The sequence below is a fragment of the Thermobispora bispora DSM 43833 genome, from assembly GCF_000092645.1.
GTDB lineage: Bacteria > Actinomycetota > Actinomycetes > Streptosporangiales > Streptosporangiaceae > Thermobispora > Thermobispora bispora.
Genome location: NC_014165.1, coordinates 1,370,164 through 1,482,726 on the forward strand (window position 1 = coordinate 1,370,164; position 112,563 = coordinate 1,482,726).

General features: G+C 73.0%; 103 protein-coding genes, 1 tRNA gene and 1 riboswitch (2 of these 105 cut by a window edge). Of the genes, 59 read left to right on the forward strand and 45 right to left on the reverse strand.

Annotated elements, in window-relative coordinates; all coding sequences use genetic code 11:
- On the forward strand, nt 1-187 hold the end of the coding sequence (locus TBIS_RS06015) for an OmpA family protein (protein WP_013131457.1). It extends 395 nt beyond the left edge of the window; only the last 187 of its 582 coding nucleotides appear in the window; its start codon lies beyond the left edge, outside the window; the stop codon is at nt 185-187.
- 225 nt (nt 188-412) lie between these two features.
- Here the strand turns inward: TBIS_RS06015 and TBIS_RS06020 are convergent, their stop codons facing one another.
- From TBIS_RS06020 to TBIS_RS06045, 6 genes are all read right to left on the reverse strand, one after another.
- A complete protein-coding gene (locus TBIS_RS06020) occupies nt 413-1,129 on the reverse strand; it encodes a hypothetical protein (RefSeq protein WP_013131458.1) in 717 nt (238 codons plus the stop codon).
- Nucleotides 1,129-1,998 carry an ATP-binding cassette domain-containing protein gene (locus TBIS_RS06025; RefSeq protein WP_013131459.1) on the reverse strand — a complete coding sequence of 290 codons (870 nt, stop codon included), beginning with the start codon at nt 1,996-1,998 and terminating at the stop codon, nt 1,129-1,131. The genes TBIS_RS06020 and TBIS_RS06025 overlap by 1 nt, the downstream gene beginning before the upstream one ends.
- Nucleotides 1,995-2,354: a GntR family transcriptional regulator gene (locus tag TBIS_RS06030; RefSeq protein WP_013131460.1), complete on the reverse strand. Its 360-nt coding sequence runs from the start codon at nt 2,352-2,354 to the stop codon at nt 1,995-1,997. Before TBIS_RS06030 ends, TBIS_RS06025 begins: the two co-directional genes overlap by 4 nt.
- 621 nt (nt 2,355-2,975) lie before the next feature.
- Nucleotides 2,976-3,731 (reverse strand): SDR family NAD(P)-dependent oxidoreductase, encoded by a 756-nt coding sequence (locus TBIS_RS06035; protein WP_013131461.1) that lies wholly within the window; start codon nt 3,729-3,731, stop codon nt 2,976-2,978.
- A 2-nt stretch (nt 3,732-3,733) separates the two neighbouring features.
- The gene (locus tag TBIS_RS06040) at nt 3,734-5,191 is read right to left on the reverse strand and encodes an MFS transporter (RefSeq protein WP_013131462.1); all 1,458 of its coding nucleotides are present in this window, start codon (nt 5,189-5,191) and stop codon (nt 3,734-3,736) included.
- An 85-nt stretch (nt 5,192-5,276) separates the two neighbouring features.
- Nucleotides 5,277-5,858 (reverse strand): TetR/AcrR family transcriptional regulator, encoded by a 582-nt coding sequence (locus TBIS_RS06045; protein WP_013131463.1) that lies wholly within the window; start codon nt 5,856-5,858, stop codon nt 5,277-5,279.
- Between the two features lie 175 nt (nt 5,859-6,033).
- Here TBIS_RS06045 and TBIS_RS06050 point away from each other — a divergent pair, with 175 nt between their 5' ends.
- The 6 genes from TBIS_RS06050 (at nt 6,034) to TBIS_RS06075 (ending at nt 10,412) form a co-directional block, all read left to right on the forward strand.
- Nucleotides 6,034-6,444, forward strand: coding sequence for a hypothetical protein (locus TBIS_RS06050; RefSeq protein WP_148231466.1), 411 nt, complete (start codon nt 6,034-6,036; stop codon nt 6,442-6,444).
- Nucleotides 6,445-6,544: 100 nt separating this feature from the next.
- The gene (locus tag TBIS_RS06055; RefSeq protein ID WP_041431271.1) at nt 6,545-6,814 is read left to right on the forward strand and encodes a metal-sensitive transcriptional regulator; all 270 of its coding nucleotides are present in this window, start codon (nt 6,545-6,547) and stop codon (nt 6,812-6,814) included.
- Between the two features lie 154 nt (nt 6,815-6,968).
- A complete protein-coding gene (locus TBIS_RS06060) occupies nt 6,969-7,562 on the forward strand; it encodes a rhodanese-like domain-containing protein (protein WP_013131466.1) in 594 nt (197 codons plus the stop codon).
- 79 nt (nt 7,563-7,641) lie between these two features.
- A complete protein-coding gene (locus tag TBIS_RS06065; protein ID WP_013131467.1) occupies nt 7,642-8,532 on the forward strand; it encodes a sulfite exporter TauE/SafE family protein in 891 nt (296 codons plus the stop codon).
- A 22-nt stretch (nt 8,533-8,554) separates the two neighbouring features.
- Complete coding sequence (gene trxA, locus TBIS_RS06070) at nt 8,555-8,920, forward strand: thioredoxin (RefSeq protein WP_013131468.1); 366 nt, start codon at nt 8,555-8,557, stop codon at nt 8,918-8,920.
- A gap of 109 nt (nt 8,921-9,029) precedes the next feature.
- Nucleotides 9,030-10,412 (forward strand): MBL fold metallo-hydrolase, encoded by a 1,383-nt coding sequence (locus TBIS_RS06075; protein ID WP_013131469.1) that lies wholly within the window; start codon nt 9,030-9,032, stop codon nt 10,410-10,412.
- Nucleotides 10,413-11,111: 699 nt separating this feature from the next.
- Here the strand turns inward: TBIS_RS06075 and TBIS_RS06085 are convergent.
- Nucleotides 11,112-11,188 (reverse strand) — tRNA-Ile (locus TBIS_RS06085).
- Nucleotides 11,189-11,464: 276 nt separating this feature from the next.
- Between TBIS_RS06085 and TBIS_RS06090 the strand changes: the two genes are divergently transcribed.
- Entirely contained in the window at nt 11,465-12,694 is a 1,230-nt protein-coding gene (locus TBIS_RS06090) for a substrate-binding domain-containing protein (RefSeq protein ID WP_013131471.1), read from the forward strand.
- On the opposite strand, the gene TBIS_RS06095 is transcribed toward TBIS_RS06090, so the two are convergent.
- Nucleotides 12,603-13,442 carry a patatin-like phospholipase family protein gene (locus TBIS_RS06095; RefSeq protein ID WP_050760449.1) on the reverse strand — a complete coding sequence of 280 codons (840 nt, stop codon included), beginning with the start codon at nt 13,440-13,442 and terminating at the stop codon, nt 12,603-12,605. The genes TBIS_RS06090 and TBIS_RS06095 overlap by 92 nt on opposite strands.
- A gap of 206 nt (nt 13,443-13,648) precedes the next feature.
- On the opposite strand from TBIS_RS06095, the gene TBIS_RS06100 reads away from it, so the two are divergent.
- The 4 genes from TBIS_RS06100 to TBIS_RS06115 all read left to right on the forward strand — a co-directional run bounded on the left by TBIS_RS06100 (nt 13,649) and on the right by TBIS_RS06115 (nt 20,316).
- Nucleotides 13,649-16,384: a cellulose binding domain-containing protein gene (locus tag TBIS_RS06100; RefSeq protein ID WP_013131473.1), complete on the forward strand. Its 2,736-nt coding sequence runs from the start codon at nt 13,649-13,651 to the stop codon at nt 16,382-16,384.
- 159 nt (nt 16,385-16,543) lie between these two features.
- Nucleotides 16,544-18,601 carry a phosphate acetyltransferase gene (pta, locus tag TBIS_RS06105; protein WP_013131474.1) on the forward strand — a complete coding sequence of 686 codons (2,058 nt, stop codon included), beginning with the start codon at nt 16,544-16,546 and terminating at the stop codon, nt 18,599-18,601.
- Nucleotides 18,598-19,782 carry an acetate/propionate family kinase gene (locus tag TBIS_RS06110; RefSeq protein WP_013131475.1) on the forward strand — a complete coding sequence of 395 codons (1,185 nt, stop codon included), beginning with the start codon at nt 18,598-18,600 and terminating at the stop codon, nt 19,780-19,782. Before pta ends, TBIS_RS06110 begins: the two co-directional genes overlap by 4 nt.
- An 81-nt stretch (nt 19,783-19,863) precedes the next feature.
- The gene (locus TBIS_RS06115) at nt 19,864-20,316 is read left to right on the forward strand and encodes a TIGR02611 family protein (RefSeq protein ID WP_242384317.1); all 453 of its coding nucleotides are present in this window, start codon (nt 19,864-19,866) and stop codon (nt 20,314-20,316) included.
- On the opposite strand, the gene TBIS_RS06120 is transcribed toward TBIS_RS06115, so the two are convergent.
- Nucleotides 20,307-20,627, reverse strand: a complete 321-nt coding sequence (locus TBIS_RS06120) for a GroES family chaperonin (protein WP_013131477.1) — start codon at nt 20,625-20,627, stop codon at nt 20,307-20,309. The genes TBIS_RS06115 and TBIS_RS06120 overlap by 10 nt on opposite strands.
- 50 nt (nt 20,628-20,677) lie before the next feature.
- Complete coding sequence (locus TBIS_RS06125; protein WP_041431275.1) at nt 20,678-20,968, reverse strand: RlpA-like double-psi beta-barrel domain-containing protein; 291 nt, start codon at nt 20,966-20,968, stop codon at nt 20,678-20,680.
- Between TBIS_RS06125 and TBIS_RS06130 the strand changes: the two genes are divergently transcribed.
- Nucleotides 20,967-21,182 carry a hypothetical protein gene (locus TBIS_RS06130; protein ID WP_013131478.1) on the forward strand — a complete coding sequence of 72 codons (216 nt, stop codon included), beginning with the start codon at nt 20,967-20,969 and terminating at the stop codon, nt 21,180-21,182. The genes TBIS_RS06125 and TBIS_RS06130 overlap by 2 nt on opposite strands.
- A gap of 971 nt (nt 21,183-22,153) precedes the next feature.
- On the opposite strand, the gene TBIS_RS06135 is transcribed toward TBIS_RS06130, so the two are convergent.
- A complete protein-coding gene (locus TBIS_RS06135; RefSeq protein WP_013131479.1) occupies nt 22,154-22,960 on the reverse strand; it encodes a hypothetical protein in 807 nt (268 codons plus the stop codon).
- A 1,131-nt stretch (nt 22,961-24,091) separates the two neighbouring features.
- Nucleotides 24,092-24,601 (reverse strand): ATP-binding protein, encoded by a 510-nt coding sequence (locus TBIS_RS19745; RefSeq protein WP_013131480.1) that lies wholly within the window; start codon nt 24,599-24,601, stop codon nt 24,092-24,094.
- 198 nt (nt 24,602-24,799) lie between these two features.
- On the opposite strand from TBIS_RS19745, the gene TBIS_RS06155 reads away from it, so the two are divergent.
- The 8 genes from TBIS_RS06155 (at nt 24,800) to TBIS_RS06190 (ending at nt 31,933) form a co-directional block, all read left to right on the forward strand.
- Nucleotides 24,800-25,627, forward strand: coding sequence for a helix-turn-helix domain-containing protein (locus TBIS_RS06155; RefSeq protein ID WP_148231615.1), 828 nt, complete (start codon nt 24,800-24,802; stop codon nt 25,625-25,627).
- Nucleotides 25,628-25,635: 8 nt separating this feature from the next.
- Nucleotides 25,636-25,869, forward strand: coding sequence for a DUF397 domain-containing protein (locus tag TBIS_RS06160; RefSeq protein WP_013131482.1), 234 nt, complete (start codon nt 25,636-25,638; stop codon nt 25,867-25,869).
- A gap of 497 nt (nt 25,870-26,366) precedes the next feature.
- Nucleotides 26,367-26,514, forward strand: a riboswitch (adenosylcobalamin (AdoCbl) riboswitch).
- 43 nt (nt 26,515-26,557) lie between these two features.
- The gene (locus TBIS_RS06165) at nt 26,558-27,496 is read left to right on the forward strand and encodes an ABC transporter substrate-binding protein (protein ID WP_013131483.1); all 939 of its coding nucleotides are present in this window, start codon (nt 26,558-26,560) and stop codon (nt 27,494-27,496) included.
- An 8-nt stretch (nt 27,497-27,504) separates the two neighbouring features.
- Nucleotides 27,505-28,524 (forward strand): FecCD family ABC transporter permease, encoded by a 1,020-nt coding sequence (locus TBIS_RS06170; protein WP_013131484.1) that lies wholly within the window; start codon nt 27,505-27,507, stop codon nt 28,522-28,524.
- On the forward strand, nt 28,521-29,336 hold the full coding sequence (locus tag TBIS_RS06175) for an ABC transporter ATP-binding protein (protein ID WP_013131485.1): 816 nt from the start codon (nt 28,521-28,523) through the stop codon (nt 29,334-29,336). The genes TBIS_RS06170 and TBIS_RS06175 overlap by 4 nt, the downstream gene beginning before the upstream one ends.
- Nucleotides 29,333-30,037 carry an adenosylcobinamide amidohydrolase gene (locus TBIS_RS06180; RefSeq protein ID WP_013131486.1) on the forward strand — a complete coding sequence of 235 codons (705 nt, stop codon included), beginning with the start codon at nt 29,333-29,335 and terminating at the stop codon, nt 30,035-30,037. Before TBIS_RS06175 ends, TBIS_RS06180 begins: the two co-directional genes overlap by 4 nt.
- A 124-nt stretch (nt 30,038-30,161) precedes the next feature.
- Nucleotides 30,162-30,830: an SDR family NAD(P)-dependent oxidoreductase gene (locus TBIS_RS06185; protein ID WP_013131487.1), complete on the forward strand. Its 669-nt coding sequence runs from the start codon at nt 30,162-30,164 to the stop codon at nt 30,828-30,830.
- Nucleotides 30,827-31,933 carry a threonine aldolase family protein gene (locus TBIS_RS06190; RefSeq protein WP_013131488.1) on the forward strand — a complete coding sequence of 369 codons (1,107 nt, stop codon included), beginning with the start codon at nt 30,827-30,829 and terminating at the stop codon, nt 31,931-31,933. Before TBIS_RS06185 ends, TBIS_RS06190 begins: the two co-directional genes overlap by 4 nt.
- A 284-nt stretch (nt 31,934-32,217) precedes the next feature.
- Here the strand turns inward: TBIS_RS06190 and TBIS_RS06195 are convergent, their stop codons facing one another.
- On the reverse strand, nt 32,218-32,937 hold the full coding sequence (locus TBIS_RS06195) for a DUF305 domain-containing protein (RefSeq protein ID WP_013131489.1): 720 nt from the start codon (nt 32,935-32,937) through the stop codon (nt 32,218-32,220).
- Nucleotides 32,938-33,002: 65 nt separating this feature from the next.
- On the opposite strand from TBIS_RS06195, the gene TBIS_RS06200 reads away from it, so the two are divergent.
- Together TBIS_RS06200 and TBIS_RS06205 are read left to right on the forward strand one after the other, a co-directional pair.
- Nucleotides 33,003-33,713 carry a DUF3105 domain-containing protein gene (locus tag TBIS_RS06200; RefSeq protein ID WP_013131490.1) on the forward strand — a complete coding sequence of 237 codons (711 nt, stop codon included), beginning with the start codon at nt 33,003-33,005 and terminating at the stop codon, nt 33,711-33,713.
- Between the two features lie 434 nt (nt 33,714-34,147).
- Nucleotides 34,148-34,834 carry a SecDF P1 head subdomain-containing protein gene (locus TBIS_RS06205; RefSeq protein WP_013131491.1) on the forward strand — a complete coding sequence of 229 codons (687 nt, stop codon included), beginning with the start codon at nt 34,148-34,150 and terminating at the stop codon, nt 34,832-34,834.
- A 76-nt stretch (nt 34,835-34,910) separates the two neighbouring features.
- Here TBIS_RS06205 and TBIS_RS06210 read toward each other — a convergent pair whose 3' ends face one another.
- Nucleotides 34,911-37,160: a xanthine dehydrogenase family protein molybdopterin-binding subunit gene (locus TBIS_RS06210; protein WP_013131492.1), complete on the reverse strand. Its 2,250-nt coding sequence runs from the start codon at nt 37,158-37,160 to the stop codon at nt 34,911-34,913.
- A gap of 142 nt (nt 37,161-37,302) precedes the next feature.
- Here TBIS_RS06210 and TBIS_RS06215 point away from each other — a divergent pair, with 142 nt between their 5' ends.
- Nucleotides 37,303-38,844: a PucR family transcriptional regulator gene (locus tag TBIS_RS06215; protein ID WP_041431283.1), complete on the forward strand. Its 1,542-nt coding sequence runs from the start codon at nt 37,303-37,305 to the stop codon at nt 38,842-38,844.
- 127 nt (nt 38,845-38,971) lie between these two features.
- Here the strand turns inward: TBIS_RS06215 and TBIS_RS20050 are convergent, their stop codons facing one another.
- Nucleotides 38,972-39,100 (reverse strand): hypothetical protein, encoded by a 129-nt coding sequence (locus tag TBIS_RS20050; protein WP_277397022.1) that lies wholly within the window; start codon nt 39,098-39,100, stop codon nt 38,972-38,974.
- A gap of 61 nt (nt 39,101-39,161) precedes the next feature.
- On the opposite strand from TBIS_RS20050, the gene TBIS_RS06220 reads away from it, so the two are divergent.
- From TBIS_RS06220 to TBIS_RS06230, 3 genes are all read left to right on the forward strand, one after another.
- Nucleotides 39,162-40,460, forward strand: a complete 1,299-nt coding sequence (locus tag TBIS_RS06220; RefSeq protein ID WP_013131494.1) for a helix-turn-helix domain-containing protein — start codon at nt 39,162-39,164, stop codon at nt 40,458-40,460.
- Between the two features lie 124 nt (nt 40,461-40,584).
- Complete coding sequence (locus TBIS_RS18085; protein WP_013131495.1) at nt 40,585-41,205, forward strand: copper resistance CopC family protein; 621 nt, start codon at nt 40,585-40,587, stop codon at nt 41,203-41,205.
- On the forward strand, nt 41,202-43,196 hold the full coding sequence (locus tag TBIS_RS06230; RefSeq protein ID WP_013131496.1) for a bifunctional copper resistance protein CopD/cytochrome c oxidase assembly protein: 1,995 nt from the start codon (nt 41,202-41,204) through the stop codon (nt 43,194-43,196). Before TBIS_RS18085 ends, TBIS_RS06230 begins: the two co-directional genes overlap by 4 nt.
- Before the next feature lie 344 nt (nt 43,197-43,540).
- On the opposite strand, the gene map is transcribed toward TBIS_RS06230, so the two are convergent.
- A complete protein-coding gene (gene map, locus TBIS_RS06235; protein ID WP_013131497.1) occupies nt 43,541-44,389 on the reverse strand; it encodes a type I methionyl aminopeptidase in 849 nt (282 codons plus the stop codon).
- A gap of 43 nt (nt 44,390-44,432) precedes the next feature.
- Between map and TBIS_RS06240 the strand changes: the two genes are divergently transcribed.
- A complete protein-coding gene (locus tag TBIS_RS06240; RefSeq protein ID WP_013131498.1) occupies nt 44,433-44,615 on the forward strand; it encodes a hypothetical protein in 183 nt (60 codons plus the stop codon).
- Between the two features lie 223 nt (nt 44,616-44,838).
- On the opposite strand, the gene TBIS_RS06245 is transcribed toward TBIS_RS06240, so the two are convergent.
- Nucleotides 44,839-45,414 (reverse strand): hypothetical protein, encoded by a 576-nt coding sequence (locus TBIS_RS06245; protein WP_204251907.1) that lies wholly within the window; start codon nt 45,412-45,414, stop codon nt 44,839-44,841.
- A gap of 271 nt (nt 45,415-45,685) precedes the next feature.
- Here TBIS_RS06245 and npdG point away from each other — a divergent pair, with 271 nt between their 5' ends.
- On the forward strand, nt 45,686-46,357 hold the full coding sequence (gene npdG / locus TBIS_RS06250) for an NADPH-dependent F420 reductase (protein WP_013131500.1): 672 nt from the start codon (nt 45,686-45,688) through the stop codon (nt 46,355-46,357).
- 162 nt (nt 46,358-46,519) lie between these two features.
- Here the strand turns inward: npdG and panB are convergent, their stop codons facing one another.
- Nucleotides 46,520-47,386, reverse strand: coding sequence for a 3-methyl-2-oxobutanoate hydroxymethyltransferase (gene panB, locus TBIS_RS06255; RefSeq protein WP_013131501.1), 867 nt, complete (start codon nt 47,384-47,386; stop codon nt 46,520-46,522).
- Nucleotides 47,387-47,565: 179 nt separating this feature from the next.
- Here panB and TBIS_RS06260 point away from each other — a divergent pair, with 179 nt between their 5' ends.
- The 3 genes from TBIS_RS06260 (at nt 47,566) to TBIS_RS06270 (ending at nt 51,080) form a co-directional block, all read left to right on the forward strand.
- A complete protein-coding gene (locus tag TBIS_RS06260) occupies nt 47,566-48,798 on the forward strand; it encodes an MFS transporter (RefSeq protein WP_013131502.1) in 1,233 nt (410 codons plus the stop codon).
- Between the two features lie 106 nt (nt 48,799-48,904).
- Nucleotides 48,905-50,464, forward strand: coding sequence for an MFS transporter (locus TBIS_RS06265; protein ID WP_041431286.1), 1,560 nt, complete (start codon nt 48,905-48,907; stop codon nt 50,462-50,464).
- Nucleotides 50,433-51,080: a TetR/AcrR family transcriptional regulator gene (locus TBIS_RS06270; RefSeq protein WP_241019899.1), complete on the forward strand. Its 648-nt coding sequence runs from the start codon at nt 50,433-50,435 to the stop codon at nt 51,078-51,080. The genes TBIS_RS06265 and TBIS_RS06270 overlap by 32 nt, the downstream gene beginning before the upstream one ends.
- Before the next feature lie 188 nt (nt 51,081-51,268).
- On the opposite strand, the gene TBIS_RS06275 is transcribed toward TBIS_RS06270, so the two are convergent.
- Together TBIS_RS06275 and TBIS_RS06280 are read right to left on the reverse strand one after the other, a co-directional pair.
- Complete coding sequence (locus tag TBIS_RS06275) at nt 51,269-53,023, reverse strand: NAD+ synthase (RefSeq protein ID WP_013131505.1); 1,755 nt, start codon at nt 53,021-53,023, stop codon at nt 51,269-51,271.
- A gap of 83 nt (nt 53,024-53,106) precedes the next feature.
- Nucleotides 53,107-53,778 carry a TetR/AcrR family transcriptional regulator gene (locus TBIS_RS06280; RefSeq protein WP_013131506.1) on the reverse strand — a complete coding sequence of 224 codons (672 nt, stop codon included), beginning with the start codon at nt 53,776-53,778 and terminating at the stop codon, nt 53,107-53,109.
- An 81-nt stretch (nt 53,779-53,859) separates the two neighbouring features.
- On the opposite strand from TBIS_RS06280, the gene TBIS_RS06285 reads away from it, so the two are divergent.
- Nucleotides 53,860-55,290 carry an MFS transporter gene (locus TBIS_RS06285; protein WP_013131507.1) on the forward strand — a complete coding sequence of 477 codons (1,431 nt, stop codon included), beginning with the start codon at nt 53,860-53,862 and terminating at the stop codon, nt 55,288-55,290.
- 150 nt (nt 55,291-55,440) lie between these two features.
- Here the strand turns inward: TBIS_RS06285 and TBIS_RS06290 are convergent, their stop codons facing one another.
- The gene (locus tag TBIS_RS06290) at nt 55,441-56,646 is read right to left on the reverse strand and encodes an MDR family MFS transporter (RefSeq protein WP_241019900.1); all 1,206 of its coding nucleotides are present in this window, start codon (nt 56,644-56,646) and stop codon (nt 55,441-55,443) included.
- Nucleotides 56,647-56,723: 77 nt separating this feature from the next.
- Here TBIS_RS06290 and TBIS_RS06295 point away from each other — a divergent pair, with 77 nt between their 5' ends.
- The 5 genes from TBIS_RS06295 to TBIS_RS06315 all read left to right on the forward strand — a co-directional run bounded on the left by TBIS_RS06295 (nt 56,724) and on the right by TBIS_RS06315 (nt 64,131).
- Nucleotides 56,724-57,686, forward strand: a complete 963-nt coding sequence (locus TBIS_RS06295) for a DUF5937 family protein (protein WP_013131509.1) — start codon at nt 56,724-56,726, stop codon at nt 57,684-57,686.
- Nucleotides 57,687-57,794: 108 nt separating this feature from the next.
- Nucleotides 57,795-59,156, forward strand: coding sequence for a type I glutamate--ammonia ligase (gene glnA / locus TBIS_RS06300; protein WP_013131510.1), 1,362 nt, complete (start codon nt 57,795-57,797; stop codon nt 59,154-59,156).
- 167 nt (nt 59,157-59,323) lie between these two features.
- The gene (locus TBIS_RS06305) at nt 59,324-60,085 is read left to right on the forward strand and encodes a hypothetical protein (RefSeq protein WP_013131511.1); all 762 of its coding nucleotides are present in this window, start codon (nt 59,324-59,326) and stop codon (nt 60,083-60,085) included.
- 112 nt (nt 60,086-60,197) lie between these two features.
- The gene (locus tag TBIS_RS06310) at nt 60,198-60,947 is read left to right on the forward strand and encodes a type 1 glutamine amidotransferase (protein ID WP_013131512.1); all 750 of its coding nucleotides are present in this window, start codon (nt 60,198-60,200) and stop codon (nt 60,945-60,947) included.
- A gap of 193 nt (nt 60,948-61,140) precedes the next feature.
- A complete protein-coding gene (locus TBIS_RS06315) occupies nt 61,141-64,131 on the forward strand; it encodes a bifunctional [glutamine synthetase] adenylyltransferase/[glutamine synthetase]-adenylyl-L-tyrosine phosphorylase (protein ID WP_013131513.1) in 2,991 nt (996 codons plus the stop codon).
- An 837-nt stretch (nt 64,132-64,968) separates the two neighbouring features.
- On the opposite strand, the gene glnA (TBIS_RS06320) is transcribed toward TBIS_RS06315, so the two are convergent.
- Nucleotides 64,969-66,393, reverse strand: a complete 1,425-nt coding sequence (glnA, locus tag TBIS_RS06320; protein WP_013131514.1) for a type I glutamate--ammonia ligase — start codon at nt 66,391-66,393, stop codon at nt 64,969-64,971.
- A gap of 165 nt (nt 66,394-66,558) precedes the next feature.
- On the opposite strand from glnA (TBIS_RS06320), the gene TBIS_RS06325 reads away from it, so the two are divergent.
- Nucleotides 66,559-67,017 (forward strand): RDD family protein, encoded by a 459-nt coding sequence (locus TBIS_RS06325; RefSeq protein WP_013131515.1) that lies wholly within the window; start codon nt 66,559-66,561, stop codon nt 67,015-67,017.
- A 36-nt stretch (nt 67,018-67,053) separates the two neighbouring features.
- Here TBIS_RS06325 and TBIS_RS06330 read toward each other — a convergent pair whose 3' ends face one another.
- The 8 genes from TBIS_RS06330 to TBIS_RS06365 form a co-directional block, all read right to left on the reverse strand.
- Nucleotides 67,054-67,842, reverse strand: coding sequence for a class I SAM-dependent methyltransferase (locus TBIS_RS06330; protein ID WP_013131516.1), 789 nt, complete (start codon nt 67,840-67,842; stop codon nt 67,054-67,056).
- A 1-nt stretch (nt 67,843) separates the two neighbouring features.
- Complete coding sequence (locus TBIS_RS06335) at nt 67,844-68,530, reverse strand: DUF4191 domain-containing protein (protein ID WP_013131517.1); 687 nt, start codon at nt 68,528-68,530, stop codon at nt 67,844-67,846.
- Between the two features lie 29 nt (nt 68,531-68,559).
- On the reverse strand, nt 68,560-69,486 hold the full coding sequence (lipA, locus tag TBIS_RS06340; RefSeq protein WP_013131518.1) for a lipoyl synthase: 927 nt from the start codon (nt 69,484-69,486) through the stop codon (nt 68,560-68,562).
- A gap of 12 nt (nt 69,487-69,498) precedes the next feature.
- Nucleotides 69,499-70,164 carry a lipoyl(octanoyl) transferase LipB gene (gene lipB, locus TBIS_RS06345; protein WP_013131519.1) on the reverse strand — a complete coding sequence of 222 codons (666 nt, stop codon included), beginning with the start codon at nt 70,162-70,164 and terminating at the stop codon, nt 69,499-69,501.
- Nucleotides 70,161-70,907 carry a Type 1 glutamine amidotransferase-like domain-containing protein gene (locus tag TBIS_RS06350; protein WP_013131520.1) on the reverse strand — a complete coding sequence of 249 codons (747 nt, stop codon included), beginning with the start codon at nt 70,905-70,907 and terminating at the stop codon, nt 70,161-70,163. Before TBIS_RS06350 ends, lipB begins: the two co-directional genes overlap by 4 nt.
- Before the next feature lie 246 nt (nt 70,908-71,153).
- The gene (sucB, locus tag TBIS_RS06355; protein WP_013131521.1) at nt 71,154-72,629 is read right to left on the reverse strand and encodes a 2-oxoglutarate dehydrogenase, E2 component, dihydrolipoamide succinyltransferase; all 1,476 of its coding nucleotides are present in this window, start codon (nt 72,627-72,629) and stop codon (nt 71,154-71,156) included.
- 31 nt (nt 72,630-72,660) lie between these two features.
- Complete coding sequence (lpdA, locus tag TBIS_RS06360; RefSeq protein ID WP_013131522.1) at nt 72,661-74,040, reverse strand: dihydrolipoyl dehydrogenase; 1,380 nt, start codon at nt 74,038-74,040, stop codon at nt 72,661-72,663.
- Between the two features lie 160 nt (nt 74,041-74,200).
- The gene (locus TBIS_RS06365) at nt 74,201-75,760 is read right to left on the reverse strand and encodes a leucyl aminopeptidase (RefSeq protein ID WP_083785228.1); all 1,560 of its coding nucleotides are present in this window, start codon (nt 75,758-75,760) and stop codon (nt 74,201-74,203) included.
- 84 nt (nt 75,761-75,844) lie between these two features.
- Between TBIS_RS06365 and TBIS_RS06370 the strand changes: the two genes are divergently transcribed.
- The 3 genes from TBIS_RS06370 to TBIS_RS06380 all read left to right on the forward strand — a co-directional run bounded on the left by TBIS_RS06370 (nt 75,845) and on the right by TBIS_RS06380 (nt 78,230).
- On the forward strand, nt 75,845-76,243 hold the full coding sequence (locus TBIS_RS06370; RefSeq protein WP_013131524.1) for a GntR family transcriptional regulator: 399 nt from the start codon (nt 75,845-75,847) through the stop codon (nt 76,241-76,243).
- On the forward strand, nt 76,189-77,193 hold the full coding sequence (locus TBIS_RS06375) for a DUF1648 domain-containing protein (protein ID WP_013131525.1): 1,005 nt from the start codon (nt 76,189-76,191) through the stop codon (nt 77,191-77,193). The genes TBIS_RS06370 and TBIS_RS06375 overlap by 55 nt, the downstream gene beginning before the upstream one ends.
- Nucleotides 77,194-77,279: 86 nt before the next feature.
- A complete protein-coding gene (locus tag TBIS_RS06380; RefSeq protein ID WP_013131526.1) occupies nt 77,280-78,230 on the forward strand; it encodes a CPBP family intramembrane glutamic endopeptidase in 951 nt (316 codons plus the stop codon).
- A 114-nt stretch (nt 78,231-78,344) separates the two neighbouring features.
- Here TBIS_RS06380 and TBIS_RS06385 read toward each other — a convergent pair whose 3' ends face one another.
- Together TBIS_RS06385 and TBIS_RS19750 are read right to left on the reverse strand one after the other, a co-directional pair.
- On the reverse strand, nt 78,345-79,223 hold the full coding sequence (locus TBIS_RS06385; RefSeq protein WP_050760637.1) for an adenosylcobinamide-GDP ribazoletransferase: 879 nt from the start codon (nt 79,221-79,223) through the stop codon (nt 78,345-78,347).
- A 77-nt stretch (nt 79,224-79,300) separates the two neighbouring features.
- Entirely contained in the window at nt 79,301-80,743 is a 1,443-nt protein-coding gene (locus tag TBIS_RS19750; RefSeq protein ID WP_013131528.1) for a bifunctional adenosylcobinamide kinase/adenosylcobinamide-phosphate guanylyltransferase, read from the reverse strand.
- 194 nt (nt 80,744-80,937) lie between these two features.
- Between TBIS_RS19750 and TBIS_RS06395 the strand changes: the two genes are divergently transcribed.
- A complete protein-coding gene (locus TBIS_RS06395) occupies nt 80,938-81,156 on the forward strand; it encodes a hypothetical protein (RefSeq protein WP_013131529.1) in 219 nt (72 codons plus the stop codon).
- Nucleotides 81,157-81,677: 521 nt separating this feature from the next.
- Here TBIS_RS06395 and TBIS_RS06400 read toward each other — a convergent pair.
- Complete coding sequence (locus TBIS_RS06400) at nt 81,678-82,676, reverse strand: aldo/keto reductase family protein (protein WP_013131530.1); 999 nt, start codon at nt 82,674-82,676, stop codon at nt 81,678-81,680.
- A gap of 213 nt (nt 82,677-82,889) precedes the next feature.
- Nucleotides 82,890-83,507: a DUF3043 domain-containing protein gene (locus tag TBIS_RS06405; RefSeq protein ID WP_013131531.1), complete on the reverse strand. Its 618-nt coding sequence runs from the start codon at nt 83,505-83,507 to the stop codon at nt 82,890-82,892.
- Between the two features lie 144 nt (nt 83,508-83,651).
- Between TBIS_RS06405 and TBIS_RS06410 the strand changes: the two genes are divergently transcribed.
- Genes TBIS_RS06410 through pspAB form a run of 4 tightly spaced genes read left to right on the forward strand, consistent with a single transcriptional unit; the run spans nt 83,652 to nt 86,171 of the window.
- Nucleotides 83,652-84,458, forward strand: a complete 807-nt coding sequence (locus TBIS_RS06410; RefSeq protein ID WP_013131532.1) for a PspA/IM30 family protein — start codon at nt 83,652-83,654, stop codon at nt 84,456-84,458.
- Nucleotides 84,455-84,733, forward strand: coding sequence for a PspA-associated protein PspAA (pspAA, locus tag TBIS_RS06415; RefSeq protein ID WP_013131533.1), 279 nt, complete (start codon nt 84,455-84,457; stop codon nt 84,731-84,733). The genes TBIS_RS06410 and pspAA overlap by 4 nt, the downstream gene beginning before the upstream one ends.
- Nucleotides 84,733-85,623 (forward strand): zinc metalloprotease HtpX, encoded by an 891-nt coding sequence (gene htpX, locus TBIS_RS06420; RefSeq protein ID WP_013131534.1) that lies wholly within the window; start codon nt 84,733-84,735, stop codon nt 85,621-85,623. The genes pspAA and htpX overlap by 1 nt, the downstream gene beginning before the upstream one ends.
- On the forward strand, nt 85,623-86,171 hold the full coding sequence (gene pspAB, locus TBIS_RS06425) for a PspA-associated protein PspAB (protein WP_013131535.1): 549 nt from the start codon (nt 85,623-85,625) through the stop codon (nt 86,169-86,171). Before htpX ends, pspAB begins: the two co-directional genes overlap by 1 nt.
- 317 nt (nt 86,172-86,488) lie before the next feature.
- Here pspAB and nadA read toward each other — a convergent pair whose 3' ends face one another.
- Complete coding sequence (gene nadA, locus TBIS_RS06430; protein ID WP_013131536.1) at nt 86,489-87,649, reverse strand: quinolinate synthase NadA; 1,161 nt, start codon at nt 87,647-87,649, stop codon at nt 86,489-86,491.
- A gap of 193 nt (nt 87,650-87,842) precedes the next feature.
- Between nadA and erpA the strand changes: the two genes are divergently transcribed.
- Together erpA and TBIS_RS06440 are read left to right on the forward strand one after the other, a co-directional pair.
- Nucleotides 87,843-88,196 (forward strand): iron-sulfur cluster insertion protein ErpA, encoded by a 354-nt coding sequence (gene erpA, locus TBIS_RS06435; protein ID WP_013131537.1) that lies wholly within the window; start codon nt 87,843-87,845, stop codon nt 88,194-88,196.
- Nucleotides 88,197-88,342: 146 nt separating this feature from the next.
- Nucleotides 88,343-89,329 carry a carbohydrate kinase family protein gene (locus TBIS_RS06440; RefSeq protein ID WP_013131538.1) on the forward strand — a complete coding sequence of 329 codons (987 nt, stop codon included), beginning with the start codon at nt 88,343-88,345 and terminating at the stop codon, nt 89,327-89,329.
- A 163-nt stretch (nt 89,330-89,492) separates the two neighbouring features.
- Here the strand turns inward: TBIS_RS06440 and TBIS_RS06445 are convergent, their stop codons facing one another.
- Nucleotides 89,493-89,807 (reverse strand): sulfurtransferase TusA family protein, encoded by a 315-nt coding sequence (locus tag TBIS_RS06445; RefSeq protein WP_013131539.1) that lies wholly within the window; start codon nt 89,805-89,807, stop codon nt 89,493-89,495.
- Nucleotides 89,807-90,988, reverse strand: coding sequence for a cysteine desulfurase family protein (locus TBIS_RS06450; RefSeq protein WP_013131540.1), 1,182 nt, complete (start codon nt 90,986-90,988; stop codon nt 89,807-89,809). Before TBIS_RS06450 ends, TBIS_RS06445 begins: the two co-directional genes overlap by 1 nt.
- A gap of 203 nt (nt 90,989-91,191) precedes the next feature.
- Here TBIS_RS06450 and ctaC point away from each other — a divergent pair, with 203 nt between their 5' ends.
- The 4 genes from ctaC to TBIS_RS06470 all read left to right on the forward strand — a co-directional run bounded on the left by ctaC (nt 91,192) and on the right by TBIS_RS06470 (nt 95,407).
- Nucleotides 91,192-91,953: an aa3-type cytochrome oxidase subunit II gene (ctaC, locus tag TBIS_RS06455; protein WP_241019905.1), complete on the forward strand. Its 762-nt coding sequence runs from the start codon at nt 91,192-91,194 to the stop codon at nt 91,951-91,953.
- On the forward strand, nt 91,950-93,644 hold the full coding sequence (gene ctaD / locus TBIS_RS06460) for an aa3-type cytochrome oxidase subunit I (RefSeq protein ID WP_013131542.1): 1,695 nt from the start codon (nt 91,950-91,952) through the stop codon (nt 93,642-93,644). The genes ctaC and ctaD overlap by 4 nt, the downstream gene beginning before the upstream one ends.
- Nucleotides 93,641-94,036 (forward strand): cytochrome c oxidase subunit 4, encoded by a 396-nt coding sequence (locus tag TBIS_RS06465; protein ID WP_013131543.1) that lies wholly within the window; start codon nt 93,641-93,643, stop codon nt 94,034-94,036. Before ctaD ends, TBIS_RS06465 begins: the two co-directional genes overlap by 4 nt.
- A gap of 183 nt (nt 94,037-94,219) precedes the next feature.
- Complete coding sequence (locus tag TBIS_RS06470; RefSeq protein WP_013131544.1) at nt 94,220-95,407, forward strand: L,D-transpeptidase; 1,188 nt, start codon at nt 94,220-94,222, stop codon at nt 95,405-95,407.
- A 916-nt stretch (nt 95,408-96,323) separates the two neighbouring features.
- On the opposite strand, the gene qcrB is transcribed toward TBIS_RS06470, so the two are convergent.
- Genes qcrB through ctaE form a run of 4 tightly spaced genes read right to left on the reverse strand, consistent with a single transcriptional unit; the run spans nt 96,324 to nt 100,472 of the window.
- Entirely contained in the window at nt 96,324-97,952 is a 1,629-nt protein-coding gene (qcrB, locus tag TBIS_RS06475; RefSeq protein ID WP_013131545.1) for a cytochrome bc1 complex cytochrome b subunit, read from the reverse strand.
- Complete coding sequence (gene qcrA, locus TBIS_RS06480; protein ID WP_013131546.1) at nt 97,949-99,031, reverse strand: cytochrome bc1 complex Rieske iron-sulfur subunit; 1,083 nt, start codon at nt 99,029-99,031, stop codon at nt 97,949-97,951. Before qcrA ends, qcrB begins: the two co-directional genes overlap by 4 nt.
- Nucleotides 99,028-99,837, reverse strand: a complete 810-nt coding sequence (gene qcrC, locus TBIS_RS06485) for a cytochrome bc1 complex diheme cytochrome c subunit (protein ID WP_050760454.1) — start codon at nt 99,835-99,837, stop codon at nt 99,028-99,030. Before qcrC ends, qcrA begins: the two co-directional genes overlap by 4 nt.
- 17 nt (nt 99,838-99,854) lie before the next feature.
- Complete coding sequence (gene ctaE, locus TBIS_RS06490; RefSeq protein WP_013131548.1) at nt 99,855-100,472, reverse strand: aa3-type cytochrome oxidase subunit III; 618 nt, start codon at nt 100,470-100,472, stop codon at nt 99,855-99,857.
- Nucleotides 100,473-100,640: 168 nt separating this feature from the next.
- Here ctaE and TBIS_RS06495 point away from each other — a divergent pair, with 168 nt between their 5' ends.
- Both TBIS_RS06495 and trpD read left to right on the forward strand, forming a co-directional pair.
- Nucleotides 100,641-101,036 (forward strand): response regulator transcription factor, encoded by a 396-nt coding sequence (locus tag TBIS_RS06495; RefSeq protein ID WP_013131549.1) that lies wholly within the window; start codon nt 100,641-100,643, stop codon nt 101,034-101,036.
- Nucleotides 101,037-101,116: 80 nt separating this feature from the next.
- A complete protein-coding gene (gene trpD, locus TBIS_RS06500; RefSeq protein ID WP_013131550.1) occupies nt 101,117-102,163 on the forward strand; it encodes an anthranilate phosphoribosyltransferase in 1,047 nt (348 codons plus the stop codon).
- Between the two features lie 337 nt (nt 102,164-102,500).
- On the opposite strand, the gene TBIS_RS06505 is transcribed toward trpD, so the two are convergent.
- From TBIS_RS06505 to TBIS_RS06515, 3 genes are all read right to left on the reverse strand, one after another.
- Nucleotides 102,501-102,788 (reverse strand): Lrp/AsnC family transcriptional regulator, encoded by a 288-nt coding sequence (locus tag TBIS_RS06505; protein ID WP_013131551.1) that lies wholly within the window; start codon nt 102,786-102,788, stop codon nt 102,501-102,503.
- 67 nt (nt 102,789-102,855) lie between these two features.
- Entirely contained in the window at nt 102,856-104,580 is a 1,725-nt protein-coding gene (locus tag TBIS_RS06510) for a DEDD exonuclease domain-containing protein (RefSeq protein WP_013131552.1), read from the reverse strand.
- Nucleotides 104,581-105,365: 785 nt separating this feature from the next.
- The gene (locus TBIS_RS06515; protein WP_013131553.1) at nt 105,366-106,043 is read right to left on the reverse strand and encodes a TenA family protein; all 678 of its coding nucleotides are present in this window, start codon (nt 106,041-106,043) and stop codon (nt 105,366-105,368) included.
- A gap of 173 nt (nt 106,044-106,216) precedes the next feature.
- Between TBIS_RS06515 and TBIS_RS06520 the strand changes: the two genes are divergently transcribed.
- The 3 genes from TBIS_RS06520 (at nt 106,217) to TBIS_RS06530 (ending at nt 110,170) form a co-directional block, all read left to right on the forward strand.
- Nucleotides 106,217-107,497 (forward strand): NYN domain-containing protein, encoded by a 1,281-nt coding sequence (locus TBIS_RS06520; protein WP_242384319.1) that lies wholly within the window; start codon nt 106,217-106,219, stop codon nt 107,495-107,497.
- A 172-nt stretch (nt 107,498-107,669) separates the two neighbouring features.
- Nucleotides 107,670-108,629, forward strand: coding sequence for a C40 family peptidase (locus TBIS_RS06525; protein ID WP_013131555.1), 960 nt, complete (start codon nt 107,670-107,672; stop codon nt 108,627-108,629).
- A 374-nt stretch (nt 108,630-109,003) separates the two neighbouring features.
- Complete coding sequence (locus TBIS_RS06530; protein WP_013131556.1) at nt 109,004-110,170, forward strand: glycosyltransferase family 4 protein; 1,167 nt, start codon at nt 109,004-109,006, stop codon at nt 110,168-110,170.
- On the opposite strand, the gene TBIS_RS06535 is transcribed toward TBIS_RS06530, so the two are convergent.
- Nucleotides 110,161-111,942: an AMP-dependent synthetase/ligase gene (locus tag TBIS_RS06535; RefSeq protein ID WP_013131557.1), complete on the reverse strand. Its 1,782-nt coding sequence runs from the start codon at nt 111,940-111,942 to the stop codon at nt 110,161-110,163. The genes TBIS_RS06530 and TBIS_RS06535 overlap by 10 nt on opposite strands.
- 366 nt (nt 111,943-112,308) lie before the next feature.
- Here TBIS_RS06535 and TBIS_RS06540 point away from each other — a divergent pair, with 366 nt between their 5' ends.
- Nucleotides 112,309-112,563, forward strand: the 5' portion of a protein-coding gene (locus TBIS_RS06540) for an SRPBCC family protein (RefSeq protein WP_013131558.1). The gene runs 183 nt beyond the window's last position; the window shows 255 of its 438 coding nt (coding positions 1-255); it begins with the start codon at nt 112,309-112,311; its stop codon lies beyond the right edge, outside the window.

Here is a 112,563-nt window from a genome sequence, read left to right on the forward strand (position 1 = left end):
GCGCCGGCGCGCCGAGGCGGTACGGCGGGTGCTCGAGCGGGAGCTCGCGGGCATGAACGTCACCCTGCAGGCCAAGGGGTACGGCGAGAGCCGGCCCAAGGTGCCCAACTTCATCAAGGGGCGGCCCGTGGAGAAGAACCGGGCCAAGAACCGGCGCGTCGAGATCATCTTCACCGCCCGGAGGTGAGGCCCGGACCCGGTCGCGCCGCCCGGGCCGGGCGCTGCCCGGGGGCGCGAGCGGCGGATAGGCCGAGGCCGGCTCTCTGGGACGGCCCGGCCGGTCCTGGCCGATTCACAGGAGCGTGCGGCCCGAACGTTCACAGGAGCGTGCGGCCCGAACGGAGTCCGAGCCGCACCCGGTCACGTGCTGCGCCACGGCCTGCGGCCGAGCCGCTCGACGGGCGCCGATGGCTCAGGCGGTCTGGTTGCGCAGGGGGACGTCGCGGATGATCGGCCAGGTGAGCAGGAGCCCGATGAGGAAGACCCCGGCTCCTCCCACGGCGGGCATCCACGCGGTATCAGGCAGGTCGAAGCGGAACCGGTCCAGGACTCTGAGCCAGCCCACCAGGAACTGCCCCCACGGATCGACGCCCATCGCCCCGTGCGCGAAGGCGATCATCGCCACCCCGGCCGGGATCGACAGGATGCCGTTGCCGCGGAAGCGGTAGAAGGCCGCGCCCATGAACGCGCCCGCGGTGGTCCAGGCCAGGAACTTGATCAGGTGCTCGGCGAACACCAGCGGCACCTGGGTGGGCTCGGTGAACATGTGGGCCCGCCCCAGGGCATGGGGCCAGTCCGCCATGCCGTACAGGACGCTCTCCAGCAGGAAGGAGATCACCAGCAGGGCGGCGAGGAACGGGGCGAAGAGGGCGATGGTGACCGCGCCCTCGGCGGCGAACTGGCGCCGGGTCCGGCCGTGCCCGAGGTACAGCGGCATGTACTCGTGGATCAGGGCGACGCCGACGAACAGCGCGTACCAGTTGGCGAGCTGCGCGGCGACCTCCCAGGCGCTCTGGGTGAGCCGGCCGGTCAGCCCGAGCACGACCGTGATCGCGGTCACGAGCGCCCAGAACGCGACCCACACCAGGAACGCGAAGGCGCAGTTCGCGAGCAGAATCCGTAACTTCATCAGGATGCTCCGTCGGCGGTGAGGTGGGTGAACAGGTCCTGCAGGGGAACGGGGCCGAGCTCCAGGCCGGACTCCTGGGCCTTGCGGCGCCGGGCGTCGTCGAGCTCGCCGTAGACGGTGACGGACTTGGTCGGCCCGAGGGAACGGCTGCCGAGCACCTGCATGCCGGCGGTGAAGCCGTCCACCAGGGCGGCGGGGCCGGTGACGGAGGTGCCCTTGGACAGCAGCGTGTCCCGCTCTTCGTGGATGACCAGCCGCCCCTGATGGATGATCACGACCTCTTCGAAGAGCCAGCTGACCTCATCGATGAGGTGCGTGGACATGATGATCGTGCGCGGGTGGGCCAGGTAGTCGGCGAGGAGCTGCTCATAGAAGAGCTGCCGGGAGGGGGCGTCGAGGCCGAGGTGCGCCTCGTCGAACATGGTGAGCGGCGCCCGTGAGGCGAGGCCGACGACGATCCCCATCGCCGAGCGCTGCCCCCTGGACATGTTCTTGACGCTCATCTTCGGGTTGATCTTGAACAGGTCCAGGAGCGAGCGCGCGAATTCGCCGTCCCAGTTCGGGCGCAGCACCTCGGCATAGGACAGTGCCTCCTCGCCCGTGCCGATGGTGACGGTCTCGCCGGTCTCCCGGGTGAGGCTGATCCGCGAGGTGACCCGGGCGTTCTCGAACACCGGCTCCCCGTCGATCCGGACCTGCCCGGAGGTCTGCTTGCGGAAGGCGGCGAGCACCGACATCAGGCTGGTCTTGCCCGAGCCGTTGCGGCCGAGAAGCCCGTAGATCTTGCCTTCCTCGAGGGTGAGGGTGATGCCGTCGAGGGCGGTGACGTCGCCGTAGCGGAGGACCAGGTCCTCGAGCTCGATCCTCACGAGTCCTCCAGTTCCTCGATGCGCCGGATGATGTCGCGGAGGGGGATGCCGACGGCCTTGGCCTCGGCGACCATGGGGTCCACGACCTCGGTGAAGAAGGTCTCCCTGCGCTTGGCCCTGAGCCTTTCGCGCGCGTCCGGGCTGACGAACATGCCGATCCCTCGCTTCTTGTAGAGGACGCCTTCGTCGACCAGCTGCTGGAACGCCTTGGCCGCCGTGGCCGGGTTGATCCGGTAGAGGGCCGCGTACTGGTTGGTCGACATGACCTTCTCGTCGCCCTTGAGCGCCCCGCTCATGATCTCGGCTTTGATCCGGTCGGCGATCTGCCGATAGATGGGGCTCCGGTCGTCGAGCATGGCACCTACTTAGTGAGTTCATTACTTATGTAATGAACCATAGAGGTAAGGAACCGGCCCGTCAACGGCGGACCTGTGATCGCCGCGGCCGCGCGGTCTGCGGTTCCCTGGCTCGCGCGGCCGGTCGGCAGGGGGCGATCCGGCCTGCGGGACGTGACGGTCCGCCCCGGCTCGTACCTGCTCAGCGGGCCGCGTCGTCCGGTACGGCGGGCCGGGTCGGGCCGTGGCGACGGTGTGCCGGATCAGGGGGAGTGGGAGCCGGTCTTCTCCCGGGCGGTGAGCCATCAGGGGCGTGGCGGAAGTCAGGTGGGAGCGGCATGCCCGGCGCGCCCGCCCACCGCGGCCGCCCCCGGCATGGGCCGCGGTGGGCGGGGGATGTCATGCGCCGCCGGCGCCGCGCACCGGCGCGCCGTGGCCTGCGCGGGTGGGCGGCCGGGCGCGAGGCGGGCTCCGCGGGTGCGCGCCGGGGAGGCCCGGCGGGCGGCGCGGGCACGTCCATTGGAGTGCGCGCCACCGTGGGAGAAGCCCTTGGGCGCGCCACCTGCCGGAGAAGGCCGCGTGCCGTGACCGCCGGGTCGCGGGTGATCGGTGTCTTGGGGAGGCGGCTGGGGAGGCGGACGCTCAGGCGGTGGCGCCGCCGTCGAGCACGAGGTCCTGGCCCACGGTGAACGCGGACTCCTCCGAGGCCAGGAAGCGGACCGCGGCGGAGAACTCGGCGAGCGAGCCCACGCGCCCGGCGGGCAGCTCGCCCTTGACGCGGGCCGCGCGGTCCGCCTCGGTCTCGCCGGGGCGCAGCGACATCGGGGTGTCGAGCGGGCCCGGTGTGACCGCGTTGATCCGCACCCCGTCGCGGATGCACTCGAGCGCCGCGGTGCGGGTGAGGGCGCTCACGGCCGCCTTGGCGGCGCCGTACGCGGCGAGGCCGGCCACCCGCAGGTACGGGCCGACGACCGAGCTGACGTTGACGATCGTCCCGCCGCCGGGCTGGGCGCGCATCGCGGCGATCTCGTACTTCATGCAGAGGAAGACGCCGTGCACGTTGGTGTCGAACACCGCCCGCCAGTCCTCCTCCGGCATCTCGGCCACCGGGCCGGCGAACAGCACGCCCGCGTTGTTCACGGCGACGTCGAGCCGGCCGTACCGCGCGACGATCCGGTCGACGAGGGCGGCGACGTCCCCGGCCCGGCGCACGTCGGCGGTGATCGCCTCGGCCCGGCCGCCCTCGGCCTCGATGGTCGTGACGGTCCCGCCGAGCGTCTCCGCGGTCCGCCCGGCGACGATCACGGTGGCGCCCTCCCGGGCGAAGTCCCGGGCGGCGACCCGGCCCGCGCCGGTCCCGCCCCCGGTGACCAGGACGATCTTGTCGGTGAACCTCATGATCAGGCCTCCTTGCGGTGCGTGTCGGTGCGCGTGGCGATGGCGGCGAACGCCGCGGTGAGGAGGAAGGCGGCGCCGGCCACCCCGAAGGCGAGCGCGTAGCCGCCCGTCACGGCGGCCGCCGGGGAGACGGCCCCGGTGCACCCGCCGGTGACCCCGCCCGGGCAGCCCAGCGCGGCGGTGCGGGCCGAGGCGATCGCCACCAGTACGGCGAGCCCCACGGTCGGCCCCACCTCCATCGCGGTGTTGATCAGCCCGCCGGCGATCCCGGCCCGGTGCGGCGGGGTGCCGGACATCCCGATGACCGTCGCCCCGGCGAGGGCGAGCCCGGATCCGGCGGCGAACAGCGGGAGCGCGGTGAGCACGATCGCGGGCCACGGCGTGTCCGGGGCGAGGAGGGCGAGCGGCGGCATCGCGGCGGCGGCGATCAGCAGCCCGGCGACGGTGGCGGCGCGCGGCCCGAACCGGCCGATGACCCGGGCGGCCACCGGGCCCATGCCGACGACGAGCAGGTTGGGCAGGAACGCGGCGCTGGTCTGCGCCGCCGACAGGCCGCGGACCTGCTGGAAGTAGAGCGAGAGGAAGAACATGGTCGCCGCGCTCGCCGCCGCGGTGAGCAGGATCACCGGCAGGGCGACGCGGCGGGCGCGGTCCACGAGCATGCGCGGGGGCAGCAGCGGCCGGGCCGTACGCAACTCCACGGCCGCGAAGGCGGCGAGCAGGGCGAGCCCGGCGGCGGCCGGGGCGGGGCCGGGGGCGGTGAGCAGGCCGTGGCCGAGCAGGATGAGCCCGCCGGTGCCGAGCAGCGCCCCGGGCAGGTCGAGCCGCTCCCGGCCGCCCGCGGCCGCGTCGGGGCGAGCGGTGCCGGGGGAGCCCGCAGCGCGGGCGCCGGCGCGGCGGAGGGACCGGGACAGCGTCCCGGCGGCGGCGACCGCGACCGGGATGAGCAGGCACCAGCGCCACGACCCGAGGCTCGCGACCAGGCCGGAGAGCAGGCTGCCGCCGACCGCGCCGCTCACCGAGAGCGTGCCCCACACGGCGAGCGCCCGGGCCCGCTCCGGCCCCTCCGGGTGGACGCGGGTGACCAGCGCCAGGGCGGCGGGCGCGGCGAGCGCGGCCCCGGCGCCCTGGGCGAACCGGGCGGCGAGCAGCACCGGATAGGCCGGGGCGAGCGCCCCGGCGACCCCGGCCACGCCGAAGAGGATCAGGCCGGTGCGGAGCGTGCGGTGCGGGCCGCGCAGGTCGGTGAGCCTGCCGCCGAGGAGCAGCAGGCCGCCGAACGCCAGGCCGTAGGCGGAGCTGAGCATGGCGAGCCCACCCTGGGTGAGGCCGAACTCGCGCTGGATCGCGGGGAGCGGGACGGCGAGCAGGGTGATCGCGGCGATCAGCGCGACCTGCACCGCGCCGAGCAGCGGGAGGACGGCGCGGCGGGCCCGATCGCCGGTGGTCACCGGGGTCATGTCGGCCCCCTAAGTTACCCGACAGTTCATTCCAGAATCAGCGCACAAAGAAGGGATGGATGAGCATGAGCAAGGCGAGAGGTGGCTAGCCGAGCAGGCGCAGCGCCTGCGCGGCCGCGTCCCGCAGCCGGGCCGGGTCGGGGGAGCCCTTCGCCATGATCCGCAGCCCTTGGAGCACCACGAGGAGGAAGCGGCCCAGCGCCACCGGGTCGCTGTCCGGGCCGAGCTCCCCCTGGGCCTTGGCGCGGAAGAGCGCCGAGGTCAGCGCGGCCTCCAGCGCCGCCCAGCTCGACTCGACGAACCGGGTCACGCTCGGATCCTTCGGCAGCAGCTCGGCCGCGGCGTTGACGATCATGCAGCCCCGCCGCCGGGAGTCGGCGATGCCCTCCTCGGCGTACAGCTCGACCAGGGCCCGGATGGCGGGCAGCGCCGGCCCGGGCTGGGAGAGCGCCTCGATCGGGTTCGGGGAGCGCGTCCGCAGGTAGCGGTTGAGCGCGGCCAGGTACAGGTCGTGCTTGCCGCCGAAGGTGGCGTACAGGCTGGCCCGCGCCACCCCCAGGTGCTCGACCAGGTCGGCCATGCTGGTCGCCTCGTACCCGCGCTCCCAGAACAGCTCCAGCGCGGCGTCGAGCGCGGCCTCCGGGTCGAACTCCTTGCTCCTCGCCATGCCGTGACGGTAACACTTTCCAGAACGATCGGTCAAGAATGAGCCGCCGCGCACCGCGGGAGTCCGGCGTGGGCCGGGCGGCGCGCGGTGGCGGGGCGGGAGGCGGGACATCACTCGCCCCGATGGAGGTGGGGTGCGGGACATCACCGCGGCCCGGGGCGGGTAACGGTCGGGCATGCGAGAACCCGAAGGCATGTCCGGACCGGACCATCGGCGGCCCGCCGGACTCGACGACGTCACCGTCGACGCGCTGGGCAGCTTCAGCAAGGCGCTGGAGACCGTCCACCGGGCGCGCGGGCACCTGTACGCGTTCCACCAGCTCACCGGGACGGCCGACTTCGAGCTCGACAACACCGTCGCGCTGCTCCGCCTCGCCGGGCACGAGGAGTGGGCCGCCCGGATCGAGCGCGAGCTGATCGGCCGCGATGTGATCGCCGGCCGGTGGACGTACCAGCTCGTGGAGGAGTACGACGACGGGTACTACGCGGTGTTCCAAGACCTGGAGCGCCAGGTGCGGGAGCGGCTCGCCGGTGGGCGCCGCCACCTGTACGAGGCGGAGCTGCGCCGCCGGCGGCGTCCCGGCTGACCGGCCGGTGAGCCCGCGTACGGCCCGGCCTGGCCGCGCCCGGCCGTCCCGGGATCCGCCGGCTTTGCCGTTCTATACCCCTGGGGGTATATTGACGGGCATGAGGATGAACGAGGCCATGGTGGGCGACGCGCTCACCCGCCTGCGGCGCGCGCACGGGCAGCTCGCCGGGGTGATCAGCATGATCGAGGCGGGGGAGGACTGCGTCAAGGTGCTGACCCAGCTCGCCGCGGTGTCCAAGGCGCTGGACCGGGCCGGCTTCAAGCTGGTCGCGAGCGGCCTGCGGTACTGCCACGCCGCGCGGGAGCGCGGGGAGGAGGCCCCGATCAGCGAGGCCGAGCTGGAGAAGCTCTTCCTGGCGCTGGCGTAGCCCGATCCCGCCGCCGAGCGGTACGGCCTTTTTCATCGCTCGAATATACCCCCAGGGGTATATGCCGCCGACCGGCCGGCCGACCCGTGGCCGGCGCGGGCCGGGCCTCGCCGGGAACCGGGGCCCGCGCGCGAGGAGAAAGCGAGGGAGACCGATGACCGAGGATCGTCCGCCGTCCACCATCGACGCCGTCACCGCGCGTTCCCTGATCGCGTCCAACCCGGACGTGCTCGTCGTCGACGTGCGCACCCCGCGGGAGTTCGAGACCGCGCACATCGAGGGCGCGATCAACCTGCCGCTCGACCAGGTCGACGCCCATCTGCAGCGGATCGTCAAGGACGCGGGCGGCACGCTGCTGCTGGTCTGCCAGTCCGGCGGCCGGGCCGGGAAGGCGCGGGAGAAGCTCTGCGGCGCGGGGCTGCCCGGTGCCGTGGTGCTCGAGGGCGGGATGAACGCGTGGATCGCCGCGGGTGGGCCGGTGATCCGCGGCAAGCCGCGCTGGAGCCTCGAGCGCCAGGTGCGGCTGGTCGCCGGCGGGATCGTGCTCGTGTCCATCGTGGCCGACCTGTGGCTGCCGGGGGCGCGGGTCGTGGCCGCCCTCATCGGCGCGGGCCTCACCGTGGCCGCGCTCACCGACACCTGCCTGCTCGGCATGCTGCTCGCCAAGCTGCCGTACAACCGCGGGCCCGCGGTCGACCCCGAGCGGGCGCTCGCCGCCATGCGCCGGCCCGCCCGGGCGAAGGGCTGACCGCGATGCCGCCGTGCCGTACGGCCGGGCCGGCGTGTGCCTCCCGCATACCCCACCGGGTATATAGGGAGGTGGCGGGATGATCGCGCTGGCGCTCGCCGCCGCCGTGGCGGTCGGCGTCACCCTCGGCCTCTTCGGCGGCGGGGGATCGATCCTCACCGTTCCGCTGCTCGTCTACCTCGCCGGGGTGCCGCCGAAGGCCGCGATCGCGACCTCGCTCTTCGTGGTGGCGGTCACCAGCACGGTAAGCGCGATCGGCCACGCCAGGGCGGGGCGGATCCGGTGGGGGACCGGCCTGGTGTTCGGCGCCGCCGGCATGGCCGGCGCGTACGCCGGGGGCCTGATCGGGCCACACCTGCCCGAGGCATGGCTTCTCGCCGGGTTCGCCTTGATGATGGTGGCGACGGCGGTCGCGATGATCCGCGGGCGGAGGGCGCCCGCGGCGCGGTCCGCCCGGAAGCGGCGGATCGGGCACGTGATCGCCGAAGGGGTGGTGGTCGGCGTGGTCACCGGGCTGGTCGGGGCCGGCGGCGGGTTCCTCGTGGTCCCCGCGCTGGTGCTGCTGGGCGGCCTGCCCATGGACGTCGCCGTGGGCACCTCGCTGATCGTCATCGCGATGAAGTCGTACGCCGGGCTCGCCGGCTACCTGCACGGCGTCGAGATCGACTGGGCGCTGGCCCTGGCGGTCACCGCGGCGGCCGTGCTCGGCGGGCTGCTCGGCGGCCGTCTCGCCGGGCGGGTGCGGGCCGACCGGCTGCGTAAGGCCTTCGGATGGTTCGTGCTGGTGATGGGCGCGGTCGTCCTCGCGCAGCAGGCGCCGTCGGCGCTCCCCGGCTCGGCGCAGGCCGCCGCCGGGCTGCTCACCGCCACGGTGGCCCTGGCGGCCGTCGCCCACGCGATCCTGCGGCACCGGCGCGGCGGTGCCCGGCCCAGGCCCGCGGCGGAGTCACCGGACCCCGGCGGCGGGTGAGACCCCGATCGGAGGAAGGAACATGCTCGTCGACCTGACCAAGGACAACTGGAGCACGACGGTCCAGTCGGACGGCATCGTGCTCGTGGACTTCTGGGCTCCGTGGTGCGGCCCGTGCCGGCTGTTCGGCCCGATCTTCGAGGCTGCCGCCGGCCGCCACCCGGACATCGTGTTCGGGAAGGTCAACACCGAGGAGCAGCCGCAGCTCGCCGCCGCCTACGGCATCAGCGCGATCCCCACGCTGATGGCGATCCGGGACGGCATCGTGGTCTTCGCGCAGGCGGGGGCGCTTCCCGAGGCCGCGCTCGAGCAGCTCATCGCCCAGGTGCGGGCGCTCGACATGGACGAGGTCCGCCGCCGGATGGCCGCGCAGCCGGCGCAGGGCTGACGGGGCCGGGCGCCGGCGGACCGACGGCCGACGCCGGCGCACGCCCGCCGTACCCCGGCCGTCATCTGAGCTCTTAATACCCCCAGGGGTATCTTGCAAGGAGGGTGAGATGAAGTTCATCCAGTACTACCTCGAGTGCCTGTCCCACGCGTCGTACCTGATCGGGGACGAGACGACCGGCCGCGCCGTGATCGTGGACCCCAGGCGGGACATCTCCGAGTACGTCGCCGACGCCGAGGCGCACGGTCTCCGGATCGAAGGGGTGATCAACACCCACTTCCACGCGGACTTCATCGCCGGCCACCTGGAGATGGCCGCGCGCACCGGCGCCTGGATCGGGTACGGGAGCAAGGCCGAGGCCGAGTACCCGATCCGCCGGCTCGCCGACGGCGAGCGGATCGAGCTCGGCGACGTCGTCCTGGAGATCATGGAGACGCCCGGGCACACCCCCGAGTCGATCAGCATCCTGGTCTACGAGCACGCCGATGACGCCGTGCCGTACGGCGTGCTGACCGGCGACACGCTCTTCATCGGCGACGTGGGCCGCCCCGACCTGCTCGCCTCGCTCGGCAAGACCGCCGACGAGCTCGGCCGGATGCTCTACCGGAGCGTGCGCCGGCTCATGGAGCTGCCGGACGAGGTCCGGGTGTTCCCCGCGCACGGCGCCGGCTCGGCCTGCGGCAAGAACCTCTCCGCCGAGCTGCAGTCGACCATCGGCAAGCAGCGGCGCACCAACTACGCGTGCGCGCCGATGAGCGAGGACGAGTTCGTGGCCCTCGTCACCGAGGGCCAGCCGTCCGCGCCCGGCTACTTCGTGTACGACGCCGTGCTCAACCGCAAGAACCACGACCTGCTCGACGTCGACGCGCACGCCCGGCCGCTCGGGATCGAGGAGTTCCTCGCCCGCCGCGACGCCGGGGCGGTCATCGTCGACGCCCGGTCCGAGGAGGACTTCGCCCGCGGCCACCTGCGCGGCTCGCTCAACGTGCCCGTGGACGGGCGCTTCGCCGAGCGGGCGGGCATGGTCGTGGAGCCGGGCAGCGAGATCATCGTCGTCGCCCCGCAGAACCGGGAGCTCGAGGTGATCACCCGGCTCGGCCGGATCGGCTTCGACACCGTCACCGGGTACCTGCGCCGGCCGGAGGCCGCGCTCCGCGCCGTGCCGGGCGAGGTCGCCCAGGCGGAGCGGGTCACGGTCGAGGAGCTGCGGCAGGCGCTGGCGGACGCGGAACCCCCGGTCCTGCTCGACGTGCGCAACGTGGGGGAGGTGGCCCTCGGCGCGATCGAGGGCGCGCTCACCATCCCGCTCGCCGAGCTGCCGCGGCGGCTCGACGAGGTGCCGGCCGATCGTCCCGTGGTGGTCTACTGCGCGAGCGGGTCGCGCTCGTCGACCGCGGCGAGCCTGCTCCGCCGCGCCGGCCGGGAGCGGGTCTCCGACCTGATCGGCGGCTACCAGGCCTGGCAGGACGCCCACGCGCCCACCGCGGCGTGACCGCGGCGCCGCCGGAGGCCCGGCCGCACCGCACCGGCCCCGTCCGGGGCGGTACGGGGTCAGCGGCGGGCCCCCGGCCCCACATCGACCCCGGGGATGGCATGCGGGGAAGGCCGCGTGACGTCCCCGGGGTCTCGCGTATGCACGGCCGCGCGGGCCGGTACGGCATGCGGCGGGCCGTACCGCGGTGCCCGAGCGCGGGAGGCGAGGGCGGTACGCGGCGCACAGGCGGCGGCCGGTGCTGGCCGGACCGGGGCCGTCACCAAGGCCAGGTACGGAGCGCCGTGGGCGGCCCGCTCACCGGGCCGTGGACGACCGGACCCCGAGGAGGTCAAGGGGTAGCGCGGTGTGCGCGATCAGGGGCACGGCGGTGTGGAGCGTCACCGGCCGCAGCGATCCTGTGTGGCCGGCCATGGGGACCCCGTCACCGGGCCGCTGTGAGAACGTAAGGCCGCTGCGAGAACGTAAGGGTGTTCCGGGTGCGGGCGTCGCCGGCCGCAGAGTGTGATCTCGTGTGGGCGGTCCCTGGGGATCCCGTCACCGGCCACGGCGAGAACGTGAGGAAAAGGTGTGTGGCCGGCCGTTGGGCCCGGTCACCGGCCGTGGCGTGAACCGTGCGGAAGGCGTTCCGGGTGTGTGACCGCCGCCGGCCGCGGACGCGATCCGGCGTGGCCGGCGGCCCGGCCCGTGGTCGCTGAGTGGTAGGGCGGGTGGGACTTGAACCCACGACCCACGGATTATGAGTCCGATGCTCTGACCGGCTGAGCTACCGCCCCGCAAAGGAGGAGTCTCTCACAATCTAACGGGTGCGTGGATCTCGCCGGTACGATCTTCCGCCTCCGGCTCCGGGCCGGCGCGATCGCCCAGGTCAGACGCTGTCGCGACCGGCGATGACCTTCGGCATCCGGGCGCGGCCGGGCGCCGGGACGCCGCATGCGCCGGTACCAAGAATCCCCTAACGCCACACCCCTACGAGGCATTCCCGGGCGTTATGCACGAAATGTCCGGGTATTGCCCGCAATGGAGATGTTGTCAGCGCTCAAGGGGGTGCTGTGGGGGGACGGCTGACGGCGGGAGGGGTCTCCCTGGTTCTCCTGGCGGCACTTCTGGGATGCGGCGCGACCGGCGCCGCACCGGGCGCGGTGGGCACGATCGAGGACGGGTTCCGCATCGGCGTGCTGCTCCCGGACCGGCGCGCGGAGCGATACGAGGCGCACGACCGCCCCGCCATCGCCCGGGCGATAGCGTCCCTCTGCCCGCGGTGCGAGGTCGTGTACGGCAACGCGGGCGGCGACCACGCGGCACAGGCGCGGCAGATGGCCGAGATGCTCGCCGGCGGCGTGCGGGTGTTCATCCTCGGCGCCGTGGACCCGCGGGCCATCGCCCCCACGGTCGCGCAGGCGAAGCTCGCCGGCGCGAAGGTCGTCGCGTACGAGCGGCTGGCCAACGGCCCGATCGACGCCTACGCGGCGGGCGACCGGGTGCAGGCCGGCCGGGAGCTCGGCAGGGCCCTGCTCGAGGCGATCCGCGCCGGGGGCGATCCCCGGCGGGGCGAGGTCGTCCTGGTCACCGGACCGGCGGACGACCCGGGCGCGGCCGAGGTGAGCCGGGGCGTGCACGAGGTCCTCGACGGCCGGATCGCCATCGGGCGGGAGATCGCCGTCTGGAACCCGGACCGGGTGGCCGAGCTGGTGCGCACCGCCATCGCCGGCGTGGGCGCCGAGCGGGTCATCGGGGTCTGCGCCGGGTACGGCGGGGCGGCCGACGCGGTCGCGGCCGCCATGAGGGCCGCCGGAGTCCGCCCGGGCACCCCGTTCACCGCGGAAGGGGCCGATCCGGCGGCGATCCGGCGGATCCTGGAGGGCGGGCAGACCGCCGCCGTGCACCGGCCCATCGCCGCCGAGGCGGAGCACGCGGCCCGGCTCGCCGTGGCGCTCGGCACCGGCCGGACCGCCCACGGCACGGCCTACGTCGCCAACGGGACGACCGCGTCGATCCCGGCCGTCCTGGTCCGGCCGGTCGTGGTCACCCGCGCGGACCTCGCCGACCCGGCCGCGGGCGACGCCCCACCGGCCGGGGAGGAGCCGGCCGTCCCTCCGCTGCGGCCACGCCGGCCGGCGGAGCCGCGGCCCGCCCGCCGGCCCCCGTCACCGCGCGCCGGACGGGCCGGCCGGCCGGTCGCGCCTCGCGTCAGCCCGTCCACACCTCGCGCAGCGGCTCGGCGAGCTTCGCCGCCTGAGCCAGCCCGGCCTGGTACGCGGGCTCCCACAGGTGCGGGCTGAGCACGTCGGTGCCGAACACCTCGATCGCGGCCTCGTCGGGGGCGATCACGTACTGCCGCGCCGCCCCGACCCGGCTCAGCTCCTTCTCCAGCGTGGCGCGCGGGGTCATGTGGGCGAGCGGCTCGAGCACCACCACGACCTCGGCGCCCTCGGCGAGGTCCGCGTTGGTGGACGACCGGACCCCGCCGTCGACGTAACGCCGGCCGTTGATCTCGATGGGCGGGAACACCATCGGCACGCAGCAGCTCGACGCGATGGCGAGCTCCAGCGGGACGCCGGACTCCCGGCGCCAGACCACGAACTCGCCGGTCTCGGCGTCCACCGCGGTGATGAGCAGCTCGCGGTCGGGCCACTCCCTGACCGGGAGGTGCTCGCCGAGCTTCCTGAGCCGTTCGTGGGTGATGCCGGTCTGGGCGGCGAGCGCCATCTGCCCGAGCCTGCGGCGCCGCTCCTTCGGCTCCAGGCTCTCGTCGTACAGCACGGCGAAGGCCGCCATGACCGCGTCCATGTCGACCTTCCCGCCGCCGTCGCCGTGCCGCGCGGGCTCACCCGCCGCCTGCCGGGCGATCGCCTCCTCGAGGTCGGCTCCGGTTGCGATGAGGGTTCCGGTGACCGAACCGGCCGAGGTGCCGATGATCCGGTCCGCGGTTCCGAGGTCGATCCCCTTCTGGCGGAGGCCGTGCACCACGCCGGCCTCCCAAGCGACGCCGGCGACACCGCCGCCGCCGAGCACGAGTGCGCTGATCATGTGTGGAATTATGTTCCAGAATTGCATTCATTACGAGGGTGTTGTCCTGCGCCGGAGCGAATCGCCCGGTCCGTCCTGACCGAAACCGTTGACGAATGATCTTCGGTATGTGAAAGTTCGGTCCGGCTCCATGCACGTCGGCGGTTGACGGTCGGGGTCTTCCCGCGACTGTGCATGGCGGTTGTCCACGCCGAAGGGAACCGTCCGTGCGCAGAATCGTCAGCGTTCTCGCGATCGCCGTCGTGGCGATGGCGGTGGCACTGGTGCGATCGGCACCCGTCTCCGCCGTCGCCGCGGACCCTTACGAGTTCAAGAACGTCCAGATCGCCGGGGGTGGGTTCGTACCCGGCATCATCTTCAGCCAGGCGGAAAAGGACCTGATCTACGCGCGCACCGACATCGGCGGCGCCTACCGCTGGATCCCGGAGACCCAGAGCTGGAAACCGCTCCTCGACTGGGTCGGCTGGGACAAGTGGGGCTGGAACGGCGTCGTCAGCATCGCCCCCGACCCGGTCGATCCCGACCGGGTCTACGCGGCGGTCGGGATGTACACCAACAGCTGGGACCCGAACAACGGCGCGATCCTGCGCTCCACCGACCGCGGCGAGACCTGGCAGGCGAGCCCGCTGCCGTTCAAGCTCGGCGGCAACATGCCCGGGCGGGGCATGGGCGAGCGCCTCGCGGTCGACCCCAACAAGAACAGCATCCTCTACCTCGGCGCGCCCAGCGGCCACGGGCTGTGGAAGAGCACCGACTACGGCGCCACCTGGTCCAAGGTGACCAGCTTCCCCAACCCGGGGAACTACCGGGCCGGGGACGGCGAGTACGACGGTGACATCCAGGGCGTGGTCTGGGTGACGTTCGACAAGCGGACCGGCACCCCCGGCAACCCCACCCAGACCATCTACGTGGGCGTGGCCGACAAGGAGAACACGGTCTACCGGACCACCGACGGCGGCGTCACCTGGGAGCGGATCCCGGGGCAGCCGACCGGCTACATCGCGCACAAGGGCGTGCTCGACACCGTCAACGGCCACCTGTTCATCGCCACGAGCGACACGGGCGGGCCGTACGACGGGAGCAAGGGCGACGTGTGGCGGTACGACACCGCGACCGGCGAGTGGAAGCGGGTCAGCCCGGTGCCCTCGGACAGCCCGGACAACTACTTCGGGTACAGCGGGCTCACCCTCGACCGGCAGCGCCCCGGCACGCTCATGGTCGCCACCCAGATCGCCTGGTGGCCCGACGTGATCTTCTTCCGCAGCACGGACAGCGGGGAGACCTGGACGCGGATCTGGGACTGGGAGGTCTACCCGAACCGGACCTTCCGCTACACCATGGACATCTCCGAGGTGCCGTGGCTGACGTTCGGCGCGAACCCGGCCCCGCCCGAGGTGGCCCCGAAGCTCGGCTGGATGACGGAGTCGGTGGAGATCGACCCGTTCGACTCCGACCGGATGTTGTACGGCACCGGCGCCACCATCTACGGCACCACCGAGCTCACCAAGTGGGACCGGGGCGAGACGTTCACCATCCGGCCGATGGTGAAGGGCCTGGAGGAGACCGCGGTCCTCGACCTGATCAGCCCGCCCAGCGGCGCGCACCTGATCAGCGGCCTGGGGGACCTCGGCGGCTTCCGGCACGACGACCTCGACGCCGTGCCGCCGATGATCTTCACCCAGCCCGTGTTCACCACGACGACCTCGCTCGACTACGCCGAGGCCAGCCCGAACATCATCGTGCGGGCCGGTGACTTCACCGACGCCGACCGGCCGAACGACAGCCACGTGGCGTTCTCCACCGACGGCGGGAAGAACTGGTTCCAGGGCACCGAGCCGGGCGGCGTGAACAAGGGCGGCACCGTCGCGGCCGCGGCCGACGGCAGCCGGTTCGTCTGGGCGCCAGGCGACCCCGGGCAGCCGGTGGTCTACTCGGTCGGCTTCGGCAACTCCTGGACCCCGTCCAGCGGCGTCCCGGCCAACGCGATCGTCAAGTCGGACCGGGTCAACCCGCTCAAGTTCTACGCCTTCGCCAACGGCCGGTTCTACGTGAGCACCGACGGCGGGGCGACCTTCAGCGCCACGCCGGCCACCGGCCTGCCGTCCGGCAACGTCCGCTTCAAGGCCGTCCCCGGCCGGGAGGGCGACATCTGGCTCGCCGGGCCGGGCGGGCTGTGGCACTCGACCGACTCGGGCGCTTCGTTCACCAAGGTGGCGGCCGTCGAGGACGCGGTGAGCATCGGCTTCGGCAAGGCCGCGCCGGGCCGGGACTACCCGGCGCTCTACACCGTCGCCACCATCGGCGGGGTGACCGGGGCGTTCCGCTCCGACGACGCGGGGCAGAGCTGGGTGCGGATCAACGACGATCAGCACCAGTACGGCAACTGGGGTGAGGCGATCACCGGGGACCCGAGGATCTACGGCCGGGTGTACATCGGCACCAACGGCCGCGGGGTCCTCTACGGTGACCCGGCCGGCGGCGCGCCGTCCCCGTCGCCGTCCCCGTCCTCGTCGCCCTCGCCGTCCCCGTCGACCTCCCCTTCGCCGTCGCCGAGCCCGTCCGGCTCACCGAGCCCGTCGCCCTCGGCGTCCCCGTCGCCATCCCCGTCCCCGAGCGGCGGCAAGGCGTGCACGGCCCGCTACGCGCAGGTCAACTCCTGGCCCGGCGGATTCCAGGGCGAGGTCACGGTGTCGAACACCGGAACCGAGCCGACCGGCGGATGGCGGGTCGAGCTGACCTTCAGCGGCGACCAGGCGATCGATGACCCGATCCACCAGGTCTGGGGCGCCACGTACACCAGGTCCGGGGAACGGCACGTCTTCGACAACGAATCCTGGAACGGGTCGCTCGCGCCCGGCCAGTCCGCCACCCTCGGGTTCCTCGGCCGGACCACCGGGTCCTCAGGCCCCACGGTGGCGTCCGTGACGTGCACCGCCCGATGAGGAACCCCACCGCCCGCTGAGGCGTCCCCAGCTCACGGAGCCGGCCCGGGAGCACCCGGGCCGGCTCCCGTCTGCCCGCGATCGAGAGTGAGCACTCCATCGCATAGCCTGTCAACCGGCGAGACGGCATGCGGCCACCGACAGGGAGCTGTGCGCACGATGGCCATCGGGATATATGTCGCGGCGAGTGACGCCAGGAGCAACAAGGGCACCATCGCCCTCGGCATGATCGAGCTGCTGTCCCGCCAGGTCGAGACCGTGGGCGTGTTCCGGCCGGTGGTCCGGTCCGGCCGGGAGGACAACCTGATCAACACCGCCCGGTCCAGGTTCGGGATCGCGCTGCCGCACGCGATGTGCGCGGGCGTGACCTACGAGGACGTGCACGCGAGCGCGGAGGCGGCGACCGAGGAGATCATGGCCCGCTACCGGGAGCTCGCCGCGCGCTGCGACGCCGTCGTGGTGGTCGGCAGTGACTACACCGACGTCGGCTTCCCGACCGAGTTCACCTTCAACGCCGACCTCGCGGCGAACCTCGGCACCCCCGTGATCAACGTGGTGACCGGTCTCAACCGCACGCCCGACGAGATCGTCGCCGCGCTCGACATGTCCCGCAGGGTGCTCAAGGAACGGCACGCCACCGAGCTCGCCTCCTGCATCACCCGGGTCGCCCCTGAGCTGGTCCACGAGGTCGAGGCCCGGTGCTCGGCCTACGTCCTGCCCGAGGTGCCGCGCCTGTCGGCGCCGACCGTGCGCGACCTCATGACCGCCTGCGACGGCAAGCTCTTCCGCGGGGACGAGCAGCAGCTCGGGCGCGAGGTCGGCGCGATCATGATCGGGGCGATGTCGCTGCCGAACATCCTCGAGCGGCTCACCGAGGACGCCGCCGTCGTCGTCCCGGCCGACCGGGCGGCCGCCCTGGTCCCCGGGCTCATCGCCGCGCACCGGGCGCCCACCTTCCCGGCCCTCTCCGCGATCATCCTCAACGGCGGGCTGCCGCTGCCCGAAGCGGTGATCAAGCTGATCGACGGCATGAACGTCCGGCTGCCGATCATCACGACCGACGGCGGCACGTTCGAGACGTCGACCAAGCTCTCCGCCGCCGAGGGGCAGTTCACCCCGGACGCGACCGGAAAGATCGAGACGGCCCTCGGCCTGTTCGCCGAACGGGTGGACGCCGCGGCGCTGCTCCGCGCGCTGCGGATCACCAAGGCCAAGGCGGTCACCCCGCTGATGTTCGAGTTCGATCTGCTGGAGCGGGCGCGGACCGACCGCCGCCACATCGTGCTGTGCGAGGGCACCGAGCCGCGGATCCTCCGCGCGGCCGACATCGTGCTGCGCCGGGGCTGCGCCGACCTCACCCTGCTCGGCGACGAGCAGGAGATCCGCCAGCTCGCCGCCCAGATGGGCCTGCTCATCGACGAGGCCCGGGTGGTGAGCCCGTTCGACGAGGAGCTGCGCGAGCGGTTCGCCCAGGAGTACGCGCGGCTGCGCGCGCACAAGGGCGTGACCGTGGACCAGGCGCGCGACATCGTCACCGACCTCTCCTACTTCGGCACGCTCATGGTCCACCTCGGGCTCGCCGACGGCATGGTCTCCGGTGCGGCCCACACCACCGCGCACACCATCCGCCCCGCCTTCGAGATCATCAAGACCGCGCCCGGGGTGACGATCGCGTCGAGCGTGTTCTTCATGTGCCTCGCCGACCGGGTCCTGGTCTACGGGGACTGCGCGATCGTGCCGGACCCCACGGCCGAGCAGCTCGCCGACGTCGCCATCTCCTCCGCCGAGACCGCGGCGCGGTTCGGCATCGAGCCGCGGGTGGCCATGCTCTCCTACTCCACCGGCGACTCCGGCGCCGGCCCCGAGGTGGAGAAGGTGCGCCGGGCCACCGAGCTGGTCCGGCGGCTCCGGCCGGACCTCCCGGTCGAGGGGCCGATCCAGTACGACGCGGCGGCCGAGCCCAGCGTGGCGCGGACCAAGATGCCGGACAGCCCGGTCGCCGGCCGGGCCACCGTGTTCGTGGTCCCCGACCTCAACACGGGCAACAACCTCTACAAGGCGGTCCAGCGGAGCGCGGGGGCGGTCGCGATCGGCCCGGTGCTGCAGGGCCTGCGCAAGCCGGTGAACGACCTGTCCCGGGGCGCCACCGTGCAGGACATCGTCAACACGATCGCCATCACCGCGATCCAGGCCCAGGAGCGGGAGGGCGCCCGGTGACCGGACGGATCCTCGTGATCAACGCCGGCTCGTCGTCGATCAAGTACCAGCTCATCGACGTCGCGACCCGGCGCAAGCTCGTCACCGGGCTCGCCGAGCGGATCGGCGAGGAGACCAGCGTGCTCACGCACGGCGCGCACCGGGTGGAGCGCCGGCTCGCCGACCACGAGGAAGGGCTGAAGGCGGTGCTCGCGGCGTTCGCCGAGCACGGCCCGCCGCTCGACGAGGTCGTCGCCGTGGGGCACCGGGTGGTCCACGGGGGTTCCCGCTTCATCCAGCCCACGATCATCGACGAGCGGGTCGAGAGGACGATCGAGGAGCTCGCACCGCTCGCCCCGCTCCACAACCCCCCCAACCTGGAGGGGATCCGGGTCGCCCGGTCCGCGTTCCCGCACCTGCCCCACGTCGCGGTGTTCGACACCGCGTTCCACGCGACCATCCCCCGGCACGCCGCCACCTACGCGGTGCCGCGGGAGTGGACCGCCAAGTACGCGGTGCGCCGGTACGGTTTCCACGGCATCTCGGTCGCCTACGTCTCCCGCCGCGCCGCGGAGCTGCTCGGCCGGCCGTACGGCGAGGTGAACTCGATCGTGCTGCACCTGGGCAACGGCGCGAGCGCCACGGCGGTGCGCGGCGGGCGCAGCATCGACACGTCGATGGGCATCACCCCGCTCGCCGGGCTGGTGATGGGCACCCGGTCCGGCGACATCGACCCGGCCATCCCCGGCTACCTCCACCGGGTCGCCGGGCTCGGCATCCCCGAGATCGACGAGGCGCTCAACAAGGAGAGCGGCCTGCTCGGCCTGTGCGGGGCCAACGACCTGCGGGACGTGTGGCGGCTCGCCGACGCGGGCGACGAGAACGCCCGGCTCGCCATGGAGATGTACGCCTACCGGGTGCGCTGCTACATCGGCGCCTACTACGCCGCGCTCGGCCGGGTGGACGCGGTCGTGTTCACCGCGGGCGTGGGGGAGAACGATCAGCGCACCCGGGCGCTCGCCGTGGAGGGCCTGTCCCGGCTCGGCATCGAGATCGACCCGGTGCGCAACGCCGCCCCGGCCAAGGAGCCCCGGTTCATCTCCCCGGAGGGGGCCGAGGTGGCGGTCATGGTGATCCCCACCGACGAGGAGCTGGAGATCGCCGTGCAGACCGCCGCCTGCATCGCCGCCGGATCCGCGTGACCCACCCGGGTCACCGCCGGATCCGCGGGAAGATGCCGCCGCCGATTATCCTGGGCAGCGATTGGGGGTATGCGCTCGGTGGTGGCGGCTGGAAACGATCAGAAGACCCGGCGCGACACCCGGCACGGGGTGCTGCACCGGGTCCGGGTGTGGCGCGACCGCATCCGGGCCCGGCGGACCGGCCGGATGACGCTGCGGATCGCGATCGGTCTGCTCGGCGGCATCATGGTGATCGGCGGCTTGATCATGGTGCCGTTCCCCGGGCCGGGATGGCTGGTCGTGTTCGCCGGGCTCGCCGTCCTCGCCACCGAGTTCGCCTGGGCCTCCCGGCTGCTGGCGTTCGCGAAGGCCAGGGTCATGGCCGCGACCGATTGGCTGCAGCGGCAGAACTGGTTCGTCCGGATCGTCGCGAGCCTGCTCACCCTGACCTGCGCCGGCGCCATCGTCTGGGCGGCGGTGAAGCTGACCACCGGGATCGACCTGGTCGAAGCGGCGCTCACCCTCTTCGCCTACCTTCCCTGGGCTCAGAGGTAGAGGCCGGTCCCATGGTCGGTCTGCTGGGTGGCGACGGCGTGTAAATCACGCTCCCGCAGCACCAGGTAGACCTGTCCCTGGACCTCAACCTCGTACTGGTCCTCGGGGTTGAACAGGACCTTGTCCCCGGGCTTGACCGATCGGACGTTGGCCCCCGTGCCGCATACCTCGCCCCAGACCAGGCGATTGGCCATCTTCACCGTCGCCGGGATCACGATTCCCGAGCTGCTGCGCCGCTCTTCCGGCTCCCGATCGACCTTGACCATCACACGGTCGTGGAGCATCTGGATCTCGAACTTCGGCTCGGCCACGCTCGAAGTTTACGCGGACCCGCACGGGAGCCGTCATCGCGGGGAAGCGCTCACGAGCGTCCCATGGCGAGGTCGTGACCGGTGCCTGATCTGCGGAAGACCCGGCCCGACCCCCACTCGAGCACCTCGAACCGGACGAGCACGACGTTCGACCGCACCCCGGTGAGGTCGGCCATCATCAGCTCCGAGAGGTCGAGGATCGCCGGCACGCGGTGCTGGGCGACGGCCCATTCGGCGGGCCCGAAGTCCTCGACGAACCCGATCACGCTCTTGCCCCGGTAGGTGATCCGCACCTTGGTGCCGAGGGGCCAGTACGGGCTGGCGATGGTCTGGTAGCGCATGGGCTTGCCGGAGGCGGTCTGCGCGTCCCAGAACGACGTGGCCGTGGCGATACCGGACGGCAGTTTCGGGCCGGTGCGGGTGGGCGTGGGCGAGGGGGAGGGGGATTCGGGCCCGGGTGTGGCGGAGGCGGCTCGCTCCGCGCTCGCGGCCGGCGTGGGCTCGGGGGACGGCGCGGCCGTGGCCGCGGAGGACGGGGAGGACGGGCCGGGCTGAGCCGTGGGGGGGCGGCGTGGTCGCGGTGGCGGGCGGGGTGTCGGGGCTCGGGGCGGCGAAGGCCGCGGCGGCGGAGGGGCGCGGCGGCGCCGGCGGGGGAGTGACGGGCTGCGGGGTGAGCGTCCGGTGCGCGGGCGACGGTACGGCCAGGCCTGCGGCCTGCGTCATGGTCCTGCGGCTCCCCGCGTCGTGCTGCATCGCGGCACCGATCACGATCGCGGTGCAGGCGAGTGCCGGGGGGAGAGCCAGGCAGGCGCGCTTGATCATGCGATTTCTCTCGGTCGGTCGCACCGTTCGCGCGGGGGAGCGCGAGCGCCGCCCGGGTGGCCCACGCCGCGATGCCGGGCGCCGTGGGCGGGCGCAGAGCATGCCTGATCAGCGCTCATGCGGCCGTGGGGACAGAGCGCAGCCGGAACACTGCCGAGGGCGGCGGTGCGATTTGGGCTGTTTGTAACGATTTGGGGGATATGGGGCACGAGTATAGGCAAAGAACCGGCAAAAGGAACAAACAGGCACAAACTAGAGGTAAATCATCCTTTACCTAGGCCGCGCGGCGGTGATCGTCAGGACCGTCGTCCGACCTGAGGGCGCGCACGCCCGCGCGCCGGCCCCGCCGGGCGCGGCGCGCACGCCGCCCAGCCTGTTCGGGCAGGTCGTCAGCGCCCTCGCCGGGCGCGGGGCTCGCCGCCGCGCGGCGTGCGCACGGATGACGGAGGCGCGGTGATGGAGGCGGGTGCGCCGGTCCTCCGTCACGGCACGCCGGCCACCGAGGCGATCTCGCCCAGCGGGAACTCGCGGTAGCCGCCCGTCTCCTCGCACCAGGCGCCGAGCATCCCCGCCCCGCAGCTCACCGCGGCTGATCGTCGCGGTCATCCCGTCGGTGAGGGTGATCCGGGCCCGGCCGTCGTGGTCGACCACGCGGCCGAGGAGCGATTGCTGGGCCACGGGCAACCGGCGCGCCATCCGGCCGATCACCGCCCAGGTGCGCCCGCCGTGGCCGGCGGAGGCGGCGCCCACCAGGCGGGCCGCGAGCTCGCGCGCGTCACGCGGCGGATCCCCGGCCGCCTCCCCGGCCTCCCGGCCGCCGGGCGGGTGGATCGGCCGCCCACCGGCCCCGCCGTCCGCCGCAGCACGCGCCCGCCCGGGCCGCCGGGCTCGCCCCGGCGGTCCTCGCCGAGGCCGGCGTGCTCGGCCTCGTCGCCGGCGGTGCGCTGACCGAGCTGGACCGCGCGCTCGCCCCGCTCGCCACCGGGCACGAGAGCCCGCCCGCGCGGCCCGCCGCGGAGCACGCCCCCGAGCTGGTGCGGGCCTCGGCCCTCGACGAGCTCCCGGTCGAGGAGCGGCGCCCGCCACCCGACCGCCTGGACGAGCTCGGGCAGCGAGGCGAAGCGCCGGCCCGCGGGGACCCCGGCGAGCACGGCGAAGATCGCCCGGCGGACCCTGGCGACGGTCTCCCCGGCGGCGTGGCCGTGCCCGCTCAGCGGTGAGCGCTCCATGCGCCACCAGGCGGCCAGGAGGAGGCGCAGCCGTACCGGGTCGCCGGCCGCGCGCCAGGCCCGCCGGGCACCGGCGCCTCCGGCGGGAGACAGGAGGCCGGCCTCGGCGGCCACCTCGGCGATCAGCTGGGCCTCGCCGGCGGGGCAGCCGATCGCGGCGGCGAGCCGCCGTGCCGCGTCCGCCCGGGCAGCACTGCGGTGCAGCGTCCGCACCGGGTTCGCGTCCAGGTGGCCGAGGAGCGCGCTCACCCGCTCGACGAGGAGCGCGGCGGCGCGGCGCATCCCGTGCGCGACCGCGTCCGGATCGGCCTGGTGAGCGCGGCGTCCGGCGGATCCGGGGTGAACGGGGCGCGGTGCCCGGGGCCGCGGAGGGCGAGCGCGACCTCGCGGGGCATCTCCGCCACGTCCCCGCGGGCCAGGACCAGGAGGCACCGGTCCCGGCCAGGTGGGGCGGGGGAGCGGAGCGGGGCGTGCCCCGGACAACGCGAGGGCCGAGCGCCCACCGCTCCGGGGTGCCGGGCCGCCGGTGGCGCCCGCGGTCCAGGGTGCGCACCGGGCCGTCCCAGGCGAAGGCGTCGAGCAGCTCCAGGGTTCCGCCGGGCGCGCCGGTGAGCAGGAGGCCGAGCCGGTCGGGGTCCCCGAGCACCGCGCGGATCCGGGCGGTGAGCCGGTCCCGGCCGCCCCGGACCGGCAGGCCGAGCAGCCGGCCGGCGCGGCGCAGGTCCTCGGCGGCGAGCCCGCGGGTGCAGGCGCCGAACGGCCGGCCCAGGCCGAGCGGCGCCGGGCACCACCGCGCCACGGCCGGGGCGAGGACGATCCGGCCGTCCGGGCCGGGCCAGGCGATCGCACGGTCGTAGAGGTGGTGCAGCCAGCGCCGCACCTCGCGGGTGCGCACCCCGGTGAAGGCGGCGAGCCTCGCCTCGCCGGCCGGGCCGTCCAGCGCGAGGCGGGCCTGGATCAGCTCGAGGGCGGGGAGCGGGAGGTCCCGGATGACCTCCAGGACGGCGAGGTCGTCGGTGAGCCGGGCGGCGAGGGCGCCGAGGTCGCTGGGCCACGGCGGCGCCATGGCGTCCGGCCGGTTGGCCAGGATGCGGGCGAGCCGGTCCTCGCCGAGGGTCGTCAGCCAGCCGAGGAGGTCATGGGGCATCGTCGATCCCTCCGGAGCCGCCGGGAGGCACCGTCACGCCCGCCGTACCCGGGGCGGTGCCGAGGCGGGCGGCGATGCCGGGCCGCGGGGCGCCGAGGGGAGCCGGGCGCCGGGTTGACGGCGCGACCACCGTGGGCGGGCCGCGCACCGCGCCGTGCGGGCGTCACCGTCCGATCTCAGCACATGGCCGCATGGTGGCGCGGGCATTTCCGCGGATCGGGCGTCGCGCGCGTGCCGGGGCGCGTCGTCCGGCGGGCGGTCGGCGGTCAGCCGCCGAGCACCGCCCAGACCGCCTTGCCGCGCGGGGCCACCGGGCACCACCCCCAGCGGACGCTCAGCGACTCCACGATGTGCAGGCCGAGCCCGCCGGGCTCGAACGGGGAGGGATCCCGGAGCACGGGCGTCCCGGGCCCGGGGTCGAAGACGACGCAGGTGACCAGCCGCCCCCGGCGGACCAGGGCGAGCCGGATCACCTCCCGCCGGGGTCCGCCGCAGAGCGCGAGGCCGTGCCGCAGCGCGTTCGTGACCAGCTCGGAGACGACCAGCCCCATGCCGTCGGCCAGCCCGGTCATGTCCCAGCCGGCGAGGGCGCCGAGCGCGAAGTTCCGCGCGGACCAGACGGATTCGGCGATCGGGGAGAGGACCAGGGTGGCGCTGACCGGCGGTGACCCGGGCTCGATCAGGTCTCGGGCCGGCTCCGGCCACCAGACGATCGGTGGCCACCAGTCGAGCAGCGGCGATCGCGCATGGCCACGGGTCACGTTCGCGGGCTGCACGAGATCATCATGGTCGATGCGAACGTGCGACTGCAAGAGCGGATGCACGTGCAAGAGACCGCGGGAAGCGCTACCTTACTTCCCAACATCCTGGATCGAAGGGGGCGATCTTTGACAGACTTGAAGCCAGTCCAATAAACGGAGGAAAAGGACGTGTCGATAGATCCGCCCGGTTCCGTTTCCACCGTTCGGCGCATCATGCTCGGGGCCAGCCTGCGGAGGCTGCGCGAAGCACGCGGACTCTCCCGTGAGCAGGCCGGGTTCCACATACGGGCCTCGGAGTCCAAGATCAGCCGGATGGAGCTCGGCCGGGTCGGGTTCAAGACGCGTGACGTCGAAGACCTGCTCACCCTCTACGGCGTGCACGACGGCGCCGAACGGCGCAGTCTGCTGGAGATGGTCCGGGAGGCGAACGCGCCTGGCTGGTGGCACAAATACAACGATGTGCTGCCGGACTGGTTTGTCACATATGTCGGCTTAGAAGAGGCCGCGAGCCTGATCCGCACCTACGAGGTGCAGTTCATTCCCGGGCTGCTCCAGACCGCCGAATACGCCCGGACGGTGTACAAACTCGGCAATCCGGAGGCTTCGGACGACGAGATCGAGCGGCGCGTGCATATGCGATTGCAGCGGCAAGAGCGGTTCACGCGCCCCGACGGTCCGAGGCTCTGGGCCGTCATCGACGAGGCCGCGCTCATGAGGCGGATCGGAGGGCGGGAGGTCATGCGCGAGCAGATCCAGCACCTGCTCGACGTGTCGGCGCTCCCCAACATCACCCTGCAGGTGATGCCCTTCGAGTACGGGATGCACACGGCCGAGGGCGGCGCGTTCACCATCCTCCGCTTCCCGGAGCGCGAGCTCTCCGACGTCGTCTACGTCGAACAGCTCTGGGGTGCCCTGTACCTGGACAAGCCCGAGGAGGTCGACCCGTACCTGCGGGCGATGGAGCAACTGTGCGTGGCGAGCGCCACGCCGCGGGGCACCGTGGAGCGGCTCCAACAGCACCTCAAAGACCTGGACAAGTGAGATCGGATATGAAGCCGTACAACGGTATGCCCGCCAAGGACCTCAAGGGGGTCACCTGGCGGAAGAGCGCCTACAGCAACTCCCAGGGCAACTGCGTGGAGCTCGCCGAGCTGCCGGACGGCAGCGTGGCGGTCCGGAACTCGCGCGACCCCGACGGGCCGGCCCTGATCTACACGAAGGAGGAGATCCGCGCCCTCGTGCTCGGGGTCAAGGACGGCCAGTTCGACAGCCTGCTGGTCTAGCCTTCCCGTGCACGCACGCCGCGTGCACCCGGCGCGCACTCTTCGCAGCCGGCGGATCCGGGTGGTGTGCCACCGATCCGGCACGGGTGACCCGCCCACGCGCCTCGGGGCCCGTGATACCGGATCACGCGATGCGCGTGCCCGGTCGCCGGAGGTGTCCTCTCCACGGTTCTCGTCGCTCCCGGTGGCCGAGTGACCGGCCGGCCACGGCGTTCCGCACCTCCCGATCCGTAGCCGATCCGGACGACGAACCCGCCCTGATCGCGCACGGGATCCCGGGTGACCGGCCCGGCCGGGCACCGGCCGCACCGGTGGGCGCGATCCCCGTTCCACGGCATCGGATCCCACCTGCCCGCACCACGGTTCCGCGTACCCGAGGACCCGGGGCGCACCGGCCAGGCCGGGCAGGGATCCCCATAACGCGGCCCCGCCCCGGCTGACGCACCGGCCCGTAAGGCGGGACGCCCGGTAAGACGCGGCGTACGTCCGGTTGGTACTGTTGCCTCCGGAACGCGTCGTGCAGCGAAGTCCGGTGGGAATCCGGCGCTGTCCCGCAACTGTGATGCCCCCTCCGGGGACGAGCCAGGTCGCCTGCACGCCGCGTCGACGTGGCAAGACCCTCGCGGAAAAGGGTGACCCGTCGATTTTCGCGGGTCCTCGTTTCCCCCGGACCCAGGAGGACCAGTTCGTGAGGCCGGTACGCGTGGCCATCGCGGGCGTGCTGCTGGCGATCCTCGGCCTGGCCGGATGCGGTCGGCCGGCGGGCAACGCCCCCGAAACCCCCACTCCGAGCGGCTCAGCCGCAGGTTCCTTCCCCGTCACCGTTCAGGCCGGCAACGGGCAGGTGACCATCGCCGGGCGGCCTGAGCGCATCGTCTCGCTCTCCCCGACCGCCACGGAGATCCTCTTCGCCATCGGGGCGGGAGACCAGGTCGTCGCCGTGGACGAGCAGTCCGACTACCCGCCCGAGGCGCCCCGGACGTCCCTGTCCGGCTTCAAGCCCAACGTCGAGGCGATCATCTCCTACAAGCCAGACCTGGTCGTGACGTCCACCGACGCCAACGGCGTGGTCGACGGCCTCACCAAGGTCGGCGTCCCCGTGCTCGTGGAGCCCGCGGCCAACCGGCTCGACGACACCTACGACCAGATCATGGACCTCGGCGCGGCGACCGGGAACGGCGCCAAGGCCGCCGAGGTCGCGGCGGACATCAAGCGGCGGATCGACGAGCTGGTCGCCAAGGCCCCCAAGGGCACAGGCCTGACCTACTACCACGAGCTCGACAACACGCCCTACTCCATCACGTCGAACACGTTCCTCGGGCAGATCTACGCGATGTTCGGGCTCGAGAACATCGCCGACAAGGCGCCCGACGCGGCCGGCGGATACCCGCGGCTGTCCACCGAGTTCATCGCCGAGGCCGACCCCGATCTGATCTTCCTCGCCGATGTGAAGTGCTGCGGCGAGAGCGCCGAGACCCTCGCCAAGCGGCCCGGCTGGGCGAAGCTCTCCGCGATCAAGAACAAGCGGGTCTTCCAGCTCGATGACGACATCGCCTCGCGCTGGGGTCCCCGGGTGGTGGAGTTCGCCCGGGCCGTGAGCGAGGCCGTGCAGAAGGCCGCGGGCTGAGGCCGCCCATGACGACGCGGTCGCGGAGCCGGCCGCTCCTGCTCGTCTCGGCCGCCCTGGTCGCCAGCCTCGCCCTGGGCGTGACGGCCGGGGCGGCCGGCATCCCGCCCCGGGGCATCGCGCTCGCCCTGCTCGACCTGCTGCCGTTCGTCACGGTCGACTCGGGCCTGACCCCGGTCGAGCAGGGGCTGCTCTTCGAGCTCAGGGTGCCCCGGGTGCTGCTCGTCGCCATGGTCGGCGGGCTGCTCGCCATCGCCGGCGCCGGCTACCAGGGGGTGTTCCGCAACCCCCTCGCCGACCCGTACCTGCTCGGCGCGGCCGCCGGGGCGGGGCTCACCGTGACCCTCGCCGTGGTGTTCACCCGCGGCGGCGGGCTCACCGTCCCGGCGGCGGCCTTCGCCGGCGCGGTCGGCGGGGTGCTCCTCAGCTACACGCTCGGCCGTACGGCGGGGCGGGGCGGCGGCACGGCCACCCTCATCCTCGCCGGCGTGGCCGTCTCCTCGTTCCTCACCGCGCTCCAGGCGTTCGTGCAGCAGCTCAAGGTGGACGAGCTCCAGCGGATCTACGCCTGGATCCTCGGGGGCGTCGGCGGCGGCTGGGACCAGCTCCGGATGATCGCGCCGTACGCCGTGCTCTCCAGCGCGGTGCTCCTGCTGCACGGGCGGCTCCTGGACGTGCTCTCCGTCGGCGACGAGGAGGCCACCAGCCTCGGCCTGCACGCCGGGCGCACCCGCGTGGCCGTGCTGCTCGCCGCGTCGCTCGCGACCGCGTCGGCCGTCGCGGTGAGCGGGCTCATCGGGTTCGTCGGGACCGTGGTCCCGCACGCGGTGCGCCGCCTCGCCGGCTGGTCGTACCGGACCGTGCTCCCGCTCTCGCTGCTCGGCGGCGCGGCCTTCCTCGTCCTCGCCGACCTGGTGGCGCGGCTCGCGCTCGCCCCGGCCGAGCTGCCGATCGGCGTGGTCACCGCGTTCGTCGGCGCGCCGTTCTTCATCGCCGTCCTCCGGGCGACCAAGCGGGAGGGCGTATGAGCACGGCCGCACCACCGGTCCTCACCGGGCCGGCCGGGGTGGAGGTGCGCGGCCTGAGCGTGCGTCTCGGCGGCCGGCCGGTGCTCACCGACGTCGGGCTCTCCGCCCCGTCCGGCGGCTGGCTCGCGATCATCGGCCCGAACGGCGCCGGCAAGTCCACCCTGCTCAAGGCGATCGCCGGGCTGATCGGCCGGACCGGCGAGGTCCGGGTGGCCGGGACCCCCGTCGACCGGCTGCGCCACCGGCAGCGGGCCCGCCTGATCGCCTACGCGCCGCAGAGCCCCGCCCTGCCGCCCGACATGACCGTGTACGAGTACGCCCTGCTCGGCCGGACGCCGTACATCCCCTACCTCGGCCGGGAGAGCGCGCCGGACAAAGAGGTGACCGAGTCGGTGCTCGAGCGCCTCGGCCTGACCGGCTTCGCCTCCCGCCCGCTCGGCGAGCTCTCCGGCGGGGAGCGGCAGCGGGTCGTGCTCGCCCGCGCCCTCGCCCAGCAGGCCCCCGTGCTGCTCCTCGACGAGCCGACCACCGCGCTCGACCTCGGCCACCAGCAGCAGGTGCTCGAGCTCATCGACCGGTTGCGCGTCACCGACCGGCTGACCGTGGTGACCACCCTGCACGACCTGAGCCTCGCCGGGCAGTACGCGGACTCGCTCGTGCTGCTCGCCGGAGGCCGGGCGGTCGCCGCCGGCCCACCCGGGCGGGTGCTCACCGAGCCGCTCCTCACCCGGCACTTCGGCGCCCAGATCCGGGTGGAGACCGGCGCCGACGGCAGGCCCATGGTGTTCCTGGTCCGGCCAGAGGCGCAGTGATCGGCCGGCTCTCGCTCACCCACCGGATCGAGGACGGCATGCGGATGGGCATGCTGCTGTGGCGGTTCGGGCCCGGCTGGCGGATGATCTCGTCGGCCGTGCTCGGCGGCGGGATCGGCCGCCGGGAGTGGGTACTGAACGCCCAGGTGAGCAAGGACTACGCCCGGATGGACCCGGTGGACCACCTGCGGGAGCTGAGCCCGGACGGCCCCGGGGTGGGGATGCTCACCGCCGCCGTGGTCGACCGCCACACCGTCGCGGAGGACGCGGGGTGCGCGGCGGTCGCCACGGTCGGCCTGGGGCACCCCACCTGGGCGGCGGAGCCGCCCGCCGCTGCTCCGGCGGGGCCCGGCGCGCCGGGGGAGGGGCCGCGCCCCGCCGCCGCGGGCGGCGGGGCGGGGCAGGCCGCGCTCCGGCCGGGCACGATCAACATCATCGTGGCCGTCCCGGTGGCGTTCTCCGACGCCGCGCTGGTGAACGCGGTCATGACCGTGACCGAGGCGAAGACGCAGGCGCTGCTCGAGGCCGGGTTCCCGTGCACGGGGACCGCCTCGGACGCGGTCTGCGTCGCGGTCCGCGAGCACGGGCCCGCCGAGCCGTTCGGCGGCCCCCGCTCCACCTGGGGCGCGCGGATCGCCCGCGCCGTGCACCGGGCGGTGCTCGACGGCGCCCGCGACTGGCGGCGCCGGATGGGCGGGTAGGCCGGGCCGCGGCCCCGCTCCGGCGCGGGCGGGGTGCCGGGCGGCCACCGCGGCGGCAGGGCGTAAGCTCACCGCGTGGCGGAAGCCACGGGTTCCGGTCGGACGACGGGCAGCGAGGCGAACGATGAGCAGAGTGATCCTGGTCACCGGAGCGGGCGGCGCGGCCGGGCAGGCCGTGGTACGCCGGTTCACCGACCTCGGCGACACGGTGATCGCGGTCGACAGGTCCGGCGCCCACGGGTGCCTCGCGCTCGATCTGCTCGACCGGCCGGCCGTACAGGGGCTGGCGAACCGGATCGCGGACGAGCACGGGCGGGTCGACGGGGTCGTCCACCTCGTCGGCGGGTGGCGCGGGGCCCCGTCCTTCGCCGAGACCGACCTCGCCGACTGGGACTTCCTCCACGACGCGCTGATCCGGACCCTGCAGCACGTCTCCCTCGCCTTCGAGCCGCTGCTGCGGCGCAGCGACAACGGCAGGTTCGTCATCGTCTCCGCGCGCGCCGCGCAGCGGCCCTCCCAGCGGGACGCGGCGTACGCCGCGGCCAAGGCGGCCGCGGAGGCGTGGGCGCTCGCTTTCGCCGACGCGCTCCAGGACACCCGCTCGGCCGCCGTGATCCTCGTGGTGACCGCGCTGGTTCACGATGCGATGCGGGCCGCCGAGCCGGGCCGGTCGTTCGAGCGCCACACCGACGTGAACGACCTCGCGGTGGCGATCACGGACCTGTGGGACCGGGAGCCCGGCGCGGTCAACGGCCGGCGGATCGACCTGACGCCGGCCGGCTCCGCGCGATGACCGAAGGGGGACTTCTCGTGGCAACCGATGCCGTACGGCGGCACGACCCTGCGATCAAGGCGTTCGCCAGCGACAACTACGCGGGGGTGCACCCCGAGGTGCTCGAGGCGATCGCGCTCGCGAACGGCGGGCACCAGGTCGCCTACGGCGACGACGTCTACTCCGCGGCGCTGGCGGACCTCTTCCGGCGGCACTTCGGCGACCGGGCCGAGGCGTTCCCCGTGTTCAACGGCACGGCGGCGAACGTGGTGGCCCTGCGCTCGATGTGCGCGCCCTGGGAGGCGGTGATCTGCCCGGAGACCGCGCACATCAACACCGACGAGGGCGGGGCCCCCGAGGTGACCGGCGGCCTGAAGCTGCTGACGGTGCCCACGGAGGACGGCAAGCTCACCCCGGAGGCGATCGACCGCTACGCGCGGGGCCTGGGCGACGTGCACCGGGCCCAGCCGCGGGTGGTGTCGATCTCGAACGCGACCGAGCTCGGCACCGTCTACACCCCGGACGAGCTGGCGGCGATCTGCGACCGCGCCCACGAGCTCGGGCTGCTCGTCCACGTCGACGGCGCGCGGCTCACCAACGCGGCGGCCGCCCTGGACGTCCCGCTCCGCGCGATCACCACCGACGTGGGGGTGGACGTGGTCTCGTTCGGCGGGACCAAGATCGGGCTGCTGTTCGGCGAGGCCGTGGTCGTGCTCAACCCCGCGGCCGCGCGCGGCCTGCCGTACCTGCGGAAGACGCTGATGCAGCTCCCGTCGAAGATGCGGTTCGTCGCCGTGCAGTTCGAGGCGCTGCTCGCCGGGGACCTCTGGCTGCGCAACGCCCGGCGGGCGAACGCCATGGCGCGGCGGCTCGCCGACAAGGTGCGGGACCTGCCCCGGGTGACCGTGGTGCGCCCGGTCGAGGCGAACGCGGTGTTCGCCGTGCTGCCCCGGGACGTCGCCGACCGGCTGCGCAAGCGGTACCGCTTCTACAACTGGAGCGACCGGCAGGCCGGCACGGGCGGCGAGGACCTGGTGGAGGTGCGCTGGATGTGCGCCTTCGACACCACGGAGGAGGACGTCGACGCGTTCGCCGCGGCGCTCGCCGAGGAGCTCGGCCTCTGACCGGGGCCCGGTCCGGGCGCGGCCACCGGCGCGGGGGCATGCGCCCTCGCACCCCACGCCCGGCGCTCCGCCGCGCGGCCCGGTGCCGCCGGCGGGCGCGCGGCCCCGCGGTGAGGCCGCAGGCGGCGCGGCGTTGTCAAGAGGCGGCCTTGCCATGGGGCCGCAGGCGGCGCGCGGCCCTGCCATGAGCTCGAAGGCGGCGTGGAGCCCCGGCGCGATGAAAGTTTCATCGGCTTCCCGGCGGGCCGGGCCGCGGGTGGCCTCCCGGCGGCCGGGCGGCGCGCTCAGGGCAGCGGCTCGGCTCCCCGGTCGGCGAGCATCCGCTTCATCAGCGTGACCTCCGCGTTCTGCGAGTCCACGATGTGCTGCGCCATGTCGCGCACCTCCTCCCGCTTCGAGAGGCGCAGCACCCCCTCGGCCATCTCCACCCCGCCCACGTGGTGGCGGATCATGAGCTGGAGGAAGAGGATCTCCGCCTCCCGGCCGGTGGCCGCGCGCAGCCGCTCCATCTCCTCGGGGGTGGCCATCCCGGCCATCAGGCCGCCCGTCGCGGGGCGCGGGCTCGCCGTGGCCCCGCCGCCGTGCCCGTGACCCGACATCCAGGCCATCGGCGGCCGGCTCGAGGCCTGGCTGAGGCCCCACTGCTGCAGCCAGCCCATGAATACGCCGCGCTGCGTGCTCTGGGTGGTGATGATGTCGTAGGCCAGCGTGCGGAGCGCCTCGTCGGTGGTCTTGCCGCGCACGATGAACGACATCTCCACGGCCTGGGCGTGGTGGATCGCCATGTCGCGGGCGAACCCGGCCTCGGGCGAGGCGTCTCCGGGCGCCCCCCACCTGCCGATGAGCAGCGCGACGGTGACCGCCGTGATCAGCGCGGTCACCACCAGGAGCAGGGGCGTCCGCCACCATCGCCGTCCGCCGGGATCGGCCCCGAGGCCGGCCTCCAGGCGCTCGGCGGTGTCGCCGGTCGTCATCTCGTCGCCGCCATCCTGAAGCTTGATCATTTAGAAACCGGATTAAAGGGACACTATCCTCCGTGCCGCAGGGTGCGGTATCAGCCGGAGGACCGATGGGGCAAGGAAAGCAGTCCAGGCGCGAGCGGCTGGAGCGGGTGCGCGCCGAGCAGCGGCGCCGGGAGCGCCGCCAGGCCGCCCTCATCTGGGGGATCGGCGGGCTCGTGACCGTCGTCATCATCACGTTGGCCGGCTTCGCCGTCGTCACCAGCCGGGCGGAGCGGTCCCTCGCCGAGGTGCAGCGCTTCAGCTACCGGGGCGGTGACCACAGCTGGACCAAGGTGAGCTACAAGGAGACGCCGCCGGTCGGCGGCACCCACAACTACGTGTGGCAGAACTGCGGCATCTACGACAAGCCCATCCACGACGAGCTCGCGGTGCACTCGCTCGAGCACGGGGCGGTGTGGATCACCTACCGGCCCGACCTCCCGGAGAGCGAGGTGAACAAGCTGAAGGAGCTCGCCTCGGCCGACTACATGCTGCTCAGCCCGTACCCGGGCCTCTCGGCCAAGATCATGGTCACCTCCTGGAACCACCAGCTCAAGCTGGACCGGGCCGACGACCCGCGCCTGCCGGAGTTCATCAAGACCTACAAGCAGAACCCGAAGCACACCCCCGAGTTCGGGGCGGCGTGCACCGGCGGCCTGAGCATCACCGCCGATCAGCCGCTGCCGACGCCGGACCCGGAGATCGGCATGCCGGGCAAGTCCCCCTCGCCGTCGGCCTCCGCGGAGCCGCCGGCCACCCCCTCGCCGCTGGCCTCCTGAGCGGGGACACCGCCACCGGCATCCTGGCGGGGACACCGCCACCGGCCTCCTGGGCCGGTGACACCCGCGCCGGGCCGCTGAGCGCCGGGCCGGGCTCCTGAGCGGGCGCGGCCCGTACGGCACGGCCCCGCCGGGGCACCGGGCGCTCCGGGCTCCGCGACCCGGCCGCGGGCAGGGAGACCGGCCACCGGTGTCCAGGGCGAGGGAAAACGGTTCCGCGGACGGCGGGAATTTCCGCTCCGGGGACGACCGCGGCCGGGGCCGAGGATTTCCGCCCTGGCCCGGGAATTCCCGGTGATTTTTCCCGGGAATCACGCTTTCCCGGCGAATTCCCGTGCATCGGCGATTTCATTCCGCCGGTGCCGTACCGGACACAGGAAACCGATAATTGCCGGATTACCGAAATTGCGGGTATCTTGATACGCTTTGCAGGCGTGACCGAGACCGAGGCGGGCAGCGCGAGCCCGCCCCTTCCGAGTGATGCCCCGACGGGGGAGGGGGGCCCCGGGCCGGCGCGGACCGGCGGGCCGTCCGGCGGGACCGGCGTGGGCGCCGCAGGGGAGCACCCCCGGGCGGCGCGGCGGACGACCATCGTGCTCGCCGCGGCGCTGCTGATCCTCGTGGTGATGACCGGCGTGCTCGGCGCCATCGCCGTGCTCATGACCCGCAACCCCGACGTGCCGCCGCTCTCCCGGCCGCAGGTCGTCCGACTGTACGTGCCCGTGCACTTCGCGCCCGTCGCCGGGGTCGCCCCCGCGCCCTGCACCGGCACCGACGGGATCCCCGACGACAAGGACACCACCTGCTACCTGCTCGAGCCCGGCGTCACCGTGACGAGCGTGCAGAAGATCGAGCAGCGGGCCGAGCGCGACGGCACCTACTCCATCCGCCTGGTGCTCTCTCCTGAGACCCGGGACGACGTCGCCGAGCTCATCAAGGAGACGGTCAACGGCCAGCTCGCCATCGTGGCGCAGGACCGGGTGGTGGCGGCGCCCCGGGTGGCGCAGGAGATCAGCCAGGACAGCCTCGGCATCGCCGGCTTCACCAAGGAGCAGGCCGACGCCTTCTACGCCCTGCTCACCGGCGGCGCGGCCCCGCCGTCCCCGCAGCCGGTCGGGTGACGGCGGGTCCCCGTGACGCCGGGCCACGCGAGGGTGCGCCGGGGCCGCGAGCGCGCCGGGTGACGCCGGACCGCCCTCACACCGCGGCCAGGGCGATGTCCTCCGGGCGGATCGGCACCCGGGAGAGCTCCAGGCCGGTCGCGGCGCGCACCGCCGCCACGATCGCCGGGGTCGACGAGAGCGTCGGCGGCTCGCCCGCCCCGCGCAGCCCGTAGGGGGCGTGCGGGTCCGGATACTCCTTGATCGACAGGCGCATCGGCGGCACGTCGAGGATCGTGGGGATCAGGTAATCGGTGAACGACGGGTTGAGCACCCGCCCGTCCCGCACCTGGATCTCCTCCATCAGCGCCAGGCCGAGGCCCTGGGCGCTGCCGCCGTGGATCTGGCCCTCCAGGGCGAGCGGGTTGAGGATCCGGCCCACGTCCTGCACGGCCGCGAGCTCCACCACCTTGACCAGGCCGAGCTCCACGTCCACGTCCACCACGGCGCGGTGCACGCAGAGCGCGAGCTGCACGTGCGAGTCGCCCTGCCCGGTGACCGGGTCCATGGGTCGGGTCGGCCGGTGGCGGAACTCCCGCGTCTCCTCCACCGGGCCGTACCGCTCGAGCAGCTCCTCCAGGGACAGGTCCGGGTGCGCGGCCCGCAGCTCGTCCAGGCGCCGCCGTACCGCCTCGCAGGCGGCCTTGACCGCACCGCCGGTCATGTACGACTGGCGGGAGGCGGAGGTGGAGCCGGCCGAGCCGATCGAGGTGTCCGCCGGGGCGACCGTCACCCGCTCGATGCCGAGCTCGGTCCGGGCGATCTGCGCCTGGACGGTGACCACCCCCTGGCCGACCTCGGCCGCCGCGGTGTGCACGAGCACGTGGGGCTCGCCGCCGAGCAGCTCCACCCGCACCCGGGCGGTCGAGTAGTCGTCGAACCCCTCGGAGAAGCAGATGTTCTTGATGCCCACGGCGTAGCCGACCCCGCGCCGCACCCCCTCGCCGCGGGTCGTCTGGGCCACGCCCCCGGGCAGCGAGCGCAGGTCCGCGGCGGCCGGCCGCTCGGGCGGCAGCGGCATCGCCGCGATCTCCCGGAGCATCTCGGCGAGCGGCGCCGGTGAGTCGATCACCTGCCCGGTCGCGATCCGCGATCCCTGGCCGACCGCGTTGCGCAGCCGGATCTCGATCGGCGACAGCCCGCACGCCTCGGCGAGCCGGTCCATCTGCGACTCGTACGCGAAGCACGCCTGGACCGCGCCGAACCCGCGCATCGCCCCGCACGGCGGGTTGTTCGTGTACACGCCGTACGCGTCGATCCAGATGTTGTCCACCCGGTACGGCCCCACCCCGAGCGAGGCGGCGTTGCCGACCACCGCCGGGGTGGACGAGCAGTACGCCCCGCCGTCGAGGAGGATCTCGGCCTTGACGTAGACGAGCCGGCCGTCCGCCGTGGCGCCGTGCTCGTACCGCATCCGGGCCGGGTGGCGGTGGACGTGCCCGAGGAACGACTCCTCCCGGCCGTAGACCATCTTGACCGGGCGGCCGGTGCGCAGGGCGAGCAGGCACGCGTGGATCTGCATGGACAGGTCCTCGCGGGCGCCGAACGCGCCGCCGACCCCGGCCAGGGAGATCCGCACCTTCTCCGGCGGCAGGCCCAGGCACGGCGCGATCTGGTCCCGGTCGACGTGGAGCCACTGGGTGGCCACGAACAGGTCCACCCCGCCGTCGTCCGCGGGCACGGCCAGGCCGGACTCCGGGCCGAGCGGCGCCTGGTCCTGCATGCCGACCTCGTACTCGCCGGTTACCACGACCTCCGCCCGCGCCCCGTCGGCCGTGCGGGCCTCCGGGCCGACCGTCCCCACCCGGACCGGCTGGTAGCGGACGAGGTTGCCCCCCGGGTGCACGGCGGGGCACGACGGGTCGAACGCCGCCCGCCAGGGGTCGGTGACCGGCTCCCGCGGCTCGTACTCCACCCGGATCGCCGCGGCCGCCCGCCGCGCGGTCTCCGGGTGGTCGGCGGCGACCAGCGCGACCGGCTCCCCCTGGTAGCGCACCTGGTCGATGGCGAGGACCGGCTGGTCCTTGCGCTCCAGCCCGTAGAACTTCTCGCCCGGCACGTCCTCGTGGGTGAGCACCGCGACCACCCCCGGGATGGCCAGGGCGGGCCCGATGTCGATGGAGCGGATCCACGCCGACGGGTGCGGGCTCCGCAGCGTGACCCCCCACAGCATGTCGTCCAGCCACAGATCGGAGGCGTACGCGAACTCGCCGGTCACCTTGAGCGCGCCGTCGGGCCTCAGCACGCTCGCGCCGATGCCGGCGCGCCGTCCGGTCTCAGTCGTCATGGCTCGCCCTCGGTCGTCGGTCGGGATGCGGCTTTACCGGAAGTACAGCAGGCACCGCGGGCGGGCCCTATGGGCGCAGATCATGGAATGCGCGCCGTGTCGGGTCTCGGCGCTTGTAGCATCCTCCAAATACGCTGAGGGCGTGCGGCTGAGGGAACTGCTCGCGATCCCGGAGCTCCGGCTCGGGCTGCTCACCCCGGACGACCACGCCGACCCCGAGCTCACCGGCGTGATCGTCACCGACCTCCCCGACCCCGGGCGCTACCTGTCCGGCGGTGAGCTCGTCCTCACCGGGCTGATGTGGCGGCAGGAACCGGCCGACTCCGAGCGGTTCGCCGACGCGCTGGTGCGGGCCGGGGTCGCCGCGCTCGGCGCGGGCGCCGCCCGGCTCGGGACCGTCCCCGGCGACCTCGTGGCCGCCTGCCGCGCCCGCGGGCTGCCGCTCTTCGAGGTGCCGGTCGAGGTGTCCTTCGGCTCGATCATCGAGATCGTGGGCGCCCCGCTCGCCCGGATCCGGGCCGGTGAGCTGCGCGGCGCGCTCGGCCGCCGGCGCCGCATCGTCGCCGCGGTCGCCGAGGGGGCCGACCTCGAGGAGCTCTGCCGGCTGATCGCCGGCGAGCTCGGGGTCACCGCGGCCGTGATCTCCTCGGCCGGCTCGGTCATCGCCGGGCGGCTCGGCGCCGCCACCGCGGTGCGGCTGGCCCGGGAGTTCCTCACCGCCGTCCGCCTGCCCGCGGTGGTCGACCTCAAGGCGGGCGACGTGCCCGAGGAGGAGGCCGGGCCGTACACGCTGCTCGCCGTCGACCGCTCACCCCGGGTGGCCGGGTGGGCGCTCGTCTGCCGCGGGGAGCTCGATCCGGAGATCGGCTTCGAGCTCGCCTCCTGCGTCGCCATGGAGCGCACCCGGCTGGAGGAGGGCCGCCGGGTCGAGCGGCGGCTCGCCGAGCAGCTCATCGCCTTCGCCCTGGGCGACGCCGACCCGTCCGAGCTGGCCGCCCGGCTGCGGACCTGCGGCATCGAGGCCACCGAGCGGTACGCGGTGGTGACGGCGACCGTGACGACCGGGCCGAACGGCGCATCGGGGCAGGACGCCGCGGCCCTCGGCGGCCGGGTGCTGGAGGAGCTGCTCGACCGGGAGGTGGTGACCGCGGTCTCGCCCGACGGCGCGGTGGCGCTGGTCCCGCTGCGCGCGGTCGACGTGGACACCCTCGCGGCCCGGCTGCGGGAGCGCGCCGGCCTGCTCGTCCGCGGCCTGCCCGGCACCAGGATCTCCATCGGGATCAGCGGCGCGCTCCGCGGGGCGGCCGCGATCCGCGGCGGGGTGGAGGAGGCGGGGCACGCGCGGCGGATGGCCGCCGGCCGGGGCGGGGGAGTGGTCACCAGCGACCAGATCTACACGCACGCGCTGCTGCTCGCGACCGTGCCGGGGGAGATCCGGCGGTCGTTCGCCGCCCGCCTGCTCGGGCCGCTGTACGAGTACGACCGGCGGCACGGCGCCGAGCTGGTGCGCACGCTCGCCGTCTACCTGGAGTGCGCCGGATCATGGAACCTCTGCGCCGAACGGCTGCACGTGCACGTCAACACGGTCCGTTACCGGATCCGCCGGGTCGAGCAGCTCACCGGGAAGGACCTCTCCTCGATGAGCGACCGGGTCGATCTGTACCTGGCCCTGCGCGCCGCGTGACGCGGGCGGCGGGAGGCTTGACCGGGCGCCACCGGCCGCCGAGAACGCTGCGGCGGCCTCCGGTCCGCCCATCCCACGGGGAGACGGCCGGAAGCCGCCGGAAGGTCATCTCCTGGCCGTCGATCGGTCAGCAGCAGTACCAGCCGCCGAACGCGACGACCTGTGGCGTTTCGGCATTCGCGGCCGTAGCATTGGCTCCAATCGTCAGGCCGACCGACGTCAGGACGGCAATAGCGAACGTGATCACGCGGCGCATGACTTCTCTTTCCTCGAGGGCTTGAAAGACCGTCGGTTCCTTATTCTCTCTAGAGGTGCAGGTGGCCAGTCAAGGTTCGATCGGTGAGCGCATCAAAATGCTCCGAAAGCAGCGCGGCCTTTCGCAGGCGCAGCTCGCTCACCCGGAGTTGTCGGACAGTTATGTCTCACTTATCGAAAGCGGTAAGCGCACGCCGACGCCCGCGGTGTTGGAGTTAATTGCGCAAAAGCTCGGCTGTTCGCTCACGTACCTGATCAACGGGGTGACCAACGAGGAGCTCGAGGAGATCGAGCTCGCGCTGCGGTTCGCCCGGCTCGCCCTCGAGAACGGCGATCTCGCCGAGGCCCGCCGCCGGTACGCCGAGCTGCTGGAGGACCGCAACCTCGAGAGCCTGGCGGCGCAGCGGCAGGACGCGCGGTTCGGCTACGCCCTCGCCACCGAGGCCTGCGGCGACCTCGCCGAGGCGATCGACGTGCTCCGCTCGCTCCGCGACGAGGACACCGAGGGCCAGACCCCCGAGCGGCGGATCCAGATCTCCATCGCGCTCTGCCGCTGCTACCGCGAGTTCGGAGCGCTCCACGAGGCGGTCCAGGTCGGCGAGGAGACCCTCGGGCTGCCGAAGGGGCGGCCCGAGTGGAACGACGATCTGATCGAGCTCGGCTCCACGCTGCTCGCCGCCTACATCGAGCGGGGCGACCTGCTGCGGGCGCGCCAGTTCTCCGCCGAGCTGCTGTCCGCCGCCGAGTCGCTCGGCACGGCCCGGGCGATCGTCGCCGCCTGCTGGAACGCCGCCATGATCGTCGGCCGGATCGGCTGCGGCGATGAGGCGCTCTCCCTGGCCGAACGGGCCCTCGCCGTGCAGTCGGAGAACGGCGAGCCGCGCAACCTCGCCCGGCTCCGGGCGGCCTACGCGGTCCTCCTGCGCCAGGTGCGCCCGGCCGAGGCGGCGCGGGCGCGGGACCTGCTGCTCCGGGCGCTGCGCGAGCTGGAGGAGTCGGCGGCCGGGGCCGCGGACGTCGTCTCCTGCCTGATCGACCTCGCCCGCGCGGAGATCCAGCTCGGCGATCCGCACGCGGCCGCCGCGCACGCGCGCGCCGCCGCGGCCAAGGCGACCGGCGGGATGAGCTCCGCGGTGCTCGCCGAGACCCACCTCGTGCTCGGCCTCGCCTGCTCGCTGCTCGGCCAGAACGATCAGGCCCGCGCCGAGCTCGACTCGGCCGCGGAGCACCTCAAGCGCCTGCCCGCCACCCGGACGCTCGCGGAGAAGTGGCGCGCCGTCGCCGAGCTGCGGGAACGGATCGGCGACGAGGAGGGGTGCGTGGCCGACCACCAGCGCGCGCTCGCCTGCGTGGGGCTCTGAGGCCGCGCCGGAACGGGGCGCCGAGGGGGCCTCGCGCCGCCGGATCGCGGGAGGGGCGGCGGGCGTCCACAGGCGGCCGATCCATGGTTGGGGTCGGGTCATGGGCCGGTAGCCTGGAGGTGCCATGAAGAAGTCCGTGCTCGCCGCCGCCATCGCGTTCGTGATCACGATCATGACGGAGCTGGCGATATCCCTCCCCGCACAGGCGCACACCTCGCTGCGGAGCAGCGATCCGGCGAAGAACGCCAAGGTCGAGAGCCTGCGCAGGGTGACGCTCGAGTTCACCGAGTCCGCGCGGTTCCCCACGGTGATCGTACGGGGCCCGGACGGCAAGCGATACGAGCGCGGCAAGCCGGTGGTCGACGGGCCGCGGGTCTACAGCGACGTCGCCTCACCGGTCCCGCCGGGCGAGTACACCATCGCCTACCGGGTGGTGTCGGCCGACGGTCACCCGGTGGAGGGGGAGATCCCCTTCACCGTGGTCGGGAGCCCGGACGACGGGCAGGAGGAGTCGCCGGCGCCCGGCGCGTCCGAGGCGGCCCCCGGCGCGTCCGAGGCGGCGTCCACGCCGGCCGTCGCCGATCAGCAGCAGACGCCGGCCCAGACGGCCGGTGCCGAGGCCACGCCCGCCGAGGCGGCGAGCGAGGAGACGTCGCCGCGCATCCCCGGATGGCTGTGGGCCGTGGTCTTCGGGGTCGCCGGCGTGGGGATCGGCCTGCTGCTCAGCCTCAGGAAGAAGCCGTGAGCCGCATCGTACGGCTGGCGGTGGCGGCCGCCTGCGCCGCCGCCGTCGCCCTGATCATCGGCATGGTCGCGGGTGGCGCCGCCACGCCGAGGATCATCCCGGGCCTGCCCGACGAAGGCGCGCTCACCCGCTGGATGCTGCCCGTCTCGAAGCTGGCGCTGGACGGCGCGGCCGCGCTCACCGTGGGGCTGCTGCTGTTCAGCGCCATGCTGCTGCCGAGCGACAAGGGCATGCTCGGCAAGGCCGCCCAGGGGTACGTGCGGGCCGCGTCGTGGGCCGCGCTGGCGTGGGCGGCGGCCGCGGCCTCCGCCCTGATGTTCGGCCTGTCCGAGACGCTCGGCGTCCCGGTGGACCAGCTCCTCGGCGGCAGCGAGCTCACCAGCTACGCGAGCCAGGTGCCGCAGGGGATCGCCCTCACCCTCGTGGTGCTGTTCGCCGCCTCGATCGCGATGTTCGCGCGGGGGACGATGAGCGTGGGGGCCACCGGCGCGCTGCTGCTCTTCGCGCTCGCGACCACCCTGCCACCGCCGCTCACCGGGCACTCGGCCACGTCGCCCAACCACGGGCTCGCCATCACCTCGGTCGCGTTCCACGTCGTGTGCCTGGCGCCGTGGGTGGGCGGCCTCGTGGTGCTCTGCGTCCACGCGTTCCGCAAGGAGCCGCACCTGGCCGTCGCCGCCGCCCGGTTCTCCCGGATGGCGCTCTGGTGCTTCATCGGGGTGGGGCTCTCCGGCGTGGCGAGCGCGGCCGCCCGGCTCACGTCGATCGGCGACCTGTTCACCTCCGCCTACGGCGGGCTCGTGCTCGCCAAGATCGCGGCGTTCGCGGTGCTCGGGTTCCTCGGCTGGCGGCACCGGGTGCGCACGCTCCCGAGGCTGGAGGCGGGGGAGCCGTACGCGTTCGTGAGCCTGGCCATGGGCGAGGTCATGGTGATGACCGCCACCCTCGGCCTCGCGGTGGCGCTCTCCCGCACCGCCCCGCCACCGGTCCAAGTGCCGCTCGACCGGGCGTACGAGCTCCTCGGCTACCCCATGCCGCCGCCGGTGTCGCTCGGGAACCTCGCGACGCTGTGGTACTTCGACCTGTTCTTCGCCGTGGTCTGCGCGCTGCTCGCCGGCCTCTACGCCGCGGGCATGGTGCGGCTCCGGCGCCGCGGCGACGCGTGGCCGTGGGGGAGGGCGATCAGCTGGTACCTCGGCGTCGCGATCCTCGTCCTGGCCACCCAGAGCGGCCTCGCCCGCTACGCCCCGGTGCTGTTCAGCGTGCACATGGTGCAGCACATGCTGCAGTCCATGCTGATCCCCATCCTGCTGGTGCTCGGCGCGCCGATGACGCTCGCGCTGCGCGCGCTCAAGCCTAGCCCGCGGCGCGGGGACCGGGGCCCGCGGGAGTGGCTCCAGGCGTTCCTCCACAACGGGTACGTGCGGTTCTGGAGCCACCCGGCCGTGGCGACGGTGAACTTCGTGGCCTCGCCGTTCCTGCTCTACTTCACGCCGCTCTTCTCCGCGGCGATGCGCGATCACCTGGGGCACCTGGCGATGCAGGTGCACTTCCTGCTCTCCGGGTTCCTGTTCTTCTGGCTGATCATCGGCGTGGATCCGGCCCCCCGGCGGCTGCCGCACATCCAGCGGCTGCTGCTGCTCCTGGTCACCACGCCGTTCCACGCGTTCTTCGGCGTGGCCACGATGACCATGGGATCGCCCATCGCCGCCGACTGGTTCGACGGGCTCGGGCGCACGTGGGGCGGCTCCGCGCTCGCGGACCAGCGGCTGGGCGGCGGCATCGCGTGGGCCTTCACCGAGATCCCCACGCTGATCGTGCTGATCGCACTGGCGATCCAGTGGTGGCGCGCGGACGAGCGCGCCGCCCGCCGGGCCGAGCGCCGGGCCGACGCCATCGCGGCGAAGACCGGCGGCACCGGCGACCCGGAGCTGGACGCCTACAACGAGTACCTCGCCCGGCTCCACAAGCGCGACGCCCAGCTCGACTGACCTCCGCCGTGCGCCGGCCGGCCGGATGCCGGGCCGGCGGCCCGCCGGCGCGGAGCGGCGAGGGCGGAGCGGTGAGGACGGCGTGGCCCGGTGAGGGTGGTCCGCTGCGGGCGGACCGGTATGGGCTGAGGGCGGCCCGGCATGGGTGGTGTGGCCGGTCAGCAGGGTGCGCTCCGGTAAGGACCCGCGCCGGCCCGCCCGGCCGCGGACGCGGAGGATCGTGCGCACCGGCCGGGATCGTGCTGAACGGCCGGGACCGCGCCGAACCGCCGGCCGGGACAACGGGCGGCGGGGCGGCACGGCCCTGCCCGGGCGGGGCGGACCCGCCGGGGCGGCCGGAGCCGTCAGGGCAGGGTGAGGATCTCGTAGCCGGTCTCGGTGACCACCACGGTGTGCTCGAACTGAGCGGTCCGCTTCCGGTCCTTGGTCACCGCGGTCCACCCGTCCGGCCAGATCTCGAAGTCGATGGTGCCCAGGGTGAGCATCGGCTCGATCGTGAACGTCATGCCCGGCACCATGGTCACCTTGAGCGACGGGTCGTCGTAGTGCGGCACGATCAGCCCGGAGTGGAAGGACGTGCCGATGCCGTGGCCGGTGAAGTCGCGGATCACGCCGTAGCCGAAGCGCTTGGCGTAGGACTCGATGACCCGTCCGATGACGTTGAGCTGGCGGCCGGGGGCGACCGCCCGGATGGCCCGCATCATCGCCTCGCGGGTGCGCTCGACGAGCAGCCGTGACTCCTCGTCCACCTCGCCCACGAGGAAGGTCGCGTTCGTGTCCCCGTGCACGCCGTGGATGTACGCGGTGATGTCCACGTTGACGATGTCGCCCTCCTGGAGGACGGTGTCGTCCGGGATCCCGTGGCAGATCACCTCGTTGATCGAGGTGCACAGGGACTTGGGGAACCCGCGGTAGCCCAGCGTGGACGGGTACGCGCCGTGGTCGCAGAGGAACTCGTGCCCGATCCGGTCGAGCTCGTCGGTGGTGACCCCGGGCGCGACGTGCTTGCCGACCTCCTGGAGCGCCTGTGCGGCGATCCGGCCGGCGATGCGCATCTTCTCGATGATCTCCGGGGTCTGGACGTCGCTGCCGCCTCTCTTCGGCTCCGCTTTGCCGACGTACTCGGGGCGCGGGATGTGGGCGGGCACCTTACGCGGGGGCGAGATCCGCCCCGGGCGAAGCAGCGTCGTCATGCGGTCAAGTCTAATTGCGTGCGAAGCGGGCACGATTGACCACGTGAGTGATCAGTGGTGGTTCTGCCTCAAGCACATGCGCGTCGAGCCGGACCAGGGGTGCCCGAACAAGAGCCGGATGGGGCCGTACGCCTCCGAGGAGGCCGCGTCCCGCGCCCTGCAGACCGCGGCCGAGCGGAATGAGGCGTGGGCGGCCCAGGACGAGGCCTGGGAGGGCGAGGCCTGACCGCGGCCGGGCCGACGCACCGGGTTCGAGCGTCCCGGCGTTCGCGCGCTCCCGTCCCCCCGGTGTCCGGGCGGGCGCCGGCGTTCCTCCCGTCCCCCGGCCGTTCGTGCGCCCGCCGGCGTCCGGGCGGGCCGCGCTCACGCTGGCCGTACGGGCGGGCCGCCGCTCACGCGGGTGAGGGCCGGCCGGCGGCCGGTCGCGGCCCCCGTTCCCCCGACCCCCGTCACCAATCGATGCGCGGACCGGTGATGCGCTCCGCCAGCCGGGCGAGCCGCTCCCGCAGCCCGGGCTTCCGGACCTCCCCGGCGGCGGCGCTCACCAGGTGCTGCGCGCCGTCGAAGGTCAGCACGCCGTCGGCGGGGACGGCCAACGCGTCGTGGGCGAGCGACTCCAGCTCCGGATCGCCGCCGTCGAGCGCGATGATCGTCGCACCGGTCCGGCGGGCGTCGTCCACCCGTTCCAGCAGCGGCACCGGAGCCCGGTCCTCGGCGACCACGAACAGCGTCTCGCCCCGCCGGGCCTGCTCGAGCCGCTCCAGGCCCACCCGCAGGTGGTCCGGCGCGTCCTCGGGCGGGGACCATCGGACGAGCGTGGGGGTGAGCTGCGCGAGCCCGGACCACCGCGCCTCGTCGGCGAGGTGCGCCGTCACGTGCCAGGGCTCATAGCTGGGGGTTCCGACGACGAGCAGCCCGCCCGGGGAGCGGGTGGCCCGGAGGGCGCGGCCCAGTTCCCGGGTGCGATCGAGCCACTCCGTGGCGGCGAGCATCTCGCGGAGCAGACTCACCGATGCGGCGTCCATGATTGCCATGGTGCCTCACGGCACCGCGCCGAGTCCGGGGAATGCGATCGCCGGCCGTCCCGCGCCCGGCGGATCCCCGCCGGGTCCGGGGTGCGCCCGAGCCGGCGGACTGCCGGCTCACGTTCTCCACCCCCGGCCTGCCCAGCGCTTCTCCACCCCGGCCTGCCGGGCGCGGCCGGGCCCATCGCCGGCGGGCTGCTCGCACCGCCCCGCCCGTCCCGGCCGTGACCCCGGGGGATCGCCATTCCGCCAGGGCTGGCATCATCGTCCCATGGCACAGAAGAATGATCTGCCCGACGTCTCCGGCCTCTCCATCGGCATCCTCGGCGGGACCGGTGACCAGGGCAGAGGGCTGGCCCGGCGGTTCGCGCTGGCCGGTCACCCCGTGCTGATCGGTTCGCGCAGCGCCGAGCGCGCCCGGGAGGTGGCCGAGTCCCTCGGGGCCGGGGTGCGCGGGGACGAGAACGGCGTGGTCGCCGCCGAGGCGGACATCGTGATCGTGGCGGTGCCCTGGGAGGGGCACAAGGCGCTGCTGGAGTCGCTGCGCGATCGGCTCGCCGGCAAGATCGTCGTCGACTGCGTGAACCCGCTCGGCTTCGACAAACGGGGGGCCTACGCGCTCCCGGTCGAGGAGGGGAGCGCGGCCGAGCAGGCGGCGGCCGTGCTGCCGGAGAGCCGGGTGGTGGCCGCGTTCCACCACGTCTCGGCCGTGCTGCTGCTCGACCCGTCGGTCGAGAAGATCGACATGGACGTGCTCGTGCTCGGTGACGACCGGGAGGCCACCGACATCGTGCAGGCGCTCGCCTCGCGGATCCCCGGCGTGCGGGGCATCTACGGGGGCCGGCTGCGCAACGCGGGCCAGGTCGAGGCGCTGACGGCGAACCTGATCGCGATCAACCGGCGGTACAAGGCGCATGCCGGAATCCGGATCACCGACGTCTAGCCGCCCGGGGCCGCGTGACCGCCTCCCCGGTGCGGCCTCCGGCCTCCCGGGGAGACGCGCCGTGCCGTACCGGGCAGGGACGCCCCGGTGCCCGGTGCCGGCCGGTGACCCTCCGCCGGGGATCCGGCCGGCCGGGTACGGTGGGCCCTCCGGCCCCGGTGCTCAGTGATAGCTGTGCGCTTCGGTGGGGAAGGCGCCGGAGACCACCTCGTCGGCGAACGCGCGGACCGCCCGGCTCATCTCGCCGGCGAGGTCGAAGTACTTCTTCACGAACTTGGGCTGGTGCGGGGTGAGCCCCATCAGGTCCTGCCAGACCAGGACCTGGGCGTCGGTGTGCGGCCCGGCCCCGATGCCGATGGTGGGAATGCCGAGGGAGGCGGTGACCCGCTGCGCGAGCTCGCTGGGCACGCACTCGAGCACGATGGCGAACGCGCCCGCGTGCTCCAGTGCCTTGGCGGCCATGAGCAGCTCGTCACCCGCCTGCCCGCGGCCCTGCACCCGGTAGCCGCCGAGCACGTTGACGGACTGGGGGGTGAGGCCGAGGTGGCCCATGACCGGGACACCGGACGAGACGAGCAGCTCGACCTGGGGGATCACCCGGTGCCCGCCCTCCAGCTTGACGGCGTGCGCGCCGGCCTCCTTCATGAACCGGGCCGCGGTCTCCAGGGCCTGCTGCGGCGAGGCCTGGTAGGAGCCGAACGGCAGGTCGGCCACGATCATCGCCCGGGAGGTTCCCCGGACGACCGCGGCGGTGAGCGGGAGCAGGTCGTCCACGGTGACCGGCAGGGTCGAGTCGTACCCGTAGACGACCATGGCGGCCGAGTCGCCGACGAGCAGCACCGGGATGCCGGCCTCGTCGAAGATCCTCGCCGTCAGGGCGTCGTACGCGGTGACCATGGGCCACCGCTCGCCCCGCTCCTTGGCGGCCGCGATGTCGCGGACCGTGACCCTCCGCCCGGTCTTGCCCCCGTACAGCGCGGTGGGCTGGGCCGGCGTTGAGGGGCTGGATGCGGCGGAATTCGCGGACATGTCTGCCTCCTTGCCTCGTGGCGCTCCTGGGCGTCCCCGGACATGTCCCGATGATTGCACGGCCATGTGAAATGCACCACCCCCGGGTCCGCGCGCTCACGCCATCCGTCAAATAAGCCTAAACGGGATATTCAGTGACAAGTTTCCGGGGAATTCCCCGGCGGAGGTAAGTAACGATCATGGCTTTCGCGTCTTACCGGCAGGTCCTGGGCCTGCCGGGTGTGCGGACGCTGCTTCTCGTCGGCCTCATCGCGAGGATTCCGCTCACCGGCTCCGGAATGGCGCTGACCCTCCACGTGGTGAACGGCCTGGAGACCGGATTCTTCGGGGCCGGGATGGTGGGCGCCATCGTTTTGATCGGGAACGCGCTGGGCGCGCCGATCGCCGGCCGGTGCATCGACCGGTACGGCCTGCGGCCGGTGATGGCGGTGACCGCGATCGTGCAGCTCCTTTTCTGGAGTTTCGCGCCGGTCATGTCGTTCCCGGTGCTGGCGTCCACGGTCTTCCTCGCCGGCCTGTTCGCGCCGCCGGTCTTCGGCGCGGTACGGCAGTGCCTCGCGGCCATGGTTCCCGCCGACCGGTACCGGACCGCGTTCGCCCTCGACTCGATCGGCGTCGATCTCGCGTACATGGTCGGCCCGGCCGTGGCCGCCGCCGCGGCGACGGCGGTCTCCACCACGGCGACCCTGTACGGCACCGGCGTGGGCCTGGTCGGCTCCGGGCTGGTGATGTACCTGCTCAACCCGCCGATCCGCTCGGCGGAGGAGCAGCGCGCCGGCGACCGGCCGGTGCCGCGGCGGGAGTGGCTCGGCGCCGGGCTCGCCACCCTGCTCGGCGCGGTCGCCGGGCTGACGTTCGTGCTCACCGCGACCGAGCTCGCGATCATCGCCATGCTGCGGGGGAGCGGGGCGACGGAGTGGAGCGGCCTGGTCCTCGCCGTGTGGAGCGCCTACTCGATCATGGGCGGCCTGATCTACGGCGGGATGCCGCGGGGCCTGCACCCGCTCCTGCTGATCGGCGCGCTCTCCGCGGTCACGGCGCCGATCGGGCTCGTCGGCGGGGAATGGTGGTGGATCCTGCTGGCGTTGATCCCGTCCGGGCTGCTGTGCGCGCCCGCGATCTCGTCCTCGGTCGACGCGGTCAACCGGCGGGTGCCGGCGGGGGCGCGAGGCGAGGCGATGGGCCTGCACGGCATGGCGCTCACCATCGGCGGGGCGCTCGCCGCCCCGGCCGCCGGCGCGATGATCGACGGCTTCGGCCCAGCGATCGCCTTCGCGCTCTGCGGGGGGATCGGCCTGCTCTGCGCGTTCGCCGCCCTGCCGTTCCAGCGCGGGGGGCATGGGCCGCGGGCCGGCGGCGACCGGGTGGACGTTGCCGCGGGGGAGCAGATGGAGCGGCCGCTCTCCTCTTGAACGGAAACCCCTGGCCGGAGCGATTATGAAACGCTCCTGTTGCGTATCGAAATGCATTTCGCTACGCTGCCGTTGCGTAACTCGTTCCTAGACCAAGGGGGGTGCGTTGCACGAGCATTCCGGTCATCCACGGCGGTGGCAGATCCTCGGCGTGATGGTGTTCAGCCTGCTCGCCGTCGTCCTGGACAACACGATCCTCAACGTCGCGATCAAGACGATCGCCGACCCGGTGCACGGGCTCGGCGCCACCCAGGGCGAGCTGGAGTGGGCGATGAACTCCTACACGCTCGCCTTCGCCGGTCTGCTGTTCACCTTCGGCGTGATCGGCGACCGGTACGGGCGCAAGCGCACCCTCATGATCGGCATGCTGGTCTTCGGGCTCTCCTCGCTGGCGAGCGCCTACGCGCAGACCCCGGGCCAGCTCATCGGCGCGCGGGCGATCATGGGCATCGGCGGCGCCGCGATCATGCCGGCCACCCTGGCGATCATCTCCAACGTCTTCCCGCTCCGCGAGCGCGGCAAGGCGATCGGCATCTGGGCCAGCGGCGTCGGCATCGCGATCACGATCGGCCCGGTCACCGGCGGCCTGCTGCTCGAGCACTTCTGGTGGGGCTCGGTCTTCCTGATCAACGTCCCGATCGTGGCCCTCGCCCTGGCGCTCAACGCCGCGCTCGTCCCCGAGTCCAGGGACCCGAACCCGAGCCGGCTCGACCCCGGCGGCGTGCTGCTCTCCATCGCCGGCCTGGTGAGCCTGGTCTACGGGCTGGTGCGGATCACCGACCTCGGCACGGTCGCCGACGCCACGGTGATCGTCCCCTCGCTGATCGGCCTGGCGATCCTCGCGGGCTTCGTCTGGTACGAGTACCGGATCGACCACCCGGCCTTCGACGTGCGGCACTTCCGCAGCCCGATGTTCACGACGGCCCTCACCACCGTCGGCCTGGTGTTCTTCGCCGCCACCGGGATGATGTTCTTCATCTCCTTCTACTGGCAGATCGTCCGCGGCTACTCCCCGCTGGAGACCGGGGTGCTGGTGCTGCCGTTCGCCGCCGCGCAGCTCATCTTCGCCCCGCAGAGCACGCGGATCACGCAGCGCTTCGGCCCCAAGGCGGTGGGCACCACGGCGATGGTGGTGATCAGCGGCTGCCTCGCCGCGTACGCCCTGGTGGACGAGGCCACCCCGGTGTGGATCCTGCTGGTGCTCGCGTTCTTCCAGGGCGCCGCGATGGCGAACATCATGCCCCCGGCGACCACGGCCATCATGAACGCCCTGCCGCGGGAGAAGGCCGGTGTGGGCTCGTCGATGAACAACGTCTTCCGGCAGGTGGGCGGCACGTTCGGCATCGCGGTGCTCGGCGCGATCCTCTCCGCCGTGTACCGCGGCGAGATGGAGGGCAAGGCCGGCGCCCTTCCCGAGCCGCTCCGGGAGGCGGTCGTGGAGTCGATCTCCGGGGCCGCCGGGGTGGCCGGCCGGCTCGGCCCCGCGGCCGCGCGGGTGATGGAGGCGGCCAACGACGCCTTCCTCACCGGCATGCACTGGGCGGCGCTCGGCGCCGCAGCGATCGGCCTGCTCGGCGCGCTGATCACGGCGCGCTGGATGCCCGGCAAGGCGGCCGCCGCGGCCGAGGTTCCAGGTGAGCGGAAGAAGGAAGCGGCGGTACTGTGATCAGGCGATGAAGGAGCAGCGGACGGCGGGACCGGCCCGCCCGGTGGGCCGGCCACGCAGCGAGAAGGCGGACAAGGCGATCCTCGAGGCGGCGCTCGACATGCTCGCGGAGGGCATGAGCGTCGCCGAGGTGTCGATCGAGGCGATCGCCGCCCGGGCGGGCGTCGGCAAGACCACGGTCTACCGCCGCTGGTCGAACAAGGAGGATCTGGTCGCCGACGCGCTCGCCACCCTGAAGGCGCCGATCCCGCCGCTGACCGGCGCGTCCGTCCGGGAGGCCCTGGTGACCTACCTGCGGATCCTCCGGGACGAGTCCGGTGACCGGCGGGCCCGCTGCCTGATGAACCTCGCCGTGTGCGATCCCGAGCGTCACCCGCGCCTCGCCGAGCGGTTCCGGGTGACCGCGGTCGAGCCCTGGCGGGCCGCCATCCGCGCCGTGCTGCACCGGGGGATCGAGAGCGGTGAGCTCCGCCGTGACCTCGACGTCGAGGTCGCGCTCGCCCTCCTGTCCGGGGCGATGATCTCGTACACGAAGTGGTGCGACCCCGGATCACTCCCGCCCGACCTGCCGGAGCGCATCGTGGACGAGGCGCTCGCCGGGTTCCGGTCCCGCTGACCGCCGGGGCCGGGCGAGTCCCTCCGTGGCCACGAGGCCGAGGCGGGCCGCACCTCGACGCCGGGATCCGGCGCCGGCCCAGGGCCACCATGGACCCCGGCGGCCGATCCCATCGGGCCCTGGCCGCCGGGGCGGGACGTGCCGTACCGCGACCGCCGATCGGGCGTGCCGCACCCTGATCGCCAGGGTCAGGCGAGCCGCTCCCGCCACCGGTTGGTGAGCGGAAGCCGGCGGTCGCGGCCGAAGTTCTTCGGCGTGATCTTGGGGCCCGGCGGGTACTGGCGGCGCTTGTACTCGGCCCGGTCCACCATGCGGATCACCCGGGTGACCAGCTCCGGATCGTGGCCCGCCGCGATCAGCTCGTCCCGGCCCATGTCCCGCTCCACGTAGTCCCGCAGGAGCGGGTCGAGCACGTGGTAGGGCGGGAGCGAGTCGGTGTCCCGCTGGCCGGGCCGCAGCTCCGCGCTCGGCTCCTTGGTGATGGAGTTCTCCGGGATCGGCGGCGGCCCGGGCGGCTGGGCGTTCCGCCACTCGGCGAGCCGCCAGACCATGGTCTTGAGCACGTCCTTGATCGGGGCGAACCCGCCGGCCGAGTCGCCGTACAGGGTGCTGTACCCGGTGGCGAGCTCGCTCTTGTTCCCGGTGGTGAGCACCAGGTGGCCGTGCTCGTTCGACAGGCTCATCAGGATCATGCCCCGGATCCGGGCCTGCAGGTTCTCCGCGGCCAGGCCGTGCAGGGAGATCTCCTTCTCGAAGGCCTCCATGATGCCGGTGATGGGCACGGTCACCGCGTTGATCCCCTGGCGGCGCACCAGCTCCTCGGCGTCGATGATCGAGTGCTCGGAGGAGTAGCGGGAGGGCATCAGCACCGCGTGCACCCGGGACGGCCCGAGGGCGTCGACCGCGATCGTGGCGGTGAGCGCGGAGTCGATCCCGCCGGAGAGGCCGAGGATCACCGACCGGAAGCCGTTCTTGGTGACGTAGTCGCGGGTCCCGAGGACCAGCGCCTGGTAGACCTCGGCCAGATCGTCCAGGCGTTCCGCGATCCTCGCCGGCTCCGGCTCGTACGGCGCCACGGGCTCGGCGGAGATGGTGAACCGCTCGACCGTGATGACCGTGCCGTCCCGGGCGTCGACCCGGACCTCGCCCGGCTCCCCGGTGCCCTCCGGGAGGTCCAGGTCGGCGACGAGCAGCTCCTCGGTGAACTGGGCCGCCCGGGCGATCAGCTCACCGGTGGGGGAGACGATGAGCGAGTCGCCGTCGAAGACCAGCTCGTCCTGGCCGCCGACCAGGTTGACGTACGCGATGGTGCAGCCGGCCTCCCGGGCGCGCCGGGCGCACAGCTCCAGCCGCACGTCGTCCTTGTTCATCTCGTACGGCGAGCCGTTGAGCACCACCAGCAGGCCGGCGCCGACCTCGCCCACGACCGAGACCGGGCCGCCGTCCTGCCACAGGTCCTCGCAGATCGCGACGGCCACGTCGATCCCGTGCAGCCGGAAGATCGGCAGGCGGTCGCCGCGCACGAAGTAGCGGTGCTCGTCGAAGACCCCGTAGTTGGGCAGGTGGTGCTTGGCCGACTTGGTGATGACCCGGCCGCGGTGGAGCAGGGCGGCCGCGTCGAGGGGCGCGCCCTTGGGCTGGCCGACCCGCGGGGTGAGGCCGGCCCGGTCGAGGTACCCCACGATCACCGGGAGGTCGCCGAGCCCTTCCGCGGCGAGCCGCTCCGCCGCCGCGGTGAGCGCCGAGGTCGAGGCCTCCACGAACGAGGAGCGGAGCACCAGGTCCTCGGGCGGGTAACCGGTGAGGAACATCTCGGGGAAGGCGACGAGGTGGGCGTTCCGCTCGGCGGCCCGTCGCGTCCACTCGACGAGCATCTCCGCGTTGCCTGTGATGTCGCCGACGACGGGATTGGTCTGCGCGAGGGCGATACGGAGTTGAGCCACGGATCCACCCTAAGTCCCCGTCCGGCGCCGCAGTGGCGCCGGGTCCGATGGCCGTCGCCGTCCCCGCGCCGGGCCGGCGGCCGTCATCCGGAGCGCTCGCGCGCCCGGGCCGCCGCCATGGCCTCCACCCCGGCGACGAGGAGGTCGACGCCGAAGGCGAAGTACCGCTCGGCGTCGGAGGGCCGCTCGAGCGTCCGCCCGTACTCGACCAGCCGGGGGAAGCGGTCGGGGGGAAGGGCCTGCAGCCGGAGCGCGCGCATGCGCCGCTCCTCCGCCACCTTCTCGGGGGTCATGCCGGCGCGGCAGTCGAGCCGGCCGTGCACCAGGGTGACCACCCCGTTGAGCAGGTAGGACGCGATGGTGTCGCCCTCCTCGAGGGTGAAGCCCGCCTCGGCCAGGATGTCCAGCACGGCCTCGGTGGCCCGGGTGTGGCTCTCGACCTGCTCCTTGTCGGCCACCTGAAGCAGGGCGGGCAGGCTCGGGTGGGCGCGCATGGTGCCGACCAGGGCCTCCACCAGGGCGCGCAGCCGCTCCCGCCAGCCGCGGCCGGGCGGGATGTCCGCGATCACGCCGGTCATGAGGTGGTCGGCCGCGGCGGCGAGCAGCTCGTCCTTGTTCTTGAAGTGCCAGTACAGCGCCATCGGCGTGACCTGGAGCTCGCCCGCGAGGCGCCGGATGGTGACCGCCGCCACGCCCTCCTCGTCGGCGAGCCGCAGCGCCCCCTCCAGCACGGCCTGCCGGCTCAGCTTACCCATCACGTTTGACAACTATACGGCGTATATCGGACTATACGCCGTACATGTACGGTGTAAATGTACGGCATATAAGGAGGTCGGGTGAGCGACGGACGGCGGTGGTGGGCCCTTGCCGCGGTGACCGCGGCCACCTTCCTGACGACCCTCGACAACAACGTGGTGAACGTGGCCCTGCCCACCCTCCAGCGCGAGCTGGGGCTGAGCATCTCCGGGCTGGAATGGGTCACGAGCAGCTACATCCTGCTCTTCGCCGGGCTGATGCTCGCCGCCGGGCGGCTCGCGGACGTCCTCGGCGCGCGCCGGGTCTTCGCCACCGGCCTGGCCGTGTTCTCCCTCGCCTCGCTCGGCGCCGGGCTCGCCCCCGACGGGGGGACGCTCATCGCCGCCCGCGCGGTGCAGGGCATCGGCGCGGCCCTGCTCACGCCCGCCGCGCTCGGCCTGCTCCCGATGATCTTCAAGGACCGGCGCGAACGCGGCGCGGCCGTGGGCGTCGTGAGCGCCACCGGCGCGCTCTCCATGGCGCTCGGCCCGCTCGCCGGCGGCCTCATCAGCCAGACCTGGCACTGGGGCTGGATCTTCCTGATCAACGTGCCGATCGGCGCCGCCGCGCTGGCCCTCGCCCGGTGGGCGATCCCGCCCACTCCTTCCGGCGCCAGGCGCGGCCTCGACCTGCCCGGCCTGGCCGCCTCGACGCTCGCGCTGTCCGCGCTGACCTACGCGCTCATCGAGGGGACCGGCCACGGCTGGACCTCCCCGGAGATCCTCGCCGCCTTCGGCGTGGCGCTCGCCGCAGCTGCGGCGTTCGCGGCCGCCGAGGCCAGGGCGGCCGAGCCGATGATCGACCTTTCGCTGTTCCGCTCCCGGGTCTACACGGGAGGCGTGCTCGCCGTCGGCCTGTGGTCGTTCGGGGTGTTCGGCGTCTACTTCTTCAGCGCGCTGTGGCTGCAGAACGTGCTCGGCTTCACCCCGGTCCAGGCCGGCGCCGCCTTCGCCCCGATGGCCCTGGTCACCGCGGCCGTCGCGCCCGTCGCCCCGCGGATCGCCGGACGGCTCGGCGCCGCCGGGACCTCTGCGCTCGGCCTGGGGCTGACGGCCGTCGCCGTCTTCGGCCTCTCCCTCGTCGGCGGGGAGGGCGGCTACCGGGACATCCTGCCCTGGTTCCTGCTCTACGGGGCCGGCAGCGGCCTGCTGGTGCCGCTCACCGCGGCGATCCTCGGCGCGATGCCCGAGCGGCGGGCCGGGGTGGCCTCCGGGGTGCTCAACGTCGGCCGGGAGGTCTTCGGCCTGCTCGGGGTGACGGTCCTCGGCGCGATCCTCACCTCGCACCGGGCGGCGGCGCTCGCGGCCGGCGCGTCCCCGCTCACCGCCTTCCTCGACGGCTACCGGCTCACCTTGATCATCGGTGCCGCGATCATGCTGGCGGGTGTCCCGGTCAGCCTCTACTCCCTCCGGGACCGCGCCGGACGGCGGGCCGGGGAGCGCCCGAGCGAGGAGCCCGCGGCGGTGGCCTGACCGGCACCCGGCCCGGGGCCGGGAACCGGACCGGCCGCCCGCGCGCTCCCGGGGAGAGGGCGCGCTCCGGTCACCCGCGCGCCCGGGCCGCGCCGGGAGCCCGGCGGGGCGAGGCCCCCGACCCGCCCCGCCGGGGCCGTCCGGCCGCGCTCACGCCGCCTGCCGGGCGCGGATGGCCCGGGTGAGCGAGAGCTGCGCGGCGGCGGCGAGCAGCGCGAGCCCGCCCATCACCGGCCAGAGCACCTCGGGGCCGACGGCGAGCAGCCGGGTGCCGATGAGCGGCGCGAGCAGCCCGGCGGCCGACCAGGACAGGCCGTACAGGCCGGAGTACCGGCCGCGCAGGTGGGCGGGGGCGAGCGCGGCGACGATCGTCCCGTGGATGCCGGCGGTGACGATCTCGCCCAGGGTCCAGACCGCGACCGCGGTGGCGTGCCCCGCCGTGGTCGACATCACCGCGGTGAGCATGAACCCCACCCCGGCGATGGCGTAGCCCGTCGCGAGCACCCGGCTCGGCTCGAACCGGGCGAGCCAGACCGTGCTGAAGGGCTGGATGAGCACGATCAGCAGGCCGTTCACCGCCATCGCCATGCCGTACGAGCTGGTGGGCAGGCCCTGCGCGGTCATGGCGAGCGGCAGCGTGGTGTACGACTGGGCGTAGACGACGTAGAACATCAGGCAGGTCAGCGCGTACGCGACCATCACCCGGTCCCGCAGCACGTCGCGGAACCCGCCGGCCTCCTTCCCCTCCCGGGCCGCGCGCCGGGTCTCGGGGACCGCGCGCCACACCAGCAGGCCGAAGACCAGGCAGGTGAACGCGTCGATCCAGAAGAGCAGGGTGAACCCCGACCGGGCCAGCCAGCCGCCGGCGACCATCGAGACCGAGTAGCCGAGGTTGATCGCCCAGAACAGCAGGCCGTACGCGCGCGGCCGGTCCTCGGGCCGCACCAGGTCGGCGACGAGCGCCTGGGACGCGGGGCGGTAGGCGTCGATCACCACGCCGAGCACGAACATCGCGGCGCAGATGCCCGCGAGATTGGTGGCGTACCCCAGGGCGAGCATGGTGACCGCGGTCGCCACCATGCCGCCGCTCAGCGTCGCCCGCCGCCCCACCCGGTCGGTCAGCCAGCCGGCCAGGGGCTGGGAGAAGAGCGAGCCGAGGCCGAAGACCGTCATCACCAGCCCGGCCGCGGTGACCGGCATCCCCCGGGCCTGGGTGAGGTAGATGCCGATGAACGGCTCCACCATCGTGCCGAGCCGGTTGACCAGCGTGCCGCCGAACAGCACCCAGAACGGGCGTGGCAGCCCGCCCACCCGTGACCGGATGAACCCCGCTGTAGTGATCCCCGTCGACGTCATGGGGCCCACCTTGATCATCGGATGGTCGGCGGGCGATTCCTTTAGCCTTGGCTAAAACGTCGGTGGCGGAGGCGGCGATGACGGTGGAGTGGCGGTTCACCGCGGACGACGTGGCCCGGTTGCGGTTCGCGTTCTCCCCGCTGTGGGAGCTGGTGATGAGCGTGCGCGTGCTGCGCGCCCCCTCCCGGCACTCGCTCCACCTGCCGTGGCTGCGCGCGGTACGGCCCCGCCTGGGCGACCTCGACCTGCGCGAGCTGTTCGCCCTGGTGCCGCTCTCCGGCTACATCCCCGACTTCCTCACCCCGCCGCCCGAGTCGCCGGTTCCGGGCGTCGCCGCCGAGCTGGAGCGGGTGCGCACGACGCCCCCCGAGGTCGTCCGGGAGGAGCTCTCCTGGGTGCGGTCGGACGATCCGCGGACCCTCGAGCGGTTCCTGGAGGATCCGGCCGCCGGCGTCCGGCGGGTGGCCGACCGGATGCTCGAGTACTGGACCGCCGCGCTCGAGGAGTTCTGGCCGCGCGTGCAGGCGCTGCTCGACGCCGACGTGCTCTGGCGGGCCCGCCGGCTCGCCGCCGGTGGGGTGCGGGAGCTGTTCGCCGACCTCCACCCCTCGGTGTCCTGGCACGGCGACCGCCTCGTCGCGGTCAAGGCGTACCAGTACACCGGCGAGATCCGCGGGGAGGGCCTCGTCCTCGTGCCGAGCGTCTTCGGCTGGCCGGGCGTCTACGTGATGCACGAGCCGTACCGGCCCATGCTCTGCTACCCCGCGCGCGGGGTCGGCACGCTCTGGTCGGAGGGCGGCCACTGCGTGCCGGGGGCCCTCGCCGCGCTCATCGGGCGGACCCGGGCGCAGATCCTCACCGCGCTCGGGGAGCCCGGCTCGGCGACCGGGATCGCCCGGCTGTTCGGGCTCACCCCCGGGGCGGTGAGCCAGCACCTCACGGTGCTCTTCGACTGCGGCCTGGTCTCCCGGCAGCGGCTCGGCCGGCAGGTGCTCTACCGCCGCACCCCGCTCGGAGACTCACTCATTTACGGGGCGTAACGGGGATCACGGGCCGGGCGTGCCCCCGGCCGGGGTTCGGTAACCACGGCGAAACACTGATGGGGCACACTGATAGGAACCGGCCCTGTATTCACCGAGAGGTGCGCCTTGGACCGCCAGCAGGAATTCGTCCTCCGGACGATCGAGGAGCGGGACATCCGGTTCATCCGGCTGTGGTTCACCGATGTGCTCGGCTTCCTCAAGTCGGTCGCGATCGCGCCGGCCGAGCTCGAAGGGGCCTTCACCGAGGGTATCGGATTCGACGGCTCATCGATCGAAGGCTTCGCCCGGGTGTACGAGTCCGACATGCTGGCCAAGCCGGACCCGTCCACCTTCCAGATCCTGCCGTGGCGCAGTGAGTCGCCGGGCGCGGCCCGCATGTTCTGCGACATCGTCCTGCCGGACGGTTCCCCGTCGCACGCGGACCCGCGGTGGGTGCTCAAGCGCACCCTCGCCAAGGCCGCCGACATGGGCTTCACCTTCTACACGCACCCGGAGGTGGAGTTCTTCCTGCTGCGGAAGAAGCCCGGACCGGGGGAGCGGCCCGAGCCCATCGACGAGGGCGGCTACTTCGACCACACGCCGCACAGCGCCGGCCACGACTTCCGGCGCAACGCGATCATGATGCTCGAGTCGATGGGCATCTCGGTGGAGTTCAGCCACCACGAGGCGGCGCCGGGCCAGCAGGAGATCGACCTGCGGTACGCGGACGCGCTGACCACGGCGGACAACATCATGACCTTCCGCCTGGTCGTGAAGGAGGTGGCGCTGGAGCAGGGCGTGTGGGCCTCGTTCATGCCCAAGCCGTTCACCGAGTACCCGGGCTCGGGCATGCACACCCACATGTCGCTGTTCGAGGGCGACCGGAACGCCTTCTACGAGCCGGGCGCGGAGTACCAGCTCTCCAAGATCGGCCGGTCGTTCATCGCCGGTCTCCTCCGGCACGCCGCCGAGATCACCGCGATCTGCAACCAGTGGGTGAACTCCTACAAGCGGCTCTGGGGCGGGGCGGAGAAGACCGCGGGCGCGGGCGGGGAGGCCCCCGCCTACATCTGCTGGGGGCACAACAACCGGTCGGCGCTGGTCCGGATCCCGATGTACAAGCCCCACAAGGGCGCGTCGACGCGCATCGAGTTCCGGTCGCTGGACTCGGCGTGCAACCCGTACCTCGCCTTCGCGGTGATCCTCGCCGCCGGGCTGAAGGGCATCGAGGAGGGCTACGAGATGCCCCCGGGCGCCGAGGACGACGTGTGGGCCCTCACCCCGGCCGAGCGGCGCGCGCTCGGCATCCAGCCGCTCCCGCAGTCGCTGGACGAGGCGCTCGCCGCGATGGAGCGGAGCGAGCTGGTCGCGGAGACGCTCGGTGAGCACGTCTTCGAGTTCTTCCTCCGCAACAAGCGGCAGGAGTGGGCGGAGTACCGGCGTCAGGTGACCGAGTACGAGCTGAGCCGCTACCTCCCGGTGCTCTGACCGGGCCGTCGCGCCGGTGGCCCGAGCGGGCCGCCGGCGTCATCGGCAGGTAACAGCCTGCTCATCTCCGGGACACCCCCGGCTGCTTTAATGATCATGCCGTCGATAAAATTCGCCTTCATTGCGACTGATGTCGCATTTGGGGTGAATAGGCAAGGAGTGATGCTGTGACGGCTGCCTCGAAGGTGACGACCACGCTGTCCGTGCCGGAACGTTTCTGCGGCCCCAAGGGCACGGCGAACGGCGGGTGGATCGCCGGCACCCTGGCGAACGCGCTGGCCGGGGCCGGACATGACTCGGCCGTAGAGGTGACACTGCGCCGTCCGGTGCCGCTCGAGACCGAGCTCACCGTCGAACACGTCGGCAACACGGTCACGCTGTACCACGGTGCGGAGCACCTGGCCGAGGCCATCCCGGTCACCGAGGAGCTGACGCCGCCCCCTTTCGTGCCGTTCACCACCGCCGCGCGCGCCGAGGAGGGCTTCCCCGGACGCCGGAACCACGCCATCGCCGAGTGCTTCGCGTGCGGGCTCCGGGAGCCCGGTGACGGCCTGCGGATCTTCCCGGGCCCCGTGGAGGGGACCGACCTGGTCGCCGCCGGCTGGCGGGTCCCGGTCGGCGTCACCGACGACCAGGGCGTCATCCCCGACTCGATCGTCTGGGCCGCCCTCGACTGCGTCACCGGCTGGGCGCACTACCCGGTCGCCGACTTCACCGCCTCCGGCGATCGGCCGGTCGCGCTGCTCGGCCGGCTCACCGCGCGGGTGTACCGCCGCGTCTACCCGCTCGGCACCTACTCGGTCGTGGCCCGCGCCGTCGGCCGGGAGGGCCGCAAGCTGTTCGGGATCAGCGCCGTCTACGAGGTCGACGGCACCCTGGTGGCGGCCGCCCGGGCCGTCTGGATCATCCCCCGCGCCGCCTCCGCCTGAACCGCTCCAAGCCGCCCGGCCCGGTGACGGGCCCGCCCCGGCGATCCGGGGCGTGAACCCCGCGCCCGGGTGACCCCAGCCGCCCCATCCGACGGCCACCCATGGAGAGACGATGACCCAGGAGAACACCACCGCCCCCACCGGCAGCGCGCCCGCGACCGTCACGGTGATCGAACACGAGGCCGACGTCGGTCTGGGGTTCTTCGCCGGGTGGCTGGCGGACGCCGGCCTCCGCTGCGAGGTGCACCGGCCGTACCGCGGCGATCGAATCCCGGAGCGGGCGCGGGACGGGCTGCTCGTCCTGGGCGGGAGCGCCGCGGCGTGGGAGGACGGCAAGTGCGGCTGGCTCCCCGCCACCCGGGCGCTGCTCGCCCGGAGCGTCGCCGAGGGCGTGCCGACGCTCGGCATCTGCCTCGGCGCCCAGCTCATGACCCTCGCCTGCGGCGGCCGGGTGGAGCGCGGCGCCGCCGGGCCCGAGATCGGGCTCAAGGAGATCGACGTGCTCGGCGAGGCCGCGGGCGACCCGCTCTTCTCCGCCCTGGCCGGGCGGCGGGTCTGCGCCGTGCAGTACCACTACGACGCGATGACCGAGCTGCCCCAGGGCGCGGTGCGGCTGGCGACCGGGACGAGCTACCCCAACCAGGCCTACCGGCTGGGCGAGCGGGCCTGGGCGGTGCAGTTCCACCCCGAGGTCACGCCCGGCGGTTTCACTAGGTGGATGGACGACAGCCCGTACGGCCCCGGGGAGCGCGAAAAGCTGATCGCCCAGGTGACGGAGGCCGAGGCCGAGCTCCAGGCGGTCTGGCGGCCGTTCGCGGAGTCGTTCGCCGCCGTGGTCGCCGGGCACCGCACGGGCGCGTGACCGGTGGGGATCCGGGCGGCCCGCGGGTGATCGGCGGGCGGGTGATTTACGCTGGAAACCCCGGCGGCAGCGCACGCCCGGCGCCCGCGGGCCGGCCCGGCGCGCGGACCCGCGGCGGATCCGCCGGCGGCGCGGGTGCGGAGGCGGCCCGCCTCCCCGCCCGCGGCCCCATCGGCAACGGCGATCGAGGAAGGTGAGGGCGGCGTCTCGGATCCAGACCACCGCAGGACGCCTCGCCGCACTGGGGTTCGCGGACGGCGCCCGGGCCGAGCGGCTGCTGACCGAGCTCGGCCCGGAGGCGCACGGCGATCTCGAGCTCCTCGGCGAGCTGCTCCGGGCCGCGGACCCTGATCTCGCGCTCCTTTCGCTCACCCGGCTGGCTGAGTCCGACCCGGGCGTCCTGCGCGCCCTGCGCGAATCCCCGCTGCTCCGCCGCCGGGTCATCGGCATCCTCGGCCTCAGCGCGGCCCTCGGCGACCACCTCGCCCGGCACCCCGGGTCGCTGGAGGCGGTACGGCCCGCCGACCGGCTCACCGGCTCACAGATGCGCGCCGAGCTGCTCCGCGCGGTCGGCGCCGACCCCAAGTCCGACGAGCCCGTCGCCGGCCTGACCGGCGGTGCGGCCCTCGACGCGCTCCGCATCGCCTACCGGGGCAGGCTGTGCCACATCGCCGGGCGGGACGCCAGCGGGGAGGCGGGCCTGGAGGAGACCTGCGCCGCGCTCTCCGACCTCGCCGCCGCGGCGCTCGAGGCCGCCCTCGCCGTGGCCCGCGCGGAGACCCCCGGCGCCACCGAGGCGCGCCTCGCCGTGATCGGCATGGGCAAGTGCGGCGCCCGGGAGCTCAACTACATCTCCGACGTCGATGTGATCTTCGTCGCGGAGCCGAAGGAGGGCGCCGACGAGACCAAGGCCCTGCAGATCGCGACCCGGCTCGCCCAGAGCCTGATGCACGCCTGCTCGGCGACCACCCCCGAGGGCTCCCTGTGGACCGTGGACGCGAACCTGCGCCCCGAGGGCAAGAACGGCCCGCTGGTCCGGACCCTGGAGAGCCACCTCGCCTACTACCGCCGCTGGGCCAAGACCTGGGAGTTCCAGGCCCTGCTCAAGGCGCGGCCGGTCGCGGGCGACCCCGACCTCGGCCGGCGGTACGCCGCCGCGGTCGGCGACATGGTCTGGCAGGCGGCGGCGCGGGACGGTTTCGTGGAAGACGTGCAGGCGATGCGCCGCCGGGTCGCCGCGCACGCGGAGTCGACCGCCCCGGGCGGCCGGGCCGACCGGCAGATCAAGCTCGGGCCCGGCGGCCTGCGGGACATCGAGTTCGCCGTGCAGCTCCTCCAGCTCGTGCACGGCCGCACCGACCCCGCCCTGCGCCACCGGGCCACGCTCCCCGCGCTCGCCGCGCTCTCCCGGGGCGGGTACGTGGGGCGCGAGGACGCCAAGGCGCTCGCCGAGGCGTACCGCTTCCTCCGCCGGGTCGAGCACATGCTCCAGCTCCACCGGCTCCGCCGTACCCACGTGGTCCCGTCGGACCCGGCCGCGCTGCGCCGGCTCGGCCGGGGACTCGGCATGACCACCGACCCCGAAGGGGAGTTCACCGCCACCTGGAAGCGCCACTCCTTCCAGGTGCGGCGGCTCCACGAGAAGCTCTTCTACCGGCCGCTGCTGCAGGCGGTGGCGCGCCTGCCGGAGTCGGAGGTCCGGCTCACCCCCGAGGCGGCGAAGGCCCGGCTCGAGGCGCTCGGCTACGCCGACCCCGAGGGCGCGCTGCGCCACATCGCCGCGCTCACCACCGGGCTGTCCCGGCGCGCCGCGATCCAGCGCACCCTGCTCCCGGTCATGCTCGGGTGGTTCGCCGACGCCCCGGACCCCGACGCCGGCCTGCTCGGCTTCCGGCAGGTGAGCGACCGGCTCGGCACCACGCCCTGGTACCTGCGGCTGCTCCGCGACGAGACGGTGGTCGCCGAACGGCTCGCCCGGCTGCTCGGCACCAGCCGCTACGTGACCGGGCTCCTGCTGCACGCCCCCGAGGCGGTCGCCATGCTCGGCTCGCCGGACGACCTCGCGCCGCGGCCCGCCTCGGCCCTCGCCGCCGAGGCCGCGTCCGTGGTCGACCGGTACCGGGAGGACGCGGAGAACGCGGTGGCCGCGGTCCGCGCCCTGCGCCGCCGGGAGCTGCTGCGCACCGCCTGCGCCGACCTGCTCGGGCTGATCGACATCGAGAAGGTCGGTGAGGTCCTCTCCACGCTCAACGACGTGTCGATCCAGGCCGCCCTCGACGTGGCGATCCACAAGCTCACCGCGGAGCGGGGCAGGCCGTTCCCCACCCGGCTCACCGTGATCGCCATGGGCCGGCTCGGCGGCTACGAGTGCTCGTACGCGAGCGACGCCGACGTGATGTTCGTGCACGAGCCCCTGCCGGGGGCGGCCGAACGGGAGGCCGCCGAGGCCGCCCATGCCGCGGCCGAGGAGACCCGCCGGCTGCTCGCCATGCCCACCCCGGATCCGCCGCTCCACCTCGACGCCGACCTGCGCCCCGAGGGACGGCAGGGGCCGCTGGTCCGCACGCTCGCCGCCTACCGGGCCTACTACGAGCGGTGGTCGTCACCGTGGGAGGCCCAGGCCCTGTTGCGGGCGAGGTACTGCGCCGGGGACGCCGCGCTCGCCGAGGAGTTCCTCGCGCTCGCCGACCGGCTGCGCTACCCGGTGGAGGGCGTGCCGAGCGCGGACCTGCTCCAGATCCGCCGGCTCAAGGCCCGGATGGAGGCCGAGCGGCTGCCGCGCGGCGCCGACCCCACGATGCACACCAAGCTCGGCCGCGGCGGGCTCTCCGACGTCGAATGGACCGCCCAGCTCATCCAGCTCAGGCACGCGGCCGCCGTGCCCGCGCTGCGCACCACGCGGACGCTCGAGGCGCTCCGCGCCGCGGCCGGGGCCGGCCTGCTCGACCCGGCCGACGAGCGGGTGCTCGCGGACGCCTGGCGGTTCGCCTCCCGGATCCGGGACGCCATCATGCTCGTGCGCGGCCGGCCCTCCGACAGCATCCCCACCGGGGTCAAGGAGCGCGCGATGATCGCCCGGGCGCTCGGCTACCCGCCGGACGGGTCGGAGGAGTTCGTCGACGACTACCGCCGGATCACCCGCCGGGCGCGCCAGGTCATGGAGCGGATCTTCTACGAGGGGTGAGCCGGAGGGCCGCAGGTACCAGCTCGGGGAGGCGTTCTCAGGAGGCCTGAATCCCCCCGGCCTCCTGCCCACCTCCGGTGTCCGCGGTGACCGCTGGCCACGTGGAGGTGCCGCACGCCGGTGTGAAAGCCCTTCGGGCGGTGTACGGGCTCCCAGGTCGGCGGGCCGTGCCGCCCGCGGCATGACCGCCTCGGCCTCGTCCCGGCGGCCGTCTGCGTGCCGGGGTGGGGCGGAGGCTCCGCGCAAGAGACGAGGCCGGCTCCGTACGAATCCCGGTGCCTGGGTGGCCCGGGTGGACTATCCCGGTGCCTGGGTGGCCCGGGCTGGACCGCCGCCCAGCCCGGTTCCGCTCCCGGTCCCCCGGCAGGGCCGGGGCGGATGCCGGACCACGGGATCTCCCGCCTCGCATCGCCCGACCCGGCCGGGCGGGCGCGGCGTCCCGGCCGGGGACGGCTGACGGTGCGGCTCAGACCTTCTTGCAGTTACCGAACTTCAGCGCCGCGGGGTCGCTGGAGACACACCCCTCCCATGCCGCCGAGCGAAGACCGAGCCAGAAAGGCTGCCGACCTGGCGCTCGGTGCGGCGGGGTAGACCAGGCCGCCCTGGGCGGTCGCGGCCCGCCCGGCGGGCGCGGGGGCGAGCCCCTCCTCGAACGGCGGCAGCAGGTGCCGGGCCACCGCGCCGGACGGCCGCGGGGGAGCGGCGGTACGCGGGCCGCAGGCGACGGCACCGGGGCGAAAAAGGGGACCGCCGGCCGCGGAGACCGCGGCCGGCGGCGGGTTAGCCATCCCCGATGCGTCCCGGGCGCGGAGACCGCGTCCGGGACGGGTCATCGGATCAGACGTCGAAGTACAGCTCGAACTCGTGCGGGTGCGGACGCAGCCGGATCGGGTCGATCTCGTTCGCCCGCTTGTAGGAGATCCAGGTCTCGATCAGGTCCGGGGTGAAGACACCGCCCTCGAGCAGGTAGTCGTGGTCCTCCTCGAGGTTCTTCAGCACCTCGTCGAGCGAGCCCGGAACCTGCGGGATGTTGCGCGCCTCCTCCGGCGGCAGCTCGTACAGGTCCTTGTCGATCGGCTCCGGCGGCTCGATCTTGTTGCGGATGCCGTCCAGGCCCGCCATGAGCATCGCGGCGAACGCGAAGTACGGGTTGCAGGACGGGTCCGGCACCCGGAACTCGATCCGCTTGGCCTTCGGGTTCGAGCCGGTGATCGGGATCCGCACGCACGCGGACCGGTTGCGCTGGGAGTAGACCAGGTTGACCGGCGCCTCGTAGCCCGGCACCAGACGGTGGTAGGAGTTCACCGTCGGGTTGGTGAAGGCGAGCAGCGAGGGGGCGTGCTTGAGCAGGCCGCCGATGTAGTACCGCGCGGTGTCGGAGAGCTGCGCGTAGCCGACCTCGTCGTAGAAGAGCGGCTCGCCGTCCTTCCAGAGCGACTGGTGGCAGTGCATGCCCGAGCCGTTGTCCCCGAAGATCGGCTTCGGCATGAACGTCACCGTGTGCCCGCGCCGGATGGCCGCGTTCTTGATGATGTACTTGTACGTCATCAGGTTGTCGGCCGTCTTGAGCAGCGTGCCGAACCTGAAGTCGATCTCGGCCTGCCCGGCGGTGCCGACCTCGTGGTGCTGCATCTCGACCTCGATGCCCGCGTCGATCAGCAGCCGCACCATCTCGGAGCGCAGGTCGGTGAAGTGGTCCATCGGCGGGACCGGGAAGTAGCCGCCCTTGTACCGCGGCTTGTAACCGAGGTTGCCGCCCTCGGAGGCCTTACCGGTGTTCCACGCGCCCTCGATGGAGTCGATGAAGTAGTAGCCGGCGTTCTGCTTGGTCTCGAACCGGACGTCGTCGAAGATGTAGAACTCCGCCTCAGGGCCGAAGTACACCGTGTCGGCGATGCCCGTGCCCTTGAGGTACGCCTCCGCCTTACGCGCGACGTTGCGGGGGTCACGCGTGTACGGCTCGCGGGTGAGGGGGTCGTGGACGAAGAAGTAGATCGCCAGCGTCTTGTGCTGGCGGAACGGGTCGATGAAGGCCGTGGACGGGTCGGGCAGCAGCAGCATGTCCGACTCGTGGATGGCCTGGAAGCCGCGGATCGACGACCCGTCGAACATCAGGCCTTCCTCGAAGATGTGCGGGCCGAAGTTCTCCACCGGGAAGGTGAAGTGGTGCGACGTCCCCGGCAGGTCCGTGAACCGGACGTCGATGAACTGCACCCCTTCGTCCCGGATGAACTTGAGGACGTCGTCGGCGGAGTTGAACACGCTGGAACCTCCCAGGGGATGGCTTGCGAATTCGACGGTAGGCGGAGGCCGTTTCCCAGCCGTGTCCCGTTTGTTTCGCGAACGTTAAGCCAGAAGGCTCCGTGTTACAGCGGTATGCCGGGCCGCGGTGCGGGACCGCCGGCGCCCGCGGCTACGCTGAAGGCCATGAGCGACCGGCAGCCGCGATGGACACAGACCTGGATCTACGGGGCCCGGGCCCACCTCGACCTCGGCTACCCAGGTGAGCGCCTGGGCCTGCCCGAGGAGGGGAGCGGCGCGGTCGCCGGATGGGGCCGCAGGCTCGCCGCCGTGCTGCTCGACTGGCTGCTGTGCACGTGGGCGATCGCGGGCGGGCTGCTTCAGCTCGAGCGGACCGACGCCGGCCTGATCGGGCTCGGCGTGTTCGCGCTCGAGAACATCGTGCTCGTCGGCACGCTCGGCATGACCCTCGGGATGCGGATCTTCCGGATCCGGGTGGCCGCCCTCAACGGCGGCCGGCCCTCCTTCGGGGCCGTGGTGCTGCGCACCCTGCTGCTCTGCCTCGCCGTACCGGCGCTCATCCTGGACCGGGACCGCCGGGGCCTGCACGACCGTGCGGCCCGGACCGTCGTCGTCAACCTCTGACCGGGCCCGCGGGAACCTCTGACCGGGCCCGCGGGCTCACGGCCGCAGGCACTGGAAGATCGCGGTGCCCGGGATGAGGCGGCCGCGGAGCGGGCTCCACCCGCCCCAGATCCGCTCGTGGCCGTCCGGCCACTCCGGCTCGATCAGCCCGGTGAGCACCAGGCCCGCGGACACGATCAACCCCACCCAGTCGCCCATGGTCCGGTGGTGCTCCGCGTACGTGGGCACCCCGTCGGCGGAGCACTCGACGTAGGGCGTGCGGTCGAAGTACGAGCGGTCCGCGGTGAGGCCGCGCGGGCCGGGGTCGTCGGGGAACGCCCACCGGATCGGGTGGCTCACCGAGAACACGAAGCGGCCGCCCGGCTTGAGCACCCGGCGCACCTCGCGGAGCACGGCACCGGCGTCCGCGACGAACGGCAGCGCGCCGTAGGCCGAGCACGCCAGGTCGAAGGACTCGTCGCGGAACGGCAGGAACTCCGCGTCGCCCTGGACCACCGGCAGCCGCGCACCGGTGGCGAGGTCGATGCGCCGGGAGTGCTGGAGCTGGCGGTACGACAGGTCGACGCCGACCACCGTGGCGCCCTGGCCGGTGAGCCACCGGCCGCACTGCCCGGCCCCGCACCCCACCTCGAGGACGCGCCGGCCCGCGACGTCCCCGAGCAGGCGGGCCTCCGCCTCGTCGAGGCCCTCCGGGCACCAGATGAAGCCGGCGTCGCGGAGGAACTCGCCGTGCTCGCGCTGGTAGTCGTCGGCCGCACCGTCCCACCAGGCGCGGTTCGCGCGCGCGGTCTCGGCGCGGGTGATCGGCCGCCGCATCACCCGCATGTCAGCGCATCCGGCCCCGCGGGAGCTTGGCGCCGCGCGGCAGCCGTACGCCCTTGGGCAGCGGGCCCTTGGGGATCGGGACGGTGGGCGCGAGCGCCCGCATCCGGTTGTTGACCTCGTAGACGGCCGCCTTCTTCAGGTTGCGGGGGAGCTTCATCAGCTGCCGCTGGAGCTTCTCGAGCGGCACCTGGCCCTCGGCGTCGCCGCACTGGATGTCGTAGATCGGCACGTCCAGGGCGACGCGCTGCACCCGCTTCTTCTCAGCGGCGAGCATCCGCGCCACCCGGTGCGGCGGTCCCTCGGAGACGAGGATCACCCCGGGGTGCCCGACGACGCGGAACACCACGTCCTGGTCACGGTTGACCGCGACGGGCCGCTCCTCGACGTACCACCGTCCCCGCAGGCTCTGCAGCACGGCGTAGGTGGCGCCGGGCTGCCCGCGGAGCAGCTTGTACTGCGCCGACTGGGCGAACCGCCCGAAGACCACCATGCCGACCGCGATGGCGACGAAGACGCCGGTCAGGATCCATACCCAGCTGAAGATCACGCCCAGGATCACGAAGAGCGCCAGGGTGCCGAGCATCGAGGCGAAGACGATCGGCATGCCCTTGGGGTTGACCCGCTGGATGATCTGGGCGACCAGCTTGAGCTGCTGGATGCGTCCTGGTGTCGCAGCGTCTTTCGCCATGGTGTGAAGGATACAAACGTGTGGTCGGGTTACGGTACGCGGGTCGCGATCGCCTGCTGGTAGAGCCGGCCGGCGCGGTACGACGACCGGACCAACGGCCCGGACATCACCCCGGCGAAGCCCAGCTCCTCGGCCTCCTGCTTGAGCTCGACGAACTCCTCGGGCTTCACCCAGCGGGCCACCGGATGGTGCCGCGGGCTCGGCCGCAGGTACTGGGTGATCGTCACCAGGTCGCAGCCGGCGGCGCGCAGGTCCCGCAGCGCCTGGCTGATCTCCTCGCGCTCCTCGCCCATGCCGAGGATCAGGTTCGACTTCGTGACCAGCCCGGCCTCCTTGGCCATGCTGATCACCTGGAGCGAGCGCTCGTACCGGAACGCGGGCCGGATCCGCTTGAAGATCCGCGGCACGGTCTCGATGTTGTGCGCGAAGACCTCGGGCCGGGCGGAGAAGACCTCCTCGAGCAGCTCCCGGCGCCCGTTGAAGTCCGGCACCAGCAGCTCGACGCCGCAGCCCGGCACCAGCGCGTGGATCTGCCGCGCGGTCTCCGCGTACAGCCAGGCGCCGCCGTCGGGCAGGTCGTCGCGGGCGACACCGGTCACCGTGGCGTACCGCAGGCCCATGGCGCGGACCGACTCGGCGACGCGCCGGGGCTCGTCCTGGTCGTACTCGGCGGGCTTGCCGGTGTCGATCTGGCAGAAGTCACACCGCCGGGTGCACTGATCGCCGCCGATGAGGAAGGTGGCCTCGCGGTCCTCCCAGCACTCGGAGATGTTCGGGCAGCCGGCCTCCTGGCAGACCGTGTGCAGACCGGCGTCGCGGACCAGGTTCTTGATCTCGTTGTAGTTCGGGCCGTTGCGCAGCCGCGTCTTGATCCACGGCGGCTTCTTCTCGATGGGGGTCTGGCTGTTCCGGACCTCCACCCGAAGGAGCTTGCGGCCTTCCGGGGTTACCGTCACGGCTCCAGCTTATTACGTGACTAAATCCTCCTCGTAAAGGTCGTACGGCTCGGCGCCGAGCGCCTCGGCGAGCCGCTTGGCCGCGAACGGGATGACCTCCTCGACGGTGATCCGCCGGCCGGTCTCCGCGGAGAGGGAGGTGACCCCGGCGTCCCCGTCCTCGGCCATGGTGATCCGGTTGTACCAGCTCAGGTCGTTGACGCAGTTGAGCGCGAACCCGTGCATGGTGACGCCCCGGGAGACCCGGATGCCGATCGTGCCGAGCCGGCGGTCGGGCAGGCCGTGGGCCGGGTCGCCGGGGACCCAGACCCCGCCGCGCCCCTCGATCCGGTGCGCCGCGAGCCCGAAATCGGCGCAGACCTGGATGAGGACGTCCTCCAGCCGGCGGATGTAGGCGGTGATGTCGTCGATCCGGATGATCGGATAGGCGACGAGCTGGCCGGGGCCGTGCCAGGTGATCTTCCCGCCCCGGTCGACGTCGATCACCGGGGTGCCGTCGGTGGGCCGCTCGTGCGGCAGCGTGCGCTTCCCGGCCGTGTAGACGGGTGCGTGCTCCAGCATGAGGCACACATCCGTGATCTCGCCGGCCACCCGGCGGCGGTGCAATGACCGCTGCAGGCTCCAGGCCTGCTCGTAGGGAACGTCGACGCCCATACGGACGATCGCCAACCGGTTCACGGCTCCAGGGTAGACGTGAGGAGCCGGGGCTCGATACGGAACTCCTTCACTCCCTCGCCCTCGCGCTCGATCCGGTAGGCGTACCCGTTCGGGTCCACGGAGACCGCCTGGATGAACTCGGTCCCCACGTAGTGGAGCGCCACGCCCTCGTCGGCCGCGTACCCGCCGGGCAGCTCACCGGAGGCCACCGACGCGTGGAGCAGCGGCCGGCGCTGCGGCTCGGAGTTGTAGTGCACCCCGCAGGAGTAGGGGAGCAGGCCGAGCCCGTCGGCCCAGACCCGGAGCGTGGGGCCGAACGAGTCCGTGTTGCCGCCGACGTGCCAGCACAGGGCACCGGCGCTCTGCCCGGAGAGCACGACGCCCTCCCGCCACGCCTCGGCGAAGGCCTCGTCGAGCCCGTGCAGCCGCCAGAGCGCCATGAGGTTCGCCACGCTGCCGCCGCACACGTAGATGGCGTCCTGCTCCAGGATCCACTCCCGGGGGTCGTCGACGTTCGGCATGGGGAAGAGGGCGAGGTGGCTCACCTCCACGTCCCACCGGCCGAAGGCGGTGTACATCTTCAGCAGCCAGTCCGAGTCGTCCCCCACGGCGGTGGCGACCAGGCCGAGCTTCGGCCGGTCCTGGCCGGTGAGGTCGAGCACGTAGCGGAGGAGCGCGGTCGGCTCCACCACCCCGTGCCGCTTCGACGGGCGGAAGGAGCCGCCCCCGATGGCGACGATGTGAGACTGCCCGATTCGGCTCATCGCGTTCTCCCGTATCCGATGCCAAGGCCACTCAGCGTACGGCCGGCCGGGCCCGGGCGGGGGGAGTTCCGGCGACCCGCCGGGTCGTGTCCCGGACGCCGGATCCCCGGGGCACCCCGGGACGCCCGACCCCGGAGCATCCAGGGCGCCGGATCCCCGGAGCGCCCCGGGCACCGGGCCCGGAGACGGCGGAGGCCGCCCCGCCGGCGGCGGGACGGCCTCCCGGGAGCCTTCCGGGTGCGCGGCTCAGAGGCCGAGCTGCCCCTCGAAGCGGCCCTCTTCGAGCCGGCGCTTGATCGTGGTGAGGAAGCGCGCGGCGTCGGCGCCGTCGACCAGCCGGTGGTCGTAGGTGAGCGACAGGTAGACCATCGAGCGGATGGCGATGACCTCGCCGTCCGGCGAGTCCACCACCACCGGGCGCTTGACCACCACGCCGGTGCCGAGCATGCCGACCTGCGGCTTGTTGAGGATCGGCGTGTCGAACAGCGCGCCGCGGCTGCCGGTGTTGGTGATCGTGAACGTGCCGCCGGTGAGCTCGTCGGGCGTGATCCGGTTGGTCCGGGTGCGCTCGGCGAGGTCGGCGATCTTCCGGGCGAGGCCGGCGAGGTTGAGGTCGCCCGCGTTCTTGATCACCGGGACGATGAGACCGCGCTCGGTGTCGACCGCGATGCCGAGGTTCTCGACGTCGTGGTACGTCACCTCGTTGGTCTCGTCGTTGATGACCGCGTTGAGCTTCGGGTGGATCTTGAGTGCCTCGACGGCGGCGAGCGCGAAGAACGGCAGGAAGGTGAGCTTCACGCCCTCCCGCGCCTCGAACGCGGCCTTGGCCCGCTCGCGGAGCTTGGCGATGCGGGTGACGTCGACCTCGACCACCGTGGTGAGCTGCGCGGAGGTCTGCAGCGACTCCATCATGCGGTCGGCGATCACCTTGCGCAGCCGCGACATCTTCTCGGTCTTGCCGCGCAGGGTCGTGTCGACCTGCACCGGCTCGGGGGCCGGGGCCACGGGGGCCTGCGCGGGCGCCTGGGCCGGGGCGGCCTGCGCGGCCTCGCGCTGCAGCCGCTCGCGCTCCTCACGCTGCTTCCGCGCGGCCTCGAGCACGTCCTGCTTGCGGATGCGGCCGCCGACACCGGTACCGGTCAGCTTGGTGAGGTCGACCCCGTGCTCGGCGGCGAGCTTGCGCACGAGCGGGGTGACGTACGGCGTCTCACCGGCCGGCTGCGTGGTGGGCGCGCCGGTCGCCGTGGGCGGGGCCTGCGGCGCCTGAGCAGCGGGCGCGGGAGCCGGGGCCGGCGCGGGCGCGGGAGCCGGCGGCGGCGTGGGCGGAGCGGGAGGCGGCGTGGGCGCGGCGGGCGCCGGCTGCGGGATCGACGAGACGGGCTGCGGCGGCGGTGCCGGGGCCGGAGCGGGCTCCGGCGCCGGAGCCGGGGCGGGCGCGGCCTCGGGGGCGGCGGTCGCCGCCTCGGTGGCGGCCGCACCCGGGCCCGCCGGGTCGATCACGGCGAGCTCGGTGCCGACCTCGACCGTCTCGTCCTCCCGGACGAGGATCTTGGTCAGGTAGCCGGAGGCCGGCGAAGGAATCTCGGTGTCGACCTTGTCGGTCGATACCTCGAGGAGCGGCTCGTCGGCTTCGACGCGATCGCCTTCCTTCTTCAGCCAGCGGGTTACGGTGCCCTCGGTCACGCTCTCGCCGAGCTGGGGCATTGTTACGGAGACCGGCATGGTTGCTCTTCTCTCGCGATATCAGAGGGCTTCAGTTGTGGACGTGCAGCGGCTTGCCGGCCAGGGCCAGCATCGCCTCGCCGAGGGCCTCGGACTGGGTCGGGTGCGGGTGGATGAGCTGGGCCACGTCGCCCGGCGTCGCCTCCCAGTTGTAGATGAGCTGGGCCTCGGCGATGAGCTCGCCGACCCGGCTGCCGACCATGTGGATGCCGAGGACCCGGCCGTCGCGCTCGGCGACGACCTTGACCTCGCCCTGGGTCTGCAGGATCTTGCTCCGGCCGTTGCCGGCCAGGTTGTAGCTGAGCTCGACCACGTCGTAGCCGCGCTCGCGGGCGGCGGCCGAGGTGAGCCCCACCGACGCGACCTCGGGGTCGGAGTAGGTGATGCGCGGCACCCCGTCGTAGTCGATCGGAACCGGGTTCAGGCCCGCGATGTGCTCGGCGACCAGGATGCCCTCGGCGAAGCCGACGTGCGCGAGCTGCAGGGTGGGGATGAGGTCGCCCACCGCGTAGATGCCCGGCACGTTGGTCTGGCAGTACTCGTTGACGAGCACGTACCCGCGGTCCATGGCGATGCCCGCCTCCTCGTAGCCGAGGCCGGCGGAGACCGGGCCGCGTCCCACCGCCACGAGCAGCAGCTCGGCGTCGAGGGTGCGGCCGTTCTCCAGGGTGACCACGACCCCGGTGTCGGTGGTCTTGACGCTCTCGAACCGGGTTCCCAGCTCGTACTTGATGCCGCGGCGGCGGAACGCGCGCTCCAGCAGCGCGGAGCTGGACGCGTCCTCGAGCGGGAGCAGGTGGGGGAGCGCCTCGACGATGGTGACCTCGGCGCCGAACGACCGCCAGATGCTGGCGAACTCGACGCCGATCACGCCGCCGCCGAGGATGACGACCGACGAGGGGACGCGGTCGAGCACGAGCGCGTGGTCGCTCGTGATGATCTTCTCGCCGTCGATCTCGAGGCCGGGCAGCGACTTCGGGGCCGAGCCGGTCGCGAGCACGACGTACCGGCCCTCGTAGACCCGGTCGCCGACCACGACGCGGCCGGGGCCGGCGAGACGGCCCTCACCCTCGACGAACGTGATCTTCTTGGCCTTGATCAGGCCGGAGAGACCCTTCCAGAGCCCGGTGATGACCTTGTCCTTGTAGGCCTGGACGGCGGGGACGTCGATGCCCTCGAAGGTCGCGCGCACCCCGAACGACGCGCTCTCCCGGGCCTGGTCCGCGATCTCCGCGGCGTGCAGGAGCGCCTTCGTCGGGATGCAGCCCCGGTGCAGGCAGGTGCCTCCGACCTTGTCCTTCTCGATCAGGGCCACGTTCATGCCGAGCTCGGCCGCCCGCAGCGCGCAGGCGTAACCACCGCTTCCGCCACCTAGGACGACGATGTCGAAGGGGCCGCTGCCATCAGCCACTGAAAGCTCCTCGCATATTTCGCGCCACCGGTTGGACCCGGAAGCATCTTTTCACTTGTCACTGAAGATCGTGGTCCGGTCCTCGCGCGCCGGCCGTCATTTCCGGCCGCGGTCGACGTGGCGCTCCGGCTGCGCCGACCGGAACCCGTGTGTTTTCGGGTTAAACAGCGCCGGCGGACGCGCCGTTCCCCGCGTACCGCTCGGCGAGGCCGATGAGCGTGCGGGTGATCGCGCCGGTACCGCCCTTGGGCGTGTACCCGTACGGCTCGCCCTTGTTGAACGCGGGGCCGGCCATGTCGACGTGCGCCCAGCGCACTCCCTCGGGGACGAACTCCCGCAGGAAGATGCCGGCGGCGAGCATGCTGCCCCACCGCTCGGGCTGCAGGTTGGCGATGTCGGCGACCGGGGAGTCGAGGCCCTTGCGCAGCTCCTCGGGGAGGGGCATGCCCCAGGCGGCCTCGCCCTGCCGGGCGGCGACCTCCACGACCTCGTCGCGGAGCGCATCGTCGTTGGCCATCACGCCGGCGGTCCGCCAGCCCAGGGCGACGATCTGCGCGCCGGTGAGCGTGGCGACGTCCACGATGAGGTCCGGGCCGTCCTCCGCGGCCCGGGCGATGCCGTCGACCAGCACCAGCCGGCCCTCGGCGTCGGTGTCGACGACCTCGACGGTCTTGCCGCTGTAGGTGCGGAGGATGTCGGACGGGCGCTGCGCCGTGCCCGACGGCATGTTCTCGGCGAGGCAGAGGTAGCCGATCGCGTTGATCGGCAGCCGCAGCCGGCTGATCGCGATCATCGCGCCGAGGACGGCTCCCGCGCCTCCCATGTCCGACTTCATCCAGTTCATCGAGGAGGTCGGCTTGAGCGAGAGCCCACCGGAGTCGAAGGTGATGCCCTTGCCGACGAAGGCGATGGTCCGCGCGGCGTCGGGGTGGTGGTAGGCGAGGCGGACCAGGCGGGGCGGGTTGGCGGAGCCCTGGCCGACGCCGATGATGCCGCCGTAGCCGCCCTCCTTGAGCGCGACCTCGTCGAGCACCTCAACGGAAAGGCCCGCCGCTTCACCCTTCTCCTGAGCGATCTCGGCGAAGCGGGCGGGCCAGAGGTCGGACGGCGGTGTGTTCACCAGGTCGCGGACGAGGTTCACCGACTCGGCCACGGTCACCGCGCGCCGTACCGCCTCATCGGCCTCTGAGGAGCCGGAGAGGATGACGAGCTCGCCGACGGGCGGCTTGCGGTCGCCGTTCGTCCGGTACTTGGAGAAGTCGTACGCGCCGAGCAGCCCGCCGAGCGCGATCGCCTCCACCTGTTCGGCGGTGGCGGCGGGCAGGGCGATCGCCGCGTCCGCGGTGCCGGCGAGGGATCGGGCGGCGACCCCGGCGGCGCGGCGCAGGGTCTCCAGGTCGTAGTCCCCCTCCGGCCGGTCGCCGAGCCCGACGGCGACGAGGACGGGGGCGGGCAGGGCACCGAAGGTCGGGATCTTGGTGAGCTCTCCGGCCTTTCCGGTGAATCCCACTGCGCCGAGCGTTTCGGCGAGCCGGCCGCCCAGGGCCTGATCGAGGCCTTCTGCGCCGGGCGCCGCCTGTAGGCCGTCCGGCGTGGTGTGGACGCCGACTATGAGGGCAGCGGTCTGCACGGAGACCGCGTCGGAGGCATTGACACGCACGGTGGTCACGTGTGTCGATGCTAGCTGTGCTCTCCGTCGAGCGCATAAACGGGGGGTCATCCCACGATTGGTCGTGCCGATGGTGCTAATGACGTTGTCATCATCTACGCCATGTCTCTAGATGGTGCTAATGTCAATAGCACCATGTTGATCAGCCTCGACCTGAACGATCCCCGCCCGCTGCACGTCCAGCTCTCGGCGGCCATCAGGCGGGCGATCGCGGACGGGAGTCTCGGCCCGGGGGACCGGCTGCCCCCGGCGCGGGACATCGCGGACGCCCTCGGCGTCAACGTCAACACCGTGCTGCGGTCGCTGCGCGAGCTGCGCGACGAGGGCCTGCTGGAGTTCCGCCGCGGACGGGGCGTCACGGTCGTGCGGCGGCCCGACGCCCGGGAGTCCCTCGCGCCCAGGGTGGTGGAGCTGCTCGAGGAGGCGGCACGGTACGGCCTCCGCTCCGACGATGTGATCGACCTGATCAAGGAAGTGGCATGCACCCTCCGTCCTCGGCCGAACGTGCGTTCCGCAGACGGTTCCTGCTGCTGACGGGCGTCTGGGCCGTGCTGGTGACCGCGGCCTTGGCCGTCCCCCCGCTCGTCCTGCGGGACCGGCTGCCCGACCCCGTGGCCATGCACTGGGGCCTGTCGGGCCGCCCCGACCGGGCGTACCCGTACCCCGTCCTCTTCGTCTTCCCCTTGGTGTGGGCGGTCGTGTCCGGCGGCATCCTCGCCGCCGCGGCCCGGGGGCGCGCACCCCTCCGGCGCTTCCGCCGGGTGTGGCTGACCGCCGGGCTCGCCTGGAACGCGGCCTGGCTGCTCGGCACGGAGGTCCTGGTGATCGGCGCCAACCTCGGCCGGGCGGCCTGGACCGACGCCGCCCCGATGACCTGGCAGGTGGTCGCCATGCTCGCCGTCTCCGCCGCGGTGGGCGGGCTCGGCTGGCTCGCCGGGTGGCCCGGCCCGGACGTCCGGCCGGCCGCCGCACCGCCGCCCCCGGCCATGGCCCTCGCCCCGAGGGAGCGCCCGGTGTGGGTCTCCACCGTGTCCGCCCGCTGGTTGCTCGCGCTCTCACTCGTGCTCTTCGCGGCGGCGCTCTCGCTCGCCCTCGCCGCGCTGCTCGGCCGGCCGGGCCCGCTGTGGGGGCCGGCCGCGCTGCTCGCCATCGTGGCGGTGGCCGGGCTCACGCTCTCGTCCGTGGCGGTCCGGGTCACCCGCGACGGGCTCACCATCGCGTTCGGCCCGCTGCGGTGGCCGGTGCGCCGGGTGCCGCTCCACCGGATCGAGCGCGCGTGGACGGATGAGCGCAGCCCGGCGGAGGTGGGCGGCTGGGGCTACCGCGGGCTCCCCGGCTCGGCGACGATCATGCTCAGGGGAGGGGAGTGCCTGGTCATCCGCTACACCACCGGCGGCGAGCTCGCGATCAGCGTCGATGACGCCGCCACCGGTGCCGCGCTGCTCAACGCGTACGTGTCCGCCGCCCGCCCGTCCGGTGGGTGATCGGCCGGCCGGTCCCGGGCCCGCGGCGCCCGGGCCACCGCTTCGGCCGCCCGTCCCCGATGTCCCTCCCGAAAGGGTGTTCGCCCATGCGCGGTAAGCGTGACCTCCTGCTCTTCCTCCTCATCGCCTTCGGGGCGTCCTGGCTGGCCGCCCTGCCGGTCTGGACGCGGGGCGGGCCGCTGGACGCGTCCGTCGTGATCCCCACCGGGCTGGTGATGATGTTCACCCCGTCCCTCGGGGTGCTGGCGGTGTGGCTGCTCTGCCACCGCGGCACGCCGTTCCGGGAGTGGGCGAGGCGGACCGGTCTCACCCTCGGCCCGCGGCGCGGCACCACGGTGCGGGCCATCGCCCTCGCCTGGTTCGGCGTGCCGCTGCTCACCGTCGTGGCCGCCGCGGTGAGCGTCGCGCTCGGGATCCTCGAGCTCGACCTCGGCGGGCTCAGCCTGTTCCGCCAGATGCTGGGCGACCAGGCCGACCGGATCCCGCTCGACCCGCACACGCTCCTCGTCATCCAGCTCGTGCAGGCCATCGTGGCCGGGCCGCTGATCAACGCGCTCCCCGCGCTCGGCGAGGAGTGGGGCTGGCGCGGCTGGCTGCTGCCCCGGCTGCTCGGCGACCCCGGGCCCGGGGAGGGGGCGGGCCCCGGCCGGATCGCCGTCGGCCGGGTCTGGGGTGCGCTGCTGCTCAGCGGGGTGATCTGGGGCGCCTGGCACGCCCCGCTCACCCTCAAGGGCTACAACTACCCGTCGCTCGGGCCCTGGGCGGCGGTCGTGTTCACCGGGTTCTGCGTGCTCTTCGGCGCCCTGCTCGGCTGGCTGCGCCTGCGGTCGGCCAGCGTCTGGCCGGCGGTGTTCGGGCACGCCTCGCTCAACGCCAGCGCCGGCCTGGCGCTGATCCTGGGCCACGCGGACGACCCGCCGAACCCGGCCCTGGCCGGGATCACCGGGGTCGCCGGCTGGGCGGTGCTCGCGGTCACCCTCGCCGGGTTCCTGTGGTACGGCTCCCGCGGGCGCCCCGCGGAGAGCGGGCGCCCGTAGCCTGCGGCGCCGGCCCGGTCCGCCCGGCGGGACGGTGTGGGCACCGGCCGCGGCCGGGCGGCGTGATGGGGCGGGCCGCGGCGGCCGGCACGGCGCCCGGCGCGCGGGACGCGGTCAGGCCCCGCCGGGCGGCGTCAGCCAGTTGCCGAGCACCGCGCAGCCGAGCAGGGCGACCGTGGCGGCGGTCTCGGTGAGCGCGCCGAGCACGTCCCCGGTGATCCCGCCGAGCCGCCGTACGGCACGCCGGCGCAGCAGCGCGGCCGCGCCCAGCCCGGCGGCCATGACCGTGACCGCGCCGAGCGGGGCGAGCACCGGCCCGGGTGGCAGCGCCGCCCCCGCGCGCCATCCCAGGTCGCCGGCCCACGCCGTCAGTACGGCCGGCACCGCGGCGAGCGCGGCCGCCGCCGCGGTCACCGCGATCGCGGGGCCGCGCCGTACCGTGCCGGCGACGAGCGCGCCGAGCCCGTCGGGGCGGGCTGGCGGCACGGGCTCCCGGCAGGACCAGGTGATCGCGAGCCGGCCGGTCGCGCAGGCGATGATCAGCCCCGGTGCGGCGAGCGGGCCGGCCCGGTCGAGCGCGGCCACCTGGAGGAGCAGAGTGAGCGTGAGCGTGACCACGCCGAACGGGCCGATGTCCGACCGCTTCATGACGTCCAGGGCGGCCCCGGCGGGTTTGCCGCTGCCCAGGCCGTCGGCGAGATCGGCGAGCCCGTCGAGATGGAGGGCGCGGGTCAGCCAGGCGAGCGCCCCGACCGCGAGCGCGGCGGCGAGCGTCGCCGAGCCGGTGAGGGCGCGCGCGGCGAGCAGCACAACGGCGGCCGCCACCCCGAGGAGGAGGCCGGCGAACGGCGCGAGGAGCATGGCCCGGCCGGCCACCCGGCGGTCCACCTCGACGGCCCGGACCGGGAAGACGGTGAGCAGGCCGAGCGCGCAGCGCCACGCGGTGCTCCAGGTGAGCCGCCCGGCGGGCCGTGCGGCCGGATGTCCTGCCACGTCGGAGGCGTTCGGCACCCCAGGATCGTACGGTGCGGCCGCCCGCCCGGAGGAGACGGGGTGTTCGAGCGAACGGGTCACAGGGGCAGCGGCACCGGGCGGCCGGCCACCACCAGGGCGACCTCCTCGGACTCCCGCGCGAGCCGCTGGTTGAGGCTGCCGAGCACGTCGCGGAAGAGCAGCCCCGCCGCGGTGACCGGGACCACCCCGAGGCCGACCTCGTCGCTCACCGCGACCACCCGGGCCCGGGTGCGGCGCCAGGCCGCCACCAGCTCGTCGCACCGCCGGGCCACCGCGGCGAGCGCGGACGGCGGCGCCGCCCCGCCGTCCCCGGGCCACGCGCCGCACTCGTCGAAGACCGCGGCGAGCCAGGTGCCGATGCCGTCGATCAGCAGGGTTCCCTCCCCCGGGGCGGCGAGCACTCCGGCGAGGTCCGTGGTCTCCACGGTCCGCCAGTGCCGCGGGCGGCGCTCCCGGTGCCGGCGCACCCGCTCGAGCCAGGCGGGGTCGTCGCGGCCGTCCGGGCCGGTGGCCACGTACGTCACCACGGGGTCGGCGGCCACGCGCAGCTCGGCCTCCTCCGACTTGCCCGACCGCGCCCCGCCGAGCAGCAGGGTCCGCCGGGGCGGCCGCGGCGCGGGCCGGTCCCGGGGCGCGCGGGTGTCGAGGACGGTCCCGTCCGGTACGGCGATCGCCCCCCAATGGGCGAGTCGGCGCTCGAGCTCCCGTTCCGAGGGCACCCGGTGGTCGAGGTGCACGGCGACGACCTGGGTCGCGGCGGTCACCAGCCCGCGGCGGCGCAGCTCACCCAGGCGCTCCGGGCGGTCCAGCAGGTCGATGAGCACGAGGTCGAACGGCCGCCCCGGGTACGGCCCGGCGGGGCCGCGATCACCGGCCCCGGTCTCCCCGCCACCGGTCCCGGCGGCCTCCCCGGCACCGGCCCAGGGGTCCCCGTCACCGTCACCACCCCTGGCGGCGCCCCCGCCATCGGTTCGGGCGGGATTCTCGTCAGCGGTCCCGGCATGGTCTCCGCCGGCCCGGCCGGTATCCCCGGCACCGGCCCTGGCGGAGTCCCCGTTGGCGGCCCCGGTGCCGTCCCCGGCTCGGACGGCGTCCCTGCCTCCGTCCCAGGCGGGGTTCCCGTCGCCCGCCCCGGTGTCCCCGATATCGGCCCCGGCGGGGTCTCCCGAGCCGGCCCTGGCGGGGTTCTCGTCATCGGCCTCGAGGAAACCCTCGGCATCCGTGGCACCGGGATCCGGTGCCGGCGGGGCGTAGAGCACCCGGCCCCCGTCCGGGCCGGTGATCGCATAGCCGTACGGGCCGGGCGTGATCCGGTAGCCGTCCGGCGCACCCGGGGCGTCGATGGCGCGGCCCGGTGGCAGCGGCAACCGGATCCGCCCGTCGACGACGATCGAGGTGGGCCTGCGGTGCCCGGGGGTGAGCCGCCCGCACGACGCGCAGCCGCATCCCGGCTCCGGCCAGCCGCCCGCGCCCGCCGTGCCCTCCAGCCGGATCTCCATCCCGCTCCCTCTTCCCGCGTGCCGTACCCGGCATCGCAGACTAACCGGGCAGGTGGTGCAGGCCGGTGGCCGGACGGGCCGCGCGGCCCCGGGGATGACGGCGGCGAGGGAGGCGGAAGACGATAGGGTCGATCTCCCGGCTGCGCGGCCGGTGGACGGGCAGCCGCGGAACGGTCCGGAAGGAACGGGTGGGCATGATCTGGCGTTGGCGGTACGAGGACGCGAACGGTGCCGAGATCATCGACGGCTCGCTGCCGCGGGAGATCTTCGCGAGCCAGGGGGACGCCGAGTCATGGCTGGGGGAGCGGTGGCGTGAGCTGCTCGCGGCCGGGGTCGAGCGGGTCACGCTCCTCGAAGACGACCGGGTCGAGTACTCGGGGATGTCCCTCCGGCCGGAGGACCCGCTCCGCTGACCCACGGCGTCGGTGGGTGGCCGGCCCCGGCCGAGCGCGATACCGACGGGTGACGGAACCCGGCCGACGCACGGCACCAGCGGATGGACGGGGCGGCTGACCGCGATAGCGGTGGTGACCGGACCCGCTGACCGGCGGCATCGGCGGGTGGCCGGACCGGGCTGAGCGTGATGTCGCCGGGTGACCGGACCCGGCGGATCGTGATACCGCCGGGTGTGGCCGGCCCCGGCTGACCACGGCGGCGGCCGGTGAACGGGGCCGGCCGAGAGCCACACCGGTCGGGCACCGGACCGGCCGGCCGCGGCGCCGGTGGCTGACCGGAACAGGCGCCCGCCCCGCTGCGAAGGCATCACCCGAGGTCAGGCGTGCCGCCGGAGGCGCCGCGTCCGCAGGCCGGGCGCGGCGCGCAGCGGCCGGTGCCGGGCGCCACGCGGCCGTCATGTCCCGGCGGCCATTAGTGCCCGCCCACGGCACGGCCCGGGCGATCGCCCGGGCCGATCGTGCGCGGTCGCGCGGCAGGGTCAGGGCCGCGTCGGCGGGCTGACCGTCTTCGCCGGGTCACGCTCGACCACCGGGCCGAGCACCTCGTCGATCTTCTGCATGAGCTCGGCGTCGAGCTTCACCCCGGAGGCCTTGACGTTGTCCCGCACCTGCTCGGGGCGCGTGGCGCCGATGATCGCCGAGGAGACGTTGGGGTTCTGCAGCACCCAGGCGATGGCGAGCTGGGCCATGGTGAGCCCGGCCTCGGCCGCGAGCGGCGCGAGCCGCTGCACCCGCTCGAGCACGTCGTCGCGGAGCCAGCGCTGGATGAACCCGGAGCCGGCCGGGTCGGTCGCGCGCGACCCCGCCGGCGGCGGCTGGCCGGGGCGGTACTTGCCGGTGAGCACGCCCTGGGCGAGCGGGGAGAAGACGATCTGGCCGATCCCCTCCTTCTCGCAGAGCGGCACGACCTGGCCCTCGATGACCCGCCAGAGCATCGAGTACTGCGGCTGGTTGGAGACGATCCGGTCGAACCCCATCTCGTCGGCGATCTTCAGCGCCTGCGCGATCTGATCGGCCGTCCACTCGCTGACGCCGACATAGAGCACCTTGCCCTGCCGTACCAGGTCGTCGAAGGCGCGCAGCGTCTCCTCGAGCGGGGTCTCGAAGTCGAACCGGTGGGCCTGGTACAGGTCGACGTAGTCGGTCTGCAGGCGCCGCAGCGACCCGTGGAGCGACTCCATGATGTGCTTGCGGGACAGGCCGCGGTCGTTCTTGCCCGGGCCGGTCGGCCAGTAGACCTTGGTGCAGATCTCCACGGACTCGCGGCGCACGCCCTTCAGCGCCCGCCCGAGGACCTCCTCCGCCTTCGTGCCCGCGTACACGTCGGCCGTGTCGAAGGTGGTGATGCCCTCGTCCAGGGCCGCGTGCACGCAGGCCTTGGCCGCGTCCTCCTCGATCTGGGAACCGTGCGTGAGCCAGTTGCCGTAAGCGATCTCGCTGACCATGAGGCCGCTTCGGCCGAGATGACGGAATTCCATGGAACCCGACCCTACCGATCTTTTATCTGCGGAATCTGGAAGGGGTACCGGGCGAGAGCGGTGCCCGGCCGTCACCGGGCCGGGCGGGCCATCGCCCGGTGGGGAGGTGGCACGGCCCGCGGCGGGCGTCGCCGGGGATCCGGCCTCGTCCGCCCGGTGGCCGTACCGGGCCGCGCGCGTACCGGGGCGCCACTCCGGCCCGTGCGCCGAAGGTCACTTGTCGCGCACCGGAGCGCCGCCCGGCAGCACGGCCGGCTTGGGGAAGCGGAGGAAGCGCATCTGCGTCGAGCGCATCGCCGCGTAGAAGCCGACCCCCCGGATGTCCTCGCCGGGGAACCGGCGCTCGGCCTCCTTCTTCACCCGCATGCCCACGTAGATCATGTTCCCCACCACGAGCGCCATGATGACCGGGAGGGAGAACGTGTAGACGAGCAGCACGACGCTGCGCACCGGCAGCGGGAACGGGATGAGCGACAGCACCATGATGAAGAGGACGACCGGCAGGAAGTACTGGCCGGGCAGCCGCCGCGAGTCGACCCAGTCCCGGGCGAACCTCCGGACCGGACCGCGGTCGCGGGCCGGGAGCGCCCACTCCTCCCCGCGCAGCATGGCCTCGCGCCGGCGGGCCTGCTCGGCCTTGACGCGTTCGCGGTACCTCCGGTAGGCCTCCTTGCGATTGACGGGGGCGGCCACGGGGGTACGGCGACGCCCTTCGGCGTCCCGCCGTTTCGGGGTCGGACGGCCCTTCCCCTGGGTCTTCTTCAGGGGCTTAGGATCCTCAGCGGCGACCGGGGAATCGTCCGCAGGAGTTCGGGTACGGCGTCGGAACACGCCGCCCAGCCTACCGGAGTGCAACTTAGTGACGCCCTCGTGCGTTATGCGTAGGGTGAAGTCAGGCGGCGCTCTCCGTCGCCTGGGGGCCGATACGGCTGGACACAGCCACGCACGATCTTCAGAAGGGGACGGCCGACGCGCATGAGCGTGATGAAGAGACTTTCCATGATCTTCAAGTCCAAGGCCAACAAGGCCTTGGACAAGATGGAGGATCCGCGGGAGACTCTGGACTACTCCTACCAGAGGCAGCTCGAGCTGCTGCAGAAGGTCCGCCGGGGCGTGGCCGACGTGGCTACCAGCCGCAAGCGGGTCGAGCTGCAGCTCAACCAGCTCGAGGCCCAGGCGGCGAAGCTCGAGAACCAGAGCCGGCAGGCCCTGGCCGTGGGCCGGGAGGACCTCGCCCGCGAGGCCCTCACCCGGCGGAACGCGCTCAACGCCCAGATTGCCGAGCTCCGGGTGCAGCACGAGAACCTCCAGCGCGAGGAGGAGAAGCTCACCCTCGCCAGCCAGCGCCTGCAGGCGAAGGTGGACGCCTTCCGCACGAAGAAGGAGACGATCAAGGCCACCTACACCGCCGCCGAGGCCCAGACGCGGATCAACGAGGCGTTCTCCGGCATCTCCGAGGAGATGGGCGACGTCGGCCTCGCCATCCAGCGGGCCGAGGACAAGACCGCGGAGATGCAGGCGCGCGCGAGCGCGATCGACGAGCTGCTCGCCAGCGGCGCCCTGGACGACCTCACCGGCCGGCGCGACGACATCCAGGCCGAGCTCGACCGCGTGGCCGCTAACCAGGACATCGAGCTGGAGATCGCCCGGATGAAGGCGGAGCTGGCGCAGGGCTCGGCCCCGAGGACCGCGATCGAGGCGGGACCGCAGCAGGCCGCCCAGCCCGCCAACCAGCAGACCCAGCAGACTCAGCAGCTCCGCCAGCCGGGGGAGGGCGCATGATCGTCCGCATCATGGGCGAGGGCCAGATCGAGATCGACGAGGCCGACATCGACGCCCTCAACGCGCTCGACCAGGAGCTGGAGCAGGCGATCGAGTCGGGCGACGAGGAGACCTTCCGGGCCAAGCTCAACGCCCTGCTCGACAAGGTCCGCCAGGTGGGCAGGCCGCTGCCCCCGGACTCGCTGGAGCCGTCTGAGCTGATCCTGCCGCCGTCCGACGCGTCGATCGAGGAGGTCAGGGAGATGCTCGGCGACACCGGGCTCATCCCTGGGTGATGGCCGGGACCCGCTTCGCCCCCGATCGCGGCCTGACCCTCCGGATGGTCGCGACGATGTTCCTGCTCGGCCTGATCTACGTCCTCTTCGTGGCGGCGTTGATCGCGCTGGGCGTCCGGGCGCTCGTGGTCCTCGCGATCGCCGGGGGCCTGCTGTTCGTGCAGTACTTCTTCTCCGACCGGATCGCGCTCTTCGCGATGCAGGGGCACGAGGTCTCACCGCAGCAGGCTCCCGAGCTCCACGCGATCGTCGACCGGCTCGCCGCCCTCGCCGGCATCCCCAAGCCGCGGGTGGCCATCGCGGACATGGACCTCCCGAACGCGTTCGCCACCGGGCGGAACCAGCGGGAGGCGGTGGTGTGCGTGACCACCGGGCTGCTCCGGCGGCTCGACGCGAGCGAGCTCGAAGGGGTGATCGCGCACGAGCTCTCCCACGTCGCCCACCGCGACGTCGCCGTGATGACCATCGCCTCGTTCCTCGGCGTGGTGGCCGGGCTGATGACCCGGTTCGTGATGTACACCGGGTTCGGGGGCCGGCGGAACGGCAACGGGCCGCCGGTCGGCCTGATCATCTTCGTGGTCTCGGGCGTCGTGTACACGCTGAGCTTCCTGCTCACCCGGGCGCTGTCCCGCTACCGCGAGCTCGCGGCCGACCGGGCCGGGGCGCTCCTCACCCAGCGGCCGTCCGCGCTCGCGAGCGCGCTGACGAAGGTGAGCGGGGAGATCGCCCGGATCCCGACCGAGGATCTGCGCGCGGCCCGGCCGTTCAGCTCCTTCTTCTTCGCCCCGGCGCTCTCCCGGCAGAGCGTGGTCACCCTGCTCTCCACGCACCCGCCGCTGGAGCGCCGCCTGGAGCAGCTCGCCCAGATCTCCAGGGAGCTGGGCCGCTGATGGGGTGGCTGGACGCGCTGCTGGGCCGGTCGAAGCCGGCGAAGCCGAGGCTGGACGCGCTCTTCGCCCTGCCGTCGGCGGCCGTCACCTTGGAGGCGGCGACCGGGTTCGCGCCGACCGGCCGCGGGTCGGTGAGCTTCCGGGCGGCGGAGGGCGGCGCCTTCGCCCGGCTGGAGCAGGAGATCCGCGCGCTGCTCGGCGAGCCCGAGCTGACCCGGGACGCCTACGGGTACACCTGGCTGGTGCTCCGCGCCGCGGACCTGCCCACGCTGGTCACCGACCTCCACGCGGTGAACTCCTCGCTGGAGTCGGCCGGGTTCGGCCCCTCGCTGCTGTGCACGGTGACCGGCTTCACCGGCCCGGACGGCCGGCGGCTCGCGCTCATCTACCTCTATAAGAAGGGCACGTTCTACCCGTTCGCGCCGCTGGGCGAGGGGCGCCGGGACAACGCCCTCGAGCTGCAGGTGCGCGGGGTGCTCGCGGGCGAGCTCCCCATCGAGCCGGACCTGGCGAGCTGGTTCCCGGTCTGGGGAGCCCCGGGCCTGTGACCCCCCGGGGCGCCCTCCGCCGGCCGCCCCGGGGCACGCCGCACGGGTGACCCTGGTGCTCCCCGCCCCGCCCGCCACGATGAGCACCGGCCGTACGGCACCACCGTCACCGGAGGTGCCCGGCATCACCGGCCGCACGCTCCGGCATCACGGGCCGTACGGCGCGGCCGTCACCGGCGTCACGGCACCGGGATGCCTCCCCGGTGGCCCGTTCCCCGGGCTCGACCAGGCGGAGCCGGCCGGCCCCGAGCGGGACCACCGGCCAATGGCGCCGGGACGCCGGCGATGGCGCGGGAGCCGCGCCATCGCGCGTCAGGTCACGGCAGGGCGAGCATGCGGTCGAGCGCGACCTTGGCCCAGTGCGTGGTCTCCGGGTCGACGGTGATCTGGTTGACCACCTTGCCCTCGACCAGGGACTCCAGCGCCCAGACGAGGTGCGGCATGTCGATCCGGTTCATCGTCGAGCAGTAGCAGACGGTCCGATCGAGGAACATGACCCGCTTGTCCGGGTTCGTCTGCGCGAGCCGGTTGACCAGGTTGAGCTCGGTGCCGATCGCCCACGCGCTCCCGGGCGGCGCCTCCTGCACGGTCTTGATGATGTACTCGGTCGAGCCGACGTAGTCGGCCTTGGTGACCACCTCGTGCCGGCACTCCGGGTGGACGAGGACGTTCACGTCCGGGACCCGGCGGCGCACGTCGTCGACGCACTCCGCGGTGAACCGGCCGTGCACCGAGCAGTGGCCCTTCCAGAGGATCATCTTCGCCTTCCGGAGCCGCTCGGGCGTGACCCCGCCGTCCGGGCGCCGCGGGTCGTAGACCACGCAGTCGTCGAGCGAGAGGCCGAGCTGGAGCACCGCCGTGTTCCGGCCCAGGTGCTGATCGGGCAGGAAGAGCACCTGCTCACCCTGCTGGAAGGCCCACTCCAGCGCGCGCTTGGCGTTCGAGGACGTGCACACCGCGCCGCCGTGGCGGCCGACGAACGCCTTGATGTCCGCGCTGGAGTTCATGTAGGTGATCGGCACCACGTGGTCGGCGATCCCGATGTCCTCCAGGAGATCCCAGCACTCCTCCACCTGGGTGAAGGTGGCCATGTCCGCCATGGAGCAGCCGGCGTTGAGGTCGGGCAGTACCACCTTCTGGAAGTCGCTGGTGAGGATGTCGGCAGACTCCGCCATGAAGTGCACGCCGCAGAACACGATGTACTCGGCCTCGGGCCGGGCGGCCGCCTCGCGGGCCAGCTTGAACGAGTCGCCGGTCACGTCGGCGAACTGGATGACCTCGTCACGCTGATAGTGGTGACCGAGGATGAACAGCCGCTCTCCGAGCCGTTCCTTGGCGGCGCGGGCCCGCTCCACCAGCGCGGGATCGGAGGCGGGAGGGAGCACTCCGGGGCAGCTCACCCCGGGCTCGCTCCGCGGATCGGCTTCCCGCCCCAGGACGAAGAGCGGAAGGCCGGTCTCGGTGATCGCCACGACCACACCCCCCTCGGGGACTTATCGTCATTCTGACGACTAATCATATGCGCCCCGCGGGAGAGCCCTGGGGCCCCACCCGGGCGGGCCCGCCGGAGGAATGTGTAGGGATCGGCGCGCGTTGGTAGCGTCTAGTAGGACGTCGTAACCCAGGCGGCCGCCCCCGATGGGCGGCCGGCGCAGACGCGGGAGTCAGCACATGGCGGTTGAGAGCAGCGAGACCACGCAGCAGGGTGTCATCCTGACTGACGCGGCCGCGGCCAAGGTGAAGAGCCTGCTCGAGCAGCAGGGTGAGGAAGGGCTGAGCCTGCGCGTCGCCGTGCAGCCGGGTGGCTGCTCCGGCCTGCGCTACCAGCTCTACTTCGACGACCGGTCCCTGGACGGGGACATCGTCTCGACCTTCAACGGGGTCAACGTCGTGGTCGACCGGATGAGCGCGCCGTACCTCGCCGGAGCCACCATCGACTTCGTCGACACGATCGAGAAGCAGGGCTTCACCATCGACAACCCCAACGCGACGAGCTCGTGCGCCTGCGGTGACTCCTTCAACTGAGCTGCCGGCCGCAGCGAACGGGTCGGCCGCTCCCCGGTGAACGCCCCGTACGCGACCATCGGCGGTACGGGGCGTCGTCATGTCCGGAGGGGAGTACGCTACCCGTCGCTGATCAGTCGCTCGCTGACATCGAGGAGTATCGCCCCGTGCGCATCGCTGTCACCGGTTCCATCGCGACCGACCATCTCATGACCTTCCCCGGCCGGTTCGGCGACCAGCTCGTCGCCGACCGGCTCGACCGGGTGTCGCTGTCGTTCCTCGTCGACGATCTGCAGATCCGCCGGGGCGGGTGCGCGGCCAACATCGCCTTCGGCATGGCGAGCCTCGGGCTGCGGCCCATCCTCGTCGGCGCGGTCGGCGCGGACTTCGCCGACTACCGCTCCTGGCTGGAGCGGCACGGCGTCGACTGCGACTCCATCCACGTCTCCGAGCTCCGGCATACCGCGCGGTTCCTCTGCACCACCGACCAGGACCACAACCAGATCGCGTCGTTCTACACCGGGGCGATGGCGGAGGCGAGGGACATCGAGCTCGAGCCGATCGCCCAGCGCGTCGGCGGCCTCGACCTGGTGGTGGTGAGCCCCAACGACCCGGACGCGATGCTGCGGCACACTGAGGAGGCGCGGGTCCGGGGCATCCCGTTCGCCGCCGACCCCTCCCAGCAGCTCGCCCGGATGGGCGGGGATGAGATCCGCGAGCTCATCGACGGGGCGGCGTACCTGTTCGCCAACGACTACGAGATGGGGCTGATCAAGCAGAAGACCGGCTGGAGCGAGGAGGACATCCTCGCCCGGGTCGGCGTCTGCGTCACCACCATGGGCCCGAAGGGCGCGCGGGTCGACCGCGCGGGTGAGCCGCCGGTGCACGTCCCGGCCGCGCCGGAGGAGCGCAAGGCCGACCCGACCGGGGTCGGGGACGCGTTCCGCGCCGGGTTCCTCGCCGGGCTCGCCTGGGGGCTCTCCTACGAGCGATGCGCGCAGCTCGGGAACCTCACCGCCACGCACGTCCTCGAGACCGTCGGCTGCCAGGAGTACACGCTCGGCCGGCAGCGCTTCCTCGAGCGGTTCGCCGCCGCGTACGGCCGGGCGGCCGCGGACGAGGTGGCCGCCCACGCGAAGTTCCACCACCCCTGACCGCGGGGTGCCCGGTGCCGGCCGCGCGGCCCGGGGCGCCGGGCCGGACCGGCGGCACGAGGCCGGGCCGGACCGCGGGACGCCGTCACCGGCGGGGCGGCGATGGATCCGGCGGCGGGGCGCCCCCCTTCGACGGGCGCCCCTCCGGCTCACCGGCCGCGATTCAGTAGCTGCGGCGCACGTGGAAGGCCCAGCCGCCCTCCGGCCGCTCGTACGTGCCCACGTGCCGGTGGGACTTGAGCCGGCACCACGCGGGGATGTCCGTGTACGCGGCGGGGTCGTCGGCGAGCACGGCCACCACCTCGTTCAGCCCGACCTCGTTGATCCGCTCGGCGAGCATGATGATCGGGATCGGGCACTTGCGCCCCAGGGCGTCGATGGTCAGCGCCGGCACCTGCTCCGGCCGCTCCGGCCCGGTCCCGTCCTCCGCGGAGGCCGTGGGCTCCGCGTCATCGCCGCTCGTCCGTCTCCGCCACATCACTGAACCCCCAAGCTCGACCGGATTCGGTGCACCACGTCCGGGAGGACCGCGAGGAAACGGTCGACATCGCTCTCGGAGACGCCCCGGGGCAGCGACACCCGGACGTTGCCGTGGGTGAGCACCCCCATGGCCTCCAGCACATGGGACGGCCGGAGTGTACTCGAGGTGCACGAGCTGCCCGACGAGACCGCGAAACCGGCCTTGTCCAGCTCGAGCAGGAGCGCCTCCCCGTCCACGTACAGGCAGGAGAACGTGACGATGTGCGGCAGGCGCCGCACCGGGTCGCCGACGACCTCCACGTCCGGCACCCTCCGCGGCACCTCGGCGCGGATCCGGTCGACCAGGGCGGACAGCCGCGGCCCCTCCGTCGCCTCCTCGGCCAGCCGTTCCCGCAGCGCCGCCGCCGCGGCCACGGCCGCCGGCACGTTCGGGAAACCGGGGACCCGGCGGTGCTCCCGCTCGTCCTCCGGGTACGGCGACCGCCAGCGCGTGCCCTTGCGCACCGCGAGCACGCCCACCCCCGGCGGGCCGCCCCACTTGTGCGCGCTGGCCGCGAGGATCGACCAGCCGGCGGGGATCGGCAGCCGTCCCGCCGACTGCGCGGCGTCCACCAGGAGCGGCACCCCGGCCGCCCGGCACGCCTCGGCCACCTCCGCCACCGGCTGCAGGGTGCCGACCTCGTGGTTCGCGGTCTGCAGGCAGGCCAGCGCCGTGCCCGGCCGGGACACCGCCTCGGCGAAGGCGGCCACGTCCACCCGCCCGGTCCGGTCCACGCCCACGACCTCGACCGTGCCGCCCTCGCGCTCGTGGAGCTCGGCGGCGTGCAGCACGCTCGAGTGCTCGACCGCGCTCACCACCAGGCGGGTGCCCACCCGCCGCCGGGCCTTGAGCGCGCCCAGCACGCCGAGGTGGATCGCCTGGGTCCCCGAAGCGGTGAAGGAGACCTCGTCGGGCCGCGCGCCCAGCAGCTCGGCTACCTCGGCCCGCGCCTGCTCCAGTAGCATGCTGGCGCGACGTGCCGCGCCGTACAGGCGCGCCGGATCGGCCCACCCGGCCTCGCTGGCGGCGATCAGCGCCTCCCGGGCCGCCGGGTGGAGGGGTTCCGTGGAAGCCGCGTCTAAATAGGCCACGATTAGGACATTAGCCGGGGGCTGCTCAGGGAGGCGCGGCTGGTCCACGCTAAGGTTTCCCCTAGCGTGAACTCAATGGAGTACAAGGGCCCGGCGGGATGATCGCGGCCCTGTACCCCGCGTGCCGGATAGGAAAACCGCCCAGGAGGTGGCTCTTGGGCTTTCGTTTGTGGGGTAGGCGATCCGTGAGTCCGACCTGCCGTACGACACGGCGACAGTCGAAGCGCCGCCGGTTGTCCGGTGCCGCAGCCGTGGCGCTGGTTGCGGCGAGCGCGACGGCGTGCAGCAACGAGGCGATCGATCAGTGGTCCCGCGGGGGCATGCCGGAGGGCGTCACCGAGCAGTCCCAGATCATCCAGACGCTGTGGAATGGCGCGTGGATCGCGGCTCTCGCCACCGGTGTCGTCGTCTGGGGCCTCATCTTCTGGGCGGTCGCGTTCCACCGTAAGAAGAGGAACTCCGAAGCGCTGCCGCCGCAGGTTCGCTACAACCTGCCGATCGAGATCCTCTACACCGTGGTCCCCGTGATCATGGTGGCGATCCTCTTCTTCTTCACCGCGCGGGACCAGACCGAGATCATGAAGGTCTCGGGGACGGCCCCGGTCAAGGTGCGGGTGGACGGCTACCAGTGGAGCTGGAAGTTCACCACGCACTACCAGGGCCAGAAGGTCGAGGTCGCCGGCGTCCCGGTGGACCTGAGCAAGCAGAGCAACGAGAACCCGCAGGGTCCGCAGCTCGTGCTGCCGGTCAACACCAAGGTTGAGTTCGAGCTTCACTCCGACGACGTCATCCACTCCTTCTGGGTGCCCGCCTTCCTCTTCAAGCAGGACCTCTTCCCGGGCAACGTCGTCAACCGTTTCGAGATCAAGACGCTCGACCGGACGGGCGTGTTCATCGGCCGGTGCGCCGAGCTGTGCGGCGCCGACCACAGTAGGATGCTGTTCTCGGTGAAGCTCGTGCCGCAGGCTGAGTTCGAGCAGTACATCAAGAGCCACGCGGGGAGTGCGCAGTGACCGCCATCCAGGAGCCGGTCGGCATCGCGGCCCGACCGTATACCAAGGGCAGGGCCATCGCGAAATGGCTATCGAGCACCGATCACAAGGTGATCGGGCACCTCTACCTGATCTCGGCCTTCATCTTGTTCCTGATCGGCGGCCTCATGGCGCTGGTCATGCGCCTGGAGCTCGCCCGGCCGGGGCTGCAGTTCGTGTCGAACGAGCAGTTCAACCAGCTCTTCACCATGCACGGCACGATCATGCTGCTGCTGGTGGGCATGCCGCTGGTCACCGGCTTCGCCAACGAGCTGGTTCCGCTGCAGATCGGCGCGCCTGACGTCGCGTTCCCGCGGCTGAACATGGTGAGCTACTGGCTGTTCCTCTTCGGCAGCCTGATCGTGGTGTTCAGCCTCTTCACCCCCAGAGGCGCCCCCTCGTTCGGGTGGACGATCTACATCCCGCTGTCCAACACGACCTACTCGCCCGGCATCGGTGGCGACCTGTGGATCATGGGCGTGGTCCTCTCCGGCCTCGGCTCGATCCTCAGCTCGGTGAACTTCATCACCACGATCATCACCATGCGGGCGCCCGGGATGACCATGTTCCGGATGCCCATCTTCACGTGGAACATACTGGTCGTCAGCGTGCTGATCCTGCTCGTCTTCCCGCCGCTGGCGGCCACGCTGCTGGCGATCGAGGCCGACCGCAAGCTCGGCACGCAGATCTTCCACTCCGACTACGGCGGCCCGATCATGTTCCAGCACCTGTTCTGGTTCTTTGGGCACCCCGAGGTCTACATACTGGCGCTGCCGTTCTTCGGCATCATCACCGAGATCATCCCGGTGTTCAGCCGTAAGCCGATCTTCGGCTACATCGGCCTGGTCGGCGCGACGATCGCCATCATGGCCCTCTCCATGGCGGTGTGGGCGCACCACATGTTCGTCACCGGGCAGGTGCTGCTGCCGTTCTTCGCGCTGCTGACCTTCCTCATCGCGGTGCCGACCGGCGTGAAGTTCTTCAACTGGATCGGCACCATGTGGCGCGGGCACCTCTCCTTCGAGACGCCGATGCTCTTCGCCGTCGGCTTCCTCGTCACCTTCCTGTTCGGTGGCCTCACCGGCGTCATCCTCGCGTCGCCGCCGCTCGACTTCCACACCAGCGACACCTACTTCGTGGTGGCGCACTTCCACTACACGCTGTTCGGCAGCATGATCTTCGCGACCTTCGGCGGGATCTACTTCTGGTGGCCGAAGATCACCGGCCGGATGCTCGACGAGCGGCTCGGGAAGATCCACTTCTGGACGCTGCTCATCGGCTTCAACATGACCTTCCTCGTGCAGCACTGGCTCGGCGTGGCGGGCTTCCCGCGCCGGTACGCCGACTACGCCGCGACCGACGGCTTCACCAGGCTGAACGAGATCTCCACCGCCGGTGCCATCCTGCTGGGCATCTCTACCCTGCCGTTCATGTACAACATGTGGCGGACCTGGCGGAAGGCCCCGAAGGTCACCGTCAACGACCCGTGGGGTTACGGCTGCTCCCTCGAGTGGGCCACCTCCTGCCCGCCCCCGCGGCACAACTTCACCTCGCTGCCGCCGATCCGCTCGGAGCGGCCGGCGTTCGACCTCAAGTTCCCGTACCTGTCCGCCAAGCCTGCGGTGGAGGAGGCCGGGGCGGCCAAGCAGGGATTGGAGGAGGGTAGCCGATGAAGATTCAGGGCTGGACATTCCTCATCATCGGCATCTTCTTCGGGGCCGCCACCGTGGTGTACTGGTTCTGGTCCCAGGAACCGACCGGCACCACCGCTCTGGCGATCTCGGTCGGCCTCGCGTTCATGGTCGGCTACTACCTGCTCTACACGGCCCGCCGGACCGGTGAGCAGCCGGAGGACGACAAGAACGCGAACATCGAGGACCACGCAGGGGAGATCGGCTTCTTCAGCCCCTACAGCTGGTGGCCGCTGTGGGTCTGCGCCGCCGCGGCGCTGGCCTTCTTCGGCTTCGTCATCGGCTGGTGGCTCTTCCTCATCGGGCTGTTCGCGACGGTTCTCGCCCTGATCGGCTTCGTCTTCGAGCACTACCGGGGCCGCTACTCGCACTGAGGCGAGTCCCGAGCCCATATGCGGCCGGTCGGCGAAACCGCCGACCGGCCGCCGGCTTTTTCCGGCCGGTCGGTGGTGGCCGTGCACCATCCTTTGCCGGTTTTGTGGCGATCAGAGGGCGGCCGGTAACGCGATCCCGGGAATCTCCTCGAGAAAAAGATCGCGGCAGGAGGGGGAGGCCAGGTGCGAGCTGGTGCGGCTGGGGCGCTGGCCCTGCTGGTGGCGGCGGCCGGATGTTCTCTCACCTCGGAGAGCGCGGACGGGGGGCGCGACGGGACGGGAACCGCGATCAGGATCAGCCCCGCCGATGGGGCGAGTGATCTGCCGACCGGGCTGCCCATCACGGTGTCGGCGGCGCAGGGCACGCTGAAGAGCGTCACCGTGACCGCGGGCGGCCGGCCGGTGTCCGGGGTCTTCAGCGCCGACCGCACCCAGTGGCGCAGCGACCGCGCCCTCATCCCCGGCGCCACCTACCAGGTCCACGCCGTGGCCTCGGGCCCGAACGGCGCGACCGTCGAGCGGACCAGCCGGTTCACCACGGAGAAGGCGGTCAAGACGTTCGGCATCGACACCCTGATCCCGAACAAGGACCACGGCTCGACCCTCGGCGTCGGCATGCCGATCATCATCACGTTCGACCAGCCGATCAGCGACCGGGTCTCGGTCGAGCGGAACCTCATCGTCGAGGCGAGCCGGCCGGTGGAGGGCGCCTGGCACTGGCTCAACGAGAAGAAGGTCGTCTGGCGGCCCAAGGAGTACTGGCCCGCCCACACCAAGGTGCGGGTCGTCGCCCGCCTCGCGAACGTCCGCGGCGGTGCGGGCCTGTACGGCAAGCAGGACTACGTCCGCGAGTTCCAGATCGGCCGGGAGCAGATCAGCGTCGCCGACACCAAGACCCACCACATGACGGTCAAGCGGGACGGCAAGGTCATCAAGGTCATCCCGATCAGCGCGGGAAGCGGCGACGTCTTCCGGCACTACACCACGAGCGGGATCCACGTGGCCATGTCGCGTGAGCCGGTCACCGTGATGGTCTCCCCGGACGCCGCCCCCGGTCAGCCGGGCTACTACCGGACGACCACCTACCACAACGTGCGGATCTCCGACACCGGCGAGTACGTCCACGGCGCCCCCTGGTCCGTCGGCAGCCAGGGGAGGGCGAACGTCAGCCACGGCTGCGTCAACGCGAGCCCGGCCAACGCGAAGTGGTTCATGGAGAACACGCTGATCGGCGACCCGATCATCGTCACCGGGTCGCCGCGGAAGCTGGAGCCGACGAACGGCTGGAGCTACTTCCAGGCGTCCTGGGAGGACTGGCTCAAGCAGAGCCGCCTGCGCGCCGACTTCGCCGCCCCGCTGGCGTCCGTGTGAGGCGACGTGCCCCGGGTCCCATCCGGCGCAAGCGGCCCTTGCGGTGCCCAGAAGCCTCAGGGGCGGGCGCCAGAAGGCCTCAGTGCCCTGGAGACTTCGGCACGACCCCCGGGGGAGGGGGCAACCCACCTATGGGCGGTGTGTCCTCCAGGAGCCTCTGACGCGCTCGCCGGCGTTGCCATCCTCGCGAGATCGGCATCCTCGCCTCCGGCGTGCTGTCCCTCGCCGAGGACGCGGGCAAACCAGGCATCCGCGCGTGCCCGGATGTGGCGTCTCGTGGCGGGGCTGACGCGCCTGCTGCGGGGTTCCGGTATCAATGGGCGGCTACCGGATCCGGGCACGCAGGTGATCACGACGTCATGTGGCGAGTGGCCGAGGCGCGCATGCGGGCGCGGCGGTCACGCTCAGCCCGGCGCCCTGGGGAGACGCCGCAGGTGGTCGCACGGTGCAGGCGGGGCGGCCACGGCCACCCGCGGCAGATGGGCGTGGCCCTGGGTGAAGCCCAGGCGGGGCGGCCGCGCTGCCCGCCGCCGCTGGCGTGGCCCCGGGCGAAGCGCCCCGGGAGTGCGCGTGCGGGGAATCGCCCGATGGTCTCGTAGATGGCGCGCAACGCGCCTGTGACGCTCTCTCCGCTGAGGGATAAGGAGAGACAGGATGGGCACCGGGCGCCCTGTGCGGCGCGCAGAGCGCCGCACAGGCTGTGCCGTACGGCATTGCCTACAGGGACCGTACGGGCATGCCCACGGGGGATCTGAGAGGGACGTGGGGGAGGCGGTGGAGCGGGTCCGGCATCGGCCGGCGAGGGAACTCTCACCGCCTTGACCCGTGCCTGGCCGGAGCGTGAAACCGGTGCCGGAACGACGATCGGCCCGGGCGGTGACCGCCCGGGCCGATCAACGTGTGCGAGCCTCGCGGCTCAGTGGAGCTGCTTCCGGTCGCCCGTGCCGACCGCGGCGTGCTCCTCCTCGCCCTCGTGGTGCGCGGCCTCCTCCAGCGGCACGTGGTCCGTGCCGTAGGCCTTGCTCATCTTGAGCCGCAGCCTGCCGAGGGCCGAGCGGGCCTCCTTGGGCGGGACGCCCTCGCCGTCGGGGCCGGCCTCGAGGATCGGGATCTCCTTCTTGGCGCGGATCTGCTCGGTGAGCTCCTCCGGCGGAGTCGTGTGGACCTCGATGTACCCACCGCTCGGCAGCCGCTTGATGATGCCGGACTCCATGCCGTGCGCCAGGATCTCGGCGTCCTTGCGCTGCAGGCCGATGCAGATCCGGTAGGTCACGACGTACGCGATCACCGGACCCACGAAGATCGCGACACGGCCCACCAGTGTGGTCCAGAACAGGCTGATCTGGAAGTTCGCGGAGATCTCGTCGTTGGCGCCCAGCAGCCACAGGATGCCGTAGAACGTGATCCCCGCGGCGCCGATGGCGGTGCGGTGCGGGTTGTTCCGCGGCCGGTCGCACAGGTGGTGCTCCCGGTTGTCACCGGTCACCCACCGTTCGATGAACGGGTAGAGCGCGAGACCGGTGAAGATCAGGCCCATGGGGACCAGCGCCGGGATCAGCACGCTCAGCGCGAGCGTGTGCCCCAGGAAGTTGATCTCCCAGGCCGGCATGAGCCGCAGCGAGCCCTCGAGGAAGCCCATGTAGAAGTCGGGCTGCGAACCGGCGGAGATGTCGGCCGGCGTGTACGGGCCGTACAGCCAGACCGGGTTGATCTGGGCGAAGGTGCCCAGGCCGGCGATGACCGCGAACGTGAACAGGAAGAACGCCCCGGACTTGGCCATGAAGGCCGGGAAGAACGGAGCGCCGACCACGTTGTTCTCCGTCCGGCCCTTCCCGGGCATCTGCGTGTGCTTCTGCACGAACATGATGATCAGGTGCGCCGCGATGAGCGCGAGCAGCAGGCCCGGGATGAGCAGGATGTGGATCGTGTAGAACCGCGAGATCACATCGTGGCCGGGGTACTCACCGCCGAAGAGGAAGAACATCAGGTAGGTGCCCACGACCGGGATCGCGAGCATGACGCCCTCCGTGATCCGCAGACCCGCACCGGAGAGCAGGTCGTCGGGGAGGGAGTACCCGGTGAGGCCCTCGGCCATGGCGAGGGTGAGGAGCACCAGCCCGATGAGCCAGTTGACCTCGCGCGGCTTGCGGTACGCCCCGGTGAAGAAGACCCGGAGCATGTGCACGATCATGCCGGCCACGAAGAGCAGCGCCGCCCAGTGGTGGATCTGCCGGACCAGCAGGCCGCCCCGCACGTCGAAGGAGAGGTGCAGGGTCGACTGGTAGGCCTCCGACATCTTCACGCCCACCAGCGGGGCGTAGCTGCCGTTGTACGTCACCTCCGCCATGCTGGGCTTGAACCAGAAGGTCAGGAAGGTTCCGCTCAGCAGGAGGATGATGAACGAGTAGAGCGCGATCTCGCCGAGCAGGAACGACCAATGGTCGGGGAAGATCTTCCTCATGTACTTCTTGAGGAAGCTCCCCGCACCGAAGCGGTCGTCGACGAACTCGGAGACGCCGGCTAGGGCCTTCGGGGGAGCGTTCATGTCGTCTGCTTCTCCCTTGCTTCGGCTTCGGCGTCACCGCGCTCCCAGAAGCTGGGGCCGGGCGGGACGGCGAAGTCGCCCTTGGCGACCAGGTAGCCCTCCTCGTCCACCCCGATGGGGAGCTGCGGCAGCGGCCGGGCGGCCGGGCCGAAGACGACCTTCGCACCGTCGGCCGCGTCGAAGGTCGACTGGTGGCACGGGCAGAGGATGTACTTCGTGGTCTGCTCGTACAGCGCGGTCGGGCAGCCCACGTGGGTACAGATCTTGGAGTACGCGACGATGCCGTCGTACGTCCAGTTCATGTTCGTGCCGGACTTGAACTCCTCCGGCCGCAGCTTGATCAGGATGAGCGTCGCCTTGGCGAGCGCGTTGAGATCGTGCTCGTACCCCTCGGGGACGACCGAGAGGATGCCGCCGGGGGAGTTGAAGTCGGCCGCCCGGATGGGCTGACCGGTGCCCTCGACGACGAGCCGGCGGTACCTGCCGTCCTTGGTCCGCTCACCCCACACCGTGTGCCGCAGCGCGGTGCCCGGCAGCGGGCCCAGGTCCTTCAGCAGCACCAGCGGGAGAAGGCCGAGCGGGGCGGCGGCGAGCAGCAGGGTCCGGCGCAGCAGCTTGTGCCGGAACAGGCCGCTCTCCTCGGCACCCTGGAGGAACGTCTGCTTGACGTACTCCCGGACCTCCTTGCTGGAGGCCATCGGGTGACGCTCCTCGATCAGGTGGTACTTCGGCATGATGTGCCGCACCCACACGGTGACGCCGATCGCGATCGAGAGCAGCGCCACGGTGAGCGAGCCGCCCAGTGCCAGGTTCGACGTCGCCACCTTGTCCAGCGTGCCGACCTGGAAGATCACGTAGGACGCGATGAACGACACGCTGCCGAGGAAGGCGAGGAAGAACAGGAGCGCCACGACCTTCTCGGCCCGCCGGGCCTTCGCCGGGTCCGGGTACGTGACGCCGGGCACGTCCTTAGCCTCCTGAGGCTCGTCGTCCGCGAGGACGGGACGGTCAGGTGGCGGGGTGCCGATGACCCGCTTCGGGACGCGGCCCTCCGGTTGCTCGATGTTGTTATCTGTCATGCCTGCGTCCGTCGCTTCTTCGCGGTGATCCAGATGGAGGCCAGGATGACCAGGGTGATACCCACGACCCACGCGACCAGGCCTTCAGTGACCGGACCGATCCGGCCTAGTCCCCAGCCACCGGGGTCGGTCTGCTCCCGCACCGAGACGATGTACGCGATCATGTCGCGCTTCTGGTCCGGGGTGATGACCGAGTCGTTGAATACCGGCATCGCCTGCGGACCGGTGACCATCGCCTCGTAGATCTGGCGGGGCGTCGCCGGGTTGAGCGGCGGAGCGACCTTGCCCTCGGTCAGCGCGCCGCCCGCGCCGACGAAGTTGTGGCACTGGATGCAGTTCGCCCGGAAGAGCTCGCCACCCCGGGCCGGGTCGCCCTTGGCCGGGTCGACCTGCTCATCGGTCGGGATGGTCGGGCCACCGCCGAGCGACTGGATATATGCGGCGAGCTGGCTGATCGCCTCATCGGTCGCCCACTCGGCGCGCGGCTTGCGCGGCGCCTGCGAGGAGGCGTCGCCGGCGGGCATCCGGCCGCTGCTCACTTGGAAGTCCACTGCCGCCGCGCCGACGCCCACCAGCGTGGGGGCCTTGGCCGTGCCCTCGGCATTCATGCCGTGGCAGCTCGAGCAGTGGGCCACGTAAAGGCTCTTGCCCTGCGCCACGTCGTCGGCCTTGCCGGACGCCATCGCCGCGTCCGCGCTGTTGTTCGGCGCGGCGAGGGCGTAGGTCCCGCCGAGCAGACTCAGCGCGAGCGCGACGACGGCGACTCTGGCAAGGCGATGGCGCCGCCGGGCGGTGATGGATTTCACCGTCTTTCCTGTTCCGATCATTGGATGATGTAAATGGTCGCGAAAAGTCCGATCCAGACCACGTCGACGAAGTGCCAGTAGTACGACACGACGATCGCGCTGGTCTGCTGCTCATGGGTCAAGCGCTTCGCGACGTACGTGCGCCCCAGCAGGAACAGGAACGCGACAAGACCACCCGTCACGTGCAGGCCGTGGAAGCCGGTGGCCAGGTAGAAGATGGAGTCGTACGGCGAGTGCGACAGGGTGTGCCCCTCGTGCACGAGGTTGCCGTACTCCCAGAGCTGTCCGGCCACGAAGATGGCGCCCAGCAGGAAGCTGACCCAGTACCAGAACTGCAGCTTCCCCACCTGGCCCCTCTCCACGGCCCACACGCCCAGCTGGCAGGTGACACTCGACAGGACCAGGATGGTCGTGTTGGCGGTGGCGAACGGAATGTCCAGGTGTGCTTCGGGCCAGGGCTGTCCCTGTCCCAGGGCGAACGCGCGGATGGTGAAGTACATCGCGAACAGCGCCGCGAAGAACATGAGCTCAGAGGACAACCACACGATGGTGCCGACCTGAACCAGGTTGGGCCGGTTCGCCGCGTGTGGTCTGGTCGCTGTGCTGATTGCGGATGCTGTCGCCACGGTCAGCATTATTGCGGCTCCGCTGCTCGGGTCGGCTCACGGCCCCCCGGTTACCGGTCCGCCGCACGGCGCGACGGCTCAGGTCAGCGGGCCGATGACGCCCCGGGCTGCGGCTCGCCGCCCGCGCGGGTAGCATCACGATGACCGCGATCCACGATTTCTATTAGTGAGCGTGACATGAGGGTTCTCGTCTACAGCGACGACGCAGGCACCCGGGAGAAGGTGCGGCTGGCGATCGGGCGGCGTCCCGCCGTGGACCTGCCCGAGGTCGAGATCGTGGAGTGCGCGACCGAGCTGGCGGTCTTCAAGCACCTCGAGACCGGGGGCATCGACGTGGCGGTGCTCGACGGCGAGGCCGCCCCTGCCGGTGGGATGGGAATCTGCCGGCAGGCGAAGGACGAGATCCACAACTGCCCTCCCGTCCTCCTGCTCATCGCCCGGCGCGATGACCGGTGGCTCGCCAACTGGTCCCGCGCCGACGCCGTGATCGCTCAGCCCATCGACCCGGTGGCCCTCGCCGAGAGCGTCGCCGAGCTCCTGCGGCGCCGGCTCACCCTCTCCCGGGCGAGCTGAGCGATCGGGAACCCGGCCGGGGCTTCCCGCCCGGCCGCTCCACCCGATCCGTCCCCGATAACGAATCCGCGGAGCCGCACATGGACATGCGCACCACGTGGCCGTCGTTGCTCAACGCACTGCTGGCAGGGGAGAACTTGACCGCCGACGAGACGGCCTGGGCGATGGGGGAGATCATGTCGGGGACGGCGACCTCGGCGCAGATCGCCGCCTTCGCCGTGGCGCTCCGCGCCAAAGGCGAGACGGTCGCCGAGGTGACGGGTCTCGCCCGCGCCATGCTCGACCGCGCCGTGCCGCTCTCCGTGGACGGGCCGGTGGTCGACATCGTCGGTACCGGCGGCGACCGCGCGCACACCGTGAACGTCTCCTCCATGGCGGCGATCGTCGCCGCCGCCGCCGGGGCCCGGGTGGTGAAGCACGGCAACCGGGCCGCCTCCTCGCTGTGCGGCGCGGCCGACGTGCTCGAGCGGCTCGGGGTCGTCCTCGACCTCACGCCCGAGGCCACCGCCCGGCTCGCCGAGGAGGCGGGGATCGCGTTCTGCTTCGCCCCCGTTTACCATCCCGCCCTGCGGTTCGCCGGCCCGGCACGTAAAGAGATCGGTATCCCCACGGTCTTCAACTTCCTCGGCCCGCTCACCAACCCGGCCCGGCCGGCCGCCCAGGCGATCGGGGTCTACGACGAGCGGATGCTCCCGGTGGTGGCCGGGGTGTTCGCCGAGCGCGGGGTGCGGGCGCTAGTCTTCCGGGGCCACGACGGCCTGGACGAGCTCTCCACGGCCGGTCCGTCGACCGTCTTCGTCGTCCGGGACGGCACGGCCACGCAGGTGACGTTCGACCCGGCCGACCTCGGCATCCCGCGCGCCCGGCCGGAGGACCTGCGCGGCGGCGACCCGGACTACAACGCCAACGTCGTCCGCGAGGTGCTCGCCGGGAAGCCCGGCCCGGTGCGCGACGCCGTGCTGCTCAACGCCGCGGCCGCGCTGGTGGCGTACGACGGCCCCGGGGACGATCTGACCGCGGACCTTCAGCGGGCGTACGTCCGCGCCGCCCAGGCGGTCGACTCCGGCCGCGCCGCGGCGACCCTGGACCGGTGGATCGAGCTGAGCCGCGCCCTGAAGAACTCCTGAACCGGGAACCCGGAACGCCGGGATTCGTGCGGCACCGGCCGCGCCCCGGCCGCCGGTTTCGCATGTGGCCCGGCGGGCCGTGCGCGCGGCCCGGCCATGCGTGCGGCGCCCTCGCGCCGCCGGTCACCGGCCGGACGGCTCGCCGGTGCGCCGCGGGCGGACGGCGCCCTCCGGCGCCCGGCATGGAGGCCGCCGGGCGCCCGTGCCCGCATGCGGCCGTCCCGTGGCGCGGTGGGGACGCGCCGTCCGGCGCGAGGCGCACCCGGCATCCGGGGTGAGGCGTACGGCACGCCGGCCGCGGCGGGGGAGCGGGCCGCGGCCCGGCCGCCCCGTGGCGTCAGTCCGCGTCGTCCAGGCCGATCGAGAAGGCGGCCTCCAGGTCGTGCCGCGAGTAGGTGCGGAAGGCGATGTGCGTCTCGGTGTGCCGCACGCCGGGCACCTTGTTGAGCCGGCCGGGGACGACCGCGGAGATGTCCTCGTACCGGGGGACCCGGACCATCGCGAGCAGGTCGAACTCACCGGTGATCGAGTAGACCTCGCTCACCCCGTCGATGTCGGCGATCGCCTGGGCGACCTCCGGGATGCGGTCGACGTCGGCCTTGATATGCACGATGGCGGTGACCATTAGCGCCCTTCCTGCGTGTCATGCGTGATATGTCACGCGAACGGCTGTGCGCTTCCCGACCCTAGCGTCACCGCATCGGCCTGCCGTCACGCGGCCGGTCGCCCGGTATCCCGGCGCACGCCCGCTCGATCCGCGCCCTGAGCCGGCCGGCGCCGTTCGCGGGCAGGCTCCAGGTGCCGTCGACCCGCACCAGGCGGACCCCGGGCGTCTCCAGCCAGCGCAGCAGGCACTCGGTCTCCTCGGCGGACGCCGCCGGGGTGGGGCCGGGGCCCGGGATGACGGTCTCCGCGGTGGCGACCAGGGCGTCGACGAACGGCGTGGGGTGGGCGCCCCGTGGCATCACGCCCGCGGCGGCGAGCCTGCCGTACCGGATGACGTGGATGTCCCACGCGCCGCCCGCGGCAGGGCTCGCCGCGATCAGCTCCGGGATGGCGGTGAGCGACCGCAGCCGCTGCATGCGCGCGGCCGCCCGGATGAACGCGGCGAGCCGGTCGCGCTCCACCGCCGCCTCCTCGAACCGCTGCTGGTCGGCCAGGCGCCGCATCCGCGCCTCCATCGCGGAGAAGACCATCCCGGCGTCCTGCTCCATGGCGCGCCGGGCCAGGGCCGCGTGCCGGGCGTACTCCTCCCGGGACTCCCGGCCCTCGCAGGGCGCGCCGCACTTGCCGATCTCCGCCAGCGCGCAGGCGGGGCGCCGGGCGCGCGGGCCCAGCCGCTCGGTGCACCGCCGCAGGGGCAGCGTCTCATGGAGGGCGGTACGGGCGTCGTCGGCCGCGCGGGCGCTGCCGAACGGGCCGAGGTACGCCCCGCCGTCGTCCTTGACCTCGCGCACGATGCTGAGCCGGGGGAACGGCTCGTCGGTCAGCTTCAGCCAGACCGCGCGCTCGGGGAAGCGCGATCTCCGGTTGTACCGCGGCTTGGTGGCGGCGATCAGGCGGAGCTCGCGGATCTCGGCCTCGAGCGCGGTGGCGCAGACGATCGTGCGGACCCGCTCGGCGATGCCGATCATCTCGCGGATCCGGGGCCGCGCCTCGCTCGCGGTGAAGTAGCTGCGCACCCGGTTGCGCAGGTTGGTGCTCTTGCCGACGTAGAGCGCCTCGCCCTTGGCGTCCTCGAAGACGTACACCCCTGGGGCGGCGGGGACGCCCTCGGCGAGGTGGCGCTTGCGCCGCTGCTCGGGGGTGGGCATCCGGTTGAAGGCCCGCAGCTCCTCGAGCGTGTGCACCCCGAGGGCGCCGGCCCGTTCCAGGAGGCCGTGGAGCACGTCCACGGTGGCCCGGGCGTCGGCGAGGGCCCGGTGGCACGGCTCCGTGGCGCTGCGGAAGTACCGCGCCAGGGTGGCGAGCTTGCAGTCCGGCGTCTCGTCCCGGGTGAGCATCCGCCGGGCGAGATCGGCGGTGTCCACGACCGGGTTGGCGGGCGGCGGGTAGCCGTACTCGGCGCACGCGGCCCGCAGGAACCCCAGGTCGAACGGGGCGTTGTGGGCGACGAGGGTGGCGCCGCGGATGAACTCGAGGAAGGCGGGGAGCACCTGGGGGAGCTTGGGCGCGGCCACGACCATCGCGTCGGTGATCCCGGTGAGGACCGAGATGAACGGCGGGATGGGGCGGCCGGGGTCGATCAGGGTGGCGAACTCGCCGCGCACCTGGCCGCCGCAGACCTTCACCGCGCCGATCTCGGTGATGGCGTCCTCGGCCGGCGACCCGCCGGTCGTCTCCAGGTCGAAGACGACGAACGTCACCTCGTGCAGCGGGGTGCCGAGCTCATCGAGGGTGCCCTGTACCGCGTCCACGGCACACGACCATAGAGAAGCCCGCCGACATCCGCGCCGCCGATGGGGTCCGGACCGCCGCCGGGAACGCGGGTCCCGCGAGCCCTGGGGAGCCGCAGGGGTCCCCGGCCCCGTGTGCGGGCGACCTGCACCGGTTCCGTACGGCAGGCCCGTGCCGGCCGGGATCCCCGCCCGTCCGAGGGCGGGCGCCGGAGCGGATCACCCTCCTCGCGCGGGGAGAGGTGATGCGTTCCTCAGCGCACCTCGGCCGCATCTGATCACCCTCCTCGCGCGGGGGAGAGACCGGGGCGTGAGCATCGTGGTGGCGCCCTCACCCTCCTCGCGCGGGGCGGGGGGAGAGAGATAGGGCCCGCCGTCGTCACGTACGGGCTCCACTCACCCTCCTCGCGCGCGCGGGGGAGAGCTCCATGACGCCGGGAAGAAGGCCGGCCCAGGCTCACCCTCCTCGCGCGCGGGGGAGAGGTCCCGGTGCGGGCGGTCGCTCGGACGGGAGCGAGACCTCAGCGGTCTCCCGCCGGGCGGGGACGGCCGCGCCGCGGCCGGAGCGCCTCGCGTGGGAGGGGCGCGGGTGTCACGTCCCCTCCGGGGGAGGAGCCGCCGCATCGGGCCGGGGCGGAATCGGGATGCGGTCCTTCCGCCGAGGGGAGGGGAGCCGGGCCGGCCGCCGCGGGCGCGGCGCCCGGCAGGCCCCGGCCGCGGCGGAGCCGGAGGGCGGCCTGGCCCGGTCATCTCCCGGTGGACGGCGGGCCGGCCCGGTCGCGGCGTCGCACCCGCGGAGCCCGGGATCAGCCGGCGGCCATGTCGAAGAACCGGCGCTCCAGCTCGGTGGCGCGGCGGAAGAGGCCGAGCACCTCCGCCTGCTCCTCCTCCGCGAGGGACGGGCCGATCCGGTCGAGCTCGTCGCGGAGGAAGGCCACCCATCCGGCGAACTCGGGCCCGCTGTGCAGCTCGATCCACTCGCGGTGGATGAAGTTCTCCGGGAGCGGGAACTCGGCGCGGCTCGCCCAGCCGAGGTACGTCCACTCGGCCACGCAGAGCACGGTGAGGATGAGCGGGTAGCGTTGGCTCCTGCGCGTCTCGTCCATGAGCGACAGGAACTCCTCGGTCACCGGCTCGGGCTTGGCCGGGCCGGTTCCGGCGCCGAGGGCGGTGAGCGCGCGGTGGAAGTAGCCGCGCTCGGTGTCGGCGGCGATCTGGCCGAGGAACCGGCCGATCCGCGCCCTGGACTCGAAGGATTCCGCGGTGGCCACCGCGGCGCCGAGCAGGGCGGTGAAGGAGTCGACGAACTGGAAGTCCTGGACGAGGTACCGCCGCATGTCCGCCTCACCGCGGATGATGGCCGTGGCGAAGGGGTGATCGATCACGGCCGACCAGTCGGGTTCGGCGGCCGAGCGCAGCCACTCGGTGAAGGCCGGGTCGGCGGCCGTCGCGCGCCACTCGTGGTACGCCGGGATGGCGGTCATGGTCATCTGTCCTTTCGTGCTTTTCCTGGTGAATCATTGTGAAATCCGATATCTGTCCCCTGTGGCGGCACCGAACAAGACTCGGCCACATGCGCGGCAGCCGTACCCTTGGTTGAAGGACACATGCAAGGAGCGACGAGATGAGTTCAGCCGGCGAAGGTCTGTCTCGTCCGTTGCCCGAACAGGTCCGGTTACGTGTCGTGGAGCTCGCCGCGCAGGTGCTGGGCGGGATGCCCGCCACCGCGATCCCCGGGCCGTTGCGGAGCATCGCCAAGTTCGAGCCGCGCAAACGCGCCCGGCTCGGCGCCGCGCCGATCGCGGCCCAGCTCGAGACCGATGCGGAGTTCCGCGAGCTGGTCGCCGAGTCCGTGCGCACGGCCTGGCCGGAGCTGGTGGCGAGCCTCGCCGACGGCACGGTGCCGCCGGCGGCCGACCCCGTCCACGTCGCGGCGGCCGCCTACCTGACGCGCCCGCCCGCCTGGCCGGACCTGGTCGAGCGGGTACGGGCGGACATCGAGCAGGCGGTCGCCGCCGAGCGGCAGGAGCAAGTGGAGACGCGGCTGCGCGAGCGGCTCGCCGCCCAGCGCGCCGCGGCCAAGGTGGAGCTGGAGCGGGTCAAGGAGCAGCTCAAGGCCGCCCGGGCGGAGAACGCCGAGCTCCGGCGCAAGCTGCACGAGGCCCGGGAGCGGGCGAAGGCGGCCGAGGCGAAGGCCGCCGAGCTGGAGGCCACGGCGGCCGAGGCCATCGCCAAGGCGGAGAGCGCGAGCAAGGCGGCCGAGCTTGAGCTGCGCACGCTCCGGGAGCGGCTGGCGGAGGCCGAGCGGCAGCTCGAGGCGAGCCGCCGGGCGGCGCGGGAGGGCCGCAGCATCGAGGACGCCCGGATCCGGGTGCTGATGGACGCGCTCATGGACGCCGCGGCCGGGCTGCGCAAGGAGCTCGCGCTGCCCGCCACGATCAACCGGCCCGCCGACTATGTGCCGGCGATCCGGCCCGGCCAGCCCAGCGTCTCCTCCGTGCCGGCCCGGGCGCTCTCCAACGACGACCCCCAGCTGCTCGACCAGCTCCTCGCCATCCCGCACCTGCACCTGATCATCGACGGGTACAACGTGACCAAGACCGGCTACCCGTCGCTCACCCTCGCCGACCAGCGCGCGCGCCTGCTCACCGGGCTCGGCGGCCTCGCCGTGCAGTCCAGGGTGGAGGTGACGTGCGTCTTCGACGGCGCCGATCTCAACGGCCCGGTCCAGGTGTCCGCGCCCCGCGGGGTCCGGGTGATGTTCAGCACCCCGGGCGAGAGCGCCGACGACCTGATCAAGCGCCTGGTGCGCGCCGAGCCGGCCGGCCGCGGGGTCGCCGTGGTCTCCTCCGACCGTGAGGTGGCGGACTCGGTGCGCCGGATGGGGGCCCGGCCGGTGCCCTCCACCCTCCTGCTGCGCCGTCTCGACCGCTGCTGAGCGCGGCCGGCTGGACGGCCGGGCCGTACCGCGAACGCGTCCGGGCGCGTACGGCGGACCGGCCTGGCCGTACAGATGGTGAAAAAGCGTACTTATGGTGCGGATGAGTTGATGTGTCAAGATCGCGTGGGTAGAGTCGCGCCGCAAAGTCTCTCGATACGGAGGGGACCGAGTGCGAGCGCGGTTACCCCTGATCCTCGGATTGGCCGCTGCGGTCGCGCTGCTCCCGCACGCGAGCGCCCAGGCCGATCCGCAGCCCACCATCGCACAGGCGAAGGCGAAGCTGGAGAAGCTCAATAGGCAGGCCGACGCGCTCGTCGACCGCTACAACGCGGCGAACGAGAAGTGGAAGAAGGCCAAGCGGCAGTACGCCGAGGTGAACCGCGACTACAACAAGCGGCTCATCCGGGTGGAGCAGCTCAAGAGGCAGCTCGTCGCGATGGCCGTCAACACCTACCAGGTCGGCGGCTTCGAGCCGCTGAGCCTGGCCTACACCCCCACCCCCGACGCCATGCTGAGCGGGCTCGCCACCCTCGACCAGATCGCGCGGGAACGGGCCATCCGGCTGGAGGAGTACCAGTCGGCCATGGCCGGCCTGAAGCAGCGGCGGAACGAGAAGAAGCGGCTCTATGAGGAGGCCGCGAAGCGGAGGGCCGAGCTGGCCGAGGAGAAGAAGAAGGTCGAGCGGCTCATCGCCGAGCAGACCCGGCTGCTGCGCAGGCTGCAGGCCTACAACCCGGGCGACCCCAACAGCCCGGGGAAGGTCTACACCGGGCCCGCCTCGGGCAACGCCCGGATCGCGCTCCAGTTCGCCTATCGGCAGATCGGCAAGCCGTACCGCTACGGCGGCACCGGGCCGAACGCGTGGGACTGCTCGGGCCTGGTGCAGGCGGCGTGGGCCGCGGCCGGGGTCCGCCTGCCCCGGACCAGCTACGAGCAGTGGGCATGGGGCGCCAACCGGAGGGTCCCGCTCGACCAGCTCCAGCCCGGAGACCTGGTCTGGAAGAACGGGTACAGCCACGTCGGCCTCTACGCGGGCAACGGCAAGGTCGTGCACGCGCCCCGCACCGGCGACGTGGTGAAGGAGGTCAGCCTCGCCGAGTACCGCCCCACCGGAGCGGTGCGCCCGTGACGGCGGCCGATCGCCGTGCCTGACCGGGGGAGGGGGCCGATGGCCCCCTCCCTTATGTCGTCCACGGCACCGTTTGCCGGCCGCGGCACTCGTCCACGGCACCGTTGGGCCGGCCACGCTGTGAGCCGCGCCGGGAGTACGTGACGGGCGACGTCATCGCCGCCCTCAGCTGCCGGGCGACGTCCGCCGGCCCGTTCCCGCACCGCGCTCCCGCGCCCGCTCCGCTTCGGGCGCCGACGCCGGAGCGGCCTGCCCGATGGCGCACCCGCCCCCTGCGCGCTGGGAGAATGCGGAACGGGATCCACACGATCACGGGCTCCGGTGGCCGCTCACCGGCGTCACCCGGCCCGGCGCGACAGAGGCGGGGGTGGTGAATGGGACAGCGAACGTTGATCATCACCAACGACTTCCCGCCCCGCGCCGGCGGGATCCAGGCCTTCGTGCACGGGCTCGCCTCGCGCCTCCCGCCCGACTCGGTCGTGGTGTACGCCCCGCGGTGGACCGGGTGCGAGGAGTTCGACGCGCGCCAGCCGTACCGGGTGGTGCGCCACCCGACCACGCTCATGCTGCCCACCTGGCCGGTGGCGCGGCGGGCCGCCGACCTCGTCGAGAAGGGCGCCACCGTGGTCTTCGGCGCGGCGGCGCCCCTGGGCCTGCTCGCCCCGGTCATGCGCGCCGCCGGGGCCGCCCGGATCGTGATGATCACCCACGGCCACGAGGCGTCCTGGGCGCGGCTCCCCGGCGCCCGCCGGATCCTGCGCCGGATCGGCGCCGGGGCCGACGTGGTCACCTACCTCGGCGACTTCACCCGGCGTCACCTGGCACGCGTCATCCCCGAGGGCAAGCTGGTACGGCTCGCGCCCGGCGTGGACACCGACGCCTTCCGCCCGGGCGCGGGCGGGGAGGCCGTGCGGCGGGCGCTCCACCTCGGGGACCGGCCCGTGGTGGTCTGCGTCTCCCGGCTCGTCCCGCGCAAGGGCCAGGACATGCTGATCCGGGCCTGGCCGATGGTGCTGCGCCGGGTCCCCGACGCGGTGCTGCTCATCGTGGGGGACGGCCCGTCCCGCCGGTCGCTGGAGCGCGCCGTCACCCGGGCGCGCCTGTGGAGCTCGGTGGTCTTCGCCGGCCCGGTGCGCTGGTCCGAGCTCCCCGCCTACTACGACGCCGGTGACGTGTTCGCCATGCCGTGCCGCACCCGGCTGGGCGGCATCGACGTGGAGGGCCTCGGCATCGTCTACCTCGAGGCGTCGGCGACCGGGCTGCCGGTGGTCGCCGGCTCCTCCGGCGGCGCCCCGGAGGCGGTACGGCACGGCGAGACGGGCCTGGTGGTCGACGGGAGGTCGCCCGGCGAGATCGCGGACGCGCTCGCCGGGCTGCTCACCGACCCGGAGCGCGCGCGGGAGATGGGCCGGCGCGGGCGGGACTGGGTCGAACGGGAGTGGCGCTGGGACCTGGTCACCACCCGGTTCGCCGGCCTGCTCGCCCCGCATAAGAGCACGCCGCGGCGGTTCGGATCACGCCGCGGCGCGGCTCAGGAGTAGAGCTCCTCGATCTGCTTGGCGAAGTCGCGCGCCACGGCCGAGCGCTTCACCTTCAGCGACGGGGTGAGGTAGCCCGCCTCCTCGGTGAGGTCCGTGTCGAGGATGACGAACTTCTTGATCTGCTCGGCCTTGGAGACCATCCGGTTGGCGTTGTCCACCGCCTGCTGGATCTCGGCGACCAGCTCCGGGTCGTTCATCGAGACGTTGGTCTTGCCCTTGGTCTGCTTCCAGTGCTCGAACGCCTCCGGGTCGAGCGTGATGAGCGCGCCGATGAACGGCCGGTTGTCGCCCACCACCATGACCTGGCTGACCAGGCGGTGCGCCCGGATCGCGTCCTCCAGCGGGGCGGGCGCGACGTTCTTGCCGCCCGCGGTGACGATGATCTCCTTCTTCCGGCCGGTGATCCGCAGGTAGCCGTCCTCGTCGAGCTCGCCGATGTCGCCGGTGTGGAACCAGCCCTCCTCGTCGATGGCCTCCTTGGTGGCCCGCTCGTTGTTCCAGTAGCCCTCGAAGACGTGCCGGCCCTTGATCAGGATCTCGCCGTCGTCGGCGATGCGGACGCTCACGCCGGGGAACGGCTTCCCGACCGTGCCGATCTTGTTCGCGCCGGGGATGTTCACCGTGGACGGCGCGCTGGTCTCGGTCAGCCCGTAACCCTCCAGCACCTCGATGCCGATGCCGCGGAAGAAGTGACCGAGCCGCTCACCGAGGGCGGAGCCGCCGGAGACGGCGGCGGTCAGCGCACCGCCCGTCGCGGCGCGCAGCTTGCGGTACACGAGCTTGTCGAAGATCGCGTGCTTGATCCGCGTGCCGAGCCGCGGGCCGCCGCTGTCCAGCTCGCGGCTGTAGGCGATCGCGGTGGCGACCGCGGCGTGGAAGATCTTCCCCTTGCCCTCCTCGGTGGCCTTTTGCTCGGCCGCGTTGTAGACCTTCTCGAACACGCGCGGCACGGCCAGGAGGAACGTCGGCTTCGACGACTGCAGGTCCGGTGCGACGTTCTTGATGTTCGGCGTGTGTGCGATGATCGTCTTCGTCTCCAGCAGGGCGACCTGGATCAGCCGGGCCAGGCTGTGCGCCAGCGGGAGGAAGAGCAGCGCCGACCGCCCCTCGACCTCGAAGAGCCGGCTGAGCGGCCCCTGCGTGACGTTGCGCGCGGTGAAGAGCAGGTTGTCGTGGGTGAGGCGGCAGCCCTTCGGCAGGCCGGTGGTCCCGGAGGTGTAGATGATCGTGGCGAGGTCGGGGCCGCCCCGGCTCGTCCGGCGCTCGGCGAGGGTCTCGTCGGACACCTCCTTGCCCTGCTCGGCGAGCCGGTCGAGCCCGCCGCCCTCGATGCGCCAGATCAGCGGGAAGTCGGGCATGGCCTCCCGCACGGTCTGCTCGTGGTGCTCCTGCTCCACCACGATCGCCTTGGCGCCGCTGTCGGAGAGGATCCACTTCACCTGCTCGGCCGAGGAGGTCTCGTAGATCGGCACGCCCACCCCGCCGGCCGCCCAGATCGCATAGTCGACGAGCGTCCACTCGTACCGCGTGCGCGACATGAGCGCGACCCGGTCACCGGGCTCGATACCCGCGGCGATCAGGCCTTTGGCGAGCGCCGCCACCTGGTCGCGGAACTCGGCGGCGGTGACGGGAACCCAGCGGTCGCTGGTCTCGTCGGCCTTACGGCGGATGACCACCGCGTTCGGCTCGTCCGCGGCCCGCTGGAACACCACGTCGGTGAGGTTCGCGGACGGGGGGACGTCCACCAGCACGGGAACGCTGTACTCGCGCACGGCTTCTCCTTCGCACCCGGTTCACGGCCCGCCGTAGAAGGGCCCGTGACCGAACTTCACGATCCACTGGTCGACCCGGAGGTTACCCTCTGGTGTTACGGTCGGGTAAGCCCCTGTCATTCAGGCGTTAACCACTCGTACCCGCACGTTCAGCGTGCCCGGCGGCGTCCGCGTGACACCCGCGCCGCCGCCGCGGTGCCCGCCGGCCCGTCCCGGACCCAGCCTATGGCGCGCCGTCCGCGCCAGGGCCCCCGAGCCCCCGGCTTGCGGCCGGAGGCGGCCCGGATGCCCGGCGCGGCGGGTGAGCCGGCCGGCGCGGGCCGCGTGATCCCGCGCCGGCCGGGCCCGGTGAAGTACGCTCAGCCCATGGCTGACCGCACCTCGTCGAGCATCACCATCGGCGCCGACCGGAAGGCGATCATGTCGGTGATCGCTGACTTCCCCTCCTACCCGGAGTGGGCGGCTCAGGTCAAGACGGCGGACGTGCTGGAGACCGGGGAGGACGGCCGCGCGACGCGCGTCCGCTTCGTCCTCGACGCCGGGGTGATCCGCGACGAGTACGTCCTCGGCTACGAGTGGGACGGCGACGCGGAGGTGCGCTGGCGGATCGTCCGGCCCGGC

Bases quoted from the DNA above. Each gene is read 5' to 3' on its own strand.
- TBIS_RS06020 (WP_013131458.1), bottom strand. From the start codon at position 1,129: ATGAAGTTACGGATTCTGCTCGCGAACTGCGCCTTCGCGTTCCTGGTG.
- TBIS_RS06030 (WP_013131460.1), bottom strand. From the start codon at position 2,354: ATGCTCGACGACCGGAGCCCCATCTATCGGCAGATCGCCGACCGGATC.
- TBIS_RS06035 (WP_013131461.1), bottom strand. From the start codon at position 3,731: ATGAGGTTCACCGACAAGATCGTCCTGGTCACCGGGGGCGGGACCGGC.
- TBIS_RS06040 (WP_013131462.1), bottom strand. From the start codon at position 5,191: ATGACCCCGGTGACCACCGGCGATCGGGCCCGCCGCGCCGTCCTCCCG.
- TBIS_RS06045 (WP_013131463.1), bottom strand. From the start codon at position 5,858: ATGGCGAGGAGCAAGGAGTTCGACCCGGAGGCCGCGCTCGACGCCGCG.
- TBIS_RS06050 (WP_148231466.1), top strand. From the start codon at position 6,034: ATGCGAGAACCCGAAGGCATGTCCGGACCGGACCATCGGCGGCCCGCC.
- TBIS_RS06055 (WP_041431271.1), top strand. From the start codon at position 6,545: ATGAGGATGAACGAGGCCATGGTGGGCGACGCGCTCACCCGCCTGCGG.
- TBIS_RS06060 (WP_013131466.1), top strand. From the start codon at position 6,969: ATGACCGAGGATCGTCCGCCGTCCACCATCGACGCCGTCACCGCGCGT.
- TBIS_RS06065 (WP_013131467.1), top strand. From the start codon at position 7,642: ATGATCGCGCTGGCGCTCGCCGCCGCCGTGGCGGTCGGCGTCACCCTC.
- trxA (WP_013131468.1), top strand. From the start codon at position 8,555: ATGCTCGTCGACCTGACCAAGGACAACTGGAGCACGACGGTCCAGTCG.
- TBIS_RS06075 (WP_013131469.1), top strand. From the start codon at position 9,030: ATGAAGTTCATCCAGTACTACCTCGAGTGCCTGTCCCACGCGTCGTAC.
- TBIS_RS06095 (WP_050760449.1), bottom strand. From the start codon at position 13,442: ATGATCAGCGCACTCGTGCTCGGCGGCGGCGGTGTCGCCGGCGTCGCT.
- pta (WP_013131474.1), top strand. From the start codon at position 16,544: ATGGCCATCGGGATATATGTCGCGGCGAGTGACGCCAGGAGCAACAAG.
- TBIS_RS06130 (WP_013131478.1), top strand. From the start codon at position 20,967: ATGGGCTTGCCGGAGGCGGTCTGCGCGTCCCAGAACGACGTGGCCGTG.
- TBIS_RS06125 (WP_041431275.1), bottom strand. From the start codon at position 20,968: ATGCGCTACCAGACCATCGCCAGCCCGTACTGGCCCCTCGGCACCAAG.
- TBIS_RS06135 (WP_013131479.1), bottom strand. From the start codon at position 22,960: ATGCGCCGCGCCGCCGCGCTCCTCGTCGAGCGGGTGAGCGCGCTCCTC.
- TBIS_RS06155 (WP_148231615.1), top strand. From the start codon at position 24,800: ATGCTCGGGGCCAGCCTGCGGAGGCTGCGCGAAGCACGCGGACTCTCC.
- TBIS_RS06160 (WP_013131482.1), top strand. From the start codon at position 25,636: ATGAAGCCGTACAACGGTATGCCCGCCAAGGACCTCAAGGGGGTCACC.
- TBIS_RS06170 (WP_013131484.1), top strand. From the start codon at position 27,505: ATGACGACGCGGTCGCGGAGCCGGCCGCTCCTGCTCGTCTCGGCCGCC.
- TBIS_RS06175 (WP_013131485.1), top strand. From the start codon at position 28,521: ATGAGCACGGCCGCACCACCGGTCCTCACCGGGCCGGCCGGGGTGGAG.
- TBIS_RS06185 (WP_013131487.1), top strand. From the start codon at position 30,162: ATGAGCAGAGTGATCCTGGTCACCGGAGCGGGCGGCGCGGCCGGGCAG.
- TBIS_RS06190 (WP_013131488.1), top strand. From the start codon at position 30,827: ATGACCGAAGGGGGACTTCTCGTGGCAACCGATGCCGTACGGCGGCAC.
- TBIS_RS06195 (WP_013131489.1), bottom strand. From the start codon at position 32,937: ATGATCAAGCTTCAGGATGGCGGCGACGAGATGACGACCGGCGACACC.
- TBIS_RS06200 (WP_013131490.1), top strand. From the start codon at position 33,003: ATGGGGCAAGGAAAGCAGTCCAGGCGCGAGCGGCTGGAGCGGGTGCGC.
- TBIS_RS06210 (WP_013131492.1), bottom strand. From the start codon at position 37,160: ATGACGACTGAGACCGGACGGCGCGCCGGCATCGGCGCGAGCGTGCTG.
- TBIS_RS20050 (WP_277397022.1), bottom strand. From the start codon at position 39,100: ATGCGCCGCGTGATCACGTTCGCTATTGCCGTCCTGACGTCGGTCGGC.
- TBIS_RS18085 (WP_013131495.1), top strand. From the start codon at position 40,585: ATGAAGAAGTCCGTGCTCGCCGCCGCCATCGCGTTCGTGATCACGATC.
- map (WP_013131497.1), bottom strand. From the start codon at position 44,389: ATGACGACGCTGCTTCGCCCGGGGCGGATCTCGCCCCCGCGTAAGGTG.
- TBIS_RS06245 (WP_204251907.1), bottom strand. From the start codon at position 45,414: ATGGACGCCGCATCGGTGAGTCTGCTCCGCGAGATGCTCGCCGCCACG.
- npdG (WP_013131500.1), top strand. From the start codon at position 45,686: ATGGCACAGAAGAATGATCTGCCCGACGTCTCCGGCCTCTCCATCGGC.
- panB (WP_013131501.1), bottom strand. From the start codon at position 47,386: ATGTCCGCGAATTCCGCCGCATCCAGCCCCTCAACGCCGGCCCAGCCC.
- TBIS_RS06260 (WP_013131502.1), top strand. From the start codon at position 47,566: ATGGCTTTCGCGTCTTACCGGCAGGTCCTGGGCCTGCCGGGTGTGCGG.
- TBIS_RS06280 (WP_013131506.1), bottom strand. From the start codon at position 53,778: ATGGGTAAGCTGAGCCGGCAGGCCGTGCTGGAGGGGGCGCTGCGGCTC.
- TBIS_RS06290 (WP_241019900.1), bottom strand. From the start codon at position 56,646: ATGACGTCGACGGGGATCACTACAGCGGGGTTCATCCGGTCACGGGTG.
- TBIS_RS06295 (WP_013131509.1), top strand. From the start codon at position 56,724: ATGACGGTGGAGTGGCGGTTCACCGCGGACGACGTGGCCCGGTTGCGG.
- TBIS_RS06310 (WP_013131512.1), top strand. From the start codon at position 60,198: ATGACCCAGGAGAACACCACCGCCCCCACCGGCAGCGCGCCCGCGACC.
- TBIS_RS06325 (WP_013131515.1), top strand. From the start codon at position 66,559: ATGAGCGACCGGCAGCCGCGATGGACACAGACCTGGATCTACGGGGCC.
- TBIS_RS06330 (WP_013131516.1), bottom strand. From the start codon at position 67,842: ATGCGGGTGATGCGGCGGCCGATCACCCGCGCCGAGACCGCGCGCGCG.
- TBIS_RS06335 (WP_013131517.1), bottom strand. From the start codon at position 68,530: ATGGCGAAAGACGCTGCGACACCAGGACGCATCCAGCAGCTCAAGCTG.
- TBIS_RS06350 (WP_013131520.1), bottom strand. From the start codon at position 70,907: ATGAGCCGAATCGGGCAGTCTCACATCGTCGCCATCGGGGGCGGCTCC.
- sucB (WP_013131521.1), bottom strand. From the start codon at position 72,629: ATGCCGGTCTCCGTAACAATGCCCCAGCTCGGCGAGAGCGTGACCGAG.
- TBIS_RS06365 (WP_083785228.1), bottom strand. From the start codon at position 75,760: ATGACCCCCCGTTTATGCGCTCGACGGAGAGCACAGCTAGCATCGACA.
- TBIS_RS06370 (WP_013131524.1), top strand. From the start codon at position 75,845: ATGTTGATCAGCCTCGACCTGAACGATCCCCGCCCGCTGCACGTCCAG.
- TBIS_RS06375 (WP_013131525.1), top strand. From the start codon at position 76,189: ATGCACCCTCCGTCCTCGGCCGAACGTGCGTTCCGCAGACGGTTCCTG.
- TBIS_RS06380 (WP_013131526.1), top strand. From the start codon at position 77,280: ATGCGCGGTAAGCGTGACCTCCTGCTCTTCCTCCTCATCGCCTTCGGG.
- TBIS_RS19750 (WP_013131528.1), bottom strand. From the start codon at position 80,743: ATGGAGATCCGGCTGGAGGGCACGGCGGGCGCGGGCGGCTGGCCGGAG.
- TBIS_RS06395 (WP_013131529.1), top strand. From the start codon at position 80,938: ATGATCTGGCGTTGGCGGTACGAGGACGCGAACGGTGCCGAGATCATC.
- TBIS_RS06400 (WP_013131530.1), bottom strand. From the start codon at position 82,676: ATGGAATTCCGTCATCTCGGCCGAAGCGGCCTCATGGTCAGCGAGATC.
- TBIS_RS06410 (WP_013131532.1), top strand. From the start codon at position 83,652: ATGAGCGTGATGAAGAGACTTTCCATGATCTTCAAGTCCAAGGCCAAC.
- pspAA (WP_013131533.1), top strand. From the start codon at position 84,455: ATGATCGTCCGCATCATGGGCGAGGGCCAGATCGAGATCGACGAGGCC.
- htpX (WP_013131534.1), top strand. From the start codon at position 84,733: ATGGCCGGGACCCGCTTCGCCCCCGATCGCGGCCTGACCCTCCGGATG.
- pspAB (WP_013131535.1), top strand. From the start codon at position 85,623: ATGGGGTGGCTGGACGCGCTGCTGGGCCGGTCGAAGCCGGCGAAGCCG.
- erpA (WP_013131537.1), top strand. From the start codon at position 87,843: ATGGCGGTTGAGAGCAGCGAGACCACGCAGCAGGGTGTCATCCTGACT.
- TBIS_RS06445 (WP_013131539.1), bottom strand. From the start codon at position 89,807: ATGTGGCGGAGACGGACGAGCGGCGATGACGCGGAGCCCACGGCCTCC.
- TBIS_RS06465 (WP_013131543.1), top strand. From the start codon at position 93,641: ATGAAGATTCAGGGCTGGACATTCCTCATCATCGGCATCTTCTTCGGG.
- qcrB (WP_013131545.1), bottom strand. From the start codon at position 97,952: ATGAACGCTCCCCCGAAGGCCCTAGCCGGCGTCTCCGAGTTCGTCGAC.
- qcrA (WP_013131546.1), bottom strand. From the start codon at position 99,031: ATGACAGATAACAACATCGAGCAACCGGAGGGCCGCGTCCCGAAGCGG.
- ctaE (WP_013131548.1), bottom strand. From the start codon at position 100,472: ATGCTGACCGTGGCGACAGCATCCGCAATCAGCACAGCGACCAGACCA.
- TBIS_RS06495 (WP_013131549.1), top strand. From the start codon at position 100,641: ATGAGGGTTCTCGTCTACAGCGACGACGCAGGCACCCGGGAGAAGGTG.
- trpD (WP_013131550.1), top strand. From the start codon at position 101,117: ATGGACATGCGCACCACGTGGCCGTCGTTGCTCAACGCACTGCTGGCA.
- TBIS_RS06505 (WP_013131551.1), bottom strand. From the start codon at position 102,788: ATGGTCACCGCCATCGTGCATATCAAGGCCGACGTCGACCGCATCCCG.
- TBIS_RS06515 (WP_013131553.1), bottom strand. From the start codon at position 106,043: ATGACCGCCATCCCGGCGTACCACGAGTGGCGCGCGACGGCCGCCGAC.
- TBIS_RS06530 (WP_013131556.1), top strand. From the start codon at position 109,004: ATGGGACAGCGAACGTTGATCATCACCAACGACTTCCCGCCCCGCGCC.